At 67.5% G+C, this 88,415-nt stretch carries 74 protein-coding genes and 5 pseudogenes (1 of these 79 only partly in view); 20 read left to right on the top strand and 59 right to left on the bottom strand.

Features of this window, described 5'->3' with window-relative positions:
* The 10 genes from H7F49_RS02165 to H7F49_RS19445 all read right to left on the bottom strand — a co-directional run.
* Window positions 1-1,108 (bottom strand): enolase C-terminal domain-like protein (locus tag H7F49_RS02165; protein WP_185681895.1); only part of this gene is annotated, 1,108 nt, incomplete at its 3' end.
* A gap of 24 nt (window positions 1,109-1,132) precedes the next feature.
* Complete coding sequence (locus H7F49_RS02160) at window positions 1,133-2,101, bottom strand: MBL fold metallo-hydrolase (RefSeq protein ID WP_185681894.1); 969 nt, start codon at window positions 2,099-2,101, stop codon at window positions 1,133-1,135.
* 527 nt (window positions 2,102-2,628) lie between these two features.
* Complete coding sequence (locus H7F49_RS02155) at window positions 2,629-4,707, bottom strand: beta-glucosidase family protein (protein ID WP_185681893.1); 2,079 nt, start codon at window positions 4,705-4,707, stop codon at window positions 2,629-2,631.
* Between the two features lie 221 nt (window positions 4,708-4,928).
* On the bottom strand, window positions 4,929-7,739 hold the full coding sequence (locus tag H7F49_RS02150; RefSeq protein WP_185681892.1) for a TonB-dependent receptor plug domain-containing protein: 2,811 nt from the start codon (window positions 7,737-7,739) through the stop codon (window positions 4,929-4,931).
* Between the two features lie 190 nt (window positions 7,740-7,929).
* Window positions 7,930-9,915 carry an alpha/beta hydrolase domain-containing protein gene (locus H7F49_RS02145; RefSeq protein WP_185681891.1) on the bottom strand — a complete coding sequence of 662 codons (1,986 nt, stop codon included), beginning with the start codon at window positions 9,913-9,915 and terminating at the stop codon, window positions 7,930-7,932.
* Window positions 9,915-10,229: an AtuA-related protein gene (locus H7F49_RS02140; RefSeq protein ID WP_185681890.1), complete on the bottom strand. Its 315-nt coding sequence runs from the start codon at window positions 10,227-10,229 to the stop codon at window positions 9,915-9,917. Before H7F49_RS02140 ends, H7F49_RS02145 begins: the two co-directional genes overlap by 1 nt.
* Window position 10,230: 1 nt before the next feature.
* The gene (locus H7F49_RS02135; RefSeq protein WP_185681889.1) at window positions 10,231-11,574 is read right to left on the bottom strand and encodes an acyclic terpene utilization AtuA family protein; all 1,344 of its coding nucleotides are present in this window, start codon (window positions 11,572-11,574) and stop codon (window positions 10,231-10,233) included.
* Window positions 11,571-12,893: a CitMHS family transporter gene (locus H7F49_RS02130; protein WP_185681888.1), complete on the bottom strand. Its 1,323-nt coding sequence runs from the start codon at window positions 12,891-12,893 to the stop codon at window positions 11,571-11,573. The genes H7F49_RS02135 and H7F49_RS02130 overlap by 4 nt, the downstream gene beginning before the upstream one ends.
* Window positions 12,894-12,982: 89 nt before the next feature.
* On the bottom strand, window positions 12,983-13,873 hold the full coding sequence (locus H7F49_RS02125) for a LysR family transcriptional regulator (RefSeq protein WP_185681887.1): 891 nt from the start codon (window positions 13,871-13,873) through the stop codon (window positions 12,983-12,985).
* Window positions 13,874-14,495: 622 nt separating this feature from the next.
* Window positions 14,496-14,774 (bottom strand): AbrB/MazE/SpoVT family DNA-binding domain-containing protein, encoded by a 279-nt coding sequence (locus H7F49_RS19445; RefSeq protein WP_235981540.1) that lies wholly within the window; start codon window positions 14,772-14,774, stop codon window positions 14,496-14,498.
* 210 nt (window positions 14,775-14,984) lie between these two features.
* Between H7F49_RS19445 and H7F49_RS02115 the strand changes: the two genes are divergently transcribed.
* Complete coding sequence (locus tag H7F49_RS02115; protein ID WP_235981538.1) at window positions 14,985-15,380, top strand: MarR family transcriptional regulator; 396 nt, start codon at window positions 14,985-14,987, stop codon at window positions 15,378-15,380.
* 12 nt (window positions 15,381-15,392) lie between these two features.
* On the opposite strand, the gene H7F49_RS02110 is transcribed toward H7F49_RS02115, so the two are convergent.
* The 8 genes from H7F49_RS02110 to H7F49_RS02075 form a co-directional block, all read right to left on the bottom strand.
* On the bottom strand, window positions 15,393-15,653 hold the full coding sequence (locus H7F49_RS02110; protein WP_185681940.1) for a hypothetical protein: 261 nt from the start codon (window positions 15,651-15,653) through the stop codon (window positions 15,393-15,395).
* Between the two features lie 17 nt (window positions 15,654-15,670).
* Window positions 15,671-16,624: a hypothetical protein gene (locus H7F49_RS02105; RefSeq protein WP_185681885.1), complete on the bottom strand. Its 954-nt coding sequence runs from the start codon at window positions 16,622-16,624 to the stop codon at window positions 15,671-15,673.
* 529 nt (window positions 16,625-17,153) lie between these two features.
* Entirely contained in the window at window positions 17,154-17,543 is a 390-nt protein-coding gene (locus H7F49_RS02100) for a type II toxin-antitoxin system VapC family toxin (protein ID WP_185681884.1), read from the bottom strand.
* Complete coding sequence (locus H7F49_RS02095) at window positions 17,540-17,785, bottom strand: AbrB/MazE/SpoVT family DNA-binding domain-containing protein (RefSeq protein ID WP_185681883.1); 246 nt, start codon at window positions 17,783-17,785, stop codon at window positions 17,540-17,542. The genes H7F49_RS02100 and H7F49_RS02095 overlap by 4 nt, the downstream gene beginning before the upstream one ends.
* A 632-nt stretch (window positions 17,786-18,417) precedes the next feature.
* Window positions 18,418-18,708 (bottom strand): hypothetical protein, encoded by a 291-nt coding sequence (locus tag H7F49_RS02090; RefSeq protein WP_185681882.1) that lies wholly within the window; start codon window positions 18,706-18,708, stop codon window positions 18,418-18,420.
* A gap of 52 nt (window positions 18,709-18,760) precedes the next feature.
* Entirely contained in the window at window positions 18,761-19,462 is a 702-nt protein-coding gene (locus H7F49_RS02085; RefSeq protein WP_185681881.1) for a cellulose synthase operon protein YhjQ/BcsQ, read from the bottom strand.
* A 67-nt stretch (window positions 19,463-19,529) separates the two neighbouring features.
* Window positions 19,530-20,237, bottom strand: coding sequence for a hypothetical protein (locus H7F49_RS02080; protein ID WP_185681880.1), 708 nt, complete (start codon window positions 20,235-20,237; stop codon window positions 19,530-19,532).
* Window positions 20,234-20,713, bottom strand: coding sequence for a hypothetical protein (locus H7F49_RS02075; protein ID WP_185681879.1), 480 nt, complete (start codon window positions 20,711-20,713; stop codon window positions 20,234-20,236). Before H7F49_RS02075 ends, H7F49_RS02080 begins: the two co-directional genes overlap by 4 nt.
* A gap of 144 nt (window positions 20,714-20,857) precedes the next feature.
* Here H7F49_RS02075 and H7F49_RS02070 point away from each other — a divergent pair, with 144 nt between their 5' ends.
* Both H7F49_RS02070 and H7F49_RS19440 read left to right on the top strand, forming a co-directional pair.
* Window positions 20,858-22,021 carry an IS110 family RNA-guided transposase gene (locus tag H7F49_RS02070; RefSeq protein ID WP_185681878.1) on the top strand — a complete coding sequence of 388 codons (1,164 nt, stop codon included), beginning with the start codon at window positions 20,858-20,860 and terminating at the stop codon, window positions 22,019-22,021.
* 650 nt (window positions 22,022-22,671) lie between these two features.
* Window positions 22,672-23,069 (top strand): annotated as a pseudogene (locus H7F49_RS19440) (IS110 family transposase); the annotation flags it as partial.
* A gap of 130 nt (window positions 23,070-23,199) precedes the next feature.
* Here H7F49_RS19440 and H7F49_RS02065 read toward each other — a convergent pair.
* The 13 genes and pseudogenes from H7F49_RS02065 to H7F49_RS02005 all read right to left on the bottom strand — a co-directional run.
* Window positions 23,200-23,700: a MarR family winged helix-turn-helix transcriptional regulator gene (locus H7F49_RS02065; RefSeq protein WP_185681877.1), complete on the bottom strand. Its 501-nt coding sequence runs from the start codon at window positions 23,698-23,700 to the stop codon at window positions 23,200-23,202.
* A gap of 94 nt (window positions 23,701-23,794) precedes the next feature.
* Window positions 23,795-24,289, bottom strand: a complete 495-nt coding sequence (locus H7F49_RS02060) for a VOC family protein (RefSeq protein WP_185681876.1) — start codon at window positions 24,287-24,289, stop codon at window positions 23,795-23,797.
* Window positions 24,286-25,626, bottom strand: coding sequence for a DUF1552 domain-containing protein (locus tag H7F49_RS02055; protein WP_185681875.1), 1,341 nt, complete (start codon window positions 25,624-25,626; stop codon window positions 24,286-24,288). The genes H7F49_RS02060 and H7F49_RS02055 overlap by 4 nt, the downstream gene beginning before the upstream one ends.
* A gap of 17 nt (window positions 25,627-25,643) precedes the next feature.
* Window positions 25,644-27,329, bottom strand: coding sequence for a DUF1592 domain-containing protein (locus H7F49_RS02050; RefSeq protein WP_185681874.1), 1,686 nt, complete (start codon window positions 27,327-27,329; stop codon window positions 25,644-25,646).
* Entirely contained in the window at window positions 27,326-28,510 is a 1,185-nt protein-coding gene (locus H7F49_RS02045; protein ID WP_328806452.1) for a hypothetical protein, read from the bottom strand. The genes H7F49_RS02050 and H7F49_RS02045 overlap by 4 nt, the downstream gene beginning before the upstream one ends.
* A 12-nt stretch (window positions 28,511-28,522) precedes the next feature.
* Window positions 28,523-29,320, bottom strand: a complete 798-nt coding sequence (locus tag H7F49_RS02040; protein WP_185681873.1) for a hypothetical protein — start codon at window positions 29,318-29,320, stop codon at window positions 28,523-28,525.
* Between the two features lies 1 nt (window position 29,321).
* Window positions 29,322-29,777 carry a c-type cytochrome gene (locus H7F49_RS02035; protein WP_185681872.1) on the bottom strand — a complete coding sequence of 152 codons (456 nt, stop codon included), beginning with the start codon at window positions 29,775-29,777 and terminating at the stop codon, window positions 29,322-29,324.
* 155 nt (window positions 29,778-29,932) lie between these two features.
* The gene (gene bglX / locus H7F49_RS02030; protein WP_185681871.1) at window positions 29,933-32,224 is read right to left on the bottom strand and encodes a beta-glucosidase BglX; all 2,292 of its coding nucleotides are present in this window, start codon (window positions 32,222-32,224) and stop codon (window positions 29,933-29,935) included.
* Window positions 32,225-32,298: 74 nt separating this feature from the next.
* The gene (locus H7F49_RS02025) at window positions 32,299-34,950 is read right to left on the bottom strand and encodes an alpha-L-rhamnosidase (RefSeq protein WP_214647594.1); all 2,652 of its coding nucleotides are present in this window, start codon (window positions 34,948-34,950) and stop codon (window positions 32,299-32,301) included.
* Entirely contained in the window at window positions 34,943-36,223 is a 1,281-nt protein-coding gene (locus H7F49_RS02020) for an MFS transporter (RefSeq protein WP_185681869.1), read from the bottom strand. Before H7F49_RS02020 ends, H7F49_RS02025 begins: the two co-directional genes overlap by 8 nt.
* Window positions 36,220-38,367, bottom strand: coding sequence for a PKD domain-containing protein (locus H7F49_RS02015; protein WP_214647593.1), 2,148 nt, complete (start codon window positions 38,365-38,367; stop codon window positions 36,220-36,222). Before H7F49_RS02015 ends, H7F49_RS02020 begins: the two co-directional genes overlap by 4 nt.
* Window positions 38,368-38,453: 86 nt before the next feature.
* Window positions 38,454-40,064: a TonB-dependent receptor domain-containing protein gene (locus H7F49_RS02010; protein WP_268958927.1), complete on the bottom strand. Its 1,611-nt coding sequence runs from the start codon at window positions 40,062-40,064 to the stop codon at window positions 38,454-38,456.
* Between the two features lie 88 nt (window positions 40,065-40,152).
* Window positions 40,153-40,491 (bottom strand): annotated as a pseudogene (locus tag H7F49_RS02005) (integrase core domain-containing protein); the annotation flags it as partial.
* 153 nt (window positions 40,492-40,644) lie between these two features.
* On the opposite strand from H7F49_RS02005, the pseudogene H7F49_RS02000 reads away from it, so the two are divergent.
* Window positions 40,645-41,941 (top strand): annotated as a pseudogene (locus H7F49_RS02000) (IS110 family RNA-guided transposase).
* Between the two features lie 209 nt (window positions 41,942-42,150).
* On the opposite strand, the pseudogene H7F49_RS01995 reads toward H7F49_RS02000, so the two are convergent.
* Window positions 42,151-42,980, bottom strand: a pseudogene (locus tag H7F49_RS01995) (IS3 family transposase); the annotation flags it as partial.
* Here H7F49_RS01995 and H7F49_RS01990 point away from each other — a divergent pair.
* Window positions 42,966-43,319: a hypothetical protein gene (locus H7F49_RS01990; protein WP_185681866.1), complete on the top strand. Its 354-nt coding sequence runs from the start codon at window positions 42,966-42,968 to the stop codon at window positions 43,317-43,319. The pseudogene H7F49_RS01995 and the gene H7F49_RS01990 overlap by 15 nt on opposite strands.
* An 86-nt stretch (window positions 43,320-43,405) precedes the next feature.
* A complete protein-coding gene (locus H7F49_RS01985) occupies window positions 43,406-44,170 on the top strand; it encodes a FadR/GntR family transcriptional regulator (RefSeq protein ID WP_185681865.1) in 765 nt (254 codons plus the stop codon).
* Between the two features lie 36 nt (window positions 44,171-44,206).
* Here H7F49_RS01985 and H7F49_RS01980 read toward each other — a convergent pair whose 3' ends face one another.
* Window positions 44,207-45,622 carry a sugar porter family MFS transporter gene (locus H7F49_RS01980; protein ID WP_185681864.1) on the bottom strand — a complete coding sequence of 472 codons (1,416 nt, stop codon included), beginning with the start codon at window positions 45,620-45,622 and terminating at the stop codon, window positions 44,207-44,209.
* Window positions 45,623-45,797: 175 nt separating this feature from the next.
* Between H7F49_RS01980 and H7F49_RS01975 the strand changes: the two genes are divergently transcribed.
* Window positions 45,798-46,850, top strand: coding sequence for a LacI family DNA-binding transcriptional regulator (locus H7F49_RS01975; protein WP_185681863.1), 1,053 nt, complete (start codon window positions 45,798-45,800; stop codon window positions 46,848-46,850).
* A 38-nt stretch (window positions 46,851-46,888) separates the two neighbouring features.
* Here H7F49_RS01975 and H7F49_RS01970 read toward each other — a convergent pair whose 3' ends face one another.
* From H7F49_RS01970 to H7F49_RS01940, 7 genes are read right to left on the bottom strand one after another with little or no spacing between them, the layout of a single operon-like run.
* Entirely contained in the window at window positions 46,889-47,476 is a 588-nt protein-coding gene (locus H7F49_RS01970) for a carboxymuconolactone decarboxylase family protein (protein ID WP_185681862.1), read from the bottom strand.
* 24 nt (window positions 47,477-47,500) lie between these two features.
* Complete coding sequence (locus tag H7F49_RS01965) at window positions 47,501-48,370, bottom strand: SDR family NAD(P)-dependent oxidoreductase (RefSeq protein ID WP_185681861.1); 870 nt, start codon at window positions 48,368-48,370, stop codon at window positions 47,501-47,503.
* Window positions 48,371-48,401: 31 nt separating this feature from the next.
* Window positions 48,402-49,304, bottom strand: a complete 903-nt coding sequence (locus H7F49_RS01960) for an SMP-30/gluconolactonase/LRE family protein (protein ID WP_185681860.1) — start codon at window positions 49,302-49,304, stop codon at window positions 48,402-48,404.
* A 1-nt stretch (window position 49,305) separates the two neighbouring features.
* Complete coding sequence (locus H7F49_RS01955) at window positions 49,306-49,740, bottom strand: MAPEG family protein (protein ID WP_185681859.1); 435 nt, start codon at window positions 49,738-49,740, stop codon at window positions 49,306-49,308.
* A 30-nt stretch (window positions 49,741-49,770) separates the two neighbouring features.
* Complete coding sequence (locus tag H7F49_RS01950) at window positions 49,771-50,601, bottom strand: TauD/TfdA dioxygenase family protein (RefSeq protein ID WP_185681858.1); 831 nt, start codon at window positions 50,599-50,601, stop codon at window positions 49,771-49,773.
* 29 nt (window positions 50,602-50,630) lie between these two features.
* Window positions 50,631-51,383: an SDR family NAD(P)-dependent oxidoreductase gene (locus H7F49_RS01945; RefSeq protein WP_185681857.1), complete on the bottom strand. Its 753-nt coding sequence runs from the start codon at window positions 51,381-51,383 to the stop codon at window positions 50,631-50,633.
* 17 nt (window positions 51,384-51,400) lie between these two features.
* Window positions 51,401-52,168 carry an SDR family NAD(P)-dependent oxidoreductase gene (locus H7F49_RS01940; protein WP_185681856.1) on the bottom strand — a complete coding sequence of 256 codons (768 nt, stop codon included), beginning with the start codon at window positions 52,166-52,168 and terminating at the stop codon, window positions 51,401-51,403.
* A gap of 134 nt (window positions 52,169-52,302) precedes the next feature.
* Here H7F49_RS01940 and H7F49_RS01935 point away from each other — a divergent pair, with 134 nt between their 5' ends.
* The 4 genes from H7F49_RS01935 to H7F49_RS01920 all read left to right on the top strand — a co-directional run bounded on the left by H7F49_RS01935 (window position 52,303) and on the right by H7F49_RS01920 (window position 55,877).
* A complete protein-coding gene (locus H7F49_RS01935; protein WP_235981524.1) occupies window positions 52,303-52,920 on the top strand; it encodes a TetR/AcrR family transcriptional regulator in 618 nt (205 codons plus the stop codon).
* 116 nt (window positions 52,921-53,036) lie between these two features.
* Window positions 53,037-54,161: a fumarylacetoacetate hydrolase family protein gene (locus H7F49_RS01930; RefSeq protein WP_407940281.1), complete on the top strand. Its 1,125-nt coding sequence runs from the start codon at window positions 53,037-53,039 to the stop codon at window positions 54,159-54,161.
* Window positions 54,162-54,177: 16 nt separating this feature from the next.
* Window positions 54,178-54,978 carry an SDR family NAD(P)-dependent oxidoreductase gene (locus tag H7F49_RS01925; RefSeq protein WP_185681936.1) on the top strand — a complete coding sequence of 267 codons (801 nt, stop codon included), beginning with the start codon at window positions 54,178-54,180 and terminating at the stop codon, window positions 54,976-54,978.
* Window positions 54,975-55,877, top strand: coding sequence for an SMP-30/gluconolactonase/LRE family protein (locus H7F49_RS01920; RefSeq protein ID WP_185681854.1), 903 nt, complete (start codon window positions 54,975-54,977; stop codon window positions 55,875-55,877). The genes H7F49_RS01925 and H7F49_RS01920 overlap by 4 nt, the downstream gene beginning before the upstream one ends.
* Window positions 55,878-55,894: 17 nt before the next feature.
* On the opposite strand, the gene H7F49_RS01915 is transcribed toward H7F49_RS01920, so the two are convergent.
* The 14 genes from H7F49_RS01915 to H7F49_RS01850 all read right to left on the bottom strand — a co-directional run bounded on the left by H7F49_RS01915 (window position 55,895) and on the right by H7F49_RS01850 (window position 73,178).
* The gene (locus H7F49_RS01915; protein WP_185681853.1) at window positions 55,895-57,463 is read right to left on the bottom strand and encodes a DHA2 family efflux MFS transporter permease subunit; all 1,569 of its coding nucleotides are present in this window, start codon (window positions 57,461-57,463) and stop codon (window positions 55,895-55,897) included.
* Window positions 57,464-57,467: 4 nt separating this feature from the next.
* Window positions 57,468-58,541, bottom strand: coding sequence for an HlyD family secretion protein (locus tag H7F49_RS01910; RefSeq protein ID WP_185681852.1), 1,074 nt, complete (start codon window positions 58,539-58,541; stop codon window positions 57,468-57,470).
* On the bottom strand, window positions 58,534-58,980 hold the full coding sequence (locus tag H7F49_RS01905; protein ID WP_185681851.1) for a MarR family winged helix-turn-helix transcriptional regulator: 447 nt from the start codon (window positions 58,978-58,980) through the stop codon (window positions 58,534-58,536). Before H7F49_RS01905 ends, H7F49_RS01910 begins: the two co-directional genes overlap by 8 nt.
* Before the next feature lie 83 nt (window positions 58,981-59,063).
* On the bottom strand, window positions 59,064-60,047 hold the full coding sequence (locus tag H7F49_RS01900; RefSeq protein ID WP_185681850.1) for an NAD(P)H-dependent flavin oxidoreductase: 984 nt from the start codon (window positions 60,045-60,047) through the stop codon (window positions 59,064-59,066).
* 67 nt (window positions 60,048-60,114) lie between these two features.
* The gene (locus H7F49_RS01895; protein ID WP_185681849.1) at window positions 60,115-61,614 is read right to left on the bottom strand and encodes a CoA-acylating methylmalonate-semialdehyde dehydrogenase; all 1,500 of its coding nucleotides are present in this window, start codon (window positions 61,612-61,614) and stop codon (window positions 60,115-60,117) included.
* A gap of 120 nt (window positions 61,615-61,734) precedes the next feature.
* Window positions 61,735-63,162: an amidohydrolase family protein gene (locus H7F49_RS01890; protein ID WP_328806447.1), complete on the bottom strand. Its 1,428-nt coding sequence runs from the start codon at window positions 63,160-63,162 to the stop codon at window positions 61,735-61,737.
* A gap of 34 nt (window positions 63,163-63,196) precedes the next feature.
* Window positions 63,197-63,514: a Rieske (2Fe-2S) protein gene (locus tag H7F49_RS01885; RefSeq protein ID WP_185681848.1), complete on the bottom strand. Its 318-nt coding sequence runs from the start codon at window positions 63,512-63,514 to the stop codon at window positions 63,197-63,199.
* On the bottom strand, window positions 63,514-65,127 hold the full coding sequence (locus H7F49_RS01880) for an SMP-30/gluconolactonase/LRE family protein (protein ID WP_185681847.1): 1,614 nt from the start codon (window positions 65,125-65,127) through the stop codon (window positions 63,514-63,516). Before H7F49_RS01880 ends, H7F49_RS01885 begins: the two co-directional genes overlap by 1 nt.
* Before the next feature lie 12 nt (window positions 65,128-65,139).
* A complete protein-coding gene (locus H7F49_RS01875) occupies window positions 65,140-66,549 on the bottom strand; it encodes an aldehyde dehydrogenase family protein (protein ID WP_185681846.1) in 1,410 nt (469 codons plus the stop codon).
* A gap of 47 nt (window positions 66,550-66,596) precedes the next feature.
* Window positions 66,597-68,384, bottom strand: a complete 1,788-nt coding sequence (locus H7F49_RS01870) for a thiamine pyrophosphate-binding protein (RefSeq protein WP_185681845.1) — start codon at window positions 68,382-68,384, stop codon at window positions 66,597-66,599.
* Window positions 68,385-68,535: 151 nt separating this feature from the next.
* On the bottom strand, window positions 68,536-69,951 hold the full coding sequence (locus H7F49_RS01865; protein ID WP_185681844.1) for an aromatic ring-hydroxylating oxygenase subunit alpha: 1,416 nt from the start codon (window positions 69,949-69,951) through the stop codon (window positions 68,536-68,538).
* A 29-nt stretch (window positions 69,952-69,980) separates the two neighbouring features.
* On the bottom strand, window positions 69,981-71,804 hold the full coding sequence (locus H7F49_RS01860; protein ID WP_185681843.1) for a flavin-containing monooxygenase: 1,824 nt from the start codon (window positions 71,802-71,804) through the stop codon (window positions 69,981-69,983).
* Window positions 71,805-71,910: 106 nt separating this feature from the next.
* Window positions 71,911-72,402 carry a nuclear transport factor 2 family protein gene (locus tag H7F49_RS01855; protein WP_185681842.1) on the bottom strand — a complete coding sequence of 164 codons (492 nt, stop codon included), beginning with the start codon at window positions 72,400-72,402 and terminating at the stop codon, window positions 71,911-71,913.
* Window positions 72,399-73,178, bottom strand: a complete 780-nt coding sequence (locus H7F49_RS01850) for an SDR family NAD(P)-dependent oxidoreductase (RefSeq protein WP_185681841.1) — start codon at window positions 73,176-73,178, stop codon at window positions 72,399-72,401. The genes H7F49_RS01855 and H7F49_RS01850 overlap by 4 nt, the downstream gene beginning before the upstream one ends.
* Before the next feature lie 122 nt (window positions 73,179-73,300).
* On the opposite strand from H7F49_RS01850, the gene H7F49_RS01845 reads away from it, so the two are divergent.
* Genes H7F49_RS01845 through H7F49_RS01830 form a run of 4 tightly spaced genes read left to right on the top strand, consistent with a single transcriptional unit; the run spans window position 73,301 to window position 76,179 of the window.
* A complete protein-coding gene (locus H7F49_RS01845; protein WP_185681840.1) occupies window positions 73,301-74,176 on the top strand; it encodes an SDR family NAD(P)-dependent oxidoreductase in 876 nt (291 codons plus the stop codon).
* Complete coding sequence (locus H7F49_RS01840) at window positions 74,173-75,105, top strand: SDR family NAD(P)-dependent oxidoreductase (RefSeq protein WP_185681839.1); 933 nt, start codon at window positions 74,173-74,175, stop codon at window positions 75,103-75,105. Before H7F49_RS01845 ends, H7F49_RS01840 begins: the two co-directional genes overlap by 4 nt.
* Window positions 75,098-75,631, top strand: a complete 534-nt coding sequence (locus H7F49_RS01835; RefSeq protein ID WP_185681838.1) for a nuclear transport factor 2 family protein — start codon at window positions 75,098-75,100, stop codon at window positions 75,629-75,631. The genes H7F49_RS01840 and H7F49_RS01835 overlap by 8 nt, the downstream gene beginning before the upstream one ends.
* The gene (locus H7F49_RS01830; RefSeq protein WP_185681837.1) at window positions 75,628-76,179 is read left to right on the top strand and encodes a nuclear transport factor 2 family protein; all 552 of its coding nucleotides are present in this window, start codon (window positions 75,628-75,630) and stop codon (window positions 76,177-76,179) included. The genes H7F49_RS01835 and H7F49_RS01830 overlap by 4 nt, the downstream gene beginning before the upstream one ends.
* Here H7F49_RS01830 and H7F49_RS01825 read toward each other — a convergent pair.
* Entirely contained in the window at window positions 76,151-77,758 is a 1,608-nt protein-coding gene (locus H7F49_RS01825; RefSeq protein ID WP_185681836.1) for an AMP-binding protein, read from the bottom strand. The genes H7F49_RS01830 and H7F49_RS01825 overlap by 29 nt on opposite strands.
* Window positions 77,759-77,935: 177 nt before the next feature.
* On the opposite strand from H7F49_RS01825, the gene H7F49_RS01820 reads away from it, so the two are divergent.
* The 3 genes from H7F49_RS01820 to H7F49_RS01810 all read left to right on the top strand — a co-directional run bounded on the left by H7F49_RS01820 (window position 77,936) and on the right by H7F49_RS01810 (window position 82,353).
* Entirely contained in the window at window positions 77,936-78,688 is a 753-nt protein-coding gene (locus H7F49_RS01820; protein ID WP_185681835.1) for an SDR family NAD(P)-dependent oxidoreductase, read from the top strand.
* 101 nt (window positions 78,689-78,789) lie between these two features.
* Entirely contained in the window at window positions 78,790-79,632 is an 843-nt protein-coding gene (locus tag H7F49_RS01815; RefSeq protein ID WP_185681834.1) for a TauD/TfdA dioxygenase family protein, read from the top strand.
* A 180-nt stretch (window positions 79,633-79,812) separates the two neighbouring features.
* Window positions 79,813-82,353 (top strand): glycoside hydrolase family 3 protein, encoded by a 2,541-nt coding sequence (locus H7F49_RS01810; RefSeq protein WP_214647591.1) that lies wholly within the window; start codon window positions 79,813-79,815, stop codon window positions 82,351-82,353.
* On the opposite strand, the gene H7F49_RS01805 is transcribed toward H7F49_RS01810, so the two are convergent.
* The gene (locus H7F49_RS01805) at window positions 82,307-83,734 is read right to left on the bottom strand and encodes an acyl-CoA reductase (RefSeq protein WP_185681833.1); all 1,428 of its coding nucleotides are present in this window, start codon (window positions 83,732-83,734) and stop codon (window positions 82,307-82,309) included. The genes H7F49_RS01810 and H7F49_RS01805 overlap by 47 nt on opposite strands.
* Window positions 83,731-85,080, bottom strand: a complete 1,350-nt coding sequence (locus H7F49_RS01800; RefSeq protein ID WP_185681832.1) for a hypothetical protein — start codon at window positions 85,078-85,080, stop codon at window positions 83,731-83,733. The genes H7F49_RS01805 and H7F49_RS01800 overlap by 4 nt, the downstream gene beginning before the upstream one ends.
* 176 nt (window positions 85,081-85,256) lie before the next feature.
* Here H7F49_RS01800 and H7F49_RS01795 point away from each other — a divergent pair, with 176 nt between their 5' ends.
* On the top strand, window positions 85,257-85,904 hold the full coding sequence (locus H7F49_RS01795) for a TetR/AcrR family transcriptional regulator (protein WP_185681831.1): 648 nt from the start codon (window positions 85,257-85,259) through the stop codon (window positions 85,902-85,904).
* A 155-nt stretch (window positions 85,905-86,059) separates the two neighbouring features.
* Here H7F49_RS01795 and H7F49_RS01790 read toward each other — a convergent pair.
* Window positions 86,060-86,826 (bottom strand): annotated as a pseudogene (locus H7F49_RS01790) (IS5 family transposase).
* 38 nt (window positions 86,827-86,864) lie between these two features.
* Window positions 86,865-87,188 (bottom strand): DUF6968 family protein, encoded by a 324-nt coding sequence (locus tag H7F49_RS19960; RefSeq protein ID WP_407940280.1) that lies wholly within the window; start codon window positions 87,186-87,188, stop codon window positions 86,865-86,867.
* Between the two features lie 138 nt (window positions 87,189-87,326).
* Here H7F49_RS19960 and H7F49_RS01785 point away from each other — a divergent pair, with 138 nt between their 5' ends.
* Window positions 87,327-88,415, top strand: the 5' end (the start) of a protein-coding gene (locus H7F49_RS01785) for a TonB-dependent receptor domain-containing protein (protein WP_185681829.1). The gene runs 1,638 nt beyond the window's last position; the window shows 1,089 of its 2,727 coding nt (coding positions 1-1,089); its start codon is at window positions 87,327-87,329; the stop codon falls past the right edge of the window.

Below are 88,415 nucleotides of genomic sequence, written 5' to 3'. Positions count from 1 at the left end.
ACCCGCCCGTGAACGCGATCTTGCCGCCGAGTACCACCTCGTCCGCGTCTTCGACCCAGGGGTAGTGCGTGTCGCAGGCATAAGTCAGGTTCGGGGTTGCGGCGGCCAGATGCGCCATGGCCATGAGGCTGATTGCCAGGTGCGAGTTGGAATGCATCGACAGGCCCAGCCCGAAGGTGGCGCACATTCCGCCGAGCAACTGGCTGTCGCGCAGACCGCCCCAATAGTGATGGTCGGACAATACGATCTGCACCGCGTCCATGCCGACGCTCCGGCGCAGGTGCTCGAAGCAGGTCACCACCATGTTGGTGGCCAGGGGCAGGCCAGTCCGGCGGTGGAGCTCGGCCATGGCCTCGAGCCCGTCGACGGGGTCCTCGTAGTATTCGATCAGGCCGCGCAACCGGTCGGCGGCGACGATGGCGGTCTCCATCGACCAGGCGCCGTTGGGATCGATGCGCAGCGGATAGCCGGGAAAGGCCTCGGCCAGCGCCTCGATGGTGGCGATCTCCACGTCCGGCGGCAGGGTCCCGGCCTTGAGCTTGATGCTGCCGAAGCCGTGCCGCTCGATCATCCGCTGGGCCTGCGCGACCATCTGGGCCGGGGTCAGCGCCTCACCCCACGCGTCGGCCGGCTCCTCCGGTTCGATGTGCCGGCCGTACTTGTAGAACAGGTAGGCGCTGAACGGGACCTCGCGCCGCACCGCTCCGCCGAGCAGGGCGTGAAGCGGAACCCCGGCGCGTTTGGCCTGCAGATCGAGCATCGGCACCTCGAAGGCCGAATAGCAGTTGGCGCCCTGCCGTGCCGGATCGGAACCCGGCGCCAGTTCGGCCCCGGGCGGCGGCGGTGGGAGACCGGCGAGCGTATCAGCGACGACTTGGCGCAGCCCGTTGAGATCGTGGACCGCGAGGCCGACCAGCCGGGGGGCGACCGCTTGCAGGGCGGCCAGCGCCGCTGCGTCGCCATAGCCTTCGCCCAGCCCCGTCTCGCCGCGATCGGTCACGACCTCGATGATCGAGCGCAGCGCGTAGGGTTCATGGATCCCCGCCGCGTTGAGCAGCGGCGGGTCGCGGAAGGCGATCGGCGTGACCCTGACCTCGGCGATCCTCATGGCATGCGACCGGGCCAAGTGCGCTCAGTCACCGCTCTCGCCCATCCGTGCTAGCTGCACGCGTGAGCAGGCCTCCATAACCTTGCTGAACCGCTGCGCTCGGTCCTTGCCGTAGACGAACGGATTGGCATCGGCAGGAGCACCATGGGTCAGGAGCTGTATCTTCTCGAGCGCGGCGATATGGGCCGGGTGGTTGCTAATCAGCGCATCGACCCCGGCCCGACCGGTCAGGCCGTTCCAACGCTGCAGCGAGGCGATCTGGTCATGCACGGCCGGACCCGTGGTGCCGCCGCCCGTGCCGCCCATCAGGCCGACCACGTGGGGCCGGCCCTTGTCGGTCACCGGGAAGATCAGGGACAGGGTGCCAGGGGTGTGCCCCGGGGTAACGAACAGCTTCACAATGGTCTTGCCGAGGGTGATCGTATTGCCATCCCGCACCACCATGTCGCGCCGTGGCGGCACGAGATCGCGGAACGGACCGCCGCCGCGGTCCGGGCTTTCCAGCATAGCCCAGTCCGCTTCCGACAGGGCCACCCGCGCCCCGAACGTGTCCTGGAAGTACTTGGCTCCGCCCCAATGGTCGCCGTGGCCGTGAGTCACGATCAGGATCTTGATCCGCTTGGGATCGAGCCCGAGCCGGATCATGTTCGGCACCATGATGTCGCGCGCTTCGGCCTCGTTGTTGAGTGCGTCGATCAGGATGATCCCGTCCGCCGTATCTAGAGCCCAAGCCGACACCGCGTTCTGCCCGATCGAGTACAACTGGTCGAACACCCTGGCTTCCTGAACCAGGCCATCGTGCTGGATCGCGAACACGGTCTTGCGATCGAGCGGGCTGGTCATACACCGCCAGTAGAATTCGGGGAGCAGATCGGGCTCGGCCCATTTCCGCGCGGCCGACAGATGGCGCGCCACGGCCGTGGTGTTGGCCCGGGGGAAGTCCGACTGCGTGGGATAGTCAGCCGGAGCAGCGGCGTGGAGCGGTGCTCGCATGGAGCAAAGCAACAAGGTCGAGGCTGCAAGGATGGTCAGCGCGCGCTGCATTCTCTCTCTCTCCCGGGTTTGTCGTTGTGCAGGGGTTAGACCAGCGCCCGACCGATGCTGTCCAGCACCGATCGCCTATGGATCCATAGACAACCGGCATTGATCGGCCAAAGATGCGCCGGGTTGGTTTGTGAGACCTTTGCGTTTGAGCCTGCACCAGGCAATCACTCATTCACCCAGACCGACAACCGCATCACAAGGGTCGAATGATAGCCCACAACGCTTGCGCCGGCTATGTTACTGCCCTGACGGTCAGGCATATGCAAATGTCGGGTTTCGGCGTCTTCGGACTTTCAAGCGCCGCGCTCAACGACATCTGTACCTATCGCCTCCCATGCGCCCTAACCGGCGTCAATACGGGAGCAGCAACGTCGCAGTCGGAAGGCCTTCCAAAGTTTTGCGATCGGCGCGACCGGCCGAAGCCAACAGATTACAAGATCGTTCCTGGGCGAAACATAGCACAGCCTCTGTAGGCGTCAGTCGCTCCAACGTCGCCCAGCCAGTTTGGTAGACACTGTGGGGCCAAGCCTTTCAGCACTGTCCCCAAGGGCGAAGACGTAATTGCCGGCCGGCAGCGTCCAGCCGTTTCCGGACCAATCCGCCAACAGCCGCGGATCGATCTTCAGGCTGACGGGCCGGCTCTCGCCCGGTGCCAGTTCGACCCGCGAGAACCCGACCAGACGCTGCTTGGTCTGCCCGCCGCGCGAGTCGAGATAGAGCTGGGCCACCGTGGCACCGGCACGCTGGCCGGTGTTGGTTACGGTGAAGCTCGCCTGCTTGCCGTCGGTCTTGAGGCCCGTGGCCGAGAAGCTGGTGTAGCTGAGGCCATGGCCGAACGGGAACAGCGCCTTGTGTCCCTTCCGGGCATTCCAGCGATAGCCCACATCCGAGCCTTCGATATTGTAATCGGCGGTCAGCTTGGCGTCGGGGCTCGGGGCGTCGCCTCCGAAGTTGGTCTCGAGCGTGGCGAGCCCGTCAAGCTCGGGACGCGGCAGGTGGGACATCGCCGCCGGGAAGGTGATCGGCAGGCGGCCGGACGGGTTGGTCTCGCCGAACAGGACCGATGCAATCGCCTCGCCGCCCCGTGCGCCCGGGTACCAGGCCTCGAGCACCGCCGCGGTCTTGTCCAGCCAAGGCATCAGCACCGGGTTGCCGGTCTCCAGGACCACGACAGTGTTGGGATTGGCCGCCGCAACCGCGGCGATCAGCTCGTCCTGGCCGTTGGGCAGCGTGAGGTCCGGCTGGTCGATGCCTTCGGTCGTCCACTTGGTGCCGAAGACGATCACCACGTCCGCATCCTTCGCGGCGGTCACGGCCTCCGAGGGATAGCGCCCGTTGCGGAACCTGATCTCCGCCTGCGGGGCCATGGCCTTGATCGCCGCCAGCGGCGCAGAGCCGTGATACTGCTCGGAGAGGAAGGCGGACCACGGACCGCCGTCCAGCGGTACCTTGATCGCCGCGCCGCCTTCGGCGTGGACCTGGCTCGAGCCGGCGCCGGACAGCACTCCGCTGTCGGCATAGCCGCCGATGACCACGATCTTCCTCGCGGTGCGGGCGAGCGGCAGGACACCCCGCTCGTTGCGCAGCAGGACGATGCCCTGCTTGGCGGTCTCGAGCGCGGCCTCGCTGTTGGCCTTCAGGTCGATCTTGCCGCCGGGCCTGGCCGGATAGCGGTCGAGCCCGTTGGCGTAGATCGCGGTCAGGATGCGGCGGTTCATGTCATCGAGGCGCTTGGCATAGGCTGGGTCCTTGGCCGCCGCCTGGGCCAGCGTGTCGCCGAAGAACACCGCCGGGTCGAGCTGCGCGCCGGACTGCTGGTCGAGCCCGTTGAGGGCCGCCCCGAGGTTCGGCACGGCGCCCCAGTCGGACATGACGAAGCCCTTCCAGCGCCAGTCGCGCTTGAGCACCTGGTTGAGCAGGTAGTCGCTCGAGCAGGCCTGATGGCCGTTCACGCGGTTGTAGGCGCACATCACGCTGCCCGGCTGGCCGATCTCGATGCCAAGCTGGAAGGCGAGCAGGTCGCTCTCGCGCGCCGCGGCGTCCGAGATCTGCACGTCGACGAACTTGCGGCCCGTCTCCTGCCCGTTGAGCGCGAAGTGCTTGATCGTCGAGATGATGTGGTTCGACTGGATCCCGGCGATGGCGTTGCCGACCAGCGTCCCGGACAGCAGCGGGTCTTCCGAGAAGTATTCGAAGGTCCGGCCGTTGCGCGGATCGCGCATCAGGTTGGTCCCGCCCGCCAGCAGCACGTTGAAGCCCTTGGCATGGGCTTCGCTGCCGATCACCTCACCGCCCTTGCGGACCAGCGCAGGGTTCCAGGTCGCGGCCTGCGCCAGGCCCGAGGGCAGTGCGGTGGCGCCGTCCTTGCGCAGCCCGAACACGTAGGCGACGCCAAGACTGGCGTCGGTCTCCCTGAGCGCGGGAATGCCGAGGCGTGGGATCCCAGGAACGTAGCCTGCCCCGTAAACGGCGTCCTCCGGGATGGGCCGGGTGCTCTCGCCCAGCGGCAGCGGCATGATCCCGTGGGTGAGGACCACCTTTTCCTCGGCCGACATCGCGCGAACGGCTTTTTCAGCACGTGCCGCCGCCGTTGCCGAGTCGGCCGCTGCAGCGGGCCGCGCCTGAGCGAGCGACGATCCGCAGGCAAGAGCCGTTGCCAACAACAGTACGGGCGATCGCGGGTTCACCAGACCAGTTCCTTGAATTGCCAGCTGCAACGATGCCGGACATGGAAAAAAGCGGGCCGAGCTGTCAACTCGGCCCGCTGGGCGTTCGATCAGAAGCGGGCGCCGACCCTGGCATAGACCTGACGGCCAAACGGGTCGGCAATCGTGGGGAGATAGCCGTTGAAGCGCGCAAACCCGGGGGCCGTATCGAAGGCATTGATCATGCCCAGGGTGAGGTCGAAGCGATCGTCGGTACCGAACCGCAGCGAGTACTGGACGTCGAACACGGAGAACGCCTTGATGCGGGTCGTGGTCGTCGCCGGGATCACCGGGCCACTGCCGGTGGTGTTGAGCGACACGCCCTGATCATCCACCACCCCGGAGGTGTAGCGCCACGTTCCGGTCAGGGTATGCTTCCCATACTCCAGATCGATCCCCGCCACGCTGCGCCAGCGGGGCGCTGCAGCGGAGGACAGCGGCGACTGGACGAACTGGTTGCGATAGCCGACACCGTTGTAGACGATCGATGCCGCACCCGGAGTGGTCGAGCCGATGTCGATGTCATACTTGATCAGGTAGGTGAGGTTGTCGCGCAGGGTGACCGCCACATCCCCGAGGTCGAAGCCAACCGAGGCCGCGAAGTCCAGACCCGAGGTGGCGGTGCCGCTGGGGGCGTTGAACGAGGTGACCTGCACCGCCTGGATGTTGCCACTGGCATCGCGGATCACGGCGGGCCCGCGCGGTGCCGCATTCACCACGGCCTGCGCGCTCTGCAACTGGATCTGGTTATTGTACTTGTACTTCCAGTAATCCAGCGAGATCCGCGCCCGCGGCATCGGCAGGACGGTCGCGCCGATGTTGAAGACGTTGGCGGTCTGCGGCTTCAGGTTGGGATTGCCGTAGGTCTGGATGGTGCGGAAGGTCGTGTCCGGCGGCGTGGTCGTCGGATCGGTGACGTTGCCCACGCCGGTGGAGATCAGGCTCGCTGCGCCGTTGGCGATGGTGGGAGCCTGGAATGCCCGGCTGATCGAGCCACGGAGGCTGAGCTGGGGAATCACGCGCCAGTTGATCGCGGCCTTGGGCGCCGTGGTGCTGAACCCGCCGTAGTCCTCGTAACGGGCCGCGGCGTTGAGGTTCAGGCCGTCGACCAGTTCATAGTTGGCCTCGACGAAGCCGCTCTTCACGGTCCTGGTAAACTCGGTGTTGAGCCGCTTGCCGAGGAAGCCGCCGAAGCCGCTGAGCAACAGGTCCGAATAGCGCGACGAAGATTTCTCGCGGCGATACTGCGCCCCCAGCGCCACCGCCAGATCATGTCCGTTGATCGTGGCGAGCGTGCCGTTCACCACGCCTTCGGCCAGATAGTACTCGCGCTTGTAGTCGAAGTACACGTCGGTCTGCAGGTTGTGGATCAGCGAGGGATCCATCTTGGCAAGGTCCGTCTGGAGCGGGCTGTAGTAGAGGCAGCTGCCTCGACCGGCCACGGCCCCGCCGCCTGCTCCGTTGAACAGGTAATTGCAGTTGGGTCCGCCAAAACCGTTCAGCGCGGCCTGGAACAGGTTCATGTCCGTGTCCTTGTCGCGCGCGATCGTGTGCGAGGCGGAGTAGGACACGTTGGCGGTATACTTCCACCCGTCGAAGAGCTTGCCGCGCGCGCCGAGCACGTAGTGCTGCTGGTTCACCGTATCGCTCATGATCCGGTGATCGTATCCCCCGGGGAAGCCCTCGGCGCCGATGGCGCGGCCGAAGAAGATCACCGGCACGCCAAAGGGGTTGTACGGATTGCTGACCGGCATGGTCGCATTGCCGGCGTTCTGGGCATAGGACGGCACGCCGTAGCGCTTGGAGTCCTGGTGGTAATAGCTGATCTCGGCGAAGATCGTCTGGTCGGGCGAAACCTCGATCGTGGTGTCGTTATGGATGTTGATGCTGCGCGATTCCGGACGGATCGGGTTCTGCGGCTGGAAGTTGAAGGCACAACTGCCCAGACCGAAGGTCGCCCCGGCGGCAGGGACGTACTGGCTTTCCGTGCCAGCCTTGCCACAGTTGGGATCGACCACGGTGAGGCGGCCGCCCACCGCCTTCGCGTCGAACAGCGCGGTGTAGTCGTTGCCGTTGATGACCACGTTGCCACCGGTGGCCGTGGTGGGACGGCCGACCAGGGTGTAACGGCCAGGATAACCCGCCCCCGAGGGATTGAAGAAATTGGTGATCGCGCGGTCCGCGTTCTGCAGGTTGTCGGTGAACCGATAGGAGGCCGAGGTCACCGAGTGGAAGGTGTCGTTGCCGATCCCGACCATGCCCTGGACGTTCCACGAGCTGGACTTGGAAATGCCGGTGTACTGCGCCGAAACCCGGGCGCCCTTGAACGTCGTGTTGGTGATCACGTTGAACACGCCCGCGACCGCGTCGGCGCCATAGGTCGACGAGGCACCGTCGAGCACGGTATCAACCCGGCTGATGGCGATGTCCGGCGTGAGGCTGTTGAGGTTCACGAAATCATCGCCGCCCTGCGGCGTCACGCGGCGGTTGTTGAGCAGGACCAGGGTGGAGCCGCTTCCGAGCCCGCGCAGGTTCACCGAGCGGGTGTCGCGCGTGTCCGCACCGCCCTTGGCCAGGTCCTGCATGCCGCCGACGCTGCCGACGTTCTGCGGGATGAACCGCGTCAGATCGCCCAGCGATGTCACGCCGGTGCGCTGGAAGGACTTGATGTCGACCGACAGGGTCGGGGAAGCACGGTCTTCCTGGCGAACGTTGCCAAGGTAGGTTCCGGTGACGATGATCTCTTCGCTCTTGGCCGGGCCCGCAGTGTCGGTCGCCGGCGCCGACTGGGCGAACAGCGGCGTTGCCGATGCGGCGAGCAGTGCAACCGCAGAGATACTGGTAAGCCGCAGACCGCGGCGCGCATGCGATGAAATTGCCATGAATGTCCCTCCCGCTCAGTGTCGTGGAATGGGACCCTGCCGCCGTGGGCGCGCCTGATTGCAGGTCAGCGCCGCCTGGCCACCCAGTTGTCCCCTTCCAGTGTTCTTCGTGCGATCCTTTGCCCGAGCTTGTTCAAGCAAGGAAATACAAGTTTCTGATCGATTGATCAGGAATCGCTATTGATCCCGGTCAGCGCAGAACGTCGCTGTCGTCGGCTTGGCGAAGCAGCCGCTCCGCGTCGCGCGGCAGCAGCCATCCGGCCGCAACCTGACGTGCTACGGCTGCGCGGACCTGTGCGAGGAAACCGTCACGGTTGCCATAGCGCTCCTCCAGCGATGGTCGGGGATCCGACTTCGCAAGACGCTCTTCCCGCGTCCGGGCGAAGGGCACGAACCCGCCGACGAAGCTGCAGCCCTTGCCGGCGTCGAACCCGCGGATCGTCTCGTTCCAACCCAGGTAGGTGCCCAGCGGCACCTGCAGCTGGACCGAAGCGATGCCGGCGGTCTCGTTCCCATCGCCGTTCACCCGCGGCACCAGTTGGCGGATCGTGCCCTGCTGGACCGGCGGCAGCGTCGTCAGGGAGCCGCTGACGTCGCGTCGGCGGAAGCCCCGGCCAAAGCGGTAATCGGGCATGGTATTGAGCATGCGGGCGGGATCGGGCGTGTCCGGGATCGCGGGCCAACCCATTGCGCGCGCCGTGGGCTCCACGAGGTCCCCGGCGGAGCGGGTGGGATAGACGCTCGGCTTGGGCGGGATCCCCTTGCTCACCCAGTCGACGAGCATCGCCTGCGCCGCATGCAGGCTCTCCAGGGATGGGTTGGGATTTGCAGCGAGACGGCAACCCGGCACCGCGCCATCCCCGGCCGGCTTGAACCCGCCGGTGTACGAGCCCCCGTGGGTCACGCTCGGGAAGTAGTACCGCCGGACATTGGCCGGCAGCGGCAGGTCGGCTGCCGCATCGGTGCCGACCAGACCGGGAGACATTCTCAGGCCCCAGAACTCCGCCGAGCCAAATGTCTCGATGATCTTGGGACAGGTGCCCGTGGCGTTGCAGCGGTCGAGCAGGCTGGTGGTCCCCAGCCCGCGCAAGCGGTCGTCATAGCGTGACCACCACAGGGCGCCCTCGCTACCCGGCTCGAAGGCCCTGGCCGCCCCGCCGGGAACTCCGAAGCGCAGGTTCAGCGGGACCTGCCTGGCCGCGATGTTCGGATTGATGCCGTCGAAGACGATACGGCCGGTCTCGTCGGCATTGAAGCCGAGATTGACGAAGCTCTTGAGGAAGTTGCCGGACTGGGAGGTTCCACTGGCAACGGTCCAGCGGATCTGTCGGGCAAGGCCGTCGGGATCATGGCGGAGATAGGCCACGAGGTCACGGGTCGCGGCAAATCCGATGCCGAGCACCAGCGGGTCCTTGCCGGTGTAGACAAGCGTGTAAGCACGCGCCGGATCGAACCCGCCCCGCAGGCACAGCGAATGCGGATCGGGTTTGCCGGGAAAGGGGCGGGTCGAGCAATCGGCGAACGCCCAGTCGGTGGCTGCGACCTGATGCCGCTCCTCCCGGCCCGGGGTTTGATAGAACAGCGTCGCCTTGCGGGTGTCGAGCGTGACCGGTTCGGGACGGGCAGTGGGCCGACCGATGCTGCCGGCGAGCGGAGCAGTCGACGTTCCTGCCGGCAGGTCCTGGAACCGCACCAGCACTGGTCCCGTCAAAGGACGACCGCCTGGCCCCTTGGCGATGGGGACGTTCGCGGTCTGGAGGGCGGGGTCCTTCGGAAGGTCACCCTGCCACCCGCTGACCAGCCGAACATGCCCGTCCGGATCGGCGCCGATCAGATAGTTTCCGCGATTGGGCACGTCGTAGAACAGGACGCCGCTGGCCTTGGTGGTGTCCACGGGGCGGGCCAAGCGAAAGGTCGCGCTGTATTCGACCAAGCCCTGCGCATTCCTTGGCACCTGGGCGATATCCGTGATCACGGTGTTGGCAGGCAGCTGCGGGTCGAGCGTGCCCTCGAAGTGTCCCGAGACGATCTCGTATTCGGGAGCGCCCTCGACCTTTGGTGCCGCCGTAGTGCCATCGATCACGATGCGCTCGACCTTTGCGGCAACTGAACCGGCTTGAGCCAGGGCGAGTGCCGCCGTGCTGCAGACCGCAGCGGTGCGCAGGTGCTTTGTCATCACTGCGCCGGCTCCTCGATCGGCAGGTCCAGCAGCTGGGCGCCAAGTGTCTTGCCGTGTGGATCCAGCGCCAACGAGCGCGTGACCCCGCCCGCAAGTGCGCCTTCGATGACGAAATTGAGGGCGCAGAGTCCGGGCAATTCGTAGCACGTGATACTGTCGATCGGCAGCGCGGGCAGATGCGCGGCGATCCGGCCGGCAGTGATTGCCCGCACCAGCAATGGATAAGCCTCGGGGCTTCGGGCGAACACGGCAATCTGAGCGGTATTGCCTTTATCGCCCGTGCGGACGTGGGCGATGTCACGAAGGATCATGTCAGGCGACCTCCATGATGACCTGGGGGCGGACGAGTTGACGCTCGATCAGCGTCGATGCCACAGCCAAAACCTTGCGAGCGGAGCGCGTGACCCCGCCTCCCCCCATGGGACCGTTGGTGTAGAGCGCTTCCACCTCGGCTCCGATCCGCTCGGCGCCGCCGAGCGTAGCCGAACGGCCTGCCACACGGACACGGACCTCACGCGGCGCTGTGCTCGAGTCATCACTGCGACGATCGACGGAATCGACCCCGATCAGGTCGAATTGCATGGCCGACGTGTCGGTGCCGTCCATCCGCAGGCGTTCGCGCACGATGTCGAGGGCCAGACGTCCGCGCTCGGCCGCGCCCGGTCCGGCGTACGAAATCTGCCCTTCCCCGCTGAAGCCGTCCTCGTAGCAGATCGAGACCTTGAGACTGCCGGGGCAAGGCCGGCCACGTGCTCCCTCCACCCGAACCCGATCCGGACCCAGGGGGGCAATGCGCGCACCGGTGAAGTCGGCGACCACATCGGCCTGGAGATAGGCGGCGGGATCGAGAATCTCGTAGAGCAGCTGCTCTTTGCAGGTGGCTTCCGTCAGCAGCCCACCCGCGCCTTCCAGCTTGGCGAAGGTCGCGCCGCCGTCCTGATCGACCTCGGCGAACGGGAAGCCCAGCCTGGCCAGGTCGGGAACGTCCTTGACGCCCGGATCAGCGAAATAGCCTCCGCACAGCTGCCCGGCGCATTCGAGCAGATGGCCGACCATGGTTCCCTGCCCCAACCGATCCCAGTCATCGAGCGACCAGCCGAAGGCATGCACCAGCGGAGCGAGGAACAGGGCCGGGTCGCAGACCCGGCCGGTCAGCACGCAATCGGCGCCAAGCGCCAGCGCATCGACGATCCCGCCAACGCCCATGTAGGCATTGGCGGATACCACGGCGCTGCCGAGGTCACAGCTCGTCCCCTCGCGATCGATCAGCGGATAGGGCCGGGCCATGATCAGGTCGAGCACGTCGTCGCCGACCACAGCGGCGGTACGATAGCCGGACAGGCCGAGCTCGCGGGCAATTCGGGTGGTCGCACGGGCAGCAGCCAGGGGATTTGCCGCACCCATGTTGCTGATCAGCCGCACGCCGCCGCGCGAGGCCAGTGGCAGCGCCGCGCGCATCCGGGCTTCGAGCAGAGGGTCGTAACCGCCATCGGGATCGAGCTGGCGCGCAGCCTGAGCGAGACCGATGGTCCGCTCGGCAAGGCATTCGAACGCGAGATAATCAAGTCCGGCATGCTCCAGCAGCGCGGTGGCCGGCTCGATCCGGTCGCCCGAGAAGCCCGCACCAGCTCCTATCCGGATGGGTCGCGTGGTCACGCGAGCACCCCCATGAGGACTGCAGCTGCGGTCATGACCAGCGATACTCCAAAGAGCCAAGGGATCGAGAAGCGCTGATGCGCGCCGAGTTCTATTCCGCTGAGTCCGGCGACCAGGAAGGTGGCAGGTGTCAGGGGGCTAACAGGAAACCCGGTGGTCATCTGACCGAGCAGCGCGGCTTGAGCGACCTTCACCGGCGCGACACCGAAATGGCCGGAGACCTCGGCGACCACCGGCAAGACACCGAAGTAGAAGCTGTCGGGATCGAACGCGAGACTGAGCGGCATGGCCAGAAATGCGAGCAGGACCGGGATGTGAGGACCAAGCCCGGTCGGAACGAGGGCCGTGCTGGCGACCGCGAGGGCCTTGATCATGCCCGTGCCATTGAGGATGCCGGTGAAGGCGCCTGCGGCCACCAGCACGCTGACCATCAGCATCGCGGTGGGCGCATGGGCCTCGATACGCGCACGCTGGGCTGCGGGATCGGGAAAGTTGATGACCAGGGCGAGCGCCGTGCCGAGCATGAATACCACGACCGGCTCGGCGAGTCCGCTGACCATCAGCGCGACGACCACGAGGGTGAGCAGCAGGTTCAGCGGGAGCAGGCGCGGCCGGACAAGGCCTGCGCCATGGCCCGCGTCAGCGCTGGCCGGGGCTGAGGCCGTGCCACCATCGTCCAGCTCATGGGCGGCGGAGGCAAGGGGCCGTAGGCCGAGCCGGCGCCGCTCGCGCAGGCCGAGGTACCATGAAGCGGCGAAGACGAAGACCAACCCTACGCTCTGGACCCCGATCAGCGGGGTGAAGATCTCGGTCACGGTCAGCTTGAGCGAGGCGGCAGCGCGCACCGTGGGTCCTGTCCAGGGGAGGAAGTTGACGCCGGCGGCCATCGAGGCGGTGCAGGCCAGCACGCGCCGATCCATGCCCAGTTCGTCGTAAATCGGACGCAGTGCCGGGATGGTAACAAGGAAGCAGACCGCGCCCGACCCATCGAGATGGATCAGCAGCGCCAAGGCGGCCGTCCCCAGGGTAATGCGTTCGGGCCGGCGCCCGACGAATGTCAGAATGGCACCAACCAGCGGAGCCAACAGCCCGACGTCCGTCATGATCCCGAAGAACAGGATGGCGAACACGAACATGCCGGCGATCGGCGCAATCTGACCGATCCCCTTGATGACATAGCCCGGCATGGCACTCGCCTCGCCCAGCGTTAGTGCGGCAAGGGCCGGGATGAGGATCAGTGCGACGACGGGTGAGACACGGTTCGACAGGATTGCCGCGAGCAGGAGCACCAGCGTTGCCGAAGCAACCACGACCAGCATGTTACCCAACTCCCCCCACCTGACCGGCGCCGAGCCCGTTCATGCCGCAAGTGCATCGATCCAACAATTAGACTTACCTGATCGATTGATCAGAATTTTGCATCGACCGCGGCGCTCAGCAGCAATCGCCGGAACGCCTCTGCGGCCGGCGCCAGGGTTCGGTCGGCCAGGGTGCAGATCCCGATCGTGCGTGATGCGACGGGCGGTTCGGTGTTGCGCCAGGCCATGGGCTTGCCAACCGCCATCAGGGGCAAGGTGCTGCGGGGAAGCAAGGATACGCCAAGGCCTTCGCCAATCAGACCGCCAACCGTCGCCAGTTGCGCACACTCGAAGCGCGGACTCGCCTGGAGGCCCGTCGAAGTGAAGATGCTGTCGGTCATCATCCTGACGCTGCTGCGTGGTTCCATGGCGATGAAGGGCCGTCGCTCGAACTCCGACCAGGGTGCCGGATCGGCGATGTCGTCCGCATCCTCTGGCCGGCACACCAGGACATAGTCGTCTTCGAACATCGGCTCGAAACGGATCGCCGTGTTGGCGGCGGGGGGAATGGTAATGGACAGATCGATCGACCGATCCTGCAGGTTCTGCAACAGGCCGCCGGTCAGGTTCTCCCGGATGATGACTTCGACCTGGGACCGTCCGCTCATAAACTTGGCGATCGCCCGCGGCAGGAATTCAGCTGCGACCGAGGGCAGTGCACCGATGACCACGCGGCCACGTTCCCCACTGAATGTCTGGTCAAGCTCGCGGAAGGCCAGGTCAAAATCGGCGGTAAGCCGTTCGACGATCGGCACCAGTGCAGCCCCTGCCGCCGTGAGCATCACGTTGCGGGAATTGCGATCGAACAGCCGAACGTTGAGGTCTTCCTCAAGCAGCTTGATCGTTCTGCTGAGAGCCGGCTGAGACAGGTTCGCAAGGCGGGCTGTTTCGCTGAAGCTGCAGGTGCGAGCGACCTGCAGAAACAGCCTGAGACTGGTCATGCTTGGAGTGCGGGCCATATGCCTTTTCCTAAGGGCACCAGCGCCATCGGATCTCGCGTTTGGCGCAAGTGGGTGACGATGAGCAAGAGCTTAGCCAAATCGCACTCAGCTGCCTCCACAGCGCGGTTGCTCCAGTGGTCAGTTTCAGGCGTTGGAGCGGCAATCCACCAGAAACGAGGGCTGGCGGCTGATCGCCTAGGACAGACAGGTAGCCTCTGACTTCGCCAGTAGCAAAAGACAGTAACCGCTTTCGGCAGCAAGCAGGCGAGAGGTTGGCTACCTTGAACAACGAAGCGTAGTCGGCGGCTGCCAAACCTGCATCCAGGGCCGACATTTGGGCGGCAGCACCGAAGCCTAGCTCACCTCAACGCGCCCATTCTCATTCGAGCGGGTGGAGTGCCGAACCGCTCGCCCCGACTGTTGAAATCGGACCGAAGCGGGCGATGCACCGGCCAGTCACCCGCGACTGACATCCGCATCGAATTGTCAGAATTCCAGTTGTTGTTCAGCTTCTTGATCCGCATCGGCTTTGCCTCGAGCCATGGTCCAAGCGGTTCACAACGTCTGGACCAGAGCGCGCCATGGCCGAAATCTGCGGGTTTGCATCGGCACCCCTGGTGCATCAGGTGTACCCCTTCCCCCGCACCCCTTTCCATCGTTCCGCTTCGTGTGCCTGGAGGTGGGAAGCATCGCGCCGCCGGTCGTTCCGTGCGCATCCTCTGGCGCGCTGGCCGAGTGCCGACGGGTCAGCGCGAACCGGGCCGGGCTCGTGCAGACCGGGCACCCCGTCGTCCGTTTCTTCGACCAACAGGGCGCCACCGGCAGCGAGGCCGAGGCGCTTGCGGATATCGGCGGGCAGGCTCATCCGGCCGTTGGGCGTGATCGTCACTTGCACGGTCATGATCGAGCTCCGTCGTGCCTTAAAATTTGTCTGATGGCTCTCATGGAGTCATATGGCACATTTGCTAGAACATGTCACATCGACTGTTTTCTGCCATATGTGCCCGATCTACCTTGGGCGGCGCCCCATCTACCCTATGCGGTGAGTGCCCATTGCTCGTGCTTCCCGTTAGGCTTTCCGACGGAGCAAGGATGTGAGCCGGTGGGGGTCATGAAGCTGCGGTTTGAGTTCACCATTCCGGACCGCACGCCCCAGTCGAACACCGCGCAGCCCGATGAACGATCGGCAGCGGAGCTGGCGAACAAGATCTACCGCTTCCGCCGCCGGCGCGCCGCCGTGCTTGGAGGGCTGTCGAACCTGTTCGGGGAGCCCGCCTGGGACATGCTGCTCGACCTCTACACGGCGCGGATCGCATTGCAGAGGGTATCGGTGACCAGCCTGTGCATTGCCGCTGACGTACCGCCGACCACGGCGCTGCGCTGGATCGCGCTCTTGGAAAGCGAGGGACTGATCGAGCGCTACCCTGATCCCAGTGACCGGCGCCGGACCTACATCAGGCTCAATGACAAGATGACCGCGGCCATGACCCGTTTGCTCAGTGGCTGATCGGCCTGTTTGCTACTCCGGTCCGACACGGTCGATCATGTCCATGAAGTCGCGCGCCGCCTCTTGGTCGGCCTCATCCTTGAAGGCGATGTCGAGGTCGGGGGACCCGCCCAGCATGTAGAGCAGGCTCCACAAGGCAAAGCGGCGCGGCCGGTCCCGTTCGAGCCCGAGGTCGACCCGCATCTTCTCGATGCCAGCGGTCAAGGCATCAGCCGTCACGGCCTCGAGGTCGGAGGTCCCGAAGTAGCGTCGAAGCTGATCGTCGAAGTCCATGTCCGGGTCCTGCTGCGTTATGCGCGCGGGGTGGCGGCTTTCGGCGGACATGTCAAAGCGCTGCGATCCATCTGCGGGATCCTGGCCAGCCGATCCCCCGCGCCCAGCTGCCGATCACAGATGCCCCAGAGGATGCCAGCACTGAGGGTCGCAAAGTTCCAGCGCGAGAGCTGATACGTGGTGTGCTCCAAGGCATGCGACAGCCCGGCATCATCGTGGGCCACGGCCCAATCGAGTGGCGATGACGCAAAGACATGGGGGAAGACCGCCTGGCCGTGCCGGTAGCTCTGGCGGAGCAGCTCCTGCGTCGGCTTGCCGAAGTATTCGGCGAACTCCCAGAACCGCTCGATGCCGACACCGGTCATGTACCTGGCGGCAAACAGCCCATGGTCCTCGCACCAGCGGACTGTCAGCATGCGCCAGACCATCAACGATGCGGTGTCCTCTGCCAGCAGGGCGATGGCCGCCGCACTTCCCTCCCCCGCAGACAGGAGGCTGGCCTCTCCCTTGCCCAGCCACCGCGCGTAGGTCGGGAGGAGGTCGGTCTCGAGGTGGAGAGCATAGCGCGTGTCCACCAGATCGTAGCGCAGCAGGTCGAGCTGAGCCTCGTAGTCGCCGATGGCCTCGTCACTCAGCAGGGCGGATGCAGAGCGCCCGAGCATATGGCTGAACTCGATCGGCCGTCGGTCAGTGGTCCACTTGTAGACGGGCGGGCCATAGACCTGCTGCATGCTCCCGACCCGAGCCAGGGCCTCGCGCAGGTCTTCGGCCGCGCGGTTCGCCAGCAGGCTGCGCACCGCGCGGGTGATGGTCACGCTGGCTTGTTCGATCGTCGCAGTGAAGGCCCCCTCCCCCTCGCCGACAGGGTCGAGTACGGCGAACGGCGTCAGGCCGGCGCGGAAACTCCTCAGCGCGGTTTCGAGCTGAAGGGCATCAGAAATGGTTACACCCAGATCGACAAGGGACGCCATGCGTTCAGCTGGAACACATTCGGAGCCGCAGGAAATCTCGTCGTCGCCGATGCTCTGTCCAGGCAATGGATGATCCCCACATTACGCGCCCCACTATCACGGAAGATCATCTCGCGCAGCCCTGCGGTCGACCCAATGCTGGTCCGTTCCCGGTGGGAAAAAGGCGGCGCAAGGGGTCAGGAGGCCCTCGGGATTGCGGGCTGGCAACATAACCCGCTCCAGAGGTGCGTCAGACAATTGTCAGACACTTTTGTTGTTAAACACCAGATACTTGCCGAACTCATCAATTTTGTCAGACAGATGTCTGACAAGGGGTCGGGCCGATTAATCCAATTTCGTCAACAGCTTGCGCCTCACGGGCACCGTGTTGGGTGTACCCTCTCCACCAGGCACTCCATGCTTGCCCACCTGGCTCACCTGATGGCTGACTCACGCGCCGACTGGTGCTGAACAGGTCCTGTCGCGCCATGGCGCGAAACAGGCCTTAGGGCCCCCTTTGAGTCCCGCCCCAGGCAGGCGTAATGCCAACTCAGCGGATTACGGAAACGGTGACGCCTGCAACATCGGCTACGGCGCGCCACTGCTTGTCCGCGGTGAGCGCTGGCAATCCGTCACGCCGCGCCAGTGCCAGGCAAAACCGGTCACCAAGCGAAAGTCCCGCCTCCGCCGTCACCGCACGCAGTCGCCCCGCAATCGTCGCCAAGGCCTGATCAGCTTCGACGATCGTGACGGGCAGAGGGCGAAGCATCGCGTCGACCTGGTCGGCGGGCATGCCAGCGTGAATGAAATGGCTCACCACCTCTGCATAGTTCACGCTCGACATGCGTGCCTCGGCAATGGCTTCGGCGACCTTTGCAGCGCCCGGCTCATCCCTCAACAGAGCAAGGAGCGCCGAGGCATCGAGGACCACGTCGCTCATTCGCCAGAGTCCTCACGACGGCGCGAGAGAAAAGCATCGACGGAGGCTTCTGGCATGTCGCCAGTGTAGTGTCTCGCCAGCGCCTGAGCATGGGCGATCGACTGCGCAACGGTGCGCAGGATCACACCATCCGGTGTCTCTTCGACCAGCAAGGCACCACCTCCAGCAAGGCCCAGGCGCTTGCGGATATCGGCGGGCAGGCTCATCCGGCCATTGGGCGTGATGGTCACTTGCACAGTCATGCTCGCGCTCCGCTATGCCTCATGATTCGTCATGTGGCCTCTATCGGATGATATGGCATGTTTGAGAATGCATGTCACACGCCTCCGGTTGTGACATTAAACTCCACTTGCCCACCCTTTCGCCACTCGATCTTCGCGGACGGTGGGCGCCCCAGTCGAGCGCCGCGGATGTCAGAGCCATCGGCGGGCGGCGCACCGACCGGGTGAACACGATGTCGGCGGCTTGAAGGCGTTCAGTGCCTGCTTGAAAAAGGGGTACACCTAACACGGTGTCCATGAGGCCTAAGGCTCTGCTTTGTAATGCGAAAACCGGTAGACCCCCCTGGGAACAATTGTCGCACAGGAAACGGCAGAGCTCGCTATCCCGTTGGATTTGCGGGATAACCTTGTGCGACAATTGTTCCCGGACGGGTCCGAGCATGTCCTGCCCCATCGGGCCAGATGGCCAGGCAATCGACCGGCAGACCAGCCAGCACGAACAGATGGCATGGGAGCTCCTCCGAACAGCCATGGAGCTGAAGGGGGCCTGACCTCGCCGAGAAGGTGAAGGGGTCGGACTGTGGTCATGGTCGCCGGGTCGATCATGACCGACGACCGCCCTTGGCTAGCTGCTTGGATGAACCGTGCTACCCCTAGTTCAACCCACTGCGGGTAGCGCGCCACTTGGCCGCGGGCTTGGGGCCCATTCTCCTGCCCAGCCCGTTGCTGGCTGCGTCCAGCCCCAGGGCCCGGACGCGATCGACCAGCATGTCATGGTAATCCGTACTCACCATCGTCCACGTGGGTTTGCCGGCGCGCAGGATGATGACCTTGTCGTGCCCGCTGCGGGCGGCGACAGCGGCGGGCTTGTGGCGCAGATGCTCGACCGCGATGCGGACAGTCCGGCGAGGATAGCCTGCGCAGCGGCTTAGGCGGATCGGCATATGGAATCCTTTCCATGCTGATGCAGGGTTGGTTGCCCGAGGTTGGCGGGCGCTATGCGCCCGCCCGCTCGGCCTGCCTGTCATCGCCACCCGGCTTGTCCCCACGCTCCGCAGCTTGGTAGAAATCCAGCAGTGCCGATGACCGTCCCATCTGATCGAGTTCTGCCGGGGTGCGATTGCGGTCCTCGTGGGTGAACACCTCGCAACGCAGTGCCGCGGGGTCCGCTACTCCGATGAATGCGTACCAGTGTCCGGCCGTGGCAAAATCGGGGACGGTGCGGAGCATGACATGCACCTCGTCACTGACTTCGGCGACCATCCGCATCGTCGTGCGATCCTTGGTGCTCACGTCGATCACCATCACGTCGAAGCCGACCGACAGGTCACGGACTGACGCCTCGAGGCACTGGAGCGCAACCGGCCCGCGTTCGATCAGCGGCTCATGGTTCAGCGTGAGGCGTCCTTCGTCGGTGACAGATAGGTAGCTCGGCCGGCTGAAGGGAAAGCACATCAGCGCCGCCCGGGGAAAGGGGCTTCGCCCCCACCGAGCTTCGCAAAGCGGCCGGAAAAGCTGCCGCGAATCCTCGATCTGGTGGAAACCCGCGATCGACAGGTCTCTGCGCAACTGCCGGTTCTGACACAGATCGACCGCCAGGACCCGTTGCCCCTCGCTCCGTGCTTTGAGGGCGAGCTCTGCCGCCGTGAGCGACACGCCGGTGCCGCCGCAGACACTTTGAACCGAGATCACTTGCATGTCGTTTACTCCTGCTGAAGCGCGATGAGCGCGGGTCTATGTGAGGGCTTGGGGGCTATTCGGCGCACTACCCCGCCGACTGGCGCCAGCGCTGGGCAAGGCGGTCGACCGCCCCTGGCAAGGTGTCCGACAGCGGCGGCTCGAACGACACCATTTCGGGACAGACCAGTACCTTCAACAGGAGGCCTGCCCTGTCGATCCAGTCGACATGGAGGCATGGGTCGGCCGCTTCTGGTGCAAGAAGCACCCGGACCTGCGATTCCGCCGGGCACAGCATGCCGAATATCGCCGCGTCGGAGCCTCCAAGGTCGATCACCGCGCGATCGTAATAGTGGCCCAGCCAGGCGTTCCAGCGCTGTTGGGTCCTGTTCCTCCTGTCCCGGTATGTGCCGGCCAGTTCTGAAAGCGAGGGCCCTCCCCTCGTCTGCTCCGCGAGCGACAGGATGCCTGCCCGCGGATAGCTGCGGTTCCTCCACTTCCGGCCGCACCACGGTGTCACTAGATCGCGGATATCTCCCAGATGCTCGAACCCGTGTGGCTCGAGGTCGCGCGCTAGGTCCCGTGTCGGCGATGTGTCGATCGCGAGGACCCGGTCGCCGGCAGCCTGAGCACAAAGCAGCAGGTCCGCGGCCTTCAAGGTGACCCCGCACCCCGGCGCCGGCGAAATCACCCCGATCACCTCCATCGGGTACCATGCGCTGACCGACCGGTGACGGCGCGGCGGACGGGCTGGTGCCAAGCGGATGTTGCCCTCCCCTGCCCTGAGCCTGGTCATGAGCCGACCACCTGGAGCCGGCCATCGATCACATCGAAGCGCCACCGGGCCTGGGTGTCGTGGTTGTTCCCCTGCTTGTCCCGCAGGGTGATGGTCATCTCGCAGTTTTCGCCGGGGTCGGGCGCAGCAGGTGCGCAGCTGATGTTGCGGACCTTCGTCAGCGTCGCCTTAGACAGGGCACGCGCTTCGGCCGCCTCCGCCCGCAGGTCACGCGCAGCCTCGTCATGCCCGTCGGCGACACGGTTGGGCTCGTTCGCCTTGCCAAGCGAGGCGGCGATCCGCCGCGCCATCGCAGCGCTGCGATCCCAGTCTTCGGCCTTCGCGTCGAGGTCATCTGCCCGCGCGGCCTGTGCCGCCTGGATCCTCGGCCAGTTGGCCTTGGCAGCCTGCTCGTAATCGGACGTGGATTTGCCGCAGGCGGTCAGCGCCAGGCAAAAAGCGATCGCAGCACTGTACCGTAACATCCCGCCTCCCATCGCAACGCTGGAGGCGGACCGGCCCGAGCCGGGTGTTGGAAACCCTGCGTAGTCACAAGGCGCCGCCGCTTGTGGGATAGCTGCTGCCCCTGTTGGCCAAGCAGGGGTATCCTTTCGTGTCACGACGGACGGAAAGGATGAGACATGCCAAAGAAGATCACAGCGGTCGGGTACTCGGCGGCGATGGCTCGCGCCGAGGCGGAGCCGGCTCGCGCACGGTTCTGGGTGGGGCTCGACGTTGGGCTGAGGAACACGGCGGTCTGCGTCGTCGACGCCGACGGGGCGGTCGTGCACCAGATGTCGATGAAGAGCGATGCGACCGAGATCGGCCGGTATCTGCGCAAGAACTTCAAGTCGCACGTGTCGATGATCGGCATGGAAACGGGCAGCCTGTCGCCGCATCTGGCTGCGCAGTTGCGTCGTCAGGGCTTCCCGGTGGCGGTGCTCGATGCGCTCCAGGTGCACCGGGTGCTATCGATCAAGCGCAACAAGACCGACACCAACGACGCACGCGGGATCGCCGAGATCACCCGCTCGGGCCGGGAGTATCTGACCGAGGTCTACGTCAAGTCCAGCCTGAGCTTCGAGATCAGGGCCTATCTCATCATGCGCGATCGCTTGGTGAAGCAGCGGCGGGAGACCGAGGCCATGATCCGCGGCCTGGTCCGTGTCTATGGCGGACGGATCGAGGGCGGAACCGAAAGCCCGGCGACCTATCGCAGTCGCGCGATCGACCAGATGTGCCTGATTGCCGATCGGGAAAACATCGATCTGCGGCCCAGGGTCCTGCCATTGCTCGACCTGTGCCAGAGCTTTTATGACGAGGCCCAGCGCATCGAGCGCGAACTCGACCTGTTGGCTGCGGCCAATCCGGTCTGCCGGCGCTTCATGGAAATCCCGGGCGTTGGCACCATCACGGCGCTGTCGTTCTTCAGCGCCATCGAGGACCCCCACCGCTTCCGCCATGTCGAGGATGTCGCGGCCTATCTTGGCCTCACCCCGCGGGTGTACCAGTCGGGAGACAGCCTGACCCATGGCAGCGTGAGCAAGATGGGCAATCAGATGACCCGCACACACCTGGTCTCGGCGGCGACGGTCATGCTGTCGAACACGAAGTCCTTCAGCACGCTGAAGGACTGGGGGCTGCGGCTCAGCAAACGGGTCGGGTTCAACAAGGCCAAGGTGGCCCTCGCGCGCAAGCTGGCGATCGTCATGCTCAGCCTGTGGCGCGATGGCACCCACTTCATGGCGAAGGCGGCGAATGTGGAGGCGCATCGCGAGCTGATGCGTCGTCAGGCGGCCGTGTAGGCCGGCCTGGTCCGAGCAAGGAGCCAGATCAAGAAGCCAGATCAAGGAGAATGCGAGACAGGTTCACGGGTTCGGCGCGCAAGGGCGCCGGCAGAGTCCTCCCGGGAGGCGGAGGGATCGGAGACTCCGGGTCTAAAGTTGAGGTGGCGACAACCTCGTGCCGCTTGTTGGAGCTCCCCCCTTTGCAGGTGAATACCCATAATGAGGCAGGCGTTGGCCCCATGGGCCCGGCAAGGCGCCTGACCACGAAGAGACTGTTGCACTCCGGGACGGACAATCTGGACTTGCCGCGCTCAGCAAAGGAGCACACCATGCTGACGCTCTGAATTGCGGATACCCCTGCGCGAGGGGGCAGCAGCTAGAGACTTTAGGCGGAACCTTGGACATGCGCGACGGCCACCCGGCCGAACTAGGTTCGACCGGCGACTACGATTGTGAGGTTTCCACGCCTCACCCTCGGGACTGACCGAGGGATTTGTTGGATAGATGCCTCAGTCGGGGGAAGGTTACAAGTAGGGTTATGTGGTTCGGCTATCTCGTCGGAATGCAAAAAGTTAAGCGCCCAATGACGTGATGGGGTGGACGGCCCTCGCACAGAGATAGGTATGTAATGGTGCGGTTGTAGGAAGCCACGTCTCGAGGAGTCGCCCATGCCCCAGGAGATCGCTGTAACTGGCCTCGATCTGGCCAAGAATGTGTTCCAGGTTCACGCCATCGCCGATGATGGCAGTCTGGTTGTGCGCCGGTAGCTTCGACGTGTAGAGAATCTGAAGTTCTTCGCGAAGCTGAAGCGGTCATGCCTTGTCGGGATCGTAGCTTGTGCATCGGTCTATTACTGGGGCCGGGAGATCGGCGCGCTCGGTCATGAAGTCTGTCTCACGCCACCAGCGTTTGTGAAGCCCTACGTCAAGTTCGGCAAGACGGCGATCTGCGAGGCCGTGGCCAGGTCGACTATGCGCTTTGTCGCGGTGAAGTCGGACAGCGCCAGGTGGTGTTGATGCTGCACAAGACCTGCGATCTTCTGGTTCGACAGCGGACCATGGCCGTGAGAAGTCAAGAGTCACGCCGTTGATGTAGGCCCATACATCCAAGTCCCGGCTGATGAATTGGATAATGATAATCCCTTTAATTATATGAAGGCCGGATACGCCCCTGGCGCTGCCGTCAGAGCGGCTGGATCATTCCGTTGGGTCCCCCTGGATGTGCAGGAGCATCGCCGCAAACAGATCGATCTGATCGCGCGAGTAGGCCTGCAGCCGGCTTTCCAGCATGGCGGACAGACTGGTGCGAAACTGGGCCGTGACCTGCTGGCCCAGCGGCGTCAGTTGCAACAGCGAACGACGCCGGTCGTCGCCGGCCCGGGCCGTGATCAGCCCGGCGTCGGTCAGGCGGGCGAGCTCCGCCGTGACCAGGCTCCGCCCGATGCGCAGCAGTTCGGCCAGGTCCTTGGGATAGGTCACCCCGCGGTCGATCACGCTCAGGATGAAGGCCCCCCGGGGGCCCAGATCGAAGCGCTCGGTGATCGCCCTGCCCGCGGCGTTGATCGGTCGCTGCGCGAAGACCAGCCCTGCCAGGATGCGCGACAGCAGCGCAGGATCGAGCCTGTCCGCGTCGCGCGGGGCGCTGTCCGTGCGGCTCAGCAGGTGCTGGAGCAGCGCATCGCGGCGGTCTTGCGTCATGCGCGTGAAGTCCCGGGTCGGTTGCGCGCTCTCCTAGCAAGCCCGCAGGCCACGGCAAGCCGAACCTGCGCCATGCTCCGGCCCGGAGGCTCCGCTAAGGCCTCGGCGGCGGCGCTTGCGGCGCGGCCTGGATGATTTCGAGCGCAAAGCCCTCGGGGTCGGCGGTGTGCAGCACGCGGTAGCCCTTGGGATCGCCGCTTGGCATGGTGTGCGTCAGCTTGCGGCGATCGAGCTGGGCGATCACCGCGGCCAGGTCGGTCACGCGCAGCACTAGGCGGTTGAATCCTCCGCCCGGCGTCGGCGCCCGGCGGGCGGCGGGATCGGTCTCATGCTGCAGGATCAGGGTGGATGGCGCGCCGGAGCCGGCAAAGCGCAGGATGTATTCCCGGCTGGTGCCATGCGCCACCGTCGTCGCCAGGGTCAGGCCGAAGACGTCGCGGTAGAACGCCAGTTCGCGCTCGGGATCGGCAACGCTGAACACCACCCCGACCAGCGCCGGGGGCGCGATCGGCGGCTCTGCCCGGACAGGGGCCGACAGCGACACGGCGGCCAGTCCGGCCAGCGAAAGGGCGGCGTGCCTGCCGGTCATGCCACGATCTCGCCGATCGACTTGCCGGTGGTCATGCTCTGGGTTCCCCAGGTGTCGATCGACACCCCCATGATCTGCTGCAGGGTCAGCCCGACGCGGCTGACCGGGGTGCCCTGGCCATCGACGTAGAGCCCGGTCCTGACCCGCCCGCCGGCGCTGCCTGCGGTCATCATCGGGATGTTGTCGATCGTGTGGAACTTGGCAAACTCGGTTTCCGAGTGGGCAAACACCAGCGTGTTGTCGAGCAGCGTGCGTGGCCCTTCCTGGATCCGGTCGAGCGCCCCGACGAAGTAGACCCAGGCTTCCATGATGCGGTTGAGGAAGTAGCTGGCCTCGGGCTGGTAGCCGAGCCGGTTGTCCAGTGCCTCCTCATGCGTGAGCTGGTGATGCGTGATCGTGCTGCCGATCCGCGTCAGCGACGAGGCCCCGTTGTTGAACATCATGTTGAACACGCGGGTCTGGTCGCAGGCGAGCGCCATGACCAGCAGGTCGGTCATCAGCGCGTGATTGGCCACCGCGGTCTCGATCTCGGCATTGACCGGGCGTTCCCGGACCGCCCGCGGGACGATGCAGGCGGGCATCGGTTCGGGCTTGGTCAGCTCCACCGCGAGCTGGTTCTCGAGCTGGCGGACCGAGGTGAAGTACTGGTCGAGCTTCTGGCGGTCCGCCGCACCGACCGCACTCACCAGCGCCTTGCGCTGTTCGCCGACCGCGGACAGGACGCTGCGCCGCGCCATGACCACCGGATCGGGAACGAAGGTGGCGCTGTTCGGGTCCTGGAAGCCGGTGCCGAACAGGCGCTGGTACAGGGCGCTGGCCGATGTCTCGGACGGGTTGAGGTTGCCGCCGCCGCGGCCGCTCAACGAATTGCGCGCGTCGCCCGCCGCCGACATCTCGAGGCTGCGGAAGCGGGTCCGCGTGCCGATCCGGTCGCCGATCGCCACGTCGAAGGATTCGCCCGGCAAGCCGCGCTCGGCGGTCAAGGCGCGCCCGGTTCGGATCGCCGCGCCCCCGGAGGAGTGCGGCAGATTGGGCGCTCCGTCCAGCATCACGTTGAAGTTGCCGAGAATGTTGATCTTGTGCGCGAAGGGGCGGATCGGTGCCAGTTCGGGCTTCAGATCGTATCCGGGCCCGGCCTTGTCCGGGAACCAGCGGTTCGGGTTGACCCCCAGCCCCCAGAACCAGGTGCCGAAGCGCACCGGCACGGGGCTGCCGGTGGCGGCCATGGCCTCGCCGTTGATGTCGAGGAACGCGTCCAGCAGCGGCACCCCGACGGTGATCGCAGCCCCGTTGAGCATGCCGCGCAGGGCTGAGCGGCGGGTCAGATCCATAGCCATCGTCGTCCTCCTTGACCTTACCGCCGCCGCGTCCGCGCGGCCGGTCCCGACAGGGGGACAGGTTGCACGGCATAGGCCTCGGGCATGGTGACCACATCCAGGAAAAGCTGACGGATGCGGAAGTTCTGGGCCGAAAAGCGGTCCGTCAGCCCGTCGATCCGGGTCGCATCCTCGACCGGCTTGCCGGTCGCGTATTCCAGCGCGCGGGACGCGACACAGGTGGTCGTGTCCCGGCTGGCGGCAAGCGCCCGGCCCAGCCCCGCTGCGCCTTCGAAGACGGTGCCATCCATGCTGCCGGTGGCGTCGATCGGGGCGCCGTTCTCGACCGCACGCCGGGATCCGATCCCGTCGAACCGCTCCAGGGTGAGCCCGATCGGATCGGTTATCGCATGACAGCCCGAGCAGACCGGGTCGGTGTTGTGGGCGGTCAGGCGGATGCGCGCCGTGGGCATGGCGCGGTTGGTGGTGTCCTGCACCGCGGTGAAATTGACATTGCCCGGCGGGTTGGGAACCGGCTGGCACATCAGCAGCTCGCGCACGGCGCGGCCGCGCAGGGTCGGCGAACTGCGCCCCGAATGCGAATACATCGCCAGGAATCCGGCCTGGCCAAGCAGACCGGCGCGGTCACTGCCCTCGGGAAACTCGTAGGGCACCCAGCCCTGCGAGCGGCTGACCGGCACCTGGTACAGGGCCCCGAGCGGCCGGTTCATCCAGGTCCGCCGGGTGGTGAACAGATCGCGGTAGTCCCCGTCGCGGGTCACCAGGTGATCGGTGATGGTCCGCAGCATCTGCTCGGGCAAGGCCTGGGCGATGGCCTGGTTGAAGTAGGGATAGACCACCGGGTCCTTCGCCAGTTCGTCAAACCGTTCGAACAGCAGCATATCGGCGAAGAAGGCGCGGACGCCGTTCTCGAACCGCGGCGAGGCGACCATCCGTTCGGCCGTCGACCGCAGCTGGACCGGATCGCGCAGCCGTCCGCCGGCGGCGGCATCGAGCAAGGCGGCATTGGGCGTGGTGTTCCACAGCGTGTAGCTGAGCCGGGCCGCGCGCGAATAGTCGTCGAGGCTCAGGCGGCCGAGCGCGGCAGGGTCCGGCTCGGCCCGTTCCACCACGTAGAGGAAGTGGGGCGACACCAGCATCGCGGCCAGCGCCAGTTCGAGCCCTTTTTCGAACGAGGCGCCCGCCGGCGCGGTGCGTTCGGCCAGACCGGCGTAGAAGGCGCTTTCGTCCGGCGTCAGCGGTCGCCGGAACAGGAGCCGGCCCAGCCGGTCGAGTGTCGGGCGAATGCAGCCGGCGGTGACGGCCTCGCCGGCCCCCGCAGGGCAGGTGACGAACTGGGCGCGCCGCGCCGGGTCAAAGACCTGCGCGGCGATCTGCCGGGCCATGGCATCGAACTGCTCGATCCCGGCGGGGGAAATGCTGGCCGCCCGTGCCCCGCTCGCGATCAGTTCGTGGGCGGGCCGGACGATCGGTTCGAAGCGGCCCGAAACGCGAATGTCGGTGCCGAAGATATCGGCAATGCTGTTGCGGTACTGGGCCTCGGTGAGCCGGCGCATGCCGATGATGCGCAGATCGCTGGCGGCCGCCGGATCGGCCGTCCGCGCGACGGGGGCCGCGTCCACCGGAAAGCCGGCCCGGATCGAACCGGCCGCCGCCATGCCGGCCACGGCAAGGACAAGGGCATGAAGGACGCGGCGGGTCATTGGGCCATGGCTCCGCTGGCTTGGGGCAGATCGTTCACGAAGGCCGGCACGGCCGTCACCCGCATCGCGCTGGACACGCCGGTGCACTTGCCGGTCTTGCGGTCGCGCAGGCCGTCGGCATGCTTGAGCAGGGTCCCGAGCATGCCAGCGCAGTCGATTCCCGCCGTGGTCGCCGCGCCCACCCCGCCGATCGACGGGCTCTGGATCACCTCGAAGGCCGGACGATAGCCGCCGAGCAGCCCTTCGAGACGACCGTCCGGGCGGAACACCAGCCTCAGCCGCGCGCGGTGGTAGGTGTAGCGCGAGCGGGACCCGCGGATATCGCGCGCCCCGCCCTGCCCCCAGGTCTGCGCCAGGACGATGTCGGTCGGCTCGGTCGTCAGCACGCCCTTGTTGATATGCCCCTTGAGCACGTTGCGATGGCGCGGTCCGCTGGCGTTCACGGTGAAGCTGGCCCCGGCCAGGAAATGCCCCTTGGTGTCGACGGGGGGACGATCGGCGGTGTTGGCATAGATCACCTCGACATCGTCATCCCGGTCGAAGCTGTCGATCCCGCGCAGCAGGATCACCTGCGTCCATTCTCCCGACGCGTGGAACTGGCGCAGGCCGCTGGCGATGTCGCCGGCGATGCCATCCTTGCCCCGCCATTCCAGGGTGCAGCCCATCACCCGGTATTCCTGGTTGTCGATGCCCATTTCCCCGGCAGGCGACGTGAACTCCTGGTGCCCGCAGGTGTCGCCCGCCGCGCCGCCGTCAAGGTTCAGCCCCTGGGCGGTCGCGCTCTGCACGGTGGGCAGCAAGGGGCGCCGGAACCGGTCGGGTTGCGAACAGATGTTGGTGTTGCCCGGCCCCACCGCGACCGCCTGCCAGCGCTTGGTGAACTCGGGCTCGTTCTCCTTGAGCGACAACCGGGCTCGCTCCGCCTCGGGCAGGGAGGCCAGGTACTGCTCCTTGAGCTTGGGAACCGTGCCCTCGGGACAGGCGTCCTTGCCTTGCACCACCGGGGGGGCGAACTCCTCGACGACGAAACCCAGCTCCCCGTTGGCGGGCGGCGGCGGCAGGTCCGGGGTGCTCTGGGCGACAGCGGTCGGCCGCGTGGCCGGGGTCAGCGCGAGGAACCCGGCGAGCGCTGCGACAAGGCCGGTCAGCACGGTCAGGCTGGTCGATGTGAGGCGGGTCACGGCAGGGCTCCGTCAGGGTTGCAGCGGGCTGGCGCCGGTCGGCAGCGCCGACAGGTCGGTCCCCTCGGCGACGAACACCGGCTGCCCGCGCCAGAGCCAGCGCGGGGCATCACCGGATTGATCGACGGTCCATTCTCCGGTTCCGGTGCTGGCCATCGGTGCCGGGAACGGGGTCCAGTGGCAGGCGTCGCCGCAAGACCCCGAAAACAGGAGATGGCCCGCAGCATCGGCCAGCCGATAGGCCCCGCCGATAAACCGGACGGTCACCATGGGCGGTGCCGAGAGCCGGGGTTTGGGCGGGACATGTTTCAGGGTGTTCCAGGTCCGCTCTTCGGCCCCGTCAAAGGCGGTCGAGCCGCTGTCGGCCCCGCGCCGGACATAGACCATGTGCCAGCCCTTGAAGACCCATTGCGGGCCATCCGGGCCGGCGATGATGGTCCAGTCGGGCGCGGACTGGGGCAGGACATAGCCCGGCGCGGTGCGGGGCAGTCCATCGGCCGGGAACCGGATGTTCGGGGTGCTGCCGGGCGGCGCGCGGAGAGGTTCCCAGGTCCGGCGGCAGGCGCCCTGGCAATATTGCGCGGCATCCGGTGACCAGCGCAAGACCGTGCGCATGTCCATCCCGTAGAGGACGCGGCCCTGGCGGTCGGTGTAGACGGCCTGCCCTTCGTCCGCGCGGACCACCACCTCGGACGGCAGCGGCGAACCGTCAGCGGGCACCAACGGGAAGTCGGCTGGCTGGGCCACGGACCTGGTGGCCGGCGCAGTGACGGCCAGCAGCAGGCCCACTGTCATGACCAAGCGGGCCATGTCAGTCCGCCCGGGTCCTGAAGCTGTCGTGACAGCCCTTGCAGGTCTCGCCCAGCTTTCTGGCCGCCTGGCGCATCGCGTCGGCATCGCCGCTGGCCACGGCCTGCTGGAAGCCGGTCGCGGCCCCGGCGAAGGCATCCTGCGCCGCCTTGAACCGGGCAGGCTGCCGCCAGATCTCGGCCCGCGCCTTGGTCTTGAGCCCCGGGGCCGGACCCGAGCCGGACGGGAACAGGCCATACTGCGCTTGGGCCACGTTGCGGATATGGCGGGCGGCCTGCCCGATCAGCACCGTCTGCACCTCATCGGTGCGCAAGCCATCGTTGACGGCCTTGAACGAGGCACCAAGCTCTCGATAGGTTTCGATCCGGGCGCGGATCGCATCCGGCGCGGCACCGACCAGCGGCGTGGCCAGCCCGCCAGTCAGCAGCACTGCCAGGCAGCACCCACGGATTCCCATCAGCCCGATCCTCTTACCTTATGGTGTTGCGGGTGAATATAGTTCAACTTTTGAATTATGCAACGCCATTTGCGCGGTTCGCCAGCCAGCGTCGCCGCGACGGCTCCATCCCTCGGGCCGCGCGGGCCCGCCCCGGGGCCATCAGTCCGGGGCCATCAGGGCGCCACAGCAAAACTGCCGCCAAGCTCCGCCGCCGAACTTCCCCCGATCCACAGGTCGAAGGGGCTGGCCTCGGCCACCCAGTCGCGCTGCGCGGCATTCCAGTAGCGCAGGTCAGCAGGGGCGATCGTGAAGCGCAGCGTTCTGGTCTCCCCCGGCTTCAGCGCGACCCGCTGGAATCCCTTGAGCTGACGCACCGGCCGGGATGCCTCGCCCAGCCGCTGGTGGAGATAGAGTTGGGCCACCTCCTCGCCGGGGCGCGAACCTGTGTTGGTCAGGTCCACCGTGACCGACACCGGTTCACCCGGCCGCACCTTGGGCGTGAGCACGGTCAGGCGCGAATAGGCGAAGGTCGTGTAGCTGAGCCCGAAGCCGAACGGCCAGGCCGGGGCGTTGCTGGCCTCCTGATAACGCTGATCGGCCTTTGCCGGATCGTGCGAGGGCAGCCGGGCATAGGTCATCGGCAACTGCGCGGCGCTGCGCACCCAGGTGTAGGGCAGCTTGCCGCCCGGGGTGGCATCGCCGAACAGCAGGTTGGCCACGGCCTCCGCGCCTTCGCTGCCCGGATACCAGACGTCGAGGATCGCCGGGGCCTTACTGTCATGGATGGTCAGCGGCCGGACGGTCATCAGCACGACGATCACCGGCTTGCCGGTGGCGGTCACGGCATCGAGCAGTTCGCGCTGCCGGCCGGGCAGGTCAAAGGTGGCGCGCGAGGCCATTTCGCCGCTCATCTCCTGGGTCTCGCCCAGCACCAGCACCGCCGCATCGGCCTGCCGCGCGAGTTCGACCGCGCGGGCGATCCCGGCGGTCTCGTCCAGCGGCGGAGGCGCCGGCTTGTTGCGTTCCAGCGCCGCCATCGGCGAGGGGTGGAGCCGTGGCGGGATGCGGACCCCCTCGACATGGTCAACCCGCACCCCGGGACCGACCTTGGCGCGGATGCCCGCCAGGACGCTGCGCGCCTGCGGATGGTTGAGATCGAACACCCACGAGCCCATGATGTCGCGCGCGGCATCGGCGAGTGGCCCGATCACCGCGAGCGAGCGGAGGCGGGTCCGGTCGAGCGGCAGCACCGCGCCATCGTTGCGCAAGAGCACGGCCGAACGCTCGGCTGCGATCCGCGCCGCCACGCGGTGGGCCGGATCGTTCATCACCGCATCCGCCCGGGCTTCGTCGACATAGGGCTGTTCGAACAGGCCCAGGCGGATCTTGGCCGCCAGGATCGGGCGCACCGCGGCGTCGAGCTGCGCCACAGGCAGCGTGCCCGCGGTCACCGCGGCGGCGACGGCAGGCATGGTCGCGCTCTGTCCCGGCGGGATCATCTCCATATTGGTCCCCGCCCGAAACGCCTTCAGGGCCGCGTCGGCGTCATCGCGCGCGACGCCATGGGTGACCAGTGAGGCGACCGCCCCGGAATCGCTGACGACCCAGCCCTTGAACCCCCACTCCTTGCGCAGAACGTCGGTGAGCAGCCAGCGGTTGGCGGCGGCGGGTACGCCGTTCAGCGCCATGTAGGCCGCCATGATGTTGCCCGCACCGGCCTCGACCGCGGCCTTGAAGGGCGGGAGATAGAGGTTGTGCAGCTGGCTGTCCGAAATCTCCGCCTCATCGTAATCGCGCCCGCCCATCGCCGCGCCATAGCCGGCGAAGTGCTTGGGTCCGGCGATGATATGTCCGGGCGCGCCGATATACGGCCCCTGGAACCCGCGCACCTGCGCCGCCGCCATGGCCGCGCCCAGGAACGGATCCTCGCCGGCCCCCTCGAACACCCGCCCCCACCGCGGATCGAGCGTGATGTCGACCATCGGCCCGAAGGCCCAGTGCATCCCCGCGGCCCGCGCCTCGCGCGCGGCGATCGCCTGGGAGCGCTCGACCAGCGCTGGATCCCACGAGGCCGCCATGCCGATCGGCGCGGGGAAGATGGTGCGGAAGCCATGGACCACGTCGAACCCGAAGAGCAGCGGGATCTTCAGGCGCGATTGCTCGATCGCGATCCGCTGCGCCCGGTTGACCAGGCGTGGGTCGGTGGTGAACAGCACGGCCCCGACCTGGCCCGCCGCCATCTGACGCTCGATCGCCGTCGCCAGCCGTGGGCTCTGCGTGAAGTAGAAGTACTGGCTGAGTTGCCCGGCCTTTTCTTCCGGGGTCATCTGCCCCAGCAGCGCATCGACCCGCGCATCAACCGTGGCATCGGAAGGCGGCGGCGCGGTCTGCGCCCCGGCGCCCGACGCGGTGGCGATGGCCAGGCCCAGGACGAGGCTCGTGGCAAAGTCCTTGATGAGGCCCATGGTGCGAGCTGCGGATTGCAAGAGCTTCATGGCAGGTCCCGATGATGGAGAGCAGCGGCGGTGCGGCCAAAGGGTCAGGGTTGGCGCACCAGGTCGAATGTGTGCTGGCCCGAGTCCAGGGCAACGACGGACGACTGGCCGGGCAGGCTCCAGCCGGGCGGGGGCTGAAAGCGGCCCTGCGCGGTTGGCGGTATGGTCAGGGCAACATGCAGGCGGTCGGCCGAGCGCTCCCAGCGGATCATCGCCGGCCCGCGCCGGGTCCGCACCTCGGCCTCGGCCCAGTCGATCCCTCCCCCGGGCAGAGGGGCGAAGTGGATCAGGCCATAGCCGGGATCGGCCGCATCGGGGGCGATCCCGGCGAGCGACCGATAGAGCCAGGCGCCGACAGCGCCATAGGCATAATGGTTGAAGCTGATCATGTTGGCGGCGTCTTCGACTGCCATGTCGCCGCTGTTGATCGATCCGTCGGGCAGGATCGCATCCCAGCGCTCCCACATGGTCGTGGCCCCGTGCTTGACCTGATAGAGCCAGCCCGGCGCCTCTTCGTTGAGCAGCAGCCGGAAAGCCGCTTCGTGCTGACCGGTGCGGGTCAGGGCCGGCAGCACCAGCGGGGTGCCGAGGAAGCCCGTGGCGATCCGCCCTTCGCCGGCGGTCACCAGCGCGGCCAACTGCGCGCCCACGGCCTGGCGCTCCCCCTCGGGCGCGATGCCGAACTCGATCGCCAGCGCGCAGCCGGTCTGGGTCTTGACCAGGGTATCGTGCCACCTGGCCCAGGTTGCCGAAGCAACATCTTGGCTGAGCTGCGCGTAACGATCGGCGGCCGCATTCCGGCCCAGCACCCGGGCTGCCCGCGCAAGCGTTCCGACGCTGTGGGCCAGATAGGCCGAGGCGATGAAATCGCGGTCAGTGGTGGCCAGTTCGGGGTGGCCGGGCGGCGCGCCGGGATCGAGCCAGTCGCCCAGGTGGAAATCTCCGGTCCACACCCCATCGGCATCACGGCGCGAAAGGCCCCAGTCAACCCAGCGGCACATGCTGTCGAACTGGCGGGCCAGCACCTCACGGTCGCCATAGGCTTCGTAAATCGCCCAGGGGACCAGCGTGGCCGCATCGCCCCAGCCGATCCCGCCGTATTCGTAGTCGTGGCCCTGGATGACATTGGGCACCACGCTGGTCACCCGGCCGTCCGGGAACTGGGCCAGCTCGAGATCGACCAGCCAGTTCCGCAGGAAGGCTTCGGAATCGAACTGGGTGCAGGCCGTTTCGGCAAAGACCTGGATGTCGCCGGTCCAGCCCAAGCGCTCGTCGCGCTGCGGGCAGTCGGTGGGGATCGCGAGAAAGTTGCCGCGCTGCGACCAGCGGATGTTCGACGCCAGCCGGTTGAGCCGTTCATCCGAACAGGCGAACCGGCCGACCTCGGGCAGATCGGATGCGACCACGACCGCCTCGATCTGCTCGACCGTGACGGCCCCATCGCAGGCCACCTCGGCATGGCGGAAACCGTGGAAGGTGAACACCGGGCTGAGCACGTGGCGTCCGGCTGGCACATGGTAGGTGTCGGTCGCCTTGGCGGTGCGCAGGGCCACCGTGTGGAGCGCGCCATCGGCCTCGAGCACTTCGGCATGGCGCACGGTGATGGTCGCGGGCGCAGCGGCCTCGACGGTCAGGCGCAGATGGCCGGTGAGGTTCTGCCCGCAGTCGATCCGGACCAGGCCCGGCCCTGCCGAAACCGCCATGACGGGCTGGCTGAACAATTCGCGGACGGCCGGGAAAGCGCGCTGCTCGATCCGCGGCGGCGGCGGCAGGACGACCACCCCGCCCCACTCGGGCAGGTCCGCCCCGACCTCGCGCCAGCCCACCGGCTCGGCCGCCAGGTCGATCTCGCAGCCGTTGTAGAAATCGGCGCGGCGCAGGCTGCCGGTGCCGCCCTGCCAGTGATCGTCCGAAGCGATCACCTCGCGCGAACCATCGGTGAAGGTGATCTCCAGCTGGGCCAGCAAGGCCGTGGTGCGGCCATAGACCGCGCGGCGCGGAATCCACGTCAGGTTGCCGCGCCACCACCCGTCACCCACCGCCGCTGCCATCACGTTGGCGCCCGGTTGCAGCAAGGCGGTGACATCATAGGCGCTGTAGAGCAGACGATGATCGTACTCGGTCCAGCCCGGATCGAACAGGTCGGTCGAAACCGGCTGGCCGTTCAGCCAGGTCTGATGAATGCCCAGCGCCGACACATAGAGCACCGCGCGTTCCACTGGCCGGGCCAGGGCAAATTCCCGGCGCAGCAAGGGCACGGGCCGCGGCTGATCCTGATCCCCGTTGCCAACCGGACTGATCGGTCGGGCCAACCAGTTCTGCGGGTCATAAAGCCCCCCCTCCAGCCGCAACGGCGCGCTCCACGCGGTCAGCCCGTGATCGGTCCACGCCCGGACCCGGAGCCAGGCCACTTCGCGACTCGCCAGCGGCGGGCCCGGCCAGTCCGCACCGATCCCGCAGTCGCGTTCGATCCGGCCCGAGGACAGGACTGCACCGCCAAAATCGGCCGAGGCGCTGCGTTGCAGCTCGTAAGCGATCTGGCGCACCCCAGGGCGCCGGGCCTCGAGCCGCCAGTGCAAGACTGGCGCGGCCCGGGCCGAGGTGACCAGCCCCGAGGCATCGTCGGTGCGCAGATCGACCGGCAGCACCGCGGGATCGGGCGCTGCGGTTGCGGCCAGACCGCCGGGGTCAGGCACCATGCGCGGCCTCGATCTCCTCCAGGCTCTTGCCTTCGTTGCGGGGTGCCCCGATCCAGCCGATCACGGCGCTGGCCGCGAGGAAGCCGACCAGGATCCAGGCGAGGGTGTGGAAGCCCGTGGCCGTCAGCATCGGCACGAAAAAGCTGAAACAGCCCAGGCCGATCCGCACGATCGCGAAGGTCACGCCCTGCGCGGTGCTGCGCAGCAGGGTCGGGAACAGCTCGCTGCTCCACAGCTGGAAGAACGACTGGGCGCCGAAGCCGCAGGCCGCCGCCATGATGCAGACGTGCAGCAGCGCCACTTCGCGGGTCAGCGGCAGGAGCGCGAGCAGCGCCATGCCGCCGATCTGGAGCAGCGCCGAGGTCATGAACAGGACCCGCTGGTTCACCCGGTCGGCCAGCCGCATGAACACCAGCAGGATCGAGACGATGCCCAGCCCGAAATTGAGCGCCTGCAGCGCCACGCTGGCCTCCTGGCTCTGCCCCCCGACCGTGCGCAGGATATAGGGGAAGAAGAACCCGTTGGTCCCCGCCCACAGGTTCCAGAAGCCATACATGCCGACCAGGAACAGGATCGAGCGGAGGTGGCGCGGCGTCAGCAGTTGCCGCCAGTTCGCCTCCGGTCCGCCGGCCGACGCCGCCTTGGCCTCGGTCCAGTAGGCGGATTCGTGCATCCGGCTGCGGAACAGCGTCAGCACCAGGGCGATCACCATCAGGTGGCCGAAGATCAGCCGGATCCCCAGGATGCCATAGGGGGCCAGCACCAGGCCGAGCAGCAGGACGACCACCGGGCCGAGGTACCACAGCACCTGGGCAATTCCGCTGAACCGTCCGCGTTCGCGCTTGGGGGCGAGCTCGGCGATCAGCGACCATGAGGCCGGAATATCGGCGCCCACCGCGAGGCCGACCAGGACGAAGCCGGTGAAGATCATCCACGGCGCGGTGGCGAAGGTCAGCCAGGCCATGCCGAAGGCGTAGAACAGCATGTCGAACTGGTAGATGCGCTTGCGGCCGAACCGGTCGCACAGCACCCCGCCGATCAGCGCCCCGACCCCGGCCGAGATGGCATTGGCACTGAACGCCCCGATCAGCCCCAGCATGGTGGGCGAGATGTGGTAGGTCTCAACCCAGAGCGCCAGCGCCAGCGACCCGGCCACGATCGACCCGGAATCGATGTAGTTGGCCAGGCCTGCCAGAATCGTGTCGCGCCAGACCGCGGACCGGCCTGCTGTGTCTGGAGCCGCCCCGGCGTTCCCCGCTCGCTCGGTCATTGCACCACCACGCGCACCCGGTCGAGGTTCTGAAGTACGGCATAGGGCGTGCCCTGCGCCGCCGGACGCTGCGCCGATCCGCGCAGGGTGACGAACCAGGTGCCCGGCTTGTCGAAGGTGTGGCTGGCGGTGACCGTCACCGCCTTGCGCCCGCGACCAACCTTGCCGGCGGTGGCGAAGTGCCCGGAGCCGTCGAAGTCCCACTCCGCGGCGGTGATCGTGCCGCCTCCCGGGGCGGCGGTGATCGCGCCGACGAACTGCACCGGCTGCCCGGTCCGCACCGCGATGCGCGCCCCGCCATTGACCGTCAGCCGCACCACCGGCTGGATCCCCTGGCGCTCGGCCGCCGTCGGGGCGACGATGACCTGGCCGTCCGCCACCTGGTACTGCGTCGACGGGGGCGGCACCACGCCGCGCTCGACCCAGGCCGACAGGTCGCGCAGCGCCTGCTGCAGCGGACCGTTGTAGCTCACCGTGCGGGTCGCATCCTCGATCCCCAGCTCGTCACCGTGCTGGGCATAGTCGGTGTACCACAGGCGCACGTGCTGATCGGCCGCGGCGCCAAAATGCTGCGCGATGCGCTGGCGGTACCAGTCGGCCTGCCACGGCATAGCCTCGCGGTCCCACAGCGAGGACATGAGGATCATCTTGCCTTGGAACACCCCGGTCTGCATCGGTCCAAAGCTGGCGCGCATGAAGGCGGGGCCCATCAGGAAAGGCCGCTGCGGATAGAGCGGCTTGCCGTCCGCACCGCGGAACTGGTCCCAGACCTTGAAGTCCGGCCCCGGCACCTGGTGCCAGTGGTAGGTTTCGAGCGCGAGGAAGTTGGAATTGTCGATCCGCACCTCGTCCCCCGCAGCCAGCTTGGCCACGACCTTGGGATCGGTCACCCCCAGGACGGCGATGTCTCCGATCACCCGGGCCACCGGGATCAGGCTGCCCTTGGCATTGCCGCCCAGCACCGCCAGGTCCCCGCCGAGGAAATTGACCTTGGGCGGCATGGCGCTCAGCCGGACCGCGACGATGCGCTTGCCCTCTTCATCCGCGCGCGCCTTGAACGCGGTGTCCACCCCGCCCCGCTCGCGGTTGTTGCTGGCATCGGTGTTGAGCCCGAGCCGTTCCGCCTCCGCCCCGGTGATCAGCGCGCCGATCGTGCTCGAGAACTGCAGGCGGGCGTCGGCGAACTGCTCGGGATGGTCGAAACCGAGGTAGCCCGGCTTGGTCCAGAAATCGGTGAAGTAGGAGGCGTCGACCATCTTGATCGCCGGATAGAGCGCGGCGAGCCCGTGGATGCCCATGGTCTTCCAGCCGAACCACGACCGCATCGGGAAGCCCATCCGCGTCACCTCGCGCAGCACGTCGGCCTGCTGCGGGGTCAGCCCGGCATAGGGATCGCCGCTGCCGCCCGGCTCGATCGCGTCAAGGATCTGCGGGAACTTGTCGTCCAGGATGCGCATCGCGCGGATGCGGGTGGTGAACATGTTCGGAATGGCCATCGGCGATCCCGGGACATAGGGCACGGCGCCATCCCACACGCCCGGGGCGCTCTCGAACCCGACGATGGTGCGGAAAGCTCCGCCCGAGCCGCCGTAGAGATAGCCGAACGGCCGCTTCGCGCCCAGCGGCAGGCCCTTGTAAATGTCGCGCGCCACGGTGCGCGAATAGATCGCGGCGGCGGCGTTCGCCTTGTAGGCCGTCAGCGAGGGATCGGGCTGGCGCACCGCCGAGCCATCGCCCAGGTTCACCGTCCCGCCGCCGTTGGTCTCGACGAAGTAGGCCCCGCTGGCGATGGCGAAACCGATCTTGTTGAAGGCGCCGGGGGGCATGGTCTGCCCCTCGTTCTCGCTCCCCGGCACGGGCGTGACGTGCTGGAAGAAGCGGCCCTGGTACTGCGCCGGCGGCGGAAAGTAGAATGAGAACCGCGCATCGGTGCCCTTGAATCCCCCGTGGACATAGCGGTGCCGCACCGGCTGATCGCGCCACTCGTCTTTGTCGATGTAAGGTTGGGCGAAGACCTTGTAGGCCTCGTCCGTCAGCTGCACTGCTCCGCCTTTCGGGGCGCCGGCCTTATCCTGGGCAAGGACGGGCATCGTCAGGCTGGCCAGGAGCAGCGCGGCGAGCGGGCGGCTGATGCGTGCGGTCATGAAGCTATCCTGTCTTTCGAAGCGGTTCGGCCCGGCCGGCGCGGATGCGCTGGCCGGGCCTACCGTTACATCAATTGGGCCTTTGTTCAGAACTTCTTCGAGACGCCGAAGTTGAACAGCCGGCCCAGGGTGAAGCCATTGGCATAGCCGGAATCGGCCGTGGTGTTGCCGAGGAAGATCGGCGGCGCCTGATCGAAGACGTTGTCCACGTTCAGCGTGAAGCTCAGGTCCTTGAGGATCCCGCTGTCGGCCGGCACCTTGTACTGGAAGAACAGGTTCACCGTGCTGAACGAGCCGATCTTGGTCTGCACCGGGACCGAGGTGGTCGGTGCCGCCAGCTTGTAGCCCCCGTTGTAGTTCCAGCTTGCCTGCGCCCGCAGCCCGCCGACATTGACCCCGGCCCCGGCCTGCAGGAACCACTTCGGGAACTGACCGGCGTTGTCGTCGGCCACCGGTGCGCTCGGGCTGACCTGGGTCTTGCGCGAGAATTGGTGGTTGCCGGACAGGGTGAAGTCGAACCCGCCGAAATCGGTCACACGGTTGTAGGTCAGGTTGAAGTCCAGACCCTTGACGCGGAGGATGCCGAAGTTTCCGGTCCGGAAATCAACCAGTTCCACGATCGGGTTGGTCCCGGCCTGGGCGATCGCCGCCGCCAGCTGGGCCTGCTGGCTGGGGGTATAGGGCCCCTTGTTGGCAAAGAACGAATTGACCTGTGCGACGGTCAGCGACGATCCGTACTGGATATTGTTCGGGAAGGTCGTGAAGATGCCCGCGTTGGGGGTCGGGGTCGACAGGATGTCCTTGAAGTTGACGTCATAATAGTTGGCGCTGAACTTCAGGGACGACATGGGCTGGATGTCGAACCCGACCGACCAGGTCGTGGCGGTCTGCGGCTGCAGGTTGGCCTGCGAGCCCTGCAGCGCGATCGCGGTGCCGCCGGTCACGTTCGGCCGGGTCGCGTCGGTGAAGGGCACGAAGGGGAAGAACGAGAAGGTGCTGTTGGCCGACTTGAGCTGATCGAGCCCGGTCGGCGCGGTGAACGACGTGCCCCAGTTGCCCCTCAGGGTGAACCAGCTGACCGGCTTGAAGGTCAAACCGATCTTGGGATTGGTCGTGTTGCCGAAGTCCGAATAGTGATCATAGCGCCCCGATGCCGCGACGGTGAGCATCGGCCGGCCGTCCGACCCGGCGATCACCGGGATCTGCAGTTCGCCGAAGAGCGAGCTGACCTTGCGCGAGTAGAGGGTGAACGGCCGGTTGGAGAGCGTGCCGATGCGGATGTCCGCATCCTGACGCAGGCTCAGGCTGTCATCCATGTACTCGCCGCCCACCGCCAGCCGCACGTCACCGGCGGGCAGGGTCAACAGCTTGCCTTCCAGGATCAGCCGCAGATTGACGAGCGAGTTCTTGGTCTCGCCGGCCAGCTCGTTGTCGGTCAGGTCGGCCACCAGCGCGGCATTGTTCTTGGTCACGTCGATCGGATTGAACGCGGTCGCCGTCGTCGCCGCTGCGCTCGGCGCGCTGGCGGCGTTCAGGCGGGCGGTGTTGAGGCGCGTCAGGCTGTAGCTGCTCGACGTCTCGCTCCAGTTCACCAGGGCGCGGGCCTGCCAATTGTCACCGAACTGGTGCTTCAGCTCGGCATTGGTCCCATACTCCTTGATCCGCACGTCGGAGTGCGCCGCGCCCGGCCCGAGCAGCGGGCTGAGATTGAACCCGACCTGGGCCGAGGTGTTGGTCGGCAGGGCGGGAATTGACCGGCCCCCACTGAGTGGTCCGGGTTGATTGTTAGTGCATTGTTGCCTCCTGCGCCATGGCTGGCCGGAGGTGGAGCGAAGCGGAACCGGAGGGCGGCCATGGCGGCATTGCCGCTTCTGGGGCCGGCGGGCGGTAGCCCAGCGCGCTGTGCGGCCTGATGGTGTTGTAGTGGCGACGCCAGGCCTCGATCAGGATTTTCGCCTCGGCCAGGGTGTAGAAGATCTCCCCGTTCAAGAGCTCGTCACGCATGCTGCCGTTGAAGGACTCGCAGTAGCCATTCTCCCATGGGCTGCCGGGCGTGATGTAGAGGGTGTTCACACCAACCTTCGCCAGCCATTGCTGCACGGCATTCGCGATAAATTCCGGGCCGTAGCACATTGGGAACCGGTCCCTCGAAGGGCCGCATTGCCTTGATGAAGACAAGGGCGCGTAGCGCCCGCCGGCTTCATCAAGGCAGTCATGACCGGCCAGCAGGTCTCTAAAGTGAAGTTGTCGACTCAACACTTTGGAGACTGACCGACCATGACCAAGCGCAGTTCTACTCCCGCCGACGCCGTGCTGGTAGCCATCGATATGTCGAAGCACCGGCAGGAGGTGCTGATCGAACGCCCTGAAGGCGGCCGCCGCCGGCGCATGACGATCATGGCCACCAAGGCTGACTACGATCGCCTCGCCGACGAGCTCGGAAGCATAGGGCGCCCGATCGTCGTCGGCTTCGAGGCCACCGGCAACTACCATCGCACTCTGGCGCATCGGCTGCTCTCGGCAGGCTTCGAGCTGCGACTGATTTCGTCGGTTGCCTTGGCTCGCACCCGCGAGGCGCTGCACAATGGTTGGGATAAGAACGATTCCAAGGATGCGCAGGTGATCCTGCACATGCTGCGGATCGGTGCCACCCAGCGTTACGTCGATCCGCTGGCCGCCGGGATCAACGACCTGCAGGAGATGTCGAAGACCCATGAAGCCATCTCCAAGGCCAAGACCCAGACCTGGCATCGGATCCTGACACACTACCTGCCGCTGTATTTTCCTGAGATTGAACGCTTCGCTGGCAACAGCCGGTCCGACTGGTTTCTGGCCCTGCTCGAGCGCTTTCCAACCCCTGCCAGCATGACGGCGCTCGGCCAGGAAGGCTTCACGCGCGAGGCTTGGTCTCTCGTCGGTCGCAAAGTGTCCAAGGCGCGGTTAATCAACGACATCTACGAGACGGCCTGTGCCTCGGTGGCGCTGCCCATCAATGAGAACTCGGTCGCAATCACCATGTTCCGCATGGTTATCGCTCAAGCCAGGAGCCTCATCCGGCATCGCGACGAGATCGAACGAACCGCTCATGCCATGCTGAGCGACAACCGCGATTACCAGTTGTTGCGCATGATCCCAGGGATCGGGCCGATCAACGCACTGACCATCCTCGCCGAAGCAGGCGACCTTCGCCGGTTCGCCCATCATCGGCAGTTTCTCAAGTTCTGTGGCCTCGATCTGGCGACCTGCCAGTCGGGCACATTCCGCGGGCGGACCAAGCTCTCCAAGTACGGCAACGCCCGGCTACGGCGAACCTTCTGGATGGCGACCCAGGTTGCCATCCGCCAGCGCGACAACAGCTTCCGCGACAAGCTTGGCCGTTATGTCGCCGGCCATGGCAACGACCCTGATCGCCGCCGCAAGGCGATGACCGCACTCACCGCCAAGATGGCGCGCGTCGCTCACGCCGTCATCAAGACGGGAGCCGAGTACCGCCCGTTCGTCGAACGGGCGGACACCAGATGGAAGGACCCCTCTCTGCTGTGCCGTGAGGGCGCTACGGCGACCCTGTAGATAATGTTCGGGCCTTCCATCTGGCATCCGCATCTCATTTTAAGGACGGTGAGGACCACGACCTGCTCGGCCGCTGGATCCTGTGTTTGCTATGGCCGAGAGCGCATTCCTTGACGATGGAAGCCATCTGGATCAGAACGACATCAGCGCTGATCGCAATCGGCGCAACGAGACCTGCTGGCCGTTTTCCGCCGCTGCTTCCCGACCTAGGACGTTGTCTGACCGTATGTTGGCCGGCGGTCCGCGCGTAACGAACAACTCGGCCAGGGCTGCCAGCACATCTTCACTCCTGAGCTTGCGCGCGACGATCAGCGCCAGACATTCCCGGCTGGCCTCGTCGATAATCGCCAGGATACGGAACTTGCGACCATCGTGCGTGCGGCCTTCGACGAAGTCATAGGACCACACATGGCCGGGATACTCAGGCCGCAGACGGATGCACGATCCATCATTGAGCCAGAGCCGGCTGCGCTTCGGTTGCTTCTGTGGCACCTTGAGCCCCTCGAGCTTCCAGATCCGTTCGACCCGCTTGAAGCTCACATGCCACCCTGCCTCGCGCAGCAAGGCGGTCACCCGGCGATAGCCGTAGCGACCGTATTGTCTGGCGAGTGCGATGATATCCTCGGTCAGCGCGGCTTCATCATCTGCCCCGCGCGGCGCTTTACGCTGCGTCGATCTATGTTGCCCGAGCACACGGCACACCCGCCGCTCTGAGACAGCCATTATTCCTCTGATGTGATCGATGCAGCGCCGGCGCCTTGCAGGGCTCAGTAATTTCCCCGTGCAGCCTCCTGCAGGATCAGCTTGTCGAGCGTCAGGTCCGATACCGCCCGGCGCAGCCGCGTATTCTCCTTCTCCAGCTCTTTCATCCGCCGGGCCTGGTCCATCTTCAGCCCGCCATATTCCTTGCGCCAGCGGTAGTAACTCTGCTCGGTAACACCGATCCGGCGGCATGCATCTGACACCGTCCCGCCCTGCGCCAGCACGATCTCGGCCTCACGCAGCTTGCCGATGATCTCCTCCGGCTTGTGTTTCTTGCCCATTTCCAAACTCCTTCGTCGGCCAAAATAACAAAGATTCTGGACCACCCAGAAGGGGGCAGATCACACGTCGATCTCGACTTCCGCCAGGCCGGTCCGCAGACCTGGGACATCGAGGTCGAGACCGATGGCGGTACCCTCACCCTGGCCGGCGGCGGCGCGGTGCTGACCCTGCCGGATACCACCTGCCGGGAGCAGGACCGCGAATACCCCCGGCTCTATGCGCACTTTGCCGGACTGATCCGTCAGCGGGCCGGCGATGTCGACGTCGGCCCGCTCCGCCTCGTGGCCGACGCATTCCTGCGCGGCACGGTTCGGACTGTGGAGCCCTTCATCGACTGACCAGGGGGCGTGACCGATTCGCCAGGCGGCACTGTGCCCGCGGCGGCCGCTGCGAACCGCTGGACATCGGGGCGGTGGCGCGAATAATGCGTCGGACAAGGGAGCAAGCTGTGACAGGAAGCAAGGCGCGCGGCCAGGGGACGATCGACCGGTCCGACAAGTCGCTGCGGTTGCACGGCACCATCGCCCGCGATCTGGGCATCGCCATCGTCACCGGCCACTATCCCCCCGGCCACATCCTGAGCACCGAGCTGGACTTCGCCGAACGCCACAAGGTTTCGCGCACGGCCTACCGCGAAGCGATCCGGATTCTCGCGGCCAAGGGGCTGGTCGAAAGTCGCCCCAAGGCGGGCACGCGCATCACCGATCCGTCGCGCTGGCACGTCCTGGATCCCGACGTGCTGGCCTGGACGTTCGCCGGGGAGCCGAGCGCGGCGGCGATCAACGACCTGTTCGAGCTGCGGCACATCATCGAGCCTGCCGCGGCCGAGCTGGCGGCGATGCGCCGCACCGGCGCACAATTGGCCCAGATGGGCCATGCGCTTGAGGAAATGGCCCGCCATACGCTGGCCACGCCCGAGGGCCAGTCGGCCGACCAGACCTTTCACGCGGTCCTGCTCAAGGCGACCGGGAACCGGGCCTTGATCTCGCTCGCCAGCACGATCTCGGCGGCCGTGCGGTGGACCACGATCTACAAGCAACGCAAGCGCAAGCTGCCGCGCGATCCGGTGCCGGATCACCGCAGTCTGTTCGATGCCGTGGCCGATGGCGACGGACCCGCGGCGCGGGCGGCTATGCAGCAACTGATCGAGCTGGCCCTGTCGGACATCGGCCCGGTCGGCCCCGGCTGACCGCAGGGCGCGCTGGCCAGGCCCCGGACGGGGGAGTCAATGTCCTCCCCAGCCCTCCATCTGCTCCAGCTCCTTGCCCTTGGTCTCTTCGAGGAAGGACCTGACCAGCCAGAAGCTGATGACCGCGCCTGCCGTGTAGAACCCGTAGGTCTCGGCCAGACCGAGCCCCCGCGCCATCGCCGGGAAGCTCTGCACCACGGCGTAGTTCGCCGCCCACTGCGCCAGCCCGCAGACGGCAAGGGCCGAGCCGCGGAGCTGGTTGGGAAACATCTCGCCGAGCAGGACCCACATCACCGGCCCCCAGCTGGCGTTGAAGAACACGACGTACAGGTTGGCCGCGATCACCGCGACCAGCCCGAGCTGCGGCGCCATTTGCAGCGCCCCGGACGAATCCAGCGTGCCCTGCGCGAAGGCCCAGCTCATTGCCCCCAGCGTCAGGGCCATGCCGACCGAGCCGATCAGCAGCAGCGGCTTGCGGCCGATCCGGTCCACGAGGGCCATCGTCACGAAGCAGGCCGCGATCGACACCAGCCCCGAAACGATGTTGCGTTCGAGCGCGGCCTGTTCGGACACGCCGGCCAGACGCCACAGCGTCTCGCCGTAGTAGAAGATCACGTTGATCCCGACGAACTGCTGGAACACCGCAATGATCAGCCCGGCCCAGACGATCGGGCGCAGCACGGTGCCCCGCGCCAGCACATCGGCGAGGCGGGGACGGTGGTCGGTGGCGAAGGATGCGCGAATCTCGGCCACCCTGCGGTCGGCGGTCGCGGCACCGAACAGGCGGGCCAGCACCTGCCGGGCCTGGTCCTCGCTGCCGCCCACCACCAGGTAGCGCGGGCTCTCCGGAATGAACTGCAACGCCAGCAGAAAGACCACCGCCGGCACCGCCTGGGCCAGATACATCCACCGCCAGGCCGGCAGTCCGCCGACCATCCCGAGCGAACCGCCGGCCGCCTCGGCCAGCAGGTAATTGACCACGAAGGCCAGGGTCAGGCCGGTGATGATCATCACCTGCTGGACGCTGGTCAGCCGGCCACGGATCGCCGCCGGTGCCACCTCCGAGATATAGGCCGGCGACAGGACGCTGGCCGCACCGACCGCCATTCCGCCCAGGAACCGGAAAACCACGAAGAGGGCATGGCTGGCGGTCAGCCCCTGGACCAGGGCGCCGGCGAGGAACAGGACCGCGGCCAGGGTCATGATCCGCTTGCGTCCGAACCGGTCGGCCATCCGCCCGGCCAGGAAGGCCCCGGCCGCGCAGCCCACCAGCAGGCAGCCGACGGTGAAGCCCAGACCGGTGTCGTCCAGCACGAAGGCCGCCTTGAGCCCCGCCTGGGTGCCATTGACCGCGCCACTGTCATAGCCGAACAGCAGGCCGCCGATCGTCGCGACCGCCACGATCGCGCTGACCAGTGTCATGTTTACTTGATCGTCCGCCTGCGCCTGCATCGCTGTCTCCCCCTCGCCCCGATCCGACTTGGCCGATCCATGGGGGAGGCCGGGATTGGTAGCGCTATCGGTTTACCGGGTAGGGCCCAAGGTGCAAGCATGAACCATCGCCTGCCGGAACGGGCTTGCCATTTCGTGGCGGCGATCCCACCAACGGGGACGGGAGCTGCCTGCCATGACCGACCATCGCCCTCGCCGCCGCCATTCCGGCCGTCCCACGGTCGATGACGTGGCGCGCCTGGCGGGTTGCTCGCCCATGACGGTGAGCCGAGTGGTCAACGGTGCGGCCGGAGTCCGCGAGGGCACCCGCGAAGCGGTCGCAGCGGCCATTCGCGAGCTGGGTTATGCTCCCAACCGTGCCGCGCAGGCGCTGGCCGGTGCCCGGCCGCTGCGTATGGTTCTGCTCTATGCCAATCCCTCTGCCGCCTATCTCAGCGAATTGCTGATCGGCTGCATGGACGCCGCGACGCGACAGGGCGTCCATCTGCTGGTCGAACGCTGCGACACCGGGCGGGACCAGGGCAGGATGATCGCCAATTTCGGCGAAATGGCGATCGACGGGCTCTTGCTGCCCCCGCCGCTGTGCGACGATACGGCGCTGCTGGCGCGGCTGCGCCGGGCCGATCTCCGGGCCGTGCTGATCGGCCCCGGTCGCGCCGAGGCGCATCATCCGGTGGTCATGATCGACGATTATCAGGCGGCGCATGACATGACGCGGCACCTGGTGGCTCTGGGTCATCGCCGGATCGGCTTCGTCATCGGCCATCCGCAGCAGACGGCCAGTGCGCTGCGTCTCGCCGGGTTCCGCGATGCGCTGGACGAGGCGGGGATCGTGATCGATCCGGATTTCGTCCGGCAGGGCGAGTTCACCTATCGCTCGGGACTGGAGGCGGGGATGGCGCTGCTCGCCCTGGCGCAACGGCCCACCGCGATCTTCGCCGCCAATGACGACATGGCGGCCGGCTGTGTCGCCGCCGCCCACCGCAATCGTCTCGACGTGCCGCAAGACCTGACCGTCTGCGGCTTCGACGATACCGCCCAGGCCTCCACCATCTGGCCCGAGCTGACCACGATCCGACAGCCCATTCGCACCATGGCCGAGCGCGCGCTCGAGCTGCTTGTCCAGGAGCTCAAGACCGACCCGGGGCTCCCGGGCCCGTCGCGCCTGCTGACTCTGGACTACGAACTGATCCGCCGCGAATCCGACGCCCCACCCGCCAGCGCCTAGCGCAGGGCGGTCCGGGGCTGCTGACGCGGTGTGGCCGCTCAGGTGTCCCGGGCGCGGTTGCGCGATACCGCCGCCACGTCCGGTTCCAGCGCGACCCCCATGGCGACCTGTCCCCAGGCGACCATGGCGAAGTAGCCGGCGGCATGGACCAGGTCCATGATCAGGCGTTCATCGAACAGCGCGGTGAGCTCGGTCCAGGTGGCGTCACGGATCTGCCCGCCGTGGTTGACCTCGTCCACCGCCTGAAGCAGCGCGCGGTCGGCGCGGGACCATGCCGGATCGGCCGGGCCGACCTGGATCGCCGCGATTTCGGCGTCGCTGATCCCGATCTGTCGCGCGCCGAGCACGTTGTGCGTCCACTGGTAGGTCGCCTGATAGCGATGCGCGACCCGCATCACCACCAGCTTGACCTGTCGCGCGGAGAGGCCAGACTGCAGCATGAAGTAGCGCCCCAGGTCCAGCGTGGCGAGGGCCAGGGCCGGGTGCCGCCCGAAGGTCAGCATGGTGTTGAGGCGAGACCCGTTGGCCCGGCCCTCCTCACCCTCCCAATAGGCAAAGACCGCGCGGGCTTCGTCGGTCCACTCTTCCGGCGGCAAGGGGGCGATGCGCGGAGCTGTGTCGGGCATGGCTGGGGTTCCGTCCGGTCCGGTTCAGCGGACCACGTTGGGGTAGTACTGCAGCGGCACGACCTTGTGGGTATCGCGGTAAGAGGGCGGCACCCGTCCGTCCGCGTCGGTGATCCCGAACGCGCGCGCGACCTCGGCCCCGATCAGGGTTTGTCCCGATCGTTCGGTCAGCGCCGGATCGTTGAACAGGGCCCAGATCACGTGGCCGGTGAATTCGGGGGTCTCGATCTGGTCGAGAAGATAGCCGAACTTGGCCGGATTGGCGGCGATGATCCCCTTCAGCCGGTCCGTCGCCAGGGCTCCCATCCAGAGCGACAGCGTGGTCACCCGGCTGCCTGCCGCACGAAAATCGACCGCCATGTCGAAGGCCAGCTTGTCGACCCCGGCCTTATGGGCGCCATAGGCCGGCCCCATCGAGTAATGGGCGGCCCCGGAGGCCGAGGTGAAGACGATCAGGCCGCTGTTCTGCCTGACCATGGTCGGGGCGACGAGCCAGCTTGCCACGTAGGAGCTGCGCACCCCGACATCGATCATGTCGGCCAGCTTGAGCGGCTTCTCCCAGAAGTTGCCGGGCAGCGACAGCTCATCGTGCACCGCCGCCGCATTGTTGACGAGGATGTCGATGCGTCCCTGCTCGGCGAGAACCTGGTCGACCAGGGCCTGGGCCTGGGCATCGTCGGCATGATCACAGCGCACCGCAATGCCCTTGCCACCGGCTGCGGTGACGGCATCGGCGGTCTCATAGATCGTGCCGGGCAGGGCGTGATCCCCGTCCTGGGCCGAACGCCCGGTGACATAGACGATGCAGCCGTGCTGGCCGAGGGCGATGGCGATGCCGCGCCCGGCTCCTCTGCTGGCTCCGGTGACGATGGCGACGGGTGGCTGGCTTGACATGATCGTGGTCTCGCTGTGGGCAGGCCCGGGGTCAGCCGAGCCGGAATTCGGTCGGAGCGACCGGCCGGCCGGGGACGGTCGATCGGGCGTGGTAAAGGATGGAGCGGCGGGCGGACAGTTCGGTGCCGTTCTTCAGGGCCTCACCGCCGTCGATCGGGACGACATGGAAATAGCAATCCCTTCCGTCGGCGCCGCCGAAGCGCAGCTGGGTGATCGCCTCGCCGGGGGTCGGCACGTCGGCCAGCCGGGTGCCGTCGGCCGCCAGGCGGGTGAAGACCCCGGACCGAAAACCGGTGATCCACAGACAGCCCAGCGCATCGAGCGCCAGGCCATCGGCGTCCTCCTTCGCCAGGATCAGCCGCCGATCGGCCGGAACTCCGTCGGCCCCGAGGTCAAAGGCCCAGGTGCCGCGGAAGGTGTCGTTGCAGTACAGCCGGCGGGCCTGCGCATCCAGCATCAGACCATTGCTGAAGCCCACCCCGTCGGCGATCCGGGTCAGGGTGCGGTCGCGGTCGAGACGGTACAGGCAGGTCGGTCCCGGCGCCCGGCCCGCGATCACGCTGTCGAGATCGACCGTGCCGAAGTACAGCCCGCCCTGCCCGTCGGGGACCATTTCGTTGATCCCGTTGATCGGTGCCCCATCGATCCGATCGATCAGCCAACCGGCAGCACCGGTCTCGGGATTGGTCCAGGCAATGCCGCCCTGGCCCGACGACAGCACGATCCCGCCCTTGTTCACCAGCACCCCGCCGGTCCACATCCGGTCCGGGTTGAGCGTGGCCACCGGCGTGCCGTCGCTGCGCACCGCATGGATTCCGCCGCCGACGACATCGGAGAACCACACCAGGCCGCGCTCATGGTCGATCGCCAGGCCCTCCAGGTAGATCCCCCGGGCCAGTTCGGCAAAATCGTCGAGCCGGGCGTCGGCGGTCACGTCACAGCCGCCCGGCGATGGTCAGCGCCAGGTTCACCCAGAGCGCCAGCAGCCCCAGCACCGACAAGGCGAAGGCCCCGCCACGCTGGTTCGGGTTGTTGGTGGACATGTGGACCAGGCTCTGGACCAGCCGGCAGGCGGCGAACAGCCACGCGAACAGCAGGGTCCAGCCGGATACGGCGGCCAGGACGAACGCTGTCAGGCAGGCTGCGTAGAACAGGGTCGGCAGCTCGAACAGGTTGTCCCAGTGACGGACCGCGGCGCGGGTCTTTTCGGGTTCGGGGTCGCCGAGGTAGACCTTGTAGTAAGCCGGATCCTGTCCGCCCTTGACCGCCGCGGCGCGTTCGATCGCCATCTTGACGAAGGCCACGAAGGTCAGCGCCACGATCAGCAGCATCGGCAGAAAAATCGTGGCAGGAGCTTGGAGCGTACCCATTGTCAGTCCCTTTCGATCCGAGTCTGCCGGTCAGGCAAACGCCTCTTCGCCTTCCAGCTTGGTGCGGTGCATCTGCCGGTCGCAGTCGAGCGGATAGGCCATGGCCCGGTGCATGGTGCCGGTGTTGTCCCAGATCACCGCATCGCCCACCGACCAGGTGTGGCTGAGCGAGAAGCGCTCCTGCGTCGCCCAGTCGCGCAGTCGCACCAGCAAATGCCGGCTCTCGATCGGGTCCATCCCGACGATGTGGTCTGCGGTCGACCCGAGCACCAGCGACTTGCGGCCCGAGGTGTGCGTCCAGACCAGCGGCAATTCGTTGGTGCCCAGCGCGCGCCAGCGCTCGAACAGCGCAAGGTCCGGCTCGGGTTCGACGTAGAGCTGGGCATTGACGAAGGAGTGCACCACCCGCAGCCCGTCGAGCCGGGCCTTCTCTTCGTCGGGCAGGGCGTCCCAGGCGGCGTAGGTGTTGCAGAATTCGGTGTTGCCGCCGACCGGCGCCTTCTTCTTGCAGGTCAGCATCGAGGCGAACAGCGGGACCTGCTGCATGGTCCCGTCGATGTGCCAGTAAAAGGCACCCTTGGTGTAGTCGGCCTGGGGGTTCACCGTCTTGTCCATCGAGATCTTGAACACGTCGCCGTGCATTTCCGGGACCCATTTGCCCAGGGTCTTGGTGAATTCCACCTGTTCCTCGTCGGTGAAGTGGACCTGCGGAAACACGATCACCCCGCGATCCTCCAGCATGCCGCGGATTTCGGCCGAATGGCGACCGCTCAGCAGGGTGGCCTTGTCGCTATCGACCACGGCGCCGATCAGCGGCTTGATCTGGCGGACCTCGTATCGTTCGGCGTTCGGGGTGTTCATGGGGTGGACCTTGTCACGGTTCGGTCAAGTTACATGGCGGCGCCGCCGTTCACCCCCAGCACCTGACCGGTGATATAGGCGGCGTCGGCCGAGGCAAAGAAGGCGCAGGCGGCGGCGATGTCGTCCGGATCGCCCAGGCGGGGGATCGGATAAGTCGCGACGATCTGCTCATAGGGCACCGGGAACAGGCCCCCATCGATCGCGCGCCGCGCCATCGGGGTGTCGATGAACCCGGGCGACACGGCATTCACCGTGATCCCCTTCGGACCAAGTTCGATCGCGAGCGAGCGGGTCATGGCGATGATCCCGCCCTTGCTCGCCGTGTACAGCGCCATGTTGGGCGCGCCGATCTGGGCGCCGAATGCCGCCAGGTTGATGACGCGGCCCCAACCGGCCGCCAGCATGTCGGGCAGGGCGCACTGGGTGACGATGTAGGCCCCGCGCAGGTTGACCGCCATCAGCCGGTCCCAGGTCGCATCGTCCAGCGCCTCGATCGCGCAGAAATTCTCCATCGCCGCGTTGTTGATCACGATCGTCACCGCGCCGAGAGCGCTGCGGATCTGGGCGACCGCGGCCTCGATCTGCGCGCGGTCGCCAATATCGGCGCCGACCGCCAGGGCCTGCCCGCCGGTGGAGGTGATCATATCCGCCACGGCCCGCGCTCCGGCCAGATCGATGTCCAGCACGCCGATCGCATGCCCGGCACGCGCCAGGCGCAGGCAGGTCGCCCGCCCCATGCCGGCCGCGCCACCGGTCACGAGTGCCACCCTGGCCTTGTCCATCCTGTTTCCCCGCTCGCTCAAAACATCGTCACCCCGCCCTCGACGCCGATCGTCTGCCCGGTCACGAAGGCCGAGGCATCGCTGGCGAGGAACAGCGCGGTGGGGGCAATGTCGTCGGGCTCGCCAAAGCGGCCCAGTGCGACCTTGGCCAGTTCGAAGTCATGGCTGCCGGTCTCCTCGAGATAGGCCACGGCCTTCGGAGACAAGGCCCGCGGCAGGATCGTGTTGACCCGGATGCCATGGCGGCCCCATTCCCGCGCGGCCGTTCGCGTCAGGGCGCGGATCGCTTCCTTGCTGGCGGCATAGGCGAGAAAGCCCGGCTCGCAGCGCAGGCCGAAATCCGAGCCGAAGTTGATGATCGATCCCCCACCCTGCCTGGACATATGCGGAAAACAGGCCTGCATCAGCTGCAGCGAGCCGAAGAAGCCGGACTGCAGGTCGATCTTGCAGTGCGCCTCCATGCGGGGATCGTCGAGCGGCAAGTGGTCGGTGAAGGTGTGGGCGTTGTTGACCAGCACGTCGACCCGCCCCCAGGTCGCCACGGCGCGGTCGACCGTGGCCGCCGACTGGTCCGGCTGTCCGGCTTCGGCCACCAGAGTGTCGACCTCTCCGCCATCTGCGGCGATGCGCGCGGCCACGCGATCGAGTTTGTCTGGGGTTCGGCCAGTGACCAGCACGCGGGCGCCCGCTCCCGCCAAAGCGACGGCGATCGCCTCGCCGATCCCCTGCCCCGCTCCGGTCACGATGGCCACCTTGTCCTGCAGCACGGCGCGCCCAGCTGACACCGGGTCAACTCCTCTCCGTTTCTTGTTCGTCAACTTGTTAGCAAGGGGTCTTCGGGTGGTCAACTGGTGTGGACTTTACGTTTCTGTGCCAACCATTTAGGCGGGTCGGGCAGGCTGGGCATGGGGACGGCAGCATGGGCAAGGATGATCGCGAGCCGCAGCAACGGCGGATGGGCCCGGAAGGGTCGGACACCTGGCACGCCATGCTCGACAGCGCCGAAGCGATCCTGCGCGAGGATGGCCATGCCGCGCTGACTTCGCGCCATGTCGCCGAGCGAACCGGGGTCAAGCAGCGACTGGTCTATTACTACTTCCGCACGATGGACGATCTGGTCACCAGCCTGTTCCGTCGCATGGCCGAGCGCGAACTGGCGCGGCTCCAGGTGGCGGCGGCCGGGGAAAGGCCGCTGCGCTCGCTCTGGGAAATCCATCTCAAGTCCACCGATAGCCGGCTGATCGTCGAATTCATGGCCCTGGCCAACCGGATCGAAGGCCTCAAGCGCGAGGTTGTGGCGTTCATTGTCGCCTCGCGCGAGATCGAGACCGCCGTGCTGGCCAGGGCGATGGACCGCGCGTCGCAGGTCAGTCGACTGGGACCGGCCGAGCTGTCGTTGACCATCACCAGCCTTGCCCTGCTGTTGTCGCGGGAAAGCCAGCTGGGGGTCGACGCCGGCCATGCCCGGACCATCGCCGTGCTGGAGGCCTTCCTGGAAGAGCTGGAGACCGCTGCCGCGCGCGATCCCGGGCCCTAGCGCCGGCTCGCGACCTGTGCCCGGGGCTGACCCCTGGGGCGCTTACCGCATCGCTTGATCTCCTTGCGCGATCCCGATACGTTAGCGCTAACAAGACGGTGTGTCGGGGGATGGAAATGGCGCAAGACCTGTTGGCATGCCTGCCGTCCGACCAGGCCGGGGGTACCTTCATCGGCCGTGCCCAGGCGCCGGACGGACCCCACGTGATCATGGTTTCCGGCGGTGAGCTGCGCGATATCACCGCAGTGGCCAGCTCGGTTTCGGGGGCGCTGGCCCGTCGCGCTCTGGCTGGCGGAGTGACGCTCGGCCCGGTGAGCGCCGGCCTGCCCGATGACTGGACCCTGCTGTCCCCGATCGATCTGCACTGCGTCAAGGCCTGCGGGGTGACCTTCGCGGACAGCGCGGTTGAGCGCGTGATCGAGGAACGGGCACTGGGCGATGCCGGCAAGGCGGCGGCGCTGCGCACGCAGCTCGAGGCACGGATCGGGGCAGGCATCCGCTCTGTCGCACCCGGCAGCCCCGCCGCCGCTGCGCTCAAGCAGGCGCTCCTCGCCGAAGGTATGTGGTCAGCCTATCTCGAGGTGGCGATCGGCCCCGATGCCGAGGTCTTCTCCAAGGCCCCCGTGCTGTCAACCGTCGGCACCGGCGCCGAGATCGGGGTCCGCTCGGACTCGGGTTGGAACAATCCCGAGCCCGAGATCGTGCTGGTGGTCGATCCGGCCGGCGTGGTGGTGGGCGCCACACTCGGCAACGACGTGAACTTGCGCGATATCGAAGGGCGCTCGGCCCTGCTGCTGTCCAAGGCCAAGGACAACACCGCTTCCTGCGCGATCGGGCCCTTGATCCGGCTGTTCGATGCCGGGTTCGGGATCGACGATGTCCGTTCGGCCGAGGTGGATCTGCTGGTCGAGGGGCTGGACGGCTTCCACATGGAGGGGTCCAGCCAGATGCGGGCAATCAGCCGCGACCCGCTGGAACTGGTCCGCCAGACCTTGAGCGAACACGGCTACCCCGACGGTCTGGTCCTGTTCTGCGGCACCCTGTTTGCCCCCACCCAGGATCGCGATGAGCCCGGCCGCGGCTTTACCCACAAGCGGGGCGATCGCGTGACGATCCGGTCCGCCCGCCTGGGGACCCTGGTCAACACCGTGACGAGCTGTCGCGACGCTCCGCCCTGGTCGATCGGGATTGCCGCCTTCATGCGCAATCTCCATGAGCGCGGACTGGCCGACCGTGTCTGAGCGCGGCACCACCACCATGCTGGTCGCGGAGGACCCGGCCACCGCCCCGCGCTCGTGCCGTCGGCTGGCGATCTACCCCAGCCTCAAGGGCAAGCGGGTGATCGTTACCGGAGGGGCGAGCGGAATCGGCGAGGCGATCGTGACGGCCTTTGCGGATCAGGGCGCGCGGGTGGGTTTTCTCGATGTCCAGGCTGATCCGGCCGCGGCCTTGGTCGAACGGCTCGCCGCCGCCGGCCATGCCCTGACCTTTCGCCAGCAGGACGTCTGCGATACCGCCGGACTGGCGCTGGCGGTGGAGGATCTGGCAGCGACCCTGGGGGGATGCGATGTGCTGGTCAACAACGCGGCCAGCGATGATCGCCACAGCCCGGATCAGGTAACCCCGGCTTACTGGGACGATCGCCTCGCCGTGAACCTCAAGCACCAGTTCTTCGCGGCCCAGGCGGTCTGGCCGGGCATGAAGGCGAACGGCGGCGGCGCGATCATCAACCTCGGGTCGATCTCGTGGCATCTCGGCCTGGGCGACCTGACCCTGTACCAGATCGCCAAGGCCGGGGTCGAAGGACTGACCCGCAGCCTCGCCCGTGAGCTCGGACCCGACAACATCCGGGTCAACACGATCATTCCGGGCAACATCCAGACCGAACGGCAGCGCCGCTGGTACAACCCCGAGGGTGAGGCCGAGATCGTCGCGGCGCAGTGCCTGAAGGGCCGGCTCGAACCCGTGGACGTGGCGGCCATGGTGCTGTTTCTGGCCTCGGACGACGCGCGCTTCTGCACCGGGCACGAATACTGGGTGGATGGAGGCTGGCGATGATCGCCCGCAGCGCGCTGACCGCCACGGCCGAGCGCGTGCTCGCGGCCGGCTGCACCCTGGGCGAAGGACCGGTGTGGGACCAGGCGCGCGCCTGTCTGTGGTTCACCGATATCAAGCAGCACAAGGTCCACCGGTTCGATCCGGCGGGCGGCCAGCACCGCAGCTATGCCTTGCCGGGCCAGGTCGGTTGGGTCGTGCCGCTGGACGACGGCGGCGTGCTGGCCGGCCTGCCGGACGGGCTTCACCGGCTCGACCCCATGACCGGGGTGAGCACGCACCTGCTGGCCGTGCCCGGGGAGCCGGACGGCAACCGCCTCAACGATGCCTGCGTTGACAGCGGCGGCGCGGTCCATTTCGGTTCGATGGACGATGCCGAGACCGGATCGAGCGGGCGCTTCTACCGTGCCCACGGCGGAACGATCGTCCCGGCCGGACCGGCGGGCATCTGCATCACCAACGGACCGGCGGTCTCTCCCGACGGGCGCCGCATCTACTATACCGACACCCTCGCCAGGACCATCGCCGTCGCCGAGCTGGATGCGACCGGTCGACCCGGCCCCGCCCGCCTGTTCGTCGACGTGGCGACGGACTTTCCGGACGCCTATCCCGATGGCCCGGTCTGCGATGCCGCCGGCTGTCTGTGGACCGGCTTGTGGAACGGCTGGGCCGTGGCGCGCTATTCGCCCGAGGGACGCTTGCTCGAGACGGTCGCGCTCCCGGTCGCCAATGTCACCAAGCTCGCCTTCGGCGGACCCGATCTCAGCCGCGCCTACGTCACCACGGCGCGCAAGGGCCTGGATGCCGCGGCCCTTGCGGCCCAGCCCATGGCGGGGGACCTGTTCGCATTTTCCGTCGCCGTGCCCGGCGTCGCGCAACCCGCGGCGCGGTTCGCGGTCTAGCGCCGTCCCCGGGCCGGTCAGTCCAGCACCAGATGGGGGGTGCCGTCGTCCTCCTCCGGACGGTTACGCGCGCCGACCGGAGCGCTGGGGCCGCCGCGCAGCAGCAGGACCAGCGGGATCGCGAAGAGCGACAGGATGAACATCATGTGGAACACGTCGAGGAAGGAGATCATCGCGGCCTGGCGGTTGATGGCCCCGTCGGCCAGACGCAGCAGGCCCTCGCCGGTGTCGCCGTAGCCACCGAGCAGGGTCGGATCGAAGGGCAGGTTGTATGGTGTCACGTGAGCCGCGAGATCGGCATGGCTGATCTGGGCGTTGCGTGAGAGGACCACCGTGGCCAGGGCAATCCCGATCGATCCCCCGGTGCTGCGCGACAGGTTCATCAGCCCGGCCCCGTCGGTGCGGAGCTGGGCCGGCAGTGTCGAGAAGGTCATCACGGTGAGCGGGAGGAAGATCAGGCCCATGGCCACACCCTGGACCATGCCGCTGACGATCACCGGGCCGCTGTCCATGTCGAGCGACCAGCCCGTGGTCAGCCACAGCGAATAGCTCATCAGGATCAGCCCCAGAGTGACCAGCGGGCGGGCGCCGATGCGGTGGACCAGCCGGCCGGCGATGGTCATCGAGAACAGCACGCCGAGCCCGCGCGTGGCCAGCACGAAGCCGGTGGTGAGCACCGGATAGCCGAGCAGGGACTGGAGCATCGACGGAATTAGTGCGAAGCCGGCGAGCTGGACCACGGCGACGGCGAACATGAAGAAGCAGCCGAGCAGCAGGTTGCGGTTGCCCAGCATCGCGGGCGGGTACAGCGGTCGCCGGGCCAGCGCGGTGTGGACGCAGAACATCCAGAACGCGCTCAGGGCGAGCCCGGCCTCGATCCAGCATTCGCCCGAGGCGAACCAGTCGACATGCTCGCCCCGGTCGAGCAGCAATTGCAGCGCGGCCAGCGCCGTGGCGAGCAGGGCCCAGCCGGTCAAGTCGAAGGGGCGGCGCGCGGTCTCGACCCGGGGCATCAGCCACCACAGCCCGGCCAGGCAGGCCAGCCCGACCGGCAGGTTGACCAGGAAGACCCAGCGCCAGTCGAAGTTGTCGGTCAGCCAGCCGCCCAGGACCGGTCCGACGATCGGGCCGACCATCGTGCTGGTGCCATAGAGGCTCATCGCCCTGGGGTGGTCGGAGGGGCGGTTGATGTTGAGCATGATGCTCTGCCCGACCGGCCCGAGCGCGGCCCCGGCGATCCCCTGGATCACCCGGAACACCACCATCTGCTCGATGCTGCCGGCCAGCCCGCACATCACCGAGGCGGCCACGAACAGGCCCACGCTCAGCAGGAACAGCCGGCGCATGCCCAGCCGGTCGGCCAGCCAGCCGCTGACCGGCGTGGCCATGGCCGAGGCGATGATGTAGCTGGTCAGGACCCAGCTGATGCTGTCGGGCGTGGCGCCGAGCGATGCCTGCATGTGCGGCAGCGCGACGTTGGCGATGGTCGAATCGAGCACCTGCATGACCACCCCGGCCATGACCGCGGCGCTCAGCACGGTCTTGTGGCGCACCTCGACCAGCGCACGGTCGGCGCCCCCGCGCATCGGCTTAGCGCCGATGGCCGAGGTTGACGCTGACCTCGGCGCTGAGGCCGGCGAGCAGATTGCGCGGCGGCGGCTGGTCAAGCACGATCCGCACCGGGATGCGCTGCGTGACCTTGACCCAGTTGCCCGTGGCATTCTGCGCCGGAAGCACCGAGAAGACCGAGCCGGTGCCAACCCCGATGCTCTGCACGTGGCCCTTCAGCGCCATGTGTGAAAAGGCATCGAAGCGCACCGTGGCGGGCTGTCCCGGTTGCAGCCGCTCCAGCTGGTTTTCCTTGAAGTTGGCCTCGACCCAGCTGCGGTCGCCGGACACGATGCTGAGCGCGGGCAAGGCGGAGACCATCATCTGGCCCACCTGCAGCCGCGCGGCCTGGCTGACCCGCCCTCCGACGGGCGCACGCACCACTGTCCGGGCCAGATCCAGCGCGGCCTTGTCCCGTTCGGCCGTGGCAAGCGCGATCTGGGGGTTCTGGCCGGGCAGCTGGCTGCCGTTGGCGAGCGCGGCACGGGCCTTCTCGGACTGGACTTCGGCCGTGCGGGCATGCCAGCGGGCATTGGCCAGCGCCGTCTCGGCGGCCTGGAGCCGGGCCTTGGTGGTGAAGCCATGCGCGGCCAGCTCCTGCTGACGCGACAGTTCGGCCTCGGCCAGCCGGACATCGGCCTGGCTGCCGTCGATGTTGACCCCGCTGGTCTGCAGATCGGTGCGCAGCTGGCTCACCCGCACCTGCGCGGCGGCGAGCGCAGCATCGGCCTTGGCCAGGGCAATGCGATAGGGCTCGGGATTGATCCGAAAGAGCACCTGCCCCGGCTGAACCAGCTGGTTCTCGTGGACCTCCACGCTGGTGATCAGTCCGCCCACCTCGGCGCTGACCGAGACCACGTCCTGCTTCACATAGGCGTTGTCGGTCGAGATCGTGTCCGCTCCGGCGAACCACAACGCCAGCCCGCCGATCAGCACGACCAGCGGCAGCCCGAGGAACAGGGCCAGGCGCAGGATGCGGCGCGAACGCCGACCGTCAGGCGCAGCGATGTGCTGCAACTGGTCGAGCATCTTCAACGGGGGATCGGCTTCAGCCATGGACCATCTCCGCCGGGGCGAACAGCATGTCGTCAAGCAGGTTGGTGCGGACCACCCGGATCAGGTCGGACAGGGCCTGATGATCGGCCGGGTCCATGCCGCGGGTCATGCGGGCCACCAGTTGCTCGCCCGGCTCGACAAGCTGGGCCAGCAATTGCTCGGCGTGAGGCGCGGCGAAGAGCCTGCGGCTGCGCCGGTCCTGGGGATCGCTGCGCCGTTCGATCAGGCCATGCTGCTGCATCCGGTCGATCATCCGGCAGACCGTGATCGGTTCGACCTCGAGTCGCTCGGCGAGCTGGCCCTGGTTCAGGCCCGGTTCGCGGACCACGGCGCCCAGCACGCGCCACTGCGCGCCGGTCAATCCGCCGGGTCGCTCGGCATCGAACCGCTTGCGGATCAGCCGGGCGATGTCGGCAAAGGCGAAGGCGAGGTTGTCCATACCCCGCCTAATACTAATCTATATTATTATATGCAAGCCTCTATTGAGCCGGATGGCAATCTGCCCGATCGCGGAGCATGGCCCTAAGCCGCGATCATCCCGGCCAGGCGCCCGCGGATGATCGTTTCGGCCTCGGCGACGATCCGGCTGACCAGCTCTTGGCAGGTCGGGATGTCGTGGATCAGACCCTGGACCATGCCCGCCCAGAAGATTCCTTCGCCCAGGTCGCCGGTTTCCAGCATCCGCCGCCCAGCGGCGCCCGAGACCAGGTCCTTCACATCGTCGAAGGTGGCGCCGGGCTGGTCGAGCCGACGGGCCACCTCTTCCGACACGGCGCTCCGCCCGACCCGCGCGGTGTTGTGGAGCTTGCGGAAGATCAGCACGCTGCCCCGTTCGTCGTTGTCGAGATAGGCCTGCTTGATGTTGGGATGGATCGGCGCCTCGCGGGTGGCGCAGAACCGGGTCCCCATGTTGATCCCCTCGGCCCCCAGCGCGAGCGCGGCGGCCAGCCCGCGGCCATCGCCGAAACCGCCGCTGGCGAGGAGCGGAATCCGCACCTTGTCGGCCGCGGCGGGAATCAGGATCAGCCCGGGGATGTCATCCTCGCCCGGATGCCCGGCGCATTCGAAGCCGTCGATCGAGATGATGTCGCAGCCGGCCTTCTCGGCGGACAGGGCATGGCGCACCGCGGTGCACTTGTGGAGGATCGTCACCCCATGCGGCTTGAGCATGGCCCAGATCTCGCGCACCGCCGCGGTGCCGGCGGTCTCGACGATCTTGACCCCGCCGTCGATGATCGCCTGGGCATAGCCGAGGTAATCCGGCGGGTTGATCGTCGGGAACACGGTCATGTTCACGCCGAAGGGCCGGTCGGTCATGCTGCGGCAGCGCTCGATCTCGGCGCGCAGCGCCGCCGGACTCGGCTGGGTCAGCGCCGTCAGGATGCCCAGACCGCCCGCGTTGGACACGGCGCTGGCCAGGTCCGCGGTGCCAACCCCCTGCATGCCGCCCTGGACGATCGGATGGGCGATCCCGAGCATCTCGGTGATTCTGGTCTTCAGTGCCATCTGTCCCTGCTCCCGCTTCCCCGACCTGCGGGTCCCTGCCGACAACCCAGCCCGTCCGGGCCGGTGATCAACCCATCGTCGGGATCACGAAGGCGTTCGATCCGTCCGCCCCGCCATCCGGCCAGCGCGCCGTGACCTTCTTGGCCCGGGTCCAGAACCGGATTCCCTCGGTGCCGTACTGGTCGGTGTCGCCGAAGCCCGAACGCTTCCAGCCCCCGAACGAGTGATAGGCCACCGGCACCGGGATCGGCACGTTGATCCCGACCATCCCGACATGGACCCGCGCGGCGAATTCGCGCGCGGCGTGGCCGTTGCGGGTGAAGATCGCGACGCCGTTGCCATACTGGTGCTGGCTGGGCAGCGCGAGTGCCTCTTCGAAGTTCTGCGCGCGGACGATCTGCAGCACCGGGCCGAAGATCTCGTTGTGGTAGCTCTGCATCGTCGGGGTGACCCGGTCGAGCAGCGTCGGCCCCAGGAAATAGCCGTTCTCGTGCCCCTGCAGGGTGAAGCCGCGCCCGTCGATCACCAGTTCGGAGCCCTCGTCGACGGCGGTCTGGATCCACCGTTCGATCGCCGCCTTGTGCTGGGCGGTGACGACCGGGCCGTACTGCGCCTCGGGATCGGTCGAGATCCCGACCTTCAGGGCATGGATCGCCGGGATCAGCTTGGCCCGCAGCCGCTCGGCCGTGTCCTCGCCCACCGGGACCACCACCGGCAGCGCCATGCAGCGTTCGCCCGCCGAACCGAAGGCGGCGCCGCACAGATCGTTCACCACCTGGTCCAGATCGGCGTCAGGCATGACAATGCCATGGTTCTTGGCGCCGCCCATGGCCTGGACGCGCTTCCCGGCCGCCGCCCCGCGCTGGTAGACATAGTTCGCGATGTCGGACGATCCGACGAAGCTGATCGCGCCGATCGCCGGGTGATCGAGGATCGCGTCGACCATCTCCTTGTCGCCGTGGACGACCTGGAACACGCCTTCGGGCAGGCCGGCCTCGAGCCACAGTTCGGCGATGCGGTTGGGCACCGAGGGGTCGCGCTCGCTGGGCTTGAGGATGAAGGCATTGCCCACGGCAAGGGCCACCGCGCCCATCCACAGCGGGATCATCGCCGGGAAGTTGAACGGGGTGATCCCGGCCCCGATGCCGATCGGCTGGCGCATCGAATAGACGTCGATTCCCGGGCCTGCGCCCTGGGTGTATTCGCCCTTCTGCAGGTGCGGCACGCCGCAGACGAATTCGACCACTTCCAGCCCGCGCTGGATGTCCCCCTTCGAATCGGCGATGACCTTGCCGTGCTCGGCCGAGAGCATCCGCGCCAGTTCGTCCATGTTCGCCTCGATCAGGCGCTTGAATTCGAACATCACGCGGGCGCGGCGCTGCGGGTTGGTCGCCGCCCAGGCCGGCTGCGCCGCCTGGGCGGCGGCCACCGCGCGCTCCAGGGCCTCGGGCCCGCCCAGCACCACTTCGGCCTGCTGGCCGCCACTGTTGGGGTCCATCACCGCCGCGCGACGGCCACTCGGCAGACCGGCGGTGCCGCCGGCGATGAAGTGATCGACGAAACGCATCAGAGGGCTCCTCGCAAGGGTTTTGCCGTGCCCTGCACCGCCGTACCGCACGGGGCAAGCAAGCGCCCGGCCGCGCGGGCCGATCGCGTCAAAAGAACGCTCGGGCGATCCCAACCGCGCTCAATCACGGTCCCGGTCGAACACGATCCGCCCGTCGATCAGCGTCAGCCGCACCAGCCCGGCGTCCAGGCTGGTGCGGGCCTCGCGCCAGGGCCGGTCGAGCAGGCACAGGTCGCCCGGTTCGCCCGGGGCCACCCGGCGCGTGCGGCGCAGGTCGAGCGGATCGGCCAGGTAGAGCGCCAGCGCGGCCTCCGGGCTGAGCGCCTCGGCCGGGCCGAACGGCGCGCCCGAGGCTGTCCGCCGCTCGACCGCGGCGCGCATCGCCTCCCAGGGATCGAGCGGGCCATAGGGGGCATCGCTGCCCCCGGCGAGCACCAGCCCCGCCTGCTGCAGTCCGGCCAGCCGGTAGAGCCAGGGCCATTCTTCCGCCGGAATGTCGGCCAGATACCGGTCGCCCCGCGCCGTGACGAAAGCCGGCTGGACCACCACCGGCACCGCCAGCCCGGCCAGGGCATCGCGCAGCCCGTCCGAAACGACCGAGCCATGTTCGATCCGGTCCCCCGGAACCGGCCCCAGTTCCGCCAGCAGGCCGATGGCAAAGGCCAGTTCGGCCTCGGTCACGCAATGGATCGCCGTGCCGCGATCCTGCTGCCGCGCCGCGCCCATCCGGGCCAGGGTCTCACTCCAGTCGGGCAGGTGCGCCTCGTGCAGATGCAGCTTGAACGCGCCGCGCGCCAGCGCGTGCTGCGGGGTCATCCCGGCCAGTTCGAGCGAGCCCGCCAGCACGATCTTCTGCCGCAGCGCCCCGCTGTCCTTTTGCGCGCGGAAATGCCGCGCTTCGGCCAGGCCGTTCGCCACCGACATGTCGGTGAGGGCGGTCACCCCCCAGCGGGCCAGGGTGGCGCTGGTCTCGGTGAAGTCCGGCATGGTCCCGACGAGAGCCCGGCGCAACCAGGCATCGGCATCGAACAGGCGTCCGGTCCAGACCCCGCCGCTGTGCTCGAGCCCGTCCGGCAGGGGCTCGCCGCAGGACAGCAAGCGATCGAGCCCGGCCGAGTTGAAGAACCACATGCGCCCGGACCGGTGCTGGATGCGCAGGGGCCGGTCGGCCACGATCTCGTCCAGCATGGTGCAGGTCGGCAGTCCGGCGACGCTCTCGTGATAGCCGATGCCGCGAATCCACCCGCTGCCGGGGGCTGCGGCGAGGGCCCGCGCCAGCGCCTCGGGCCCATCGACCTCGGGCGGCCCGCAGGGGACCGATTGCCGGCCGACCGTGGTTGCCGCCAGATGCAGGTGATGATCGGCCAGACCCGGCAGCAGCCGCCCCCCTGCCGCCGCGATCTCGACCGCGTCGGCCACCGCGAGCGCGGGGCCGATGGCGCGGATCACGCCCTGCTCCACCAGCACGTCCTGTACGCTGCCGTCGGCCAGCTCGGCCCGGCGGATGACCAGGCGGGACGGTGCGGATGGGGCGGTGTCGGCAGTCACGGGGCCCGGCCTGGTGGGAACGATGGGGGCGAGCTTAGGGGAGGTCGACCGCCACTTCCACCATCCCGTCGGTGATGCGGACCGGGTAGGTCCGCAGGGCGACCGTGGCGGGCGGGCCCCAGGGCTCCCCGGTGGCCAGGTCGAAGCGCGCGCCATGCGCCGGGCAGGCGATCCAGCCGTTGCGAATGCGCCCGCAGTCCAGCGGCTGCTCGGCATGGGTGCACAGGTTCTCGATCGCGAAGCAGTCGTCCCCGCTGCGGCACAGCAGGACCGCGATGCCCGCCACGGTCACCACGCGCGCGGCATTGTCCTCCAGCGCCGCGAAGGGTGCCACCGGCACGAAGTCGGCCATCAGCCGGCCGCTGGGGTCAAGGCCAGAACGCTGCCCTCGGCGTCGCCGCCGACCAGCAGGGTGCCGTCGGGATGGCAGGCGATGTCGGCGAAGTTCATCATCGGCCCGGCCATGTCGCCGATCGGACCGAGGAAGCGCGGCACCACGCCCGGCGGGGCACCGACCGGCAGGCCGCTGGCGATTTCGCTGACCGTCCCCCTGGCCGGATCGATCGCGAGGACCCGTTTGCCCAGGGTATCGACCACCCAGACCTGGCCCTGGCGCAGGCACAGGCCTTCCGGCTGGCCCAGCCCTTCCGCCACGGTTTCGACCCGCCCGGTGGCGTCGATCCGGACCACCCGCCCGGCCCCGGCCTCGGCCACCAGCACCTCGCTGCCGGCGATGGCCAGGCCCATCGGCCGGCCAAGCCCCTTGGCCAGGCAGCGCGCCTCGCCCGCTTCGAGCAGATGGACCCGCCCTGCGCCATATTCGGCGAAGGCGATGGCCCCGGAATCGCTCCGGGCTATGCCGATGAGCTGATCGTAGCCACTGGCCAGGATCTCGCTCTCGGCCGCCGCCGGGCGATAGCGCGCCACCGCGCCCAGCCCGGTGGTGACCAGCCAGTCGCCCGCGGCCTGATCGGCGGCCACGCCGCGCAGATAGCCGGGTGAGCCCGGCCAGAAGGCCATGCCGATCAGTTGCAGCGCGTCCGGGCCATGGGCCTCGCGGTTCAGCCCATAACCGAATACGCCATCGCAGACGAACACCGCGCCATTCCCGTCGGCCGCCAGCCCGAGCGGCCATTGCAGCCCGCGATCGACCAGCGGCCTGACCTTGCCCGGCTCGAGGATCTCGGTGACCGAACCGTTGATGCTCGAGACGAACAGGCGGTCACCGACGAAGGTCACGTTGTCGAGCCCGGGCCCCAGCGATGCCAGCACTTCGCGCGTGCCGGTCTGCGGATCGATGCGCAGCACTTCGCCGCTGGCAACCTGGGTCGAGACGATGCGGCCCTGACGGTCGAACTTGACGCTGTCGGGCACGCCCAGTCCTCCGGCGACCACCTCATGGGCGCCCGTGGCCAGATCGACCCGCCAGATCTCGTTGGCGCCCATCACCGGGACATAGAGCTTGCCGTCGGGGCCGACCTGGAAGGCATTGGCCATCGGCACGCCGTCCAGGATCACCCGCGGCTCACCCCCGCCGGCCGGATCGAGCTCGAGCAGGCGCGCGCCGATGCGGCATTCCCCGGCGAACAGGCGGCCCTGGTGCCAGGTGATCGGATTGGCCACCGGAATATCATCGCGCAGGACGCGCACCGTCCCGTCGGGCGAACGCATCGCGACCCGGCCCAGGGTGATTTCGGTGAGATAGAGGTTGCCACGATCGTCGAAGACCAGATCGTCAGGGGCGACGATGTCGCCGCCCATCGGGCTGATCACCTCGATCGCGCCGGTGTCGGGATTGATCGCGCTGACCTGGCTGGCCGGGACCTGGGCCACCCAGATGCGGCCGTCCGGCCCGGTGGTGATCCCGTTGGCGCCGTGGAGGCGGCTCGGCGGGGACAGCCGGGTCAGCGTCCAGCCTTCGGCGGTGACGGTCGCGGCGGGGGCAGCGTAGCGGCTCGGCAGCATGACCTTTCCTCCTCAGCCGATGATCGACTTGACCTCGAGGTATTCGTGGAAGCCGTGCTCGCCCCACTCGCGCCCGTTGCCCGACCGCTTGTACCCGCCGAACGGGGCATGGAAATCGAACCCGCCGTTCACCCAGATTGCCCCGGTGCGCATGCGCCGGGCCAGGGCTATGGCCGCCTCGCGGTCACGCCCGCTGACATAGCCGCCCAGGCCGAACGGGCTGTCGTTGGCGATCTCCACCGCGTGGTCGGTGTCGTCATAGCCGATGATCACCAGCACCGGCCCGAAGATCTCCTCGCGCGCGATGACCATGTCGTTGCTGGCCTTGAACACGGTGGGCTTGCAGTAGAACCCCTTGTCGAGCCCTTCGGGCCGGCCCGGTCCGCCGGCGATCAGCTCGGCACCTTCCTCGATCCCCTTGCGGATATAGTCCTGGACCACGTTCCACTGGCCCTTCGAGACCACCGGCCCCATGCCGACCTCGCCCAGCGGATCGCCCACCGCGACGCCGTTGGCGGCATCGCGCGCGGCGGCCAGGGCCTCGGCCATGCGGGCCTGGGGCACCAGCAGGCGCGACCCGGCCGAGCAGGTCTGCCCGGCATTGACCATCATCCCGCCCGTGGCCGCAGCCACGTTGGCGGCCAGGTCCTCGTCGTCGAGCACGATCCAGGCGCTCTTGCCGCCCAGCTCCAGCCCGACCCGCTTGACCGTATCGGCCGCGTCCTTGCTGATCTGGACGCCGACCGGCTCGGACCCGGTGAAGCTGATCATGTCCACGTCGGGATGGCGCGACAGGGCCGCGCCGATCACGCTGCCCTGGCCCTGGACCATGTTGAAGACCCCCGCCGGAACCCCCGCCTCGTGGAGGATCTCCGCCAGGATCTGCGCGGAATAGGGCGCCAGTTGCGGCGGCTTGAGCACGCTGGTGCAGCCGGTGGCCAGCGCCGGGAACACCTTCACCGTGACCTGGTTGAGCGGCCAGTTCCACGGGGTGATCAGGCCGCAGACCCCGATCGGTTCGCGCCGCAGCAGGGTCGGACCGCGCTGCTCCTCGAAGCGGAAGGATTCCAGCACCTCGATCGCGGTCTGCAGGTGCCCGGCGCCGAGCCCGACATGGAAGCCGGTGCCCAGCGCGATCGGCGCGCCCATCTCCTCGGTCACGGCCTCGCCCAGCTCCTGCATCCGCCGGGTATAGACCCCCTGGATCGTGCGCAGCAGGTCAAGCCGTTCGGCCACGGTCGAGACCGACCAGCCGGCGAAGGCCCGGCGCGCGGCTGCCACGGCCAGATCGACATCCGCAGGCGAGCCCAGCGCGATCGTTCCGGAGACCGCCTCGGTCGCCGGGTTGATCACCTCGGCGGTCTGCGGTGTGACCGGATCGACCCATGCCCCGTCGATGTAGAACTGGGTGTAGTGGCGCATGGTGCTCTCCCGTGGTCTTGTTGTGTCGTTGCAAGCCGGTTGCAGGGTTACTGCGTGCCCTCCGCATACCAGGTGCGGAACCGGTCATACTTGGGCATTTCTTCCGAATTCGCCTTCGGGTCGATCGCGACGTGGATCACGGCCGGACCGCCTTGGGCATAGGCCCGCGCGATAGCCGGGGCGATCTCGTCCGCGGTGGTGACATATTCGCCATAGGCGCCAAGCCCCTCGGCGATCTTGTCAAAGCGGACCTTGTCGCTCCAGTGCGTCCCGGTTTCGGCCGTGCCCTGGCCGAAGGTGCGCTTGTAGACCCCGACCTCGAGGCCCCACTGGAAGTCGACCGCGACCACGCAGACCAGCGGCAGATTGCGCCGCACCGCCACTTCCAGCTCGGCAATGTGGAACAGGAACGAGCTGTCCGAGGTGACCAGCATGCCCGGACGGACCTTCCCGGTCTCGGCCTGGTCGGCCAGCATGGCGCCCGTGGCATAGGGCAGCCCGGTGCCGATGTGCCCGTAATTCTGGTTCCAGATCACGTCGTTCGGCTTGCACTGGTTGTAGGTCCAGCCGAACACGACCGAGGCGCCGCCATCGCGGATCATGATGCCGTCCTTGGGGAAGGCCTTGGTCGTCTCGACAATGAAGCGCGAGGTGTGGATCGGCACGTTGCCGCGCCCGTCGCTCTTGCTCAGCGATTCCACCGCGAGCTGGTCGAGCTCGGCCTGGCCGTCGCGCATGAACTTGGCGAGATCCTCGCCAGCGGGACGGCCTTCGCCCAGGGCGCGGGTCAGCTGCGGCACCACGGCGCGCACGTCGCCCACCAGCGGCACGTCGATCGGGCGGTTCACGCCGATCGCGGTCGGGTCCTGCTGGACGTAGATCCACTTGCGGTTCGCCTCACCGGCATACCAGTGGCGCCACCGGCCGAAGTGCACCGGCTCCCCCAGTTCGGTCGCCAGGGCAACCACGCAGTCCGAGGCCTCGACCGCCTCGATCGAGGCATCGGAGAACACGTACTGGAAGGTCCGGTCCTCGATCCCCTTGATATAGCTGGTCCCGCCCGAGGTCTGGATCACCGGGCAGTTCATCTTGAGCGCCAGTTCGCGCACCGCGTCGCCCGACTTGGTGGTGTGCACGGCATGGCCGACCAGCAGGATCGGGTTCTTGGCCTTGAGGATCAGCTCGGCGGCCTCGGCGATGCGGTCACCATCGGCGCCCTGGTTGGTCAGGCGGTAGCGGTGCGGCGGCAGGACCGGCGGCGCGTCGAGCTCTTCCAAGATGACGTGGCTGGGATATTCCACATAGGTCGGCCCGGGGGTGCCCGACATGGCGATGCGGATCGCTTCGCGGATCACCTCGTCGGTCTGGTCAGCATATTCGATCGCGCCCGAATACTTGACCGAATCCTCGATCATCGGCTCCTGGCGGACGAACTGGATGCGGCCGCGGCGGACGCGCCGCTCGGTCACGCGGGCGCGCTGGCCGCCGAGGAAGATCACCGGCGAGTTCTCCACCTTGCAGCACTGGATCGCCGGCATCATGTTGGCGAGGCCCGGCCCGAGCGTGCCGAAGCACAGCGCCGGCTTGCCGGTGATGCGGCTCGCCGCTTCGGCCATGAACCCGGCGGCGGCCTCGTGGTGGGGCGAGACAACGGTCCAACCGCGCTGTTCGGCCTCCAGGCAGAGATGGACGAAGTTCGGATCGGGGATGCCGAACAGGGTGCGGATGCCCTCGGCCTCGAACAGGTCGAGAATGCGCTTGTAGACGGGCACGCCACCGGCCGCGAGCTTCAGTTCGCTGGTTGCGGTTACCGGCTTGGGATCGTCGTAGCTCATCGGCTGGCCCTGTCTTTGCTGTCTGTCTCGGTCTCTTGCGGGTACCCGCAAGTTGCGTCGATTGCCGTCGATCCACCAAACCGGCAACGGATATCGCGGGGGCTCCGCATATCATCGCCGGAGGGATGGACCGCGCCCGCCGCGCGCCGGTTCAACCGGCGGCGTCGGGCGCGTCAGGCAGGATCACCGGCGCGCCCCGGCCCATGAATTCGGCCAGGTTGCGGTGCATGTTGATGATCTTCTGTTCCTGATGCGGATTGGGCAGCGCGCCGCGGAACCCGCGTGACTTCATCCCCTTGTGGACCCAACGCATGTTGGCGAAGTCCTGTGCCAGCACCAGGCCCCAGTTCTCCTCGGTGGGTTCGGCATAGACCCATTCGGTCTGCGGTTCCTCGCCCTCGGGATAGCGCTCCAGCGCATAGGCCTCGAAGATGCACTTGTCCGGATCGTTGCCATAGGGACGCGCGCGATAGCACAGCGCAAAGGTGACGCCCTGGAGGATGTTCTGGTTGGGAAACAGGGTCCAGGCCAGACCCGCCTCGGCCATCACCTCGGGCGGGATCTCGGGCCAGATCACGCCGCGGGCAGCGTCGTCGGCCTTGGCGCTCTTCATCCAGTGCGCCATCACTTCGGCCACGGTCGCGGTCTCGGGCAGCTCGTCCTTCAGCCGCGCCGCGGCGGCGATGAGCGTATCGGTCGAGGCCGAGTAATTGATCGTGGTGTAGTTCTCGCGCGCCAGCTCGTAAGTCGAGACACGGGGGTCGGCCCCCTTGCCGGCGCGGCTGACCGACCCGCCCTGCACCGTCGTTTCGGCCTGCTTGCGCTGGTCGAAGCCGGACACCGAGTGCAGCCCGTACGCCTTCGAATAGGCATAGAACTCGGCGTAGGCAGTCAGCTGATTGTGAGTCGTGGTGGTGTGATAGGGCTCCATGAAGGCCTCGATCGAGGTCTTCCAGTTGGCCGGGTAGATCACCCACTGGCGCCACTTGTAGCGCATCTTGTCGAGCTCGAAGTGCTTGAGGATGCGCCCGGCGTCACCCAGGAACTCCTCCAGGCTTTCGCCTTCCGCGCGCATGTCGACATAGATAAACCCGCCCCAGGTATCGACCCGCACCGGCGAAAGCGAGGTGCAGGTCGAATCGAGCGCGCCGTGCCAGTCGTCCTTGTCGAGGATGTAGGTGCACTGCCCGTCCAGATCGTAGGTCCAGCCATGGAAGGCGCAGATGAAGTTGCGCGCCTTGCCGCGCACCCCGTTGCTGGTCGCCGGGGTGTCGATCAGCTGCCGGCCGCGGTGCGAACAGACATTGTGGAACGCCTTGATCGTGTCGGGCCCGGTGCGGACGATGATGATCGAATCGTCGCAGATGTCGTAGGTCAGGAAATCGCCGACTTCGGGGATGTCTTCCAGGCGCCCGGCCATCTGCCACACGCGCGGCCACAGCCGGTCCTTCTCGGCCCGGGCATAGTCCGCCGACAGGAAGGCCTCGGTCCCGTAAGTGGCGGCCACTTCCGCCGCGAGGTCCGCCGCGCCGAGCGGCCGGCCGGCAGTGCTGCTGCGATCGTTCATGGTCTTGCGCTCCCGCAGGGTCCGGCCGGTCAGGCCAGGACCATTCCTTCCATGTCGCCCTTGTCGCGCCATTCGGCGAGCATGGCCTCGAAGTTGTCCCAGCCATAGCCCCAGCCGGGGAACAGCGCCCACTTGGGGTTGGCTTCGCCCTCGTTGTTGAAATAGCCCGGCGGGCAACGCTGCTGCAGGGCCGAGACGTCGGGCTTGATCTCGTTGTAGGTCCGCACGTAGGCGTCCATCGCCGCCTGCGAGGGCTCCACCCGGCTGATCCCGCGCTTCAGGCATTCGGCGAAGATCCAGGCGGCATGGGCGCCCTGGCGGCCGAAGTGCTCGGTCACCGACGAGTTGATCCCGCCCTGGATGTAGCCGATGAAGGCCATGTTCGGGAAACCGTGGGTGGTGATCCCGTGGAAGGTCAGCGGCCCGTCGCGCCAGTGATCGTAGATGGAACGCCCCTCTGCCCCTTCGAACTGCGGGATGCCCCAGCGCCGGTTGAGGTCCGAGGTCACCTCGAACCCGCTGGCGAAGATCACGCAGTCGACCGGGTGTTCCTGACCGTTGGCGATGAAGCCGGTCTCGGTCAGTTCCTGGATGCCCTGGGTGTCGGACACGTCGACCAGCGTGACATTGTCGCGGTTGAAGGTCGGGTAATAGTCGTTGCTGGACAGCGGGCGCTTGCACAGGTGGTGGTACCACGGCTTCAGCGCCGCCGCCGTCTGCGGGTCCTTGACCAGCTCGTCGCAGCGGGCGCGCAGGCGCTCCATCACCTGGAAGTCCATGATCTCGCGCCGGGCGAAGTATTCCTCGAGCGGGATCTCCCTTCCCCCGGCGGCGATCTGTGCGGCGAGGTTGCGGTTGATCTCGGTCCAGATGTCGCAGATCAGGTCTTCCTCGCCGAACTGGTAGACCTCCTGGGCACCGCGATGGAAGTTGGCGATGCGCCGGGCCTGCCAGCCGGGTTGGAGCGCGGCGGCCCATTCGGGATCGGTCGGCGGGTTGGGCCGTTCGTCCACGGTCGAGGGCGTGCGCTGGATCACATAGAGATGCTTGGCATGGCGCGCGAGGTGCGGCACGGCCTGGATCGCGGTTGCGCCGGTGCCGACGATCGCCACGCGCTTGTCGGCCAGCCGGTCCAGCGTGGCATTGTCGGGGCTGCCCCCGGTGTAGCCATAGTCCCAGCGCGAGGTGTGGAACAGCTTGCCCCTGAACTGGTCGATCCCCTTGATCGCGGGCAGCTTGGGCATGTTGAGCACGCCCGGCGCGACCACCACGAAGCGCGGCCGCAGGGTATCGCCGCGGTTGGTGGTGACGATCCAGCGGCGCAGGCCCTCGTCCCAGCGGAAGCTGGTCACCTGGGTGTGCAGCAGGGCCTTGTCGGCAAAGCCAAAGCGCTCGGCGATCGATCGGGCATAGGCCTGGATCTCGTTGCCGTCGGCGAACTTCTTCGAGGGCAGGAAGCCCATTTCCTCCAGCAGCGGCAAATAGCAGTAGGCATCGTTGTCGCACTGCACGCCAGGATACTTGTTCCAGTACCATACCCCGCCGAAATCGCCCGCGGTGTCGACGTTGCGGATGCTGGTGACGCCCAGCTTGGTCAGGTGGTAGCTGGCCTTGATGCCGCCCCAGCCGGCGCCGAGCACCAGCACGTCCAACTCCTCGTCCAGCGCAGCGCGCGGGGCGACGGGGGCATAGGGATCGAGCGCAAGGTCGCCGGTGTCGCCCTGCCCCAGGCGGACGTACTGGGCCTGGCCCTCGCGGCGCATCCGCCGGTCCTTCTCGATCCGGTACTTTTCCCGCAGCGCCGGAATGTCGAACGTATCGGGCGACGGCACCGTGGTCGGCTGGCAGGTCATGGCAGGCATCCCTCTCGTCTTTATGTCCCGGCTCGTTATCAACAGTACTGTTGATTAACGTCAATCACGCGTGGCCGCCGGGTCGGCGTATAGCGCCGGGGCGATATCAGGCCTTGCGCACGAAGGTCGGCTCGTCCGCTGCCGGGAAGGCGGGGAAGGCGCCGTAGTCGGGCGTATCGATCCAGGCCCCGGTCAGGTCCGGCGCGCCGCGGTACTTAAAGCTCCAGTGGCGCGAGGCGAAGCGCCACAGCCCGTCTTCCTCGGCATAGCGGTCATGGTACCAGCCGATGGTCATCGCGGTGCTGCCATCGTGCATCGTGGCGAATTCGGTGATGTTGAGCCGCCCGAGCACGTCACCGTCCTCGGCGTGCAGCTGCGCCGGGCCGACCAGCAGATGGATGCGGCGACAGCGGCCCAGCAGCTTCTCGCAGGCCTCGACCAGAGACGCGCGCCCGCGCACCTCCATCCCGGCGATCTTCCACAGCCCCTCGCGGGTCCAGCAGGCGGCGAACTGTTCGGCATCCTGCCGCCAGACCGCGTCGACAAAACGGGCGTGCAGCTGGCGAATGCCGAAATCGGCAGCGATAAGATCGGTCATTGCTCGTCCTCCACCCAGCGCGAGGTCAGGGCTCGCGGGCTCAGATACTTGGTCCGGGTCCACCCTCCGTCGACCACGATCGACTGGCCGTTGATCAGCTCCGCCCCGGGTGAACAGAGGAACGCGATCGTGCTGGCGACATCGTCCACCTCGGCCAGGCGCGGATAAGGGGTGGTCTCGACATTGTTGCGCTTGAAGGTCTCGTCGGCGAAGCGATGCCGCACCATGTCGGTCATGGTCACGCCGGGGGCCACGCAGTTGGAGCGGATGCCCCGCGGGCCATATTCGCAGGCCATGTGTTCGGTCAGCGACTTGAGCCCGCCCTTGGCCGCCGAATAGGCGCCGCCGCGCCGCCCGCCGATCATCGCGAAGGTCGAGGTGACGTTGACGATGCCCGAACCGGGCGCGAGATGGGGGATCACCTCGCGCGCCAGCCGGAAGGGCGCTTTCAGCATCAGATCGAGAAAGCCGTCGAGCATGGCATCGTCGGTCTCGTCGAGCGGCTTGGGGCTGCCGGCCCCGGCATTGTTGATCAGAAAGTCGATCCGCCCGAACCGCTCGAGCGCCAGTTGCACGATGCGCGTCGGGGCGTCCCGGTCGGTGACGTCGACTGCCAGGGTGGCGACCCGCGCGGGATCGGCGATCGCCTGCTCCAGCGCAGCCAGCTTGGCAGGGTCGCGCCCCACGCCGACGATGGCCATGCCCATGGCGTGAAGCTGTCTTGCGGTGCCGAGGCCGATGCCGCTGCCCGCGCCGGTGATGATGGCGGTTTGCATGGCCCCATGCCATCGGTTTGGCGGGCCCCTGTCAAGCGAGGGACCCGGACTCATCGCCGGAGCGGTTTGACCCGCTGCGCCCCGCTGCTTAGCCCTCAGTGCGGGTTGAGGAGCGGTGAACGATGGGCAAGCTGCAGGGCAAGGTTGCTGTTGTGACCGGAGCGAGCCGCGGGATCGGCAAGGGCATCGCGCTGGCGCTCGCTGCCGAGGGTGCGACCGTCTATGTCACCGGGCGCACGGTCAGCGCCGGGGATCATGCCCTGCCCGGCACGGTCGGCGAGACGGCGGCCGAATGCACGCGGCGCGGTGGACGGGGCATCGCGGTGCGCTGCGACCACGCCAGCGCGGCCGATGTCGCCGCGCTGTTCGCCAGGGTCGAGGCGGAACAGGGCCGGCTCGACATCCTGGTCAACAATGCCTTCGTGATCCCGGATGACCTGCTCGAACCCAAGGGGTTCTGGGAAAAGCCGCTATCGAACCTGGCCATGATCGATGTCGGGGTAACCTCGAACTTCGTCGCCGCCTGGCACGCGGCGCGGATCATGGTGCCGCAGGGCAGCGGGCTGATCGTGGCGATTTCGGGCTATGCGGCGGTGACCTACACCTACGGCGTCCTGTTCGGCACGTCGAAGACCGCGGTCGGGCGAATGACCCGCGACATGGCGGTCGAACTGATGCCCCATGGGGTCGCCGCGGTGACGCTGTGGCAGGGCCTGACCCTGACCGAGCGCGCGCGAGAGAATCTGGCGAAGGTTCCGGACAAGATGACCCGCTCGATCACCGGGCAGAAGGGCAGCTCGGTCGAGCATCCGGGACGGGTGATCGCGGCCATGGCCTGCGACCCGGCGATCATGGCGCGTTCCGGCGGCGAGTTCATCACCGCCGAGATCGCGCGCGACTATGGCGTGACCGATGATGATGGCACCTGGGTGGAATCGATGCGCGACCAGCGCGGGGCTCCGCTGTGGATGCCGGTGCAAGGAGTGAGCGGGCAATGAGCGAACTGCGTTTCGATGGCCGGGTGGCCGTGATCACCGGCGCCGGCCGGGGATTGGGCCGGGCCTATGCCCTGCTGCTGGCGGCGCGGGGCTGCAAGGTGGTGGTCAACGACAACGGCAGCGCAACCCGCGGGGACGCGATCGTGGCCAATCCGGCGCAGGAGGTGGTGGACGAGATCATCGCCGCCGGGGGCCAGGCGATCGCCTCGACCGACAGCGTGGCCCTCGCCTCCGGCGCGGCGGCGATGATCCAGGCCGCGATCACCGCCTGGGGACGGATCGACATCGTGATCCACAATGCCGGCAACGTCCGTTACGGCCCCATCGCCGACCTCTCCGACGCCGATCTCGACGCGGTGCTGGAGGTTCATCTGAAGGGCGGCTTCTATCTGGTCCGCGCCGCCTTCCCGCACATGGTTGCCCAGGCGTACGGCCGGGTTGTCCTGACCTCGTCGTGCAGCGGGCTCTACGGCAGCCAGACCACGGTCAACTACGGCATGTCCAAGGCCGGCCTGCTGGGGCTCAACAACGTCACCGCGCTGGAAGGCGGGGCCCACGGAATCCGCTCCAACACGATCATCCCGGCTGCGGTCACCCGCATGGCCGATGGGCTAGACACCAGCGCCTATCCGCCGATGGAGCCCGAACTGGTCGCCCCGATGGTGGCCTGGCTGGCGCACGAGGATTGCACGGTTTCGGGCGAGCATTTCATCGCCGCCGCCGGCCGGATGGCGCGGGCCTTCACCACCGAGACCAAGGGGGTGTTCCGCCCCGACTGGACGATCGAGGAGGTCGCGGCGGACTTTGCCGCGATCCGCGACCCCGAGGGCGAGCGCTGGACCTTCCCGCCCTACCCCTCGGGCATGGCCGATCATCTCGGCCGGAGCTTCGAATGGGCCCATCGCGAAAGGGCCGTGCCCCATGGCTGACCCCCGTCTGGCCGCGCTGCTCGATCGCGACGCGATCCGCGCCGCCCTGGTCCGGCTGGCGCGCGGCGAGGATCGCCGCGATGCCGCCCTGATCGAATCCGCCTACTGGCCCGATTCGACCACCGACTTCGGCGTGTTCCGCGGCACTTTCGCCGAATACCTCGCCTGGGTGGTGCCCGGCGCCGAGGCCATCACCAACACCCAGCACGTCCTGGGCCAGAGCCACATCGAACTGGCGGGCGACACGGCGCGGGTCGAGACCCAGGTGATTTCCTACCACCGCGTCGATTATGGCGGCGGCGACGAGCACGATACCTGCATGGGTGGCCGCTATCTCGACCGGTTCGAGCGGCGCGACGGCGACTGGCGCATTGCCGCGCGAACGATGCTCTATGACTGGTCGCAGGACTGGGGCGCGGCGGTCGACTGGAGCGGGGGCCTGATGGGCATGCCCTTCAGCGCGCCGCACTTTGCCGGGCGCGCCCATGGCGACTGGAGCGAGCGGTTCTTCCGGGGCGAGGCATGAGCGACCGGCTGGCGTGGCTTGCCGACCGGCAGGAGATCCTCGACTGCCTGACGCGGTTCTGCCGCGGCATGGACCGGTTCGACCGCGACCTGTTCCTGTCCGCCTTTCACCCCCACGCCGAGATCGCCGCTGGACCCTTCGTTGGCTCGCCGGCCGATTGCTGGGACTGGGCGGTGCCGATGCACGAGGCGGCTCAGCCGATGACCCAGCACCTCCTGCTGAACCATTCGGTGGAGATCGTGGGCGATGAAGCGCACAGCGAGACCTATTACCAGTTCATCGCCCGCAACCACCCCTTCACGGCGGACGGAGGCGAAACGGTCATGCAGGCTGGCGGGCGCTACATCGACCGGCTCGAGCGTGGCGCCGATGGCTGGCGCATCGCCCTGCGCATCAACCTGATCGAATGGAACTGCCTGCAGCCCTCCCTTCCCCTGCCCTTCGGCGAGATCGCGGATGCCGCTCTGAACGGGATCGCGGCACGCGACCGCAGCGATCCCGGCTATGCCCGACCGCTGGTCAACCGGAGACCGCACCAGCGGCCTTGAGCCGATCCCGGATCGCGGTCTTGAGCACCTTGCCCGCATCGTTGCGCGGCAGGCCGTCCCACAGCTCCACGGCTTCCGGATACTTGAACTTCGCCACCCCGCGCGCGGCGAGATGCTCGGCCAGTGCCGCCACGTCGGGGGTCGCACCCGCCCGCGGCACGATCACCGCGACCGCCCGCTCGCCGGTGCGCGGATGGGGCAGGCCTACGATCGCGATCTCGGCGATGGCGGGATGGTCGGCCAGCAGGTCCTCGATCTCCTTGGGGGCGATGTTCTCGCCGTTGCGGATGATCAGGTCCTTGATCCGCCCGGTCACCACCAGGCAGCCATCGGCGCGCAGCTCACCCTGGTCGCCGGTGCGGTAGAATCCCTCGGTGTCGAAGGCCGCCGCCTCGTCCTCGGCATGGGCATAGCCGGCCATCATTTGCGGACCCTGGGCCAGGATCTCGCCATCGGGCGCGATCCGCACAGCGGCGATCCCCGGCCGGCCGTCGGTTGTGGCGGCGCTGTCGGCATCGTCCGCGCCCAGCGCGCCGACCGTGGTCACCGGCACCTCGGTCGAACCGTAGACCCGGCTGACGCGGGCCCCGGCAAACCAGCCGGCGGCCTCGCGCACCAGCGCCGGCGGGACCGAGGCCCCGCCGCAGATGAACACCTTCAGCCGATCGAGCCGGGTCCCGGCCGCGCGCGCGGCGGATAACAGCCCCTGCAGGAACGGCGTCGCGCCGGCCATGTGGGTCACGCCCTCGCGCTCCATCAGCTCGACCGCAAGCGCCGGGTCCCAGCCGTCCATCAGCACGGCGGTGGTGCCGAGCATCACGGGCATCTCGAAGGCGTAGATCGATCCGCCGATGTGGCTGACCGGCGATGGCACCAGAAACCGGTCGCCCGGTTCGACCAGCCAGTGGCGTCCGATCTGGCGGATCAGCGCGCCGATGGTGTTGTGGGTGTGGAGCACGCCCTTGGGCCGGCCCGTGGTCCCGCTGGTGTACATCACCATCCGCACGGCATCGGCATCGACTGCGGGCAAGGCCTCGGCGCCGTCGCGGGCGATGACCTGCTCCCAGCCGCTCTGGCCCGGCTGCGCGGTGCCGCGCACCACGACCACCTCGGGGGCGTCGGGCAGGTCTGCGCAGACCCGCGCCAGCATGGCGGCATAGTCGTGGCCGCGGAAGGTACCCGGAATCACCACAAGCCGGCTGCGCGCGTCGGCCAGGATGAAGCGCAGGTCATGGTCGCGCAGCGAGGGCAGCACCGGATTGGCGACCAGTCCGGCCAGGGTCGCGGCCAGGTAGACCGTCGCCGCCTCGTGCCAGTTGGGCAACATGAAGCTGATCACGCTCCCCACGGGGTGGTGCAGGGCCAGCACGCGGGCGAGACGTTCCGCTTCGGCCAGCAGTCCCGCGGCGGTCACGCGGACATCGCCATCGACGAGCAGCACCCGTTCCGGATCGGCAGCGGCGGCCCGGCGCAGCGCCTCGCCCAGCGTTTCGCGCGCCCACCAGCCCTGGGCATAGGCCCGTTCGGCCAGGGCGTCGTCGCGGCGGACCGACCAGCCGCCCGGCAGGGTTCTGCGCATTGCCTCCATGGCCCGTCCTCTGCCGCAGGATCTGCCCCGGCGTCACCCTCGCCGGCCAGTTATCGCCGCGACGATCCCGCACCGGTCCGATCGCCTCATCGCCGCGGTGATGCCACGGGACCCCGCCTTGACTTTGCCCGCCGCCATCGGCCTGTTCCGGCCGCGAAAGGAAATTGCATGACACGCTCACTCAATGGCCGCGTCGCTGTCGTCACCGGCGCGGGCTCGGGGATCGGCCGGGCTATCGCATTGCGCCTGGCAGAGGACACCGCGCGGATCGCGATCTGGGACATCAATGCCGCGGGCGCAGAGGAAACCGCCGCGCTGATCCGCGCCCAGGGCGGGACCGCGCTGGCCATCGCGGCCGACTGCTCGGACAAGGCGGCCATCCAGGCCGCCGCCGACCGCACGCGGGCCGAGCTGGGGGCCATCGCGATCCTCGTCAACAATGCCGGGATCGCCCCGTTCACCCCATTTCTCGACACCGATGACGACCTGTTTGACCGGGTCATCCGCATCAACTTGCGCGGGCCCTGGCTGGTCACCCGGCAATGCCTGCCCGACATGCTCGCGGCCGGCTGGGGCCGGGTGATCAATATCACCTCCTCATCGGTCCAGACCGGTTCACCGGCCCAGGGGCACTATGTCTCGTCCAAAGGCGGCCTGGTCGGCATGACCAAGGCGCTCGCGCTCGAATTCGCGCCGACCGGCGTGACCTTCAACATGATTCCGCCCGGCTTTATCGATACGCCGATGCTGCGCGCCGCGCCGATCGATGCCGATGCCTTTGCGGCCACCTTGCCGATGAAGCGGATCGGCCAGCCCGAGGACATCGCCGCCGCCGCCGCCTACCTTGCCTCCGAGGAAGCGAGCTACATCACCGGCCAGGTCATCTCGACCAACGGCGGACGCTATATGGGCTCGCACTGAGGCCCGCCACGCGGGGCAGGGCCGCGATCAGCGACAGGCCCGCCCCCGGTTCGCCGCCGCGCGGGTGTTGACCCGGAGCCCTGGCGCAAAGGAGAGCAGACATGGCCACGAGACCCGAGTGCCGCCTGCGGTATGAAGAGATCAAGCCTAAGATCGGCGCCCGCGTCCTGAACAGCAAGGACGAGCTGCTGGGCGGGCAACTCACCGGCGATCTGCTGGCCCTGCTGGAACAGCGCGGCGTGCTGGTCTTTCCCGAAATCGATTTCACCGACCCCGAGCAGATCGCCTTCACCAACAGCCTGGGCGGAAATGCCCGGGAGATCACCGGGAGCGAGGTGTTCAAGGTCAGCCTCGACGAATCGGTCAACGCCAAGGTTGCCGAATATCTGAAAGGCTCGCTTTACTGGCACATCGACGGAACGATGAACGCCATTCCGATCCGCGCTTCGATGCTCACCGCCAAGGTCCTCGCGCCCGCGGGCGGCGACACCGACTTCGCCAACACCGCGACGGCCTATGAGGACCTGCCGCAGGAGACGAAGGACAGCATCGCGGGACTCCGCGTGGTCCATTCGCTGTGGCGATCGCAGTTCTACCACACGCCGGAGCCGACCATGGCGCAGATCGAGGACTGGCAATCGAAAGGCGAGGCCGAACTGCCGCTGGTATGCCGCCATCGCTCGGGCCGCAAATCGATGGTGCTGGGCAACACGGCCCATTACGTGGTCGGCAAGGACCCCAAGGAAAGCTACCGCATCCTTCACGGCCTGCGCGAGTTCGCCACGTCCGAGCCCTACAGCTACCGGCACCACTGGAAGATCGGCGACACGGTGATGTGGGACAACCGCACCTCGCTGCACCGCGCCACCCCCTATGATCCCTATTCCGGCCGGATGATGCATCGGACCATTCTCGACGGCACCGAGGCCTGGGAGGACCATTGACCGGGCCGTCCGCGCAAGCGACCGCCCGGCGCGCCGAGCAGATCGCCTTGGCCAGGCCAAGGGGGCACGGACAGAACCGGCACGACGAGGAAATCTGGCCAACCAGTTCTAACGGGCGGTATGGCCAGTCTGGTTGGATTGACTTACCACTTCCTGGAAAGATGATTCGGGAGTGAGCAGATGTCCGCAGCCAGCCGTTACCTGACCTTTGGCGCGTCGCTTGTGGCGCTGTCGATCGGATCGCCTGCCGTGCGGGCCGATGCCCCCCCGGCCAATCCGTGGATGGCGGACAGTGTCGTGACCGCCCAGCAGGCGGCCCCCACGGACGAGGTTCGCGAAACCGTGGCCCGGCAGCGGGCGCGACTGCTGATCGGGGCGATGACCCTGGACCAGAAGCTCCAGCAGTTGACCGGGGCGCGTCCCGAGATCCTGCCCGAACTTCCGCAATGCTTCGGCGGGCGGCATGTCAGCGGCATCGCCGCGCTCGATATCCCAACCTTCCGCATCACCAACGGGCCGGTGGGCCTGGGGCAGAACGACTGCGTCTCGGCCGAACTCGCCGCCGGTCCGAGCAACCCGTTCGGCGTCAACGGCAAGGCCTATACCCATCCCAGCTCGGCCAAGGCGACGGCCCTGCCCTCGGCCCTTGCCGCCGCCGCCTCGTTCGATCCGGCCGTCGCGGGGCTCTACGGCGAGGTGATCGCCACCGAGATGCACGATCTGGGCCTGCACGTGTTCGAAGCGCCGGGCCTCAATCTGGCGCGGCTGCCGATCCTGGGCCGCAACTTCGAATACTTCGGCGAGGACCCTTTCCTGAGCGGAACGATGGCCGTGGCCGAGATCCGGGCGATCCAGTCGCGCGGGCTGATCGCCATGGCCAAGCATTTCGCGGCCAACGAGCAGGAAACCAACCGGATGACGATCCAGACCACGGTGGATCGCCAGACCCTGCGCGAGCTTTACCTGCTGCCGTTCGAGATGGCGGTGAAGGACGGCAAGGTGGCTGCGGTGATGTGCGCCTACAACTTCGTCAATGGACAGTCCTCCTGCGAGAACCGGGAGCTGCTGACCGACGTGCTGCGCAAGGACTGGGGCTTCGGCGGCTATGTCCAGACCGACTTCTTTGCTCAGAAGAGCACCGTCGCGCCGCTGCGGAACGGGCTGGACCACGAGATGCCGATGCCGATGCAATGGGCTCCGGCCAAGCTCAAGACCGCGCTGGCCGCCGGGGACATCACCGAGGCGATGATCGATCAGGCGCTGGAGCGGCGCTATGTCCAGGCCTTCAAGGCCGGAATCTTCGATCGCAAGCTGGCGCTGCGCCCGATCGATTATGCCGCCGGCGGCCGCAAGGCGCGCGAGATCGGCGGACGGGCCGCCGTGCTGCTGCAGAACAATGGCGTCCTGCCGCTGTCCGGCAAGCTCCGCTCGCTGGTGCTGATCGGCAAGGCGAGCCAGGTCTATGCCCAGCAGGCGGTGGCCGGAGGGGTCGTGCTCGGCGAGCCGATGGGATCGGGTGGGGGGAGTTCGGACGTGGTGCCGCAGTACACCGTCAGTCCCGTGGAGGGTCTGCGGGCGGCCCTGGGCGCGGGCGGAACAGTGCAACTGGTGCTGGTCGACGATGCCAACACCGGCGCGACGATCGACGGTCGGGCGGCCAGCCTGGACGAGGCCCTGGCCCTGGCGGCGGGAGCCGATGCGGTGGTGGTGATGGCCGGGACCGTGGCCGAGGAAGGCGCCGATCGCGCCACCTTCGCCGATGCCACGGGCAAGGCGCTGGCCGAGCCCGCCGCCGCCGGTCTCAGCCTGGACTGGTATGCCCGCCGTTCCAACCTGATCGCCACCCGCGAAGGCGACAATGCGGCGAAGCACAGCGGCACGTCGGCCCTGCTCGAACGCCTGCTGCGGACACGCTCGCTCAGCGGCCGGGCGATGGCGACGAAGACCACGCTGGTGCTGAAGGACAATGCCAGCGCCGCGCTCCCTGCCGCGCTGATCGGGCCGCGCGGTCCGGCGATCGTCGAGGCCTGGTTGCCCGGGCAGGAAGACGGAAACATCGTCGCCGACGTCCTGTTCGGCAAAGTCAACCCGTCGGGTCGCCTGCCCGTGACGTTCCCCGTCGCCGGTCGCAGCTTCCTCGATCATGCCAGCGCGGCGCAGTTCCCCGGCGTGCCCGCGGGTGAAGGCAATCGCCAGACGGTGACCTATGCCGAGCGCCTCGCCATCGGCTATCGCTGGTACGACCTCGATCCCGCCGGGGTCTGTCCCGAACGCGCGGGGCGCAACCCCTGCGTGGCGTTCCCGTTCGGGCACGGGCTGTCCTACACCAGTTTCGCGATGAGTCCGGCCCGGATCGCGGCGACCGGGCCGGGCACCTGGCAGATCACCGCGCGGGTGACCAACACCGGCCGGCGCCGCGGTGCCGAGGTCGCGCAGGTCTATGTCACCCTGCCCGCCTCGGCCGCCAGCCATGGCGCCCGGCAGCCGCCGCGTCGGCTGGTCGGTTTCCGCCGGATCGAACTCGACCCGGGCGAGTCCGGCGAAGTGGCGATCCCGCTCGATGCGAACGCCACGAACCACCCGCTCAGCGTATGGGACGAGGCCCGCCACGAATGGGTCATTCCGGCCGGTGAGGTCACCGTCTGGTTCGGTCGCTCGTCGGCCGGTTCCGACCTCAGACCGGCGGGGCGGATCGATCCGGCGCGCAGCCGCGTTCGTTGACCACCCACAGCACGAAGCGGTGCAGCGGATACATGCCGTCCCACGGCGTGCCGTTGGTCGAAGGCCCCGCCTCGCCCAGCGGACAGACGCGCTGGGCACCGGCCGCGGCAAGCCCGTCGCGCAGCGCGGCCATGCGCTCGGCGGGCGCGACGCCGACCGTCTGGGTCGCGACATTGACATGGGCCAGTGCCGCCTCGAGCCGGTCGACCCGGACAACGTTGGCGATCTTGTGGCTGGGATGGAAGTCCACCGGCTCGGTCGAGCGGATCACCAGGCCCGTGCCATCGGGCCGCCCCCAGACCCGATAGTCCTCGTCAAGCAGCCGCAGCGCCTCGATCTGTTCGCGCAGGTCGCGCGGCAGAGGCCGGACATCCTCACTCGCCACGGCCCGGCGGGCGATCGCGCGCTGGAAATGCTCGCAGAAGCGGTCGACCTGGTTCTCCGGCCCTTCGACGAACTGGAAGCGGCTGGCGGCGCAGGCCTCCTGGTTGAGCATCATCAGGTCGGCCGCGGCGCGCTCGGCGGTTTCGGCGAGCAAGGCGTCCGTGGCCAGGGCCTCGTGACCGACCATCGAGATCGATGTCTTCGGATCGAACGACACCAGCTGGAGCCCCGGGCCAGCATAGCGGGCGAGGCCGGCAATCGTCTCGCCGCCGCCCCAGGCCACGATCCGGTCGAAGTATTGCGGACGGCAGAGCACGCTTTCGACGAGGGTGTCGCCCCCGGACCAATAGACCGCCGACATCGAACGCACGAGGGGATGCCCGGGATCGATCGCCGCCATCGTCCGCAGGATCGCCACCGTGTAAAAGGGATCCGCCGACGACATCTTGAACAGGTTGCAGGCCTTGACCAGCGCGCCCTGCGCGATCGACTTGATGGCCACGCCCGGCGAGTTGCCGGGCAGGATGTGGAGCAGGCGCGGAGCAAAGGCGCGGACCTCCGCGCGCCTCCCGCTGGGATCGGTGGTCTCGATCCAGCCGTCGAGCGCGGCCGGATCGGGAAAGCTGGCCCGCAGCTCCGCCTCGAGCACGCCGCGGTCCAGATAGGCCACGGCGTGCCTGGCGACGGCCTCGATCACCCCGCGTGGCAGCACATGGGTCGCGGCCATCCGCGCGAAGCACTCTTCGACGAAGGGATTGCCGGGTGCAGCAAGGCGCTGGCCGGTTTCGACCAGGAAGTCGATGATCTCGGTGGTCGGGACGTTGAGCAGCGGCGGCACCTCGCCGCGCGGCGTGACGATGCGGTCGAACGGAATGGCCGGGGTCGCGAACACCATCCCGAGGTCGCGCGAGCGGTGAACCGCCGCCTCCCCGTGAATGAGTTCGCCCCGCACGAAGAACGGCGCCTGGACCGGGGGGTGCGGGTCCGGCGCCGTCATGACAGGCCCCGGACATAGGCATCGACAGTCCCGGCGCAGGCGATCTTGTCGTCGCCCTCAAGGTCGGCATAGCGCTCGACATCGTCGCGGATCGAGGGCGAGCCATGGCCACAGGCACAGGGCCCCATGGTCAGGTGGATGCGATCGCCCGAGATCACCCCGCCCCAGCGCCCTTCGAGCGAGAGATCGAAGAACGCCCCCCGGCACGCGATCTCTGCCTGGCCCGGCTCCAGCAGGGTCTCGCCGGACTTGTCGAGCGGCAGGCAGACCACCCACGGCGGCAGGTGATAGCGGCCAGCCGGGCAGCGCGGCATGGAACTGTTGAGCTCCTGCATGCTGTACATCTGGCAGACGAAGCGGGGCGAGAGGTTGAAGGTCTCGAAGACGAACTCGCGATAGTTGGCCGGCAGCAGAGCGCGCTTGAGTCCGCCGCCCAGGTAGATCGCGTTCTCCGGATGGAAGTCGGCTCCGCTGAGCCCGCGCGCGCGCACGGCCTCCGCGAACGGATGCAAGGCGCCCCACATGCCGGTGATGAACAGACGCTCCCCGCGCTTGGCGATGATGTCGTCCACCGCGCCGGTCTGGGCGGCCGCAAGGGCCGCTGCGCGGGCCGCGGACTCCTGTTCGAAGGCTGCGACCTCGCTGGGCAAGGCGGTACCCTCGGCCATACGCCGGCGCATCATGACCATGGCGGTCAGCGATCCGATCGTGGCAGGAGGCAGGCCGGAATCGAAGCGGCGGGCCGCGGGATTCATGAATGCCGCCGCCAGTCCCATGCCGGAGGCCGTGTTGCGCGGAGTCCGCGCGATAACCCCGGCCGGCCCGGCGGGGGTCCGGCCATCGCCGCGCCGGATCGCCGAGCCCCATTCCACGGCGGCAACCTGGGCCCGGGTGACGAAGTCCAGATCGGCCCGGGAGGCCACCAGCATGGCCGCCTTGCCGGTTGTGCCGCTTGAGCAGGACACCGGGAGCCCGGCCCGCTCGCAGGCCGCGATCCATCCGTCGAGGCTGTCCACCCCGGCAAGGTCGACTTCGTCCACCGGCTGGGCCGAGACCGTTGCGAGCCAGCGGGTCAGCACGGCCCACCTGCCCCCGGTCAGGACATTCTCGGGATAGCTCTTGTAGGCGGTGTGCGGCAGCAGCAGCGGCACCACGTCGGCAAGCGCCCGGATCCGGTCGATCCCCGCGTCCTCGGCGCGCAGGCGGACCAGCCGGATTTGGGGAGCCTGTTCCGCCAGCCGTTCGTCGAGAGCGGCCAATTGCAGGTCGCGCACCGCCTCGTAGGGGAGAGCGAAGCCGCGCCCTTCCGACATCAGACCGATCAGCGCCTCGACTGCCTGCCCCATCCTCGACTCCTGCCTGGCGGCCCGGACATCTTTGAAACGATCCGTGCCATTATTGCGGACGATTCGTCCGAGCATGGCGCAAAGATATCGATATATATGGCTTTTGAAAGCTGACCGGCCCAAATTTTAATGATACCAAAATCGTGCCTTTATACCTTCTCATACCAGGGACCGCCATGCCCGAAACCAGGCCCCAAACCCTATCCCGCGCCGGACGACCCAGCCGTGCCGAAGCCGAGGCCCGGATCGAGGAACTGCTGGAAAGCGCGCTCGACCTGTTCCTCACCCATGGCTTCGAGCGGACCAGCATCGACGCGATCGCCGCCGCCGTGCGGATGAACAAGCGCACGGTCTATGCCCGGTTCGCGGACAAGTCGGCCCTGTTCCTTGCTGCCGTCCAGCGGGCGATTGCGCGTGACGTTATCCCGGTGGCGATCCTGACCCGGCTGGACAGCGGAGACGTGGAGGACAGTCTTGTCGCGATCGGGCGCCTGCGGATCGAGCATTTCTTGCAGCCGGCGGCCCTGCGGCTGCAGCGCATCCTCAGGGCCGAGTCGATTCGCTTCCCCCAGATCGCCGACTGGCACTTCGAACTCAGCACCCTGCCTTTCATGACCTATGTCGCCGGGCTGTTGCAGCGGGCCATGGACGAGGGCCGGATCCGGACGGTCGATGCGGCTCAGGCCGCGGCGGCCTTCATGAGCCTGGTGGTCGGCGGGCAGGTTCGCCCGCTGGTCGCCGGGCGAATCCCGTCGCCCGGCGACATCGATCGCCGGATCCGCTTCGCAGTGGATCTCATCCTGCACGGCCTATTGCAGCACTGAGCGCGACCGGCACCGCCACGCGGCAGGCCGGGGTCAACCGCCTGTTTTGCCGATCGTTTCGCCTGAATCGCACCCCTCAGTGTTTTGAAGGTCTATCGCGCAGGCGATGATGCCCGGCCATCGGCGAAGCACGGTTGCTGCTGACCGCCATGGCTTTAGGCTGTAGACTCATAAACACGGAGCCACAGTCGCATTGAAGCCAGTTGGACCATGGCGAGGAAGTTTTCGGCCAGCTTATCGTAGCGGGTTGCAACCCGGCGGAAGTGCTTCAGTTTGGAGAAGAAGCGCTCGATCAGGTTCCGTTCGCGATATAACCACGTGCTGAAGTACGGCTTTGAGCGTCGGTTGGCCTTGGGTGGGATGTTGGCGAACGCACCCTTTTCCCGGAGTGACGCGCGGATGCGATCGGCATCGTAGGCCTTGTCCGCCAAGACGATTGTTCCGGCACTAACATGGTCAAGCAGATCGTCAGCGGCTTGGCCGTCATGGCTTTGCCCTGCGGTCAGGCTTAGCCGGATCGGGAGACCTTGCCCGTCGACGACCGCGTGGATTTTGGTCGTGAGCCCGCCTCTGGAACGACCGAGACAATGATCTCGATCCCCCTTTTTGCTGTCGCGGCCTGTTGATGGGCGCGAACAGAAGTGCTGTCGATCATCTGGATGTCCCCGTCGTGGGCAGCGGCAATGGCGTCCATCATCCGATCCCACACGCCAGCTTTCCGCCATCGCACGAAGCGATTGTAGCACGTGGTGCGAGGACCGTAGCGCTCGGGCAAATCCCGCCAAGGCGCACCGGATCGCAGCACCCAGAAGATGCCGTTCAGTACACGTCTGTCATCGACGCGGGGCACACCTCTGGGTTTGTTGGGCAATAGCGGCTCGATCACGCGCCACTCAAAGTCGGTCAGGTCATATCGGCTCATGCCGACCCTGAATCAGAATCTAATCAGGATGAAAAGGCTTATGGCTGTGAGGGCGGGTCATACAACGGCCCAACGCCCCAAGTGGGCGGAAGGTCAAGATCGGCCTGATTACACCACGTAAGGCGCCCGGCCTTGTAAGCATCGCTCTCGATCAGGTCGGAATGGACTGTCCGCATGGCCAGCATGAGTGCTTGGAGGCCATCCTGCCCACACGCATACCGGCGTACCTCTCGTTCAGGCCACCCTATCACATAACGGCATTGGAACTCGCCTCCAGGTGCCTTTGATGGCGCGAAAAAGCAGACCATCAACTCTCCGCTATCAAGCTCAAACCTGCGTTCCACAAATGGCGTTTCGGTCATCATCCTTCCCTTATCGCAGGCAGGTCTGGCATAGGGCCAACGGAGCGGCAACTTTTATGAGTTCACGACCTAGCTTCCGCCCATCGGAGCCCGCACAGGCCGACAGAGCCGGGCGCCCTAACGATGGGAGGGAGAATCATGAAGACACTTCAGCGCCTGTTGCTGGCCACCAGCTGCATCACCCCGGTCCTGTGGAGCGCCGCCGCGTCGGCCCAGACCACCCCGGGCAGCGAGGCGAAGGCCGCCGATGACAAGGAAATCGTCGTCACCGGCACGCTCATCCGCGGCACCCAGGTGACCGGATCGCAGACCATCAGCGTCGCGCCGCAGGACATCTCGCTCAAGGGTGCGATCTCCACCAACGACCTGCTGGGCCTGATCCCGCAGATCTCCAACACCTTCAACGGCCGGTTCGAAGGCGATCCGCGCGGCTTCTCGTCGGGCATCTCGATCACCAAGCCGAACCTGCGCAACGTCCCCTCGTCCAACCAGACCTCGGGCGGCCTCACCCTGGTGCTCATCGACGGCATGCGCGCCACTCCGGTCGGCGTGAACCAGGCGGCCATCGACGTCGACCTGATCCCCGCGGTGGTGATGGGCGGCATCGACGTGGTGACCGACGGCGGCTCCTCGCTCTACGGCGCCGACGCCGTGGCGGGCGTGCTGAACTTCCGCACCCTGCCCAAGTTCGACGGGATCAAGGTGGACGGCAACCTCGGTTTCGGCACCAAGATCAAGCGCCACCAGACCTGGAACGGGTCGATCCTGGCGGGCAAGAGCTGGGACGGCGGCAACGCCTACATCGCGGTGAACCATGACGAGCGCACCGAGGTCAGCAACCGCGACGTGCCGTGGACCAGCGGTCTGGTCTACAACGCCGCCGGGGTCGCCAGCTACAACTTCACCCAGTGCAACACGCCGGTCGGCACTGAAGCCCGCTGGTTCCGGTTCGGTCCGGGTGCCGCCCAGTTCACCAACAACCCGGCAGCGCCCGGCGCGGGCGCTTCGTTCCCGGTCGGCACGCCGTGCGATGGCGTTTCGGGCAACACCTACATGCCGAAGCAGACCCGGACCAACGTGTTCGCGAAGCTGACCCAGCAGCTGAGCGACACGATCGATCTGCGCGTGACGGCCTACTGGAGCAAGCGCGACACCGAGTTCACCAGCGTGCCCCGCGGCTTCACCGCCGCCGGCAGCCCGCTCACCACGGGCGCCCTGGTCGGCGCG

Source organism: Novosphingobium aerophilum (genome assembly GCF_014230305.1).
GTDB lineage: Bacteria > Pseudomonadota > Alphaproteobacteria > Sphingomonadales > Sphingomonadaceae > Novosphingobium > Novosphingobium aerophilum.
Note: the sequence above shows the minus strand (reverse complement) of the source record. Positions and strands in the feature narration are given on the sequence as shown.

What these genes read in the sequence shown, in the direction of transcription:
- H7F49_RS02160 (WP_185681894.1), bottom strand. Translation starts at nt 2,101, where the DNA reads ATGCGAGCACCGCTCCACGCCGCTGCTCCGGCTGACTATCCCACGCAG.
- H7F49_RS02155 (WP_185681893.1), bottom strand. Translation starts at nt 4,707, where the DNA reads ATGTCGGCCGAGGAAAAGGTGGTCCTCACCCACGGGATCATGCCGCTG.
- H7F49_RS02150 (WP_185681892.1), bottom strand. Translation starts at nt 7,739, where the DNA reads ATGGCAATTTCATCGCATGCGCGCCGCGGTCTGCGGCTTACCAGTATC.
- H7F49_RS02145 (WP_185681891.1), bottom strand. Translation starts at nt 9,915, where the DNA reads ATGACAAAGCACCTGCGCACCGCTGCGGTCTGCAGCACGGCGGCACTC.
- H7F49_RS02140 (WP_185681890.1), bottom strand. Translation starts at nt 10,229, where the DNA reads ATGATCCTTCGTGACATCGCCCACGTCCGCACGGGCGATAAAGGCAAT.
- H7F49_RS02130 (WP_185681888.1), bottom strand. Translation starts at nt 12,893, where the DNA reads ATGCTGGTCGTGGTTGCTTCGGCAACGCTGGTGCTCCTGCTCGCGGCA.
- H7F49_RS02125 (WP_185681887.1), bottom strand. Translation starts at nt 13,873, where the DNA reads ATGACCAGTCTCAGGCTGTTTCTGCAGGTCGCTCGCACCTGCAGCTTC.
- H7F49_RS19445 (WP_235981540.1), bottom strand. Translation starts at nt 14,774, where the DNA reads ATGACCGTGCAAGTGACGATCACGCCCAACGGCCGGATGAGCCTGCCC.
- H7F49_RS02115 (WP_235981538.1), top strand. Translation starts at nt 14,985, where the DNA reads ATGAAGCTGCGGTTTGAGTTCACCATTCCGGACCGCACGCCCCAGTCG.
- H7F49_RS02110 (WP_185681940.1), bottom strand. Translation starts at nt 15,653, where the DNA reads ATGGACTTCGACGATCAGCTTCGACGCTACTTCGGGACCTCCGACCTC.
- H7F49_RS02105 (WP_185681885.1), bottom strand. Translation starts at nt 16,624, where the DNA reads ATGGCGTCCCTTGTCGATCTGGGTGTAACCATTTCTGATGCCCTTCAG.
- H7F49_RS02100 (WP_185681884.1), bottom strand. Translation starts at nt 17,543, where the DNA reads ATGAGCGACGTGGTCCTCGATGCCTCGGCGCTCCTTGCTCTGTTGAGG.
- H7F49_RS02095 (WP_185681883.1), bottom strand. Translation starts at nt 17,785, where the DNA reads ATGACTGTGCAAGTGACCATCACGCCCAATGGCCGGATGAGCCTGCCC.
- H7F49_RS02090 (WP_185681882.1), bottom strand. Translation starts at nt 18,708, where the DNA reads ATGCCGATCCGCCTAAGCCGCTGCGCAGGCTATCCTCGCCGGACTGTC.
- H7F49_RS02085 (WP_185681881.1), bottom strand. Translation starts at nt 19,462, where the DNA reads ATGCAAGTGATCTCGGTTCAAAGTGTCTGCGGCGGCACCGGCGTGTCG.
- H7F49_RS02080 (WP_185681880.1), bottom strand. Translation starts at nt 20,237, where the DNA reads ATGACCAGGCTCAGGGCAGGGGAGGGCAACATCCGCTTGGCACCAGCC.
- H7F49_RS02075 (WP_185681879.1), bottom strand. Translation starts at nt 20,713, where the DNA reads ATGGGAGGCGGGATGTTACGGTACAGTGCTGCGATCGCTTTTTGCCTG.
- H7F49_RS02070 (WP_185681878.1), top strand. Translation starts at nt 20,858, where the DNA reads ATGCCAAAGAAGATCACAGCGGTCGGGTACTCGGCGGCGATGGCTCGC.
- H7F49_RS02065 (WP_185681877.1), bottom strand. Translation starts at nt 23,700, where the DNA reads ATGACGCAAGACCGCCGCGATGCGCTGCTCCAGCACCTGCTGAGCCGC.
- H7F49_RS02060 (WP_185681876.1), bottom strand. Translation starts at nt 24,289, where the DNA reads ATGACCGGCAGGCACGCCGCCCTTTCGCTGGCCGGACTGGCCGCCGTG.
- H7F49_RS02055 (WP_185681875.1), bottom strand. Translation starts at nt 25,626, where the DNA reads ATGGCTATGGATCTGACCCGCCGCTCAGCCCTGCGCGGCATGCTCAAC.
- H7F49_RS02050 (WP_185681874.1), bottom strand. Translation starts at nt 27,329, where the DNA reads ATGACCCGCCGCGTCCTTCATGCCCTTGTCCTTGCCGTGGCCGGCATG.
- H7F49_RS02040 (WP_185681873.1), bottom strand. Translation starts at nt 29,320, where the DNA reads ATGGCCCGCTTGGTCATGACAGTGGGCCTGCTGCTGGCCGTCACTGCG.
- H7F49_RS02035 (WP_185681872.1), bottom strand. Translation starts at nt 29,777, where the DNA reads ATGGGAATCCGTGGGTGCTGCCTGGCAGTGCTGCTGACTGGCGGGCTG.
- bglX (WP_185681871.1), bottom strand. Translation starts at nt 32,224, where the DNA reads ATGGGCCTCATCAAGGACTTTGCCACGAGCCTCGTCCTGGGCCTGGCC.
- H7F49_RS02020 (WP_185681869.1), bottom strand. Translation starts at nt 36,223, where the DNA reads ATGACCGAGCGAGCGGGGAACGCCGGGGCGGCTCCAGACACAGCAGGC.
- H7F49_RS02015 (WP_214647593.1), bottom strand. Translation starts at nt 38,367, where the DNA reads ATGACCGCACGCATCAGCCGCCCGCTCGCCGCGCTGCTCCTGGCCAGC.
- H7F49_RS01985 (WP_185681865.1), top strand. Translation starts at nt 43,406, where the DNA reads ATGCGTCGGACAAGGGAGCAAGCTGTGACAGGAAGCAAGGCGCGCGGC.
- H7F49_RS01980 (WP_185681864.1), bottom strand. Translation starts at nt 45,622, where the DNA reads ATGCAGGCGCAGGCGGACGATCAAGTAAACATGACACTGGTCAGCGCG.
- H7F49_RS01975 (WP_185681863.1), top strand. Translation starts at nt 45,798, where the DNA reads ATGACCGACCATCGCCCTCGCCGCCGCCATTCCGGCCGTCCCACGGTC.
- H7F49_RS01970 (WP_185681862.1), bottom strand. Translation starts at nt 47,476, where the DNA reads ATGCCCGACACAGCTCCGCGCATCGCCCCCTTGCCGCCGGAAGAGTGG.
- H7F49_RS01965 (WP_185681861.1), bottom strand. Translation starts at nt 48,370, where the DNA reads ATGTCAAGCCAGCCACCCGTCGCCATCGTCACCGGAGCCAGCAGAGGA.
- H7F49_RS01955 (WP_185681859.1), bottom strand. Translation starts at nt 49,740, where the DNA reads ATGGGTACGCTCCAAGCTCCTGCCACGATTTTTCTGCCGATGCTGCTG.
- H7F49_RS01950 (WP_185681858.1), bottom strand. Translation starts at nt 50,601, where the DNA reads ATGAACACCCCGAACGCCGAACGATACGAGGTCCGCCAGATCAAGCCG.
- H7F49_RS01945 (WP_185681857.1), bottom strand. Translation starts at nt 51,383, where the DNA reads ATGGACAAGGCCAGGGTGGCACTCGTGACCGGTGGCGCGGCCGGCATG.
- H7F49_RS01935 (WP_235981524.1), top strand. Translation starts at nt 52,303, where the DNA reads ATGGGCAAGGATGATCGCGAGCCGCAGCAACGGCGGATGGGCCCGGAA.
- H7F49_RS01930 (WP_407940281.1), top strand. Translation starts at nt 53,037, where the DNA reads ATGGCGCAAGACCTGTTGGCATGCCTGCCGTCCGACCAGGCCGGGGGT.
- H7F49_RS01925 (WP_185681936.1), top strand. Translation starts at nt 54,178, where the DNA reads ATGCTGGTCGCGGAGGACCCGGCCACCGCCCCGCGCTCGTGCCGTCGG.
- H7F49_RS01920 (WP_185681854.1), top strand. Translation starts at nt 54,975, where the DNA reads ATGATCGCCCGCAGCGCGCTGACCGCCACGGCCGAGCGCGTGCTCGCG.
- H7F49_RS01915 (WP_185681853.1), bottom strand. Translation starts at nt 57,463, where the DNA reads ATGCGCGGGGGCGCCGACCGTGCGCTGGTCGAGGTGCGCCACAAGACC.
- H7F49_RS01910 (WP_185681852.1), bottom strand. Translation starts at nt 58,541, where the DNA reads ATGGCTGAAGCCGATCCCCCGTTGAAGATGCTCGACCAGTTGCAGCAC.
- H7F49_RS01905 (WP_185681851.1), bottom strand. Translation starts at nt 58,980, where the DNA reads ATGGACAACCTCGCCTTCGCCTTTGCCGACATCGCCCGGCTGATCCGC.
- H7F49_RS01900 (WP_185681850.1), bottom strand. Translation starts at nt 60,047, where the DNA reads ATGGCACTGAAGACCAGAATCACCGAGATGCTCGGGATCGCCCATCCG.
- H7F49_RS01895 (WP_185681849.1), bottom strand. Translation starts at nt 61,614, where the DNA reads ATGCGTTTCGTCGATCACTTCATCGCCGGCGGCACCGCCGGTCTGCCG.
- H7F49_RS01885 (WP_185681848.1), bottom strand. Translation starts at nt 63,514, where the DNA reads ATGGCCGACTTCGTGCCGGTGGCACCCTTCGCGGCGCTGGAGGACAAT.
- H7F49_RS01880 (WP_185681847.1), bottom strand. Translation starts at nt 65,127, where the DNA reads ATGCTGCCGAGCCGCTACGCTGCCCCCGCCGCGACCGTCACCGCCGAA.
- H7F49_RS01875 (WP_185681846.1), bottom strand. Translation starts at nt 66,549, where the DNA reads ATGCGCCACTACACCCAGTTCTACATCGACGGGGCATGGGTCGATCCG.
- H7F49_RS01870 (WP_185681845.1), bottom strand. Translation starts at nt 68,384, where the DNA reads ATGAGCTACGACGATCCCAAGCCGGTAACCGCAACCAGCGAACTGAAG.
- H7F49_RS01865 (WP_185681844.1), bottom strand. Translation starts at nt 69,951, where the DNA reads ATGAACGATCGCAGCAGCACTGCCGGCCGGCCGCTCGGCGCGGCGGAC.
- H7F49_RS01860 (WP_185681843.1), bottom strand. Translation starts at nt 71,804, where the DNA reads ATGACCTGCCAGCCGACCACGGTGCCGTCGCCCGATACGTTCGACATT.
- H7F49_RS01855 (WP_185681842.1), bottom strand. Translation starts at nt 72,402, where the DNA reads ATGACCGATCTTATCGCTGCCGATTTCGGCATTCGCCAGCTGCACGCC.
- H7F49_RS01850 (WP_185681841.1), bottom strand. Translation starts at nt 73,178, where the DNA reads ATGCAAACCGCCATCATCACCGGCGCGGGCAGCGGCATCGGCCTCGGC.
- H7F49_RS01845 (WP_185681840.1), top strand. Translation starts at nt 73,301, where the DNA reads ATGGGCAAGCTGCAGGGCAAGGTTGCTGTTGTGACCGGAGCGAGCCGC.
- H7F49_RS01840 (WP_185681839.1), top strand. Translation starts at nt 74,173, where the DNA reads ATGAGCGAACTGCGTTTCGATGGCCGGGTGGCCGTGATCACCGGCGCC.
- H7F49_RS01835 (WP_185681838.1), top strand. Translation starts at nt 75,098, where the DNA reads ATGGCTGACCCCCGTCTGGCCGCGCTGCTCGATCGCGACGCGATCCGC.
- H7F49_RS01830 (WP_185681837.1), top strand. Translation starts at nt 75,628, where the DNA reads ATGAGCGACCGGCTGGCGTGGCTTGCCGACCGGCAGGAGATCCTCGAC.
- H7F49_RS01825 (WP_185681836.1), bottom strand. Translation starts at nt 77,758, where the DNA reads ATGCGCAGAACCCTGCCGGGCGGCTGGTCGGTCCGCCGCGACGACGCC.
- H7F49_RS01820 (WP_185681835.1), top strand. Translation starts at nt 77,936, where the DNA reads ATGACACGCTCACTCAATGGCCGCGTCGCTGTCGTCACCGGCGCGGGC.
- H7F49_RS01815 (WP_185681834.1), top strand. Translation starts at nt 78,790, where the DNA reads ATGGCCACGAGACCCGAGTGCCGCCTGCGGTATGAAGAGATCAAGCCT.
- H7F49_RS01810 (WP_214647591.1), top strand. Translation starts at nt 79,813, where the DNA reads ATGTCCGCAGCCAGCCGTTACCTGACCTTTGGCGCGTCGCTTGTGGCG.
- H7F49_RS01805 (WP_185681833.1), bottom strand. Translation starts at nt 83,734, where the DNA reads ATGACGGCGCCGGACCCGCACCCCCCGGTCCAGGCGCCGTTCTTCGTG.
- H7F49_RS01800 (WP_185681832.1), bottom strand. Translation starts at nt 85,080, where the DNA reads ATGGGGCAGGCAGTCGAGGCGCTGATCGGTCTGATGTCGGAAGGGCGC.
- H7F49_RS01795 (WP_185681831.1), top strand. Translation starts at nt 85,257, where the DNA reads ATGCCCGAAACCAGGCCCCAAACCCTATCCCGCGCCGGACGACCCAGC.
- H7F49_RS19960 (WP_407940280.1), bottom strand. Translation starts at nt 87,188, where the DNA reads ATGACCGAAACGCCATTTGTGGAACGCAGGTTTGAGCTTGATAGCGGA.